At 63.1% G+C, this 111,828-nt stretch carries 110 protein-coding genes, 1 tRNA gene, 1 other RNA gene and 5 pseudogenes (1 of these 117 only partly in view); 74 read left to right on the top strand and 43 right to left on the bottom strand.

What is annotated here, in order from left to right:
- Positions 1-473, top strand: the end of a protein-coding gene (gene recQ, locus X750_RS153225) for a DNA helicase RecQ (RefSeq protein ID WP_023747309.1). The gene continues 1,366 nt to the left of window position 1, outside the view; 473 of the gene's 1,839 nt are visible here — the last part of the coding sequence; its start codon lies beyond the left edge, outside the window; it ends in the stop codon at positions 471-473.
- 396 nt (positions 474-869) lie between these two features.
- Positions 870-1,022 carry a hypothetical protein gene (locus X750_RS153230; RefSeq protein WP_023668683.1) on the top strand — a complete coding sequence of 51 codons (153 nt, stop codon included), beginning with the start codon at positions 870-872 and terminating at the stop codon, positions 1,020-1,022.
- Between the two features lie 740 nt (positions 1,023-1,762).
- Here the strand turns inward: X750_RS153230 and X750_RS153240 are convergent.
- Positions 1,763-2,701: an AraC family transcriptional regulator gene (locus tag X750_RS153240; RefSeq protein ID WP_023747308.1), complete on the bottom strand. Its 939-nt coding sequence runs from the start codon at positions 2,699-2,701 to the stop codon at positions 1,763-1,765.
- Positions 2,702-2,828: 127 nt separating this feature from the next.
- On the opposite strand from X750_RS153240, the gene X750_RS153245 reads away from it, so the two are divergent.
- Positions 2,829-3,722 (top strand): SDR family oxidoreductase, encoded by an 894-nt coding sequence (locus tag X750_RS153245; RefSeq protein ID WP_023704933.1) that lies wholly within the window; start codon positions 2,829-2,831, stop codon positions 3,720-3,722.
- A gap of 345 nt (positions 3,723-4,067) precedes the next feature.
- On the opposite strand, the gene X750_RS153250 is transcribed toward X750_RS153245, so the two are convergent.
- Positions 4,068-5,114, bottom strand: a complete 1,047-nt coding sequence (locus X750_RS153250; protein WP_023684116.1) for a class I SAM-dependent methyltransferase — start codon at positions 5,112-5,114, stop codon at positions 4,068-4,070.
- A gap of 267 nt (positions 5,115-5,381) precedes the next feature.
- Here X750_RS153250 and X750_RS153255 point away from each other — a divergent pair, with 267 nt between their 5' ends.
- Positions 5,382-7,361, top strand: a complete 1,980-nt coding sequence (locus X750_RS153255; protein WP_023704932.1) for an EAL domain-containing protein — start codon at positions 5,382-5,384, stop codon at positions 7,359-7,361.
- Between the two features lie 141 nt (positions 7,362-7,502).
- Here the strand turns inward: X750_RS153255 and X750_RS153260 are convergent.
- A tRNA-Ser gene (locus tag X750_RS153260) sits at positions 7,503-7,592 on the bottom strand.
- Positions 7,593-7,959: 367 nt separating this feature from the next.
- Here X750_RS153260 and X750_RS153265 point away from each other — a divergent pair.
- From X750_RS153265 to X750_RS153275, 3 genes are all read left to right on the top strand, one after another.
- Complete coding sequence (locus X750_RS153265; RefSeq protein WP_023684118.1) at positions 7,960-8,667, top strand: 50S ribosomal protein L21; 708 nt, start codon at positions 7,960-7,962, stop codon at positions 8,665-8,667.
- Positions 8,668-8,766: 99 nt separating this feature from the next.
- Positions 8,767-9,036, top strand: coding sequence for a 50S ribosomal protein L27 (gene rpmA, locus X750_RS153270; RefSeq protein WP_015315190.1), 270 nt, complete (start codon positions 8,767-8,769; stop codon positions 9,034-9,036).
- Positions 9,037-9,168: 132 nt separating this feature from the next.
- Positions 9,169-9,756 (top strand): GNAT family N-acetyltransferase, encoded by a 588-nt coding sequence (locus X750_RS153275; protein ID WP_023747307.1) that lies wholly within the window; start codon positions 9,169-9,171, stop codon positions 9,754-9,756.
- 191 nt (positions 9,757-9,947) lie between these two features.
- Here X750_RS153275 and X750_RS153280 read toward each other — a convergent pair whose 3' ends face one another.
- Complete coding sequence (locus tag X750_RS153280; RefSeq protein ID WP_023668690.1) at positions 9,948-10,811, bottom strand: endonuclease/exonuclease/phosphatase family protein; 864 nt, start codon at positions 10,809-10,811, stop codon at positions 9,948-9,950.
- Positions 10,812-10,978: 167 nt separating this feature from the next.
- On the opposite strand from X750_RS153280, the gene obgE reads away from it, so the two are divergent.
- The 5 genes and pseudogenes from obgE (at position 10,979) to X750_RS153300 (ending at position 16,679) form a co-directional block, all read left to right on the top strand.
- Positions 10,979-12,010 (top strand): GTPase ObgE, encoded by a 1,032-nt coding sequence (gene obgE / locus X750_RS153285; RefSeq protein WP_023668691.1) that lies wholly within the window; start codon positions 10,979-10,981, stop codon positions 12,008-12,010.
- 2 nt (positions 12,011-12,012) lie between these two features.
- Positions 12,013-13,198 (top strand): annotated as a pseudogene (gene proB / locus X750_RS01000000162840) (glutamate 5-kinase).
- A gap of 3 nt (positions 13,199-13,201) precedes the next feature.
- Positions 13,202-14,488: a glutamate-5-semialdehyde dehydrogenase gene (locus tag X750_RS153290; RefSeq protein WP_023747306.1), complete on the top strand. Its 1,287-nt coding sequence runs from the start codon at positions 13,202-13,204 to the stop codon at positions 14,486-14,488.
- Between the two features lie 203 nt (positions 14,489-14,691).
- Positions 14,692-15,324 carry a nicotinate-nucleotide adenylyltransferase gene (locus tag X750_RS153295; protein WP_023688904.1) on the top strand — a complete coding sequence of 211 codons (633 nt, stop codon included), beginning with the start codon at positions 14,692-14,694 and terminating at the stop codon, positions 15,322-15,324.
- A gap of 74 nt (positions 15,325-15,398) precedes the next feature.
- Positions 15,399-16,679: an MFS transporter gene (locus X750_RS153300; protein WP_023747305.1), complete on the top strand. Its 1,281-nt coding sequence runs from the start codon at positions 15,399-15,401 to the stop codon at positions 16,677-16,679.
- A 15-nt stretch (positions 16,680-16,694) separates the two neighbouring features.
- On the opposite strand, the gene X750_RS1000000166840 is transcribed toward X750_RS153300, so the two are convergent.
- Together X750_RS1000000166840 and X750_RS1000000167525 are read right to left on the bottom strand one after the other, a co-directional pair.
- The gene (locus X750_RS1000000166840) at positions 16,695-17,183 is read right to left on the bottom strand and encodes a mechanosensitive ion channel family protein (protein WP_348524467.1); all 489 of its coding nucleotides are present in this window, start codon (positions 17,181-17,183) and stop codon (positions 16,695-16,697) included.
- Between the two features lie 265 nt (positions 17,184-17,448).
- Positions 17,449-17,556: pseudogene (locus tag X750_RS1000000167525) on the bottom strand (mechanosensitive ion channel family protein); the annotation flags it as partial.
- Positions 17,557-17,797: 241 nt separating this feature from the next.
- Here X750_RS1000000167525 and rsfS point away from each other — a divergent pair.
- The 8 genes from rsfS to X750_RS153340 all read left to right on the top strand — a co-directional run bounded on the left by rsfS (position 17,798) and on the right by X750_RS153340 (position 25,982).
- Positions 17,798-18,175: a ribosome silencing factor gene (gene rsfS, locus X750_RS153305; protein WP_023668698.1), complete on the top strand. Its 378-nt coding sequence runs from the start codon at positions 17,798-17,800 to the stop codon at positions 18,173-18,175.
- A 62-nt stretch (positions 18,176-18,237) separates the two neighbouring features.
- Entirely contained in the window at positions 18,238-18,720 is a 483-nt protein-coding gene (gene rlmH, locus X750_RS153310) for a 23S rRNA (pseudouridine(1915)-N(3))-methyltransferase RlmH (protein WP_023684125.1), read from the top strand.
- Positions 18,721-18,842: 122 nt separating this feature from the next.
- Entirely contained in the window at positions 18,843-20,201 is a 1,359-nt protein-coding gene (locus X750_RS153315) for a murein hydrolase activator EnvC (RefSeq protein WP_023668700.1), read from the top strand.
- 1 nt (position 20,202) lies between these two features.
- Positions 20,203-21,528 (top strand): S41 family peptidase, encoded by a 1,326-nt coding sequence (locus X750_RS153320; protein WP_023668701.1) that lies wholly within the window; start codon positions 20,203-20,205, stop codon positions 21,526-21,528.
- Between the two features lie 184 nt (positions 21,529-21,712).
- The gene (locus X750_RS153325; protein ID WP_023737901.1) at positions 21,713-22,894 is read left to right on the top strand and encodes a divergent polysaccharide deacetylase family protein; all 1,182 of its coding nucleotides are present in this window, start codon (positions 21,713-21,715) and stop codon (positions 22,892-22,894) included.
- 2 nt (positions 22,895-22,896) lie between these two features.
- Positions 22,897-23,412, top strand: coding sequence for an RNA pyrophosphohydrolase (locus tag X750_RS153330; protein ID WP_023747304.1), 516 nt, complete (start codon positions 22,897-22,899; stop codon positions 23,410-23,412).
- A gap of 74 nt (positions 23,413-23,486) precedes the next feature.
- Complete coding sequence (gene alr / locus X750_RS153335) at positions 23,487-24,632, top strand: alanine racemase (protein WP_023744957.1); 1,146 nt, start codon at positions 23,487-23,489, stop codon at positions 24,630-24,632.
- A gap of 93 nt (positions 24,633-24,725) precedes the next feature.
- Positions 24,726-25,982 carry a D-amino acid dehydrogenase gene (locus X750_RS153340; RefSeq protein WP_023668705.1) on the top strand — a complete coding sequence of 419 codons (1,257 nt, stop codon included), beginning with the start codon at positions 24,726-24,728 and terminating at the stop codon, positions 25,980-25,982.
- Between the two features lie 104 nt (positions 25,983-26,086).
- On the opposite strand, the gene X750_RS153345 is transcribed toward X750_RS153340, so the two are convergent.
- The 3 genes from X750_RS153345 to X750_RS153355 all read right to left on the bottom strand — a co-directional run bounded on the left by X750_RS153345 (position 26,087) and on the right by X750_RS153355 (position 29,682).
- Entirely contained in the window at positions 26,087-28,240 is a 2,154-nt protein-coding gene (locus X750_RS153345) for a phosphatidylserine/phosphatidylglycerophosphate/cardiolipin synthase family protein (RefSeq protein ID WP_023704923.1), read from the bottom strand.
- Entirely contained in the window at positions 28,237-28,677 is a 441-nt protein-coding gene (locus tag X750_RS153350) for a hypothetical protein (protein WP_023684130.1), read from the bottom strand. Before X750_RS153350 ends, X750_RS153345 begins: the two co-directional genes overlap by 4 nt.
- Positions 28,678-28,800: 123 nt before the next feature.
- Positions 28,801-29,682, bottom strand: a complete 882-nt coding sequence (locus X750_RS153355) for a LysR family transcriptional regulator (protein ID WP_023668708.1) — start codon at positions 29,680-29,682, stop codon at positions 28,801-28,803.
- Between the two features lie 365 nt (positions 29,683-30,047).
- Between X750_RS153355 and X750_RS153360 the strand changes: the two genes are divergently transcribed.
- Together X750_RS153360 and X750_RS153365 are read left to right on the top strand one after the other, a co-directional pair.
- Positions 30,048-31,544: a CoA-acylating methylmalonate-semialdehyde dehydrogenase gene (locus X750_RS153360; RefSeq protein ID WP_023698411.1), complete on the top strand. Its 1,497-nt coding sequence runs from the start codon at positions 30,048-30,050 to the stop codon at positions 31,542-31,544.
- 203 nt (positions 31,545-31,747) lie between these two features.
- The gene (locus X750_RS153365; RefSeq protein WP_023688917.1) at positions 31,748-32,047 is read left to right on the top strand and encodes a hypothetical protein; all 300 of its coding nucleotides are present in this window, start codon (positions 31,748-31,750) and stop codon (positions 32,045-32,047) included.
- A gap of 36 nt (positions 32,048-32,083) precedes the next feature.
- On the opposite strand, the gene X750_RS153370 is transcribed toward X750_RS153365, so the two are convergent.
- On the bottom strand, positions 32,084-32,740 hold the full coding sequence (locus tag X750_RS153370) for a GntR family transcriptional regulator (RefSeq protein ID WP_023668711.1): 657 nt from the start codon (positions 32,738-32,740) through the stop codon (positions 32,084-32,086).
- Between the two features lie 102 nt (positions 32,741-32,842).
- On the opposite strand from X750_RS153370, the gene X750_RS153375 reads away from it, so the two are divergent.
- From X750_RS153375 to X750_RS153435, 13 genes and pseudogenes are all read left to right on the top strand, one after another.
- On the top strand, positions 32,843-33,736 hold the full coding sequence (locus X750_RS153375; protein ID WP_023704922.1) for a dihydrodipicolinate synthase family protein: 894 nt from the start codon (positions 32,843-32,845) through the stop codon (positions 33,734-33,736).
- 51 nt (positions 33,737-33,787) lie between these two features.
- The gene (locus X750_RS153380; RefSeq protein ID WP_280805367.1) at positions 33,788-35,206 is read left to right on the top strand and encodes an FAD-binding oxidoreductase; all 1,419 of its coding nucleotides are present in this window, start codon (positions 33,788-33,790) and stop codon (positions 35,204-35,206) included.
- 13 nt (positions 35,207-35,219) lie between these two features.
- Positions 35,220-36,221: a 4-hydroxyproline epimerase gene (locus tag X750_RS153385; RefSeq protein WP_023747303.1), complete on the top strand. Its 1,002-nt coding sequence runs from the start codon at positions 35,220-35,222 to the stop codon at positions 36,219-36,221.
- 460 nt (positions 36,222-36,681) lie between these two features.
- Positions 36,682-37,584, top strand: coding sequence for a branched-chain amino acid ABC transporter permease (locus tag X750_RS153390; RefSeq protein WP_023668715.1), 903 nt, complete (start codon positions 36,682-36,684; stop codon positions 37,582-37,584).
- A gap of 4 nt (positions 37,585-37,588) precedes the next feature.
- A complete protein-coding gene (livM, locus tag X750_RS153395; RefSeq protein ID WP_023684138.1) occupies positions 37,589-39,184 on the top strand; it encodes a high-affinity branched-chain amino acid ABC transporter permease LivM in 1,596 nt (531 codons plus the stop codon).
- A pseudogene (locus X750_RS153400) lies at positions 39,184-40,188 on the top strand (ABC transporter ATP-binding protein); the annotation flags it as partial. The gene livM and the pseudogene X750_RS153400, both read left to right, overlap by 1 nt.
- A gap of 119 nt (positions 40,189-40,307) precedes the next feature.
- Positions 40,308-41,036 carry an ABC transporter ATP-binding protein gene (locus tag X750_RS153405; RefSeq protein WP_023668718.1) on the top strand — a complete coding sequence of 243 codons (729 nt, stop codon included), beginning with the start codon at positions 40,308-40,310 and terminating at the stop codon, positions 41,034-41,036.
- A gap of 111 nt (positions 41,037-41,147) precedes the next feature.
- On the top strand, positions 41,148-41,495 hold the full coding sequence (locus tag X750_RS153410) for a DUF6867 family protein (RefSeq protein ID WP_023668719.1): 348 nt from the start codon (positions 41,148-41,150) through the stop codon (positions 41,493-41,495).
- Positions 41,496-41,632: 137 nt separating this feature from the next.
- Positions 41,633-42,754 (top strand): branched-chain amino acid ABC transporter substrate-binding protein, encoded by a 1,122-nt coding sequence (locus tag X750_RS153415; RefSeq protein ID WP_023668720.1) that lies wholly within the window; start codon positions 41,633-41,635, stop codon positions 42,752-42,754.
- A 282-nt stretch (positions 42,755-43,036) separates the two neighbouring features.
- The gene (gene pyc / locus X750_RS153420; protein ID WP_023747301.1) at positions 43,037-46,495 is read left to right on the top strand and encodes a pyruvate carboxylase; all 3,459 of its coding nucleotides are present in this window, start codon (positions 43,037-43,039) and stop codon (positions 46,493-46,495) included.
- A 150-nt stretch (positions 46,496-46,645) separates the two neighbouring features.
- Positions 46,646-46,906: a DUF2312 domain-containing protein gene (locus tag X750_RS153425; protein ID WP_023668722.1), complete on the top strand. Its 261-nt coding sequence runs from the start codon at positions 46,646-46,648 to the stop codon at positions 46,904-46,906.
- Positions 46,907-46,998: 92 nt separating this feature from the next.
- On the top strand, positions 46,999-47,439 hold the full coding sequence (locus X750_RS153430; RefSeq protein WP_023732991.1) for a hypothetical protein: 441 nt from the start codon (positions 46,999-47,001) through the stop codon (positions 47,437-47,439).
- 7 nt (positions 47,440-47,446) lie between these two features.
- The gene (locus tag X750_RS153435; protein WP_031196451.1) at positions 47,447-47,758 is read left to right on the top strand and encodes a hypothetical protein; all 312 of its coding nucleotides are present in this window, start codon (positions 47,447-47,449) and stop codon (positions 47,756-47,758) included.
- 62 nt (positions 47,759-47,820) lie between these two features.
- Here X750_RS153435 and msrB read toward each other — a convergent pair whose 3' ends face one another.
- The 6 genes from msrB to X750_RS153460 all read right to left on the bottom strand — a co-directional run bounded on the left by msrB (position 47,821) and on the right by X750_RS153460 (position 52,003).
- On the bottom strand, positions 47,821-48,225 hold the full coding sequence (gene msrB / locus X750_RS153440) for a peptide-methionine (R)-S-oxide reductase MsrB (RefSeq protein WP_023732992.1): 405 nt from the start codon (positions 48,223-48,225) through the stop codon (positions 47,821-47,823).
- Between the two features lie 100 nt (positions 48,226-48,325).
- Entirely contained in the window at positions 48,326-49,123 is a 798-nt protein-coding gene (locus X750_RS153445) for a hypothetical protein (RefSeq protein WP_023704917.1), read from the bottom strand.
- A 16-nt stretch (positions 49,124-49,139) separates the two neighbouring features.
- A complete protein-coding gene (locus X750_RS153450; protein WP_023704916.1) occupies positions 49,140-50,330 on the bottom strand; it encodes a VWA domain-containing protein in 1,191 nt (396 codons plus the stop codon).
- Positions 50,331-50,339: 9 nt separating this feature from the next.
- A complete protein-coding gene (locus X750_RS0132565; RefSeq protein ID WP_050485875.1) occupies positions 50,340-50,600 on the bottom strand; it encodes a type II toxin-antitoxin system HicB family antitoxin in 261 nt (86 codons plus the stop codon).
- Between the two features lie 35 nt (positions 50,601-50,635).
- Positions 50,636-51,082: a GNAT family N-acetyltransferase gene (locus X750_RS153455; protein ID WP_023668728.1), complete on the bottom strand. Its 447-nt coding sequence runs from the start codon at positions 51,080-51,082 to the stop codon at positions 50,636-50,638.
- A gap of 57 nt (positions 51,083-51,139) precedes the next feature.
- Complete coding sequence (locus X750_RS153460) at positions 51,140-52,003, bottom strand: LysR family transcriptional regulator (RefSeq protein ID WP_023704914.1); 864 nt, start codon at positions 52,001-52,003, stop codon at positions 51,140-51,142.
- Positions 52,004-52,145: 142 nt separating this feature from the next.
- On the opposite strand from X750_RS153460, the gene X750_RS153465 reads away from it, so the two are divergent.
- Positions 52,146-53,684: an MFS transporter gene (locus X750_RS153465; RefSeq protein ID WP_023704913.1), complete on the top strand. Its 1,539-nt coding sequence runs from the start codon at positions 52,146-52,148 to the stop codon at positions 53,682-53,684.
- A 42-nt stretch (positions 53,685-53,726) separates the two neighbouring features.
- On the opposite strand, the gene X750_RS153470 is transcribed toward X750_RS153465, so the two are convergent.
- The gene (locus X750_RS153470; RefSeq protein WP_023704912.1) at positions 53,727-54,566 is read right to left on the bottom strand and encodes a MoxR family ATPase; all 840 of its coding nucleotides are present in this window, start codon (positions 54,564-54,566) and stop codon (positions 53,727-53,729) included.
- 149 nt (positions 54,567-54,715) lie between these two features.
- Between X750_RS153470 and ssrS the strand changes: the two genes are divergently transcribed.
- The 5 genes from ssrS (at position 54,716) to X750_RS153490 (ending at position 57,871) form a co-directional block, all read left to right on the top strand.
- Positions 54,716-54,871, top strand: a non-coding RNA gene (gene ssrS, locus X750_RS1000000164320) — 6S RNA.
- Between the two features lie 92 nt (positions 54,872-54,963).
- Positions 54,964-55,548, top strand: a complete 585-nt coding sequence (locus X750_RS153475; RefSeq protein ID WP_023704911.1) for a 5-formyltetrahydrofolate cyclo-ligase — start codon at positions 54,964-54,966, stop codon at positions 55,546-55,548.
- An 82-nt stretch (positions 55,549-55,630) separates the two neighbouring features.
- On the top strand, positions 55,631-56,158 hold the full coding sequence (locus X750_RS153480) for a DUF3592 domain-containing protein (RefSeq protein WP_198020355.1): 528 nt from the start codon (positions 55,631-55,633) through the stop codon (positions 56,156-56,158).
- Between the two features lie 56 nt (positions 56,159-56,214).
- Positions 56,215-57,039: a YmdB family metallophosphoesterase gene (locus X750_RS153485; protein ID WP_023704909.1), complete on the top strand. Its 825-nt coding sequence runs from the start codon at positions 56,215-56,217 to the stop codon at positions 57,037-57,039.
- A 70-nt stretch (positions 57,040-57,109) separates the two neighbouring features.
- Positions 57,110-57,871, top strand: a complete 762-nt coding sequence (locus X750_RS153490) for a TerC family protein (RefSeq protein WP_023704908.1) — start codon at positions 57,110-57,112, stop codon at positions 57,869-57,871.
- A gap of 21 nt (positions 57,872-57,892) precedes the next feature.
- Here the strand turns inward: X750_RS153490 and X750_RS153495 are convergent, their stop codons facing one another.
- The 3 genes from X750_RS153495 to X750_RS153505 are packed head-to-tail and all read right to left on the bottom strand — an operon-like array spanning position 57,893 to position 59,270.
- Complete coding sequence (locus tag X750_RS153495; RefSeq protein WP_023704907.1) at positions 57,893-58,375, bottom strand: SRPBCC family protein; 483 nt, start codon at positions 58,373-58,375, stop codon at positions 57,893-57,895.
- Between the two features lie 29 nt (positions 58,376-58,404).
- Entirely contained in the window at positions 58,405-58,767 is a 363-nt protein-coding gene (locus tag X750_RS153500; RefSeq protein ID WP_023704906.1) for a glyoxalase/bleomycin resistance/dioxygenase family protein, read from the bottom strand.
- A gap of 20 nt (positions 58,768-58,787) precedes the next feature.
- Positions 58,788-59,270 carry an SRPBCC domain-containing protein gene (locus X750_RS153505; RefSeq protein ID WP_023704905.1) on the bottom strand — a complete coding sequence of 161 codons (483 nt, stop codon included), beginning with the start codon at positions 59,268-59,270 and terminating at the stop codon, positions 58,788-58,790.
- 51 nt (positions 59,271-59,321) lie between these two features.
- On the opposite strand from X750_RS153505, the gene X750_RS153510 reads away from it, so the two are divergent.
- The 3 genes from X750_RS153510 (at position 59,322) to X750_RS153520 (ending at position 60,912) form a co-directional block, all read left to right on the top strand.
- Positions 59,322-59,645, top strand: coding sequence for a helix-turn-helix domain-containing protein (locus tag X750_RS153510; RefSeq protein ID WP_023668739.1), 324 nt, complete (start codon positions 59,322-59,324; stop codon positions 59,643-59,645).
- Positions 59,646-59,824: 179 nt separating this feature from the next.
- Entirely contained in the window at positions 59,825-60,574 is a 750-nt protein-coding gene (locus X750_RS153515; protein ID WP_023668740.1) for a YebC/PmpR family DNA-binding transcriptional regulator, read from the top strand.
- Positions 60,575-60,606: 32 nt separating this feature from the next.
- Entirely contained in the window at positions 60,607-60,912 is a 306-nt protein-coding gene (locus X750_RS153520; protein ID WP_031196453.1) for a SelT/SelW/SelH family protein, read from the top strand.
- A 33-nt stretch (positions 60,913-60,945) separates the two neighbouring features.
- Here the strand turns inward: X750_RS153520 and X750_RS153525 are convergent, their stop codons facing one another.
- Positions 60,946-61,422 carry a DUF1772 domain-containing protein gene (locus X750_RS153525; protein ID WP_023747300.1) on the bottom strand — a complete coding sequence of 159 codons (477 nt, stop codon included), beginning with the start codon at positions 61,420-61,422 and terminating at the stop codon, positions 60,946-60,948.
- Position 61,423: 1 nt separating this feature from the next.
- Positions 61,424-62,251: an NAD(P)H-binding protein gene (locus X750_RS153530; protein ID WP_023704902.1), complete on the bottom strand. Its 828-nt coding sequence runs from the start codon at positions 62,249-62,251 to the stop codon at positions 61,424-61,426.
- A 118-nt stretch (positions 62,252-62,369) separates the two neighbouring features.
- Between X750_RS153530 and X750_RS153535 the strand changes: the two genes are divergently transcribed.
- A complete protein-coding gene (locus X750_RS153535) occupies positions 62,370-63,011 on the top strand; it encodes a TetR/AcrR family transcriptional regulator (protein ID WP_023704901.1) in 642 nt (213 codons plus the stop codon).
- On the opposite strand, the gene X750_RS0132560 is transcribed toward X750_RS153535, so the two are convergent.
- Together X750_RS0132560 and rpmE are read right to left on the bottom strand one after the other, a co-directional pair.
- Entirely contained in the window at positions 62,972-63,508 is a 537-nt protein-coding gene (locus tag X750_RS0132560; RefSeq protein ID WP_023747299.1) for an AraC family transcriptional regulator, read from the bottom strand. The genes X750_RS153535 and X750_RS0132560 overlap by 40 nt on opposite strands.
- An 85-nt stretch (positions 63,509-63,593) precedes the next feature.
- Complete coding sequence (gene rpmE, locus X750_RS153540) at positions 63,594-63,815, bottom strand: 50S ribosomal protein L31 (RefSeq protein ID WP_023668748.1); 222 nt, start codon at positions 63,813-63,815, stop codon at positions 63,594-63,596.
- Positions 63,816-64,019: 204 nt separating this feature from the next.
- On the opposite strand from rpmE, the gene X750_RS153545 reads away from it, so the two are divergent.
- Positions 64,020-65,822, top strand: a complete 1,803-nt coding sequence (locus X750_RS153545; protein ID WP_023747298.1) for an ABC transporter transmembrane domain-containing protein — start codon at positions 64,020-64,022, stop codon at positions 65,820-65,822.
- 10 nt (positions 65,823-65,832) lie between these two features.
- Here the strand turns inward: X750_RS153545 and X750_RS153550 are convergent, their stop codons facing one another.
- Positions 65,833-67,320, bottom strand: a complete 1,488-nt coding sequence (locus X750_RS153550) for a carboxypeptidase M32 (protein ID WP_023747297.1) — start codon at positions 67,318-67,320, stop codon at positions 65,833-65,835.
- Between the two features lie 146 nt (positions 67,321-67,466).
- Between X750_RS153550 and X750_RS153555 the strand changes: the two genes are divergently transcribed.
- On the top strand, positions 67,467-67,820 hold the full coding sequence (locus X750_RS153555; RefSeq protein ID WP_023728634.1) for a DUF1304 domain-containing protein: 354 nt from the start codon (positions 67,467-67,469) through the stop codon (positions 67,818-67,820).
- Positions 67,821-67,898: 78 nt separating this feature from the next.
- Here the strand turns inward: X750_RS153555 and X750_RS153560 are convergent, their stop codons facing one another.
- The 7 genes from X750_RS153560 to X750_RS1000000163665 form a co-directional block, all read right to left on the bottom strand.
- Positions 67,899-68,324 carry a hypothetical protein gene (locus X750_RS153560; protein WP_023747296.1) on the bottom strand — a complete coding sequence of 142 codons (426 nt, stop codon included), beginning with the start codon at positions 68,322-68,324 and terminating at the stop codon, positions 67,899-67,901.
- A 232-nt stretch (positions 68,325-68,556) separates the two neighbouring features.
- Positions 68,557-69,588, bottom strand: a complete 1,032-nt coding sequence (locus X750_RS153565; RefSeq protein WP_023747295.1) for a peptidoglycan -binding protein — start codon at positions 69,586-69,588, stop codon at positions 68,557-68,559.
- A gap of 1 nt (position 69,589) precedes the next feature.
- Positions 69,590-70,615 (bottom strand): MotA/TolQ/ExbB proton channel family protein, encoded by a 1,026-nt coding sequence (locus X750_RS153570; RefSeq protein WP_023668754.1) that lies wholly within the window; start codon positions 70,613-70,615, stop codon positions 69,590-69,592.
- A gap of 179 nt (positions 70,616-70,794) precedes the next feature.
- The gene (locus X750_RS153575; protein WP_023694587.1) at positions 70,795-71,415 is read right to left on the bottom strand and encodes a hemolysin III family protein; all 621 of its coding nucleotides are present in this window, start codon (positions 71,413-71,415) and stop codon (positions 70,795-70,797) included.
- 206 nt (positions 71,416-71,621) lie between these two features.
- Positions 71,622-72,422, bottom strand: a complete 801-nt coding sequence (locus X750_RS153580; RefSeq protein WP_023684166.1) for an inositol monophosphatase family protein — start codon at positions 72,420-72,422, stop codon at positions 71,622-71,624.
- Positions 72,423-72,444: 22 nt separating this feature from the next.
- Positions 72,445-73,011, bottom strand: coding sequence for an elongation factor P (efp, locus tag X750_RS153585; RefSeq protein ID WP_023668757.1), 567 nt, complete (start codon positions 73,009-73,011; stop codon positions 72,445-72,447).
- A gap of 141 nt (positions 73,012-73,152) precedes the next feature.
- On the bottom strand, positions 73,153-74,037 hold the full coding sequence (locus tag X750_RS1000000163665) for a LysR family transcriptional regulator (protein WP_023747294.1): 885 nt from the start codon (positions 74,035-74,037) through the stop codon (positions 73,153-73,155).
- An 80-nt stretch (positions 74,038-74,117) separates the two neighbouring features.
- On the opposite strand from X750_RS1000000163665, the gene X750_RS153590 reads away from it, so the two are divergent.
- Positions 74,118-75,134 carry an NAD(P)-dependent alcohol dehydrogenase gene (locus X750_RS153590; RefSeq protein ID WP_023742241.1) on the top strand — a complete coding sequence of 339 codons (1,017 nt, stop codon included), beginning with the start codon at positions 74,118-74,120 and terminating at the stop codon, positions 75,132-75,134.
- 9 nt (positions 75,135-75,143) lie between these two features.
- On the opposite strand, the gene X750_RS153595 is transcribed toward X750_RS153590, so the two are convergent.
- From X750_RS153595 to X750_RS153605, 3 genes are all read right to left on the bottom strand, one after another.
- Complete coding sequence (locus tag X750_RS153595) at positions 75,144-76,208, bottom strand: tetratricopeptide repeat protein (protein WP_196814895.1); 1,065 nt, start codon at positions 76,206-76,208, stop codon at positions 75,144-75,146.
- A 46-nt stretch (positions 76,209-76,254) separates the two neighbouring features.
- On the bottom strand, positions 76,255-76,902 hold the full coding sequence (locus X750_RS153600) for a thiamine phosphate synthase (protein WP_023747292.1): 648 nt from the start codon (positions 76,900-76,902) through the stop codon (positions 76,255-76,257).
- A 142-nt stretch (positions 76,903-77,044) separates the two neighbouring features.
- A complete protein-coding gene (locus X750_RS153605) occupies positions 77,045-77,962 on the bottom strand; it encodes a DMT family transporter (protein ID WP_023684172.1) in 918 nt (305 codons plus the stop codon).
- A 128-nt stretch (positions 77,963-78,090) separates the two neighbouring features.
- Between X750_RS153605 and X750_RS153610 the strand changes: the two genes are divergently transcribed.
- On the top strand, positions 78,091-78,528 hold the full coding sequence (locus X750_RS153610; RefSeq protein ID WP_023747291.1) for an Lrp/AsnC family transcriptional regulator: 438 nt from the start codon (positions 78,091-78,093) through the stop codon (positions 78,526-78,528).
- Here the strand turns inward: X750_RS153610 and X750_RS153615 are convergent.
- Positions 78,525-78,983, bottom strand: a complete 459-nt coding sequence (locus tag X750_RS153615; RefSeq protein WP_023747290.1) for a GNAT family N-acetyltransferase — start codon at positions 78,981-78,983, stop codon at positions 78,525-78,527. The two genes, X750_RS153610 and X750_RS153615, sit on opposite strands and share 4 nt — an antisense overlap.
- Before the next feature lie 243 nt (positions 78,984-79,226).
- Between X750_RS153615 and X750_RS153620 the strand changes: the two genes are divergently transcribed.
- Positions 79,227-79,997: a sulfite exporter TauE/SafE family protein gene (locus X750_RS153620; protein WP_023668765.1), complete on the top strand. Its 771-nt coding sequence runs from the start codon at positions 79,227-79,229 to the stop codon at positions 79,995-79,997.
- A 7-nt stretch (positions 79,998-80,004) separates the two neighbouring features.
- Here X750_RS153620 and X750_RS153625 read toward each other — a convergent pair whose 3' ends face one another.
- Positions 80,005-80,556, bottom strand: a complete 552-nt coding sequence (locus X750_RS153625) for a DUF2269 family protein (RefSeq protein WP_023747289.1) — start codon at positions 80,554-80,556, stop codon at positions 80,005-80,007.
- Between the two features lie 366 nt (positions 80,557-80,922).
- Between X750_RS153625 and X750_RS0132550 the strand changes: the two genes are divergently transcribed.
- The 6 genes from X750_RS0132550 (at position 80,923) to X750_RS153650 (ending at position 85,487) form a co-directional block, all read left to right on the top strand.
- Positions 80,923-81,246, top strand: a complete 324-nt coding sequence (locus tag X750_RS0132550; RefSeq protein WP_023716072.1) for a hypothetical protein — start codon at positions 80,923-80,925, stop codon at positions 81,244-81,246.
- Positions 81,247-81,631: 385 nt separating this feature from the next.
- Positions 81,632-82,162, top strand: a complete 531-nt coding sequence (locus X750_RS153630; protein WP_023668768.1) for a DUF1465 family protein — start codon at positions 81,632-81,634, stop codon at positions 82,160-82,162.
- 67 nt (positions 82,163-82,229) lie between these two features.
- Positions 82,230-82,736 (top strand): crossover junction endodeoxyribonuclease RuvC, encoded by a 507-nt coding sequence (gene ruvC, locus X750_RS153635; protein WP_023668769.1) that lies wholly within the window; start codon positions 82,230-82,232, stop codon positions 82,734-82,736.
- A gap of 10 nt (positions 82,737-82,746) precedes the next feature.
- Positions 82,747-83,367, top strand: coding sequence for a Holliday junction branch migration protein RuvA (gene ruvA, locus X750_RS153640; RefSeq protein WP_023668770.1), 621 nt, complete (start codon positions 82,747-82,749; stop codon positions 83,365-83,367).
- A 43-nt stretch (positions 83,368-83,410) separates the two neighbouring features.
- Positions 83,411-84,448: a Holliday junction branch migration DNA helicase RuvB gene (gene ruvB / locus X750_RS153645; RefSeq protein WP_023688958.1), complete on the top strand. Its 1,038-nt coding sequence runs from the start codon at positions 83,411-83,413 to the stop codon at positions 84,446-84,448.
- A 136-nt stretch (positions 84,449-84,584) separates the two neighbouring features.
- Positions 84,585-85,487, top strand: a complete 903-nt coding sequence (locus X750_RS153650; protein ID WP_023747287.1) for a metallophosphoesterase — start codon at positions 84,585-84,587, stop codon at positions 85,485-85,487.
- 144 nt (positions 85,488-85,631) lie between these two features.
- On the opposite strand, the gene X750_RS153655 is transcribed toward X750_RS153650, so the two are convergent.
- A complete protein-coding gene (locus X750_RS153655; protein WP_023747286.1) occupies positions 85,632-86,882 on the bottom strand; it encodes a cellulase family glycosylhydrolase in 1,251 nt (416 codons plus the stop codon).
- A gap of 65 nt (positions 86,883-86,947) precedes the next feature.
- Between X750_RS153655 and ybgC the strand changes: the two genes are divergently transcribed.
- The 9 genes from ybgC to ftsH all read left to right on the top strand — a co-directional run bounded on the left by ybgC (position 86,948) and on the right by ftsH (position 96,950).
- Positions 86,948-87,418, top strand: coding sequence for a tol-pal system-associated acyl-CoA thioesterase (gene ybgC / locus X750_RS153660; RefSeq protein ID WP_023673845.1), 471 nt, complete (start codon positions 86,948-86,950; stop codon positions 87,416-87,418).
- A 312-nt stretch (positions 87,419-87,730) separates the two neighbouring features.
- Positions 87,731-88,441 (top strand): protein TolQ, encoded by a 711-nt coding sequence (gene tolQ / locus X750_RS153665; RefSeq protein ID WP_023673844.1) that lies wholly within the window; start codon positions 87,731-87,733, stop codon positions 88,439-88,441.
- 9 nt (positions 88,442-88,450) lie between these two features.
- Entirely contained in the window at positions 88,451-88,903 is a 453-nt protein-coding gene (gene tolR, locus X750_RS153670; protein ID WP_023673843.1) for a protein TolR, read from the top strand.
- A gap of 7 nt (positions 88,904-88,910) precedes the next feature.
- On the top strand, positions 88,911-90,068 hold the full coding sequence (locus X750_RS153675) for an energy transducer TonB (RefSeq protein ID WP_023747285.1): 1,158 nt from the start codon (positions 88,911-88,913) through the stop codon (positions 90,066-90,068).
- Between the two features lie 38 nt (positions 90,069-90,106).
- Positions 90,107-91,411 (top strand): Tol-Pal system beta propeller repeat protein TolB, encoded by a 1,305-nt coding sequence (gene tolB, locus X750_RS153680; RefSeq protein WP_023673841.1) that lies wholly within the window; start codon positions 90,107-90,109, stop codon positions 91,409-91,411.
- Positions 91,412-91,660: 249 nt separating this feature from the next.
- Positions 91,661-92,167 carry a peptidoglycan-associated lipoprotein Pal gene (gene pal, locus X750_RS153685; RefSeq protein WP_027050585.1) on the top strand — a complete coding sequence of 169 codons (507 nt, stop codon included), beginning with the start codon at positions 91,661-91,663 and terminating at the stop codon, positions 92,165-92,167.
- 213 nt (positions 92,168-92,380) lie between these two features.
- Complete coding sequence (gene ybgF, locus X750_RS153690; RefSeq protein ID WP_023726183.1) at positions 92,381-93,463, top strand: tol-pal system protein YbgF; 1,083 nt, start codon at positions 92,381-92,383, stop codon at positions 93,461-93,463.
- Between the two features lie 51 nt (positions 93,464-93,514).
- A complete protein-coding gene (gene tilS, locus X750_RS153695; protein WP_023747284.1) occupies positions 93,515-94,921 on the top strand; it encodes a tRNA lysidine(34) synthetase TilS in 1,407 nt (468 codons plus the stop codon).
- A 103-nt stretch (positions 94,922-95,024) separates the two neighbouring features.
- A complete protein-coding gene (gene ftsH / locus X750_RS153700; RefSeq protein WP_023673598.1) occupies positions 95,025-96,950 on the top strand; it encodes an ATP-dependent zinc metalloprotease FtsH in 1,926 nt (641 codons plus the stop codon).
- Between the two features lie 66 nt (positions 96,951-97,016).
- Here the strand turns inward: ftsH and X750_RS153705 are convergent, their stop codons facing one another.
- Positions 97,017-97,355 (bottom strand): helix-turn-helix domain-containing protein, encoded by a 339-nt coding sequence (locus tag X750_RS153705; protein ID WP_023673597.1) that lies wholly within the window; start codon positions 97,353-97,355, stop codon positions 97,017-97,019.
- Positions 97,356-97,570: 215 nt separating this feature from the next.
- Here X750_RS153705 and X750_RS153710 point away from each other — a divergent pair, with 215 nt between their 5' ends.
- Positions 97,571-98,335, top strand: a complete 765-nt coding sequence (locus X750_RS153710; RefSeq protein WP_023747283.1) for an SDR family oxidoreductase — start codon at positions 97,571-97,573, stop codon at positions 98,333-98,335.
- A 19-nt stretch (positions 98,336-98,354) separates the two neighbouring features.
- Positions 98,355-99,233: pseudogene (locus X750_RS153715) on the top strand (NAD(P)-binding domain-containing protein); the annotation flags it as partial.
- Between the two features lie 74 nt (positions 99,234-99,307).
- On the opposite strand, the gene X750_RS153720 reads toward X750_RS153715, so the two are convergent.
- Both X750_RS153720 and X750_RS153725 read right to left on the bottom strand, forming a co-directional pair.
- Complete coding sequence (locus X750_RS153720) at positions 99,308-99,760, bottom strand: hypothetical protein (RefSeq protein WP_023747281.1); 453 nt, start codon at positions 99,758-99,760, stop codon at positions 99,308-99,310.
- 240 nt (positions 99,761-100,000) lie between these two features.
- Complete coding sequence (locus X750_RS153725; RefSeq protein WP_023747280.1) at positions 100,001-101,002, bottom strand: hypothetical protein; 1,002 nt, start codon at positions 101,000-101,002, stop codon at positions 100,001-100,003.
- Positions 101,003-101,349: 347 nt separating this feature from the next.
- On the opposite strand from X750_RS153725, the gene glmM reads away from it, so the two are divergent.
- From glmM to serA, 5 genes are all read left to right on the top strand, one after another.
- Complete coding sequence (glmM, locus tag X750_RS153730; protein ID WP_023673591.1) at positions 101,350-102,702, top strand: phosphoglucosamine mutase; 1,353 nt, start codon at positions 101,350-101,352, stop codon at positions 102,700-102,702.
- A gap of 251 nt (positions 102,703-102,953) precedes the next feature.
- A complete protein-coding gene (locus X750_RS153735; RefSeq protein WP_023684191.1) occupies positions 102,954-103,769 on the top strand; it encodes an outer membrane protein in 816 nt (271 codons plus the stop codon).
- Between the two features lie 229 nt (positions 103,770-103,998).
- Positions 103,999-104,769, top strand: coding sequence for an outer membrane protein (locus X750_RS153740; protein ID WP_023684192.1), 771 nt, complete (start codon positions 103,999-104,001; stop codon positions 104,767-104,769).
- A gap of 201 nt (positions 104,770-104,970) precedes the next feature.
- A complete protein-coding gene (locus X750_RS153745) occupies positions 104,971-106,146 on the top strand; it encodes a phosphoserine transaminase (protein ID WP_023747279.1) in 1,176 nt (391 codons plus the stop codon).
- Between the two features lie 57 nt (positions 106,147-106,203).
- Entirely contained in the window at positions 106,204-107,805 is a 1,602-nt protein-coding gene (gene serA, locus X750_RS153750; protein WP_023747278.1) for a phosphoglycerate dehydrogenase, read from the top strand.
- A 65-nt stretch (positions 107,806-107,870) separates the two neighbouring features.
- On the opposite strand, the gene X750_RS153755 is transcribed toward serA, so the two are convergent.
- Both X750_RS153755 and X750_RS153760 read right to left on the bottom strand, forming a co-directional pair.
- Positions 107,871-108,335, bottom strand: coding sequence for a DUF2231 domain-containing protein (locus X750_RS153755; protein WP_023747277.1), 465 nt, complete (start codon positions 108,333-108,335; stop codon positions 107,871-107,873).
- A 105-nt stretch (positions 108,336-108,440) separates the two neighbouring features.
- Positions 108,441-109,346, bottom strand: coding sequence for a DMT family transporter (locus X750_RS153760; protein ID WP_023747276.1), 906 nt, complete (start codon positions 109,344-109,346; stop codon positions 108,441-108,443).
- A gap of 208 nt (positions 109,347-109,554) precedes the next feature.
- Between X750_RS153760 and X750_RS153765 the strand changes: the two genes are divergently transcribed.
- Positions 109,555-110,853, top strand: a complete 1,299-nt coding sequence (locus tag X750_RS153765) for an adenylosuccinate synthase (protein ID WP_023684197.1) — start codon at positions 109,555-109,557, stop codon at positions 110,851-110,853.
- A gap of 76 nt (positions 110,854-110,929) precedes the next feature.
- A pseudogene (locus X750_RS153770) lies at positions 110,930-111,828 on the top strand (hypothetical protein); the annotation flags it as partial.

The following is a 111,828-nucleotide window of genomic DNA, read 5'->3' as shown; positions in this document are numbered from 1 at the left end:
TGGCAGCCTTCGGCAATGGCGCCGCGCACAAGAAGGATTTTTGGCAATCTATGATTCGCCAGCTGGTCGCGAACGGTTTCCTGATGCCGGACCCGGCCGGCCATGGCGGGTTGGCCATCGCGGACAAGGGCCACGCACTCGGCCGGGACGAGGTGCCGTTCCAGTATCGGGTCGAGATGCGCACGCGCGCCGCGCGCCGCGCGGCTCGCGCCGGGCAGAGCCCCCAGAGCGAAAATGTAGATGCGTCGCTGCTCGCGGCGCTCAAGACGCTGCGGCTGCGTCTGGCCAAGGAACGCCAGGTGCCGGCCTATGTGGTGTTTTCGGATCGTACACTGATCGACATGGCCGAGCGTCGTCCGCAAGACCTCGACGATTTTGCCGGGGTGAATGGCGTCGGCGCCGCCAAACTCAAGGAGTTCGGCAAGGCTTTTGTGAGCGCCATTGCCGCGCACCTTTCCGAGACGCCAGGCTGAAAGGGTTTTGCTGGACCAAAGCCCGATCCGGCATCAGTACGCCTTCAACTTGCCCGCCCGCTTATCCTTTCATTTTGGCGCTACCCTGCCGTAGGGGAATGGCCTTCTAAATTGTATGGAACCGTGACGACAACACACATTCCTGAATCTATGCGGTCGATTCTTCGGATGTAGCCGTGACTATGGAAACCCGCTGTTGCGCGCGGATGGCGGTTTTCTCGGCCTTGGAGACGCTACCTCGGCAGCCGCTATCCGCTGACCCGAATGGTATGATTCAGACCATCTTTGTTGTTGAAAACCCGCTTTCGACGGGAGTATAAAACTCGAGGTTACCATTGCTTTTCGTATAGAGGCTGTGGTGGAAACGTGGGTCCAATCCGCAAAGCATTGCCTTGCGTGGAAGTGGTCGAAGCCGGCGGCGGATGGTCCGTTCCTGTGGCCAAGGAAGACCAGGAAATTACCCGATCATTCGTGATTGAACCGTTTGCGCTGTCCTATGCTGAGGGCCAGCGGATACGCCTGCATCTCGACAAGTTCGTTCGTCTGTAGAGAGGCTAAGCCCGATGAAAGACCGGTGGGAACCTGACCACCAGTTCATTGAAAGCGCCCGCCGTAGCCAGCTCCGAGCGGAGAGCCAACTGGACTCCCTGCAATCGACCATCGCCGAAACGCGACGCGTCCTAGAGGCTTCACGGAAGCTCTTGGAAAAGATAGGGAATGGCCGGTGCAGGTTGGGCATGCTTGTGGGGCTTCACCGCACCGGCCACTGCGGGAAGATATGAGGCCCCCCGCGCCGCCTAAGATATAGGCATATTAGCAATCGCGCAATTAACCCTATTGCGCTACCCAGCCGTAGAGGCAAGGAAATCGGAGAAGTTGGTGCCGGTTAACCGCCAGCACGCGAGCAAGTCATTCTGAAAGCATGAAAAACGCGATTTTGCTCGTGCCAATTGAGCGTCTGAAATCTAGTTCCTCCTGCCGATTATCCCTAAGTTAACTGGAATACTTATATCCCCGAAGGGTTGCGAATCAGTCGATTGTCAAGCGCATGCCATGGAGCAAGCAAGGGATCGATTTGAGCAGAAGGGCCGCAGCGGTCGAAGCGCGCTGGGAAATCCGAGCGGCTTCGGCAATTGTCCGCTCTGGCTCGCCCGCTACAACTCGACTCGCGCAGTGTGGACGGAATCACCGGCCATGTGGACGAGAACAATCTGGCGATGTCGTTCACCGAGTTTCGTTCGCGCTACAGCCTCTAAGGGCAAGGTAATCAAGGCGCTCGGATCGCCGCCTCAGGCGGCTTCGCGTTCGGCCTGCGCAGTCGGGTCCGGCTCCTGGCGGCTGTACTGCCGCGGCGAACAGCCCATGACGCGCTTGAATGCCGTGCTGAAGGCGCTTTCGGATTCGTAGCCGAGCGCCAGGGCGATGACGGAAACCGGATCGCCGGAATGCATCAGCCTGTCGCCGGCCAGCATCATGCGCCAGCGCGTCAGATAATCCAGGGGTGAGGCCCCGACCGTCTGCTTGAATCTGAGCGCAAAAGTCGATCGCGACATGCCGGCGCGCTCCGCCAGTTGCTGCAATGTCCAGCCATGCGCCGGGTCCTCGTGCATGGCGCCGATCGCCGCGCCGATCTGCCTGTCGGTGAGTGCGAACAGCCAGCCGACATTGCCTTGCGCGGTCATATGCAGGCGCAAGGCCTCGATCAGGATCATGTGGGCGAGGTGCTCGACGATGAGAAAGCCGCCGGGACGCCGCTGGCGCAATTCCTGCATCATCCGCTCCACCGGCCAGCGAAGCGCCGAATGGTCGCTCTCGCCGCGGATGTGGACGATGGGCGGCAGCATCCGCAACAGGATGCCGGCATGGTCGCCGGACAGCGTGAAGCGACTGCTGACCAGGAGGAAATCGCCGCCGCCATTATGGACGGTGATGCCGCCGGTCCGCGCCGGTGAAAAGATCGTTCGCGCATCGACCGTCGGCAGGCCGAGATCGCTGGCAAGGCGGAAAGGCCGGCCGCGCGGCAACAGGAAGCAGTCGCCCACGTCCAGCCGCACCGCGTCAGGGACGCCCTCGACCGACAGCCAGCATCGGCCGGACACCACGGCGCCGCATTTGATGGCGGCCTGCTGGTCAGGGAACTGGATCGCCCAGTCGCCACCGGTTTCCAGCCCAGCCGACAGGTAATTGCGCGGCTTCAGTAGCGACAGCACGTCTGACAGCGGATCCATGAGCGTTCTCGGACGATTGCGAAGATATCTCGGATTTTACAGTATAGATCGTATGATCGCAACCTTCTATCTCCTTCGGCAACGGGCTGCCTGTACGGCCTTCGCCGAAAACCAAGGAGAAATGATCATGCGTGTGTTCGTCACCGGGGCTACCGGTTTTGTCGGTTCGGCTGTTGTGCGGGAATTGCTCGGGGCGGGCCATCAGGTGCTTGGCCTCGCGCGGTCGGAAGCAGGTGCGGAGTCGATCGTGGCCGCGGGCGCCGAGGCGCATCGCGGCGATATCGAGGATTTCGAGAGCCTGCGCAGCGGCGCTGCCCAATCGGATGGCGTCATCCACACGGCCTTCAACCACGACTTTTCGAGATTCGCCGCCAGTTGCGCAGTTGACCAGCGCGCCATCGAAACGCTCGGCGCGGCGCTCGAGGGTTCCGAGCGGCCGCTGCTTGTCACCTCCGGACTCGCCGGTTTTGCTCAGGGAAGGCCGGCAACCGAAGACGACAAACCTGCGCCTCCATCGGTCTCCATGCCGCGCGCTTCGGAAGCAACGGCCGTGGCGCTCGCAGCGCGCGGGGTGCGCGCATCGACGGTGCGGCTGGCGCCGACCGTCCATGGCGAGGGCGATCACGGTTTCGTGCCGATGCTGATTGCCATTGCGCGTGAAAAGGGCGTCTCGGCCTATGTCGGCGACGGCGCAAATCGCTGGGCGGCGGTGCACCGGTTCGACGCCGCCACCCTGTACAGGCTGGCGCTGGAGAAGGGGGCGGGCGGCGTCAGCTATCATGCGGTTGCCGAACAGGGCGTGGCGAGCAAAGAGATCGCCGAGATCATCGGCCGCCGGCTCGGCCTGCCGGTCGTTTCCATAGGCCCCGAGGAGGCGGCTGCGCATTTCGGCTTTCTCGGGCATTTCATCGGCAGGGACTTGTCGGCGTCAAGTGAGCAGACCCGCACTGCGCTGGGATGGCAGCCGACCGGGCTTGGGCTCATCGCCGATCTCGACCGTCCCGGCTATTTCGAGGCCTGATCAGGCCGGCCAGTCGCGTTGCATTGCACGACCGACAGCCTGGCGATCAGCGGCAGTGCCAGCAACACGGCCAGACGCAGCCCGCCGAGCGGGCAGCACCGTCGTGCTGCTGGAACCGCCGCCACATCTGTATGGCNGGCCAGACGCAGCCCGCCGAGCGGGCAGCACCGTCGTGCTGCTGGAACCGCCGCCACATCTGTATGGCGGCAAGCAGAACGAACACGGCGTAGGCCGACCGCAGCCCGGACGAGCTGCTCGCCCGTCGCCGGAAAGCCGGCGAAGACATGGCCTCGTCATGGCAGACCTACCTTGCTACGGGGATGCGCGCGCGATTCCCGCGCCTAGTTAGAGATCGCCCTTCCTCACCTTGCCGTAAACGATATTCCGGTTCGAGCCATAGTAGACTTTCGCGTCGAAAGGACTCCCGCCGAGGGCGGCATTGATGATGTCCCACATATCGTCGGCCGAACGTAGGATGAGCGGCCAATCCATGAAAGTCTCCATGTAACCATCCGTCGTTATCTCGTCGCTGAAATTGGCAAACAGGAATTCGCCACCGGGCTTGACGAGTTCCATGGCTCTTTGAAGCAGGCGGACGCCGATGGCACGCGGCAGGTAATCGTAAAGCCCCGATGCGTAGACGAGATCGAATGTGCCAAGGGCGTAGGCGCGGCGTAGGATGCCGCGTACGGAACCCTGGACTGCCTCGACTGCCGTGCCGGCAAAGTCGTGGTTCACCGTGGCTACGCTGACGGGGTCCTGATCCAGGCCGATCCAACGTTGCAGTTTATGCCTGGCCAACGCGTCGGAGCGTTCGGCTTCCCTGAGGTGGCCGCAGGCAATCGCCAGCACCTCAGCCTTTTCCACACTGCTGGCCGTCTCGTCCACGGTCCTGGCCAGAATATCCCGCCGCTCGCGCCCCGCCACCGAACTGGCAGCTTCACTGGTGTACGCATAGATTTGCCGACCAAGTAAGGTCGACGAGGCCACGATCTCGTCGGCGATCGGATGCTTGTAGTAAATATCCAGCAGGCCTGCATCGCCCGAATACCCGCGCGGTTTTTCGACCGACCACCGCGTGAACGGGTCCTGGAGCAAATATTCCGCGACCCGATGCTGCTGAGCCAAAGGAACGAGTTTCTGCCAAACCGCGGTAGCAACCTGCCGGCGGAGCTTGTGGAGTCGCCCCGCCAAACGATGGACGACGGGGGCGGCCGGTTTGTTTCGCGCAAAGGCTTGATGAGCAAGGTCCAGTATCAGGGCGAGCTGGGCCGTGCTGTCCCTCAACTCGTCGGAGTCAGCCGCCTCTTCGGAGGTCGCAACATGTTTCTTCATCAGCCTGGTGGTGACCAGGCTGTATTGGTCGAGCTGCAGTTTTGGCTTGATAGGCATGCCGTTTACTCTCCGGTTTACCGCCCCGGTCCCCGGCCAGCAGCATAGGTGCGCCGCCAACCAATGCTAACAATTTTAATAAAATTTTAGCAAAATTTTAATCGACGGGACGGCCATCAATCCTGCAAACTGGCTAAATCCGAACCGCCCGTTTACCCTCGGTTAGCGACATCTGACTTTTCTTGCGGACAGGGACGTCTTCATTCCCCGACCGCAGGCGACGTCGGCTGTTGCATTCGCTACTGCAGATCGCGGAGGAGCGTTGCGATGCAACTGAGCGAGGACGTTGCCCAGAAGGTGGCGGCAGCGATTGGACGTCCGCGGTGGCATTCCGCCGATCCGGAACTCCTGACACTGTTCCTGCAGAAGGATGCCGATGAGAATCGCAGCCTTGTGCGATGGGGTATTGCGGCTGCTGTATTCAGCTATGTGGCCTATGGCCTTTTCGATTGGTTTCTCTTTCCGGATGTCGCCGGCCGGCTTGTTTTGACGCGCGTTACGCTAGGGATCACTTCCCTGGCGCTTGTCGAATTTGTCGCCCGACGGGGCTTTGCCCTTGCCACCTTGCACCTTGTAGCAGCGCTGGCGATTGTCTCCGGTGCCCTTGGGTGGCTCGTCTCCGCTGTTGGAACAGAGCATCAGGATGCCCTCTCCCATTTCATGGTTTTTGGCACAGTGTTCATCCTGGGTGCGAATCTGTTCTTCAACTTCCGTTTTTGGCTTTCAGCCCTTGCCTCCGCGACGGTCGCCGCAAGCTTTGTGTACGCCGCGATGTTCTCCCTTCAGGCCGACATCGCCGGCCGCATCGTGCTGTCGGCCTATTTCGTGAACTGTCTCGTCTTGTCGCTTTATCTTTCCTGGCGGCTGAGCCTGGAGCGGTACCAGACTTTCCTGCACGCGCTTCGGGCGCAGTTCCAGGAGCAGGCTGCTATCAAGAAGGGGCAGAAGCTAACCGAAATCGCCGACACCGATCCGCTCACGGGAATGAAGAACCGCAGGGCGATCATTCGAGAATTCTCGGAGCTGCGCGAAGACTGGGCCGCAGACGACGACGAGATAGGGCTCATTCTGATCGACGTCGACTACTTCAAAAGGTTCAATGACGGACTTGGTCATCAGGCCGGCGACGATTGCCTGATCAAACTCGCCCATGTCCTTTCCGAGATGGCGGCTGCCAACAACGCCATCGCGGCCCGCTATGGCGGAGAAGAATTCGTCATTCTCTGCAAGGTCACCGGGCGGGCTCACCTTCATGAGATAACGAATAAATTCTGTCGCGCTGTAGAGGATTTGGATATCTATCACCCTGATCGGGGCGACAAGCTCAACATCGTCACGATCAGTGCCGGAGCGTCGTTGACGCGCGCCGATCAGAGCATAGAGCTTAGAATCCTGCTGCAGGAAGCTGACCGCGCACTCTACGCTTCCAAGTTTGCCGGTCGGGCTACGTTCACGATTTACGACCCGCACGCCACCAGCCAGGATCGCTCCGGCGAAAATCTTTCAGAACTGCTGAAGGTGGCAGTTTCCAACCAGCTCGTTTCCGTCGCTTACCAGCCAATTCGCGAGCTGGCGTCGGGGCGCGTGCTGGGGCACGAGAGTCTGATGCGGCTATGTGACTTCGACGGCACCATGATCAGTCCGTCCGTATTCATACCCCTTGCCGAGCAGACCGGAGCGATCGTGGAGCTGGGTACGTGGCTGATCGATCGAGCGTGCGGCGACATGGCGGAATACGGTTTGGGCTCGGTCGTGACGGTGAACGTCTCCGTTCTTCAGCTCAAGGCTCCTAACTTTTCACTCCGGATCACCGAGATTCTTGGCAGGCACGGCCTTGCGCCCCAGAAACTGGCCATCGAAATCACCGAAGGCAGTGACATCTTTCTGGAGGCGCAAGCGGTAAGAAACGTGGAGCGGTTGCGAAAACTCGGCGTTCAGATCTGGCTGGACGACTTCGGAACGGGATTTGCCGGCTTGACATGGCTCCGCCGCTTCAAATTCGACGTGGTCAAGATTGATCGCAGCTTCCTCCACGATTGCCAGACGTCTCGTGGCTTGAGCCTGTTGCGGGACATGGTCGGGCTGCTTCGCAATCTCGGCCATGTCGTGCTCGCCGAGGGCGTCGAAACGGAGGAGCAGTACATATTGCTGCAGCGCCTGGGGGTAAATTTGATGCAGGGCTTCCTCACCGGGCATCCAGTCCCGATCGAAGAGGTTAACCAAATAAGGCAAGGCCTTGTTGCCTAGCGGCAGCCTCTACGCTGAAGCTTCGGAGGGCATCCTGCTTCGTTCCGGTCCCCCCTACGCTACTTCGTAGCTTCGGGCGACACTCCTACGCCCAGATGCGGTTCCGGGTGGCCTGCCACCCGAAGCCCGCAGGGCGTAGGGTGGCGGAGAGGGAGGGATTCGAACCCCCGATGGGCTTGCACCCATGCCGCATTTCGAGTGCGGTGCATTCGACCACTCTGCCACCTCTCCGCGGTCATGGTCGGCCGTTGCCGGCGCGGCGCACTAGATAACGGCTGGGCGGGCAGGTTACAAGGCCAAATCCGCGGGGAAATTCAGCTTCCTGTGCGGGCTTTGCCGGGAGGGCTGCGCCGCGGCCACGTCGGCAGATAGGCCAACCGGTCTCGACCAGAGGGATCGGGCGCGGCAAGGAGGCCGCATGGCCAAGGAATCCGGCCGTTTGCCTTGACTCGTACCGAACCTTCGGTTAGGGGAAGCGCGCAATCGGCGTGGAGGGTTCTTCCACGCCGCTTGTTTTTCGAACCCGCAGACTGACAAAAAGACGGCCGAACCGCGTGACGCGGCTCATCGAGGCCGACCGAACAGCGAAAGGCAAAAAATGTTCGCAGTCATTAAAACGGGCGGTAAGCAGTATCGCGTTGCCGCCAACGATCTCCTGAAGATCGAGAAGCTCGAAGCCAATGTCGGCGATATCGTCGAAATCGGCAGCGTCCTCGCCCATGGCGAAGGCGAAAATGTCACCTTCGGCGCCCCGTTCGTCGATGGCGCTCTGGTCACGGCGGAAGTCGTCGAGCAGGGCAAGAACCGCACCGTCATCGCTTTCAAGAAGCGCCGCCGGCAGAATTCGCGCCGCAAGATCGGCCACCGCCAGCTTCTGACCACCGTGCGGATCGCCGAGATCCTGCTGGGTGGCGCCAAGCCTTCCAAGAAGGCCGCAGCCAAGGTGGAAGCCAAGGAAGTCAAGGCTGACGTAGCGCCCGAGGCGAAGGCCGAGGCCGCGACGAAGGAAGCCAAGGCGAAGAAGGAAGCCAAAGCCGAGGTTGCTCCGAAGGATGAAGCCAAGACGGAGGCCGCCGTCGCCGCGCCGCTGTTCAAGGCGCCGAAGGGCGAGCCGGACGATTTGGCCGTGATCAAGGGCATCGGCCCGGTTGCCGCCGGCCAACTGCACGAGCAGGGCATCACCACCTTCGCCCAGCTTGCCAAGCTGTCGGACAAGGACGTGGCCAAGATCGACGCGCACATGCCCTTCAGCACCGACCAGATCAACGACTGGCGCGAGCAGGCCAAGGAACTGGCGAAGAAGTAAAACGAACCGGCGACAAGGTCGCCGGATCGGACTTGAAACGGAACGCGAACGCGTTCATAAGACCATTCAAGCGCCCCAGGGCGCATCGGAGTTAGTTAGATGGCACACAAGAAAGCTGGCGGCTCGTCGCGCAACGGTCGCGACTCGCATTCCAAGCGTCTGGGCGTGAAGAAGTTCGGCGGCGAAGCCGTCATCCCGGGCAACATCATCATCCGTCAACGCGGCACCACCTGGCATCCCGGCGTCAATGTCGGCATGGGCACGGACCACACCCTTTTTGCGCTCGAGACCGGCGCAGTCACCTTTAACAAAAAAGCCAACGGCCGAACCTACGTATCGGTCAACCCGATTACCAAAGCCGCGGAGTAGCCGGTTCCGCACTATAAAACCGGCGCCCATCTCGGGAACCGGTGTCTGGCCAAACCAGTGAATGGAGCCAGGAAAAGGATCAGGGGAGATGGGTATTCCATCTCCCCTTTTTTCTTGCCTGGAGGACGTCGAATGGTTGCCGAAGCGGAAGACACCGAAGACGAAAGTTACGCGATAGATTGCCCGGTGCTGGCCACGGAGCGGCTGGTGATGCGCGCCCCGTGTGAAGCCGACATCGCGCAACTGGTCGAGCTTGCCGACAACCGTCACGTCGCCGAGATGCTGGCCCGCATGCCGCACCCCTATGGCGAGGCCGAGGCACGCGCCTTCCTGGCTATGACCCGGTCGCGCCGGGCCGGCATCGCCCACGCCCTGACGCTCGCCGGCACCGACATTTTCGTCGGCTGCGCCGGCCTCAACATGACCGATCGAGGGCTGGAACTCGGCTACTGGATCGGCGAGCCCTATTGGAAGCGCGGCTATGCGACGGAGGCCGCGCACGCGTTGGTCGACCTTGCCTTCCAACGGACGTCGATCCACGTGCTGCAGGCTTCGACGCGGGTGATCAATCCGGCCTCGCGCCGGGTCATCCACAAATGCGGCTTCCAGTATGCCGGCCAGGGCATGCTGAACTCGATCGTCGCCGGCCAGGTGCCGGTCGAGCGGTACCGGCTGGACAGAAAGACCTGGATCAGTCTTCGAAACTGGGTGCATTTCTAGGTGTTTTGATATTCAGGTGAGGCCGGCCTGCAAACGCGGGTCTTATGCGCTTCCGGTGCACGTACTTAAGTACACTCCGCTCCGGTTCTCGAAAACCAGTGTTTTCGGCTCGGCCTGACCTGAATCTCAACACCTAGGCGCGTGCCTCCAAACGACAGGTTTGGAAACGTTGGTTGTGGATCGGGCTCAACTCAGCCCATCTCGACCCAAATCGGGAGATGGTCCGAACCGACCGCTTGCGGGTCGACCCACAGGCGCTTCAGCGATCCGGCGAGCGAGGCCGAGGTAAAGATGTAGTCGATGCGCTTGTGGCGGCTTGTGTCTTCGGGTCGCGTGGGATCGACCCAGGTGACGACGTCTGGTGTGTTCAGGCGCTGGGCGACGTCGACGGCGAGATCGGCGGTCAAGGGCATGCCGAATTCATGGTCCGGGCGGCCGACGAGTTCGACATATTCGGGCGAGCCGGGCAGCATGTTGAAGTCGCCCATGACGATGAAGGCTTCGGGATAGGGCAGGTCCGGCAGGCCGATCTCGGGAATGCCGGAGAGACCGCCGCCCTCGAAGGCATAGTTCAACAGGCGCTGGCGCAGGAAACGGATCTGGCTGGCGCGCTCAACCGGACTGCGATGGTCGAGATGCGTGGAATAGAAGCGGATGAAGCCGAGCGGGGTCTCGACCAGCGCCTCGAGTGCGCCGCGCTGGAAGTTCATCGCCTCAAGGCTGCGGCTGCGCGGCAAAAGCAGATTGCGCGACAGATGGATCGGCGTCTTCGACAGCACCATGTTGCCGAGCTGGAAAGTGGTGGTGATGGCGCGGCCGGCCTCCAGGCGCGAGCCGACATTGACCTCGAAATTGCTGCCGTAGGCGGCAAAATATTCGGGCAGCGCCTCACCGATCTCGGCGACCATGTCGCGGTTGCCGTTCCTCGGATTGTTGCGGGTCACTTCCTGCAGCGCGATCACGTCGGCGCCGCGAACCGCCTCGGTGATGCGGCCGAGATCGTAGCGGCCATCCAGACCGATACCGTACTGGATGTTGTAGCTCACAACCTTCATTCCCGCGCCCCTCAAGGTCCGTCCGCGAACACTGCTACCGCGTCCCCGACAAAAGGGCATCCGGCGCTTTAGTCGCAAAACGGCCTCGCCCTTGGCCGCGCTTTGGTTTAGAGCAAGGCGCAAGATCTAAAGCAAAGCCGCAAGGCCAACAGAAACTGCGTAGTCCAATGAAATTTCTCGATCAAGCCAAGGTTTATATCCGCTCCGGCGACGGTGGCGCCGGCTCTGTGTCGTTCCGGCGCGAAAAATTCATCGAGTTCGGCGGCCCGGATGGCGGCGACGGCGGCCGCGGCGGCGATGTCTGGCTGGAAGCGGTCAACGGTCTCAACACGCTGATCGACTATCGCTATCAGCAGCATTTCAAGGCCAAGACTGGTGTCCACGGCATGGGCCGCAACATGACCGGCGCCAAGGGCGCCGATGTGACGCTGAAGGTGCCGGCCGGAACCCAGGTGTTTGCCGAGGACAATGAGACGCTGATCTGCGACCTGACCGTGGTCGGCCAGCGCTTCCTGCTGGCCAAGGGCGGCAATGGCGGTTTCGGCAACCAGCATTTCAAGACCTCGACCAACCAGGCGCCTCGCCGCGCCAATCCCGGCCAGCCCGGCGAAGAGATGAATGTCTGGCTGCGGCTGAAGCTGATTGCCGACGCCGGCCTGGTCGGGCTGCCCAATGCAGGCAAGTCGACTTTTTTGGCAACCGTCACCGCGGCCAAGCCGAAGATCGCAGACTACCCCTTCACCACGCTGCATCCCGGCCTCGGCGTTGCCCGCATCGATGCGCGCGAATTCGTCATCGCCGACATTCCGGGCCTCATCGAGGGCGCGCATGAGGGTGTCGGCATCGGCGACCGCTTCCTCGGCCATGTCGAGCGCACGCGTGTACTTCTGCACCTGGTCTCGGCGCAGGAGGAAAACCCGGGCAAGGCCTACAAGACCGTGCGCGCCGAGCTCGACGCCTATGGCAATGGGCTGATCGAGAAGGTCGAGATCGTCGCGCTCAGCCAGGTGGATATCCTTGACGCCGATGAGCGCAAGAAGAAGGTTGCGTCCCTCAAACGCGCTGCCGGCCGCGCGCCGATGCTGCTGTCGGCGGCCACCGGCGAGGGCGTCGAAGCGGTGCTGCGCGCGCTGATGGCAGTTGTCGGCGAAGCGCGCGACAGGGCTGCCGCTCCCGTCGAGACCCGCTGGGACCGATAGCGATGACGGCGCAGTCGCTGACAAAATACCGGCGCATCACGGTCAAGATCGGTTCGGCCTTGCTGGTCGACCGCACCAGCGGCCTGAAGCGCGACTGGCTGGCTTCGCTTGCCGAGGATATTGCGGTGCTGGCCAATGGCGGCGCCGAGATCCTGGTCGTGTCGTCCGGCGCCATTGCGCTCGGCCGCACCATTCTCGGTCTCGGAAAACGGGCGCTGAAGCTCGAGGAGAGCCAGGCGGCGGCCGCCGTCGGCCAAATTGCGCTCGCCGGCGCATGGTCGGATGCGCTGGGCAAGGGTGCGCTGAAATCGGGCCAGATCCTGCTGACGCTGGGCGACACCGAAGAGCGCNGAGCGCCGTCGCTATCTGAATGCGCGGGCGACGATCTCGACACTGCTCAAGATGAAGGCGGTGCCGGTCATCAATGAGAACGACACGGTGGCGACGTCCGAAATCCGCTATGGCGACAATGACCGGCTGGCGGCACGCGTGGCGACCATGATGGGCGCCGACCTGCTGGTGCTGCTCTCCGACATTGACGGGCTCTATACGGCGCCGCCGGCGCGCGATCCCGATGCAAAATTCATTCCGGTGGTCGACCGCATCACGCCCGATATCGAGGCTATGGCCGGGGCGGCCGCATCCGAACTGTCGCGCGGCGGCATGCGCACCAAGCTCGATGCCGGCAAGATCGCCACCGCCGCCGGCACCGCCATGATCATCACCTCGGGCACCAGGCTGTCGCCACTGATGGCGATCGAGCGTGGCGAGCGCGCCACCTTCTTCAGGCCGAGCGCCAATCCGGTGAAAGGCTACAAGAGCTGGATCGCCGGCCAGCTCGAACCGGCCGGGCGGCTCACCGTCGACGCCGGCGCCGTCGGTGCGCTGCTGTCCGGCAAATCGCTGCTGCCGGCGGGCGTCAGGCTGGTCAGCGGCAATTTCTCGCGCGGCGACACGGTGGCGATCCTGTCGCCGGAAGGGCGCGAGATCGCGCGCGGGCTGGTTGCCTATGATGCCGCCGATGCCGTAAGGATCGCAGGCCTGAAGACCGCCGAGATCGAAACCGTGCTCGGGTACGAGGCGCGCTCTGCGATGATCCACCGCGACGATCTGGTGGTGAGCGATCCGGGTGAGCAGATACGGGCTGCCGGCCAGGTATGGGCCGGGGGCGAGGTAAGCGGAGGATGAGACATGCTGAAGTTGCATGAACAATCCGGGGATGACACCGTCGCGCTGATGGCTGATATCGGCCGCCGCGCCCGCGCGGCCGCCCGACCGTTGGCGATTGCGACCGCCGCCGCCAAAGATGCCGCACTTCTCGCCATGGCCGACGCGATCATCGCGCGCCAGCAGCAGATTCTCGACGCCAACGCCATCGATGTCTCTAACGGACACGAATCCGGGCTGTCCGGCTCCTTCATGGACCGGCTGAAGCTCGATCCGGCGCGCATCCGCGCCATGGCGGACGGCATTCGTGAAATCGCCGGGCTAAGGGATCCGGTCGGCGATGTGATTGCCGCATGGGACCGCCCCAACGGCCTGCAGATCGAGCGCGTGCGCACGCCGCTCGGCGTTGTCGGCGTCATTTATGAAAGCCGGCCGAATGTGACGGCGGATGCCGGTGCGCTCTGCCTCAAGGCCGGCAATCCGGTAATCCTGCGTGGCGGCTCGGACTCGCTCAATTCGTCCGCCGCCATTCATGCCTGCCTGGTCGAGGGGCTGAAGGCCGCCGGCCTGCCGGAAGACGCCATTCAGCTGGTGCCGACCACCGACCGCGCCGCCGTCGGCGAAATGCTGAAAGGGCTTGGCGGCAATCTCGACGTCATCATTCCGCGCGGCGGCAAAAGCCTGGTCGGGCGCGTCCAGAGCGAGGCGCGGGTGCCGGTCTTTGCCCATCTTGAAGGCATCTGCCATCTCTACATCGACCGCTCGGCCGATCTCGACATGGCGGTCAGGATCGCCGTCAACGCCAAGATGCGGCGCACCGGTGTCTGTGGCGCTGCAGAGACTTTGCTGGTCGACCGCGCGGTGGCCTCCACGCATCTGGTGCCGATCCTCGACGCGCTACGCGCCGCCGGCTGCGAGATCCATGCCGATCAGGAAGTGATGAAGCTGTTCTTCGACGCCAAGCCGGCGACCGATGCCGACTGGGTGACCGAATATCTCGAGGCCATCATCGCGGTAAAGCTGGTAGACGGAATTGCCGGTGCCATCGACCATATCGAGACGTTCTCCTCACACCACACAGAGGCGATCATCGCCGAGGATACCAAAGCGGTCGAGCGGTTCTTCAACGAGATCGACTCGGCGATCCTTTTGCACAATGCCTCGACGCAGTTCGCAGATGGCGGCGAATTCGGCATGGGAGCCGAGATCGGCATCGCCACCGGCAAGATGCATGCGCGCGGTCCGGTCGGCGTCGAACAGCTGACCTCGTTCAAATACCGCGTGCGCGGGTCGGGACAGGTGAGGCCTTGAATCATTCGCGTCAGGGCTTGAGGCATTGAGCCCAGACACCCCCCTCTGTCCTGCCGGACATCTCCCCCGCAAGGGGGGAGATCAGCTTTTTCTTCCGCTTTCGCCAATCACTAACGTTGCAAGAAAAGTGCCTTTGCCGAAGCTGCTGATCTCCCCCCTTGCGGGGGAGATGCCCGGTAGGGCAGAGGGGGGTGCCTAGCACCATGCTGTCGTCCCTTCAGCCCGCCATCCCCTCGCACTACCTCCGTATGCCGCATGCCGAGAAAGGCCTCGCCGTCGGCCTGTTCGGCGGATCGTTCAACCCGCCGCATGCCGGCCATGCGCTGGTGGCGGAAATTGCCTTGCGGCGCCTCGCGCTCGACCAATTGTGGTGGATAGTGACGCCTGGCAATCCGCTGAAGAGCACCAGGGAATTGGCGCCGCTGAGCGACCGGCTGCTCCAGTCGGAGCAGGTCGCCAAGAACCCGAAGATCAAGGTCACCGCCTTCGAGGCGGCGCATCATATTCGCTTCACCGCCGACACGCTGGCGCTGGTCAAGGCACGCAATCCCGGCGTCGACTTCGTCTGGATCATGGGCGCCGACTCACTTCGCGATTTCCACCGTTGGCAGCGCTGGCGCCAGATCGTCATGACCTTCCCGATCGCCGTCATCGACCGCCCGGGCGCGACGCTGTCCTTCCTGTCCTCGGTCGTGGCCAAGACCTTCGACTATGCCCGCGTCGACGAGGGTGACGCGCCCCGGCTCGCCCGCATGAAGGCGCCGGCCTGGACCTTCATCCACGGCCCACGCTCGTCGCTGTCATCGAGTGCTATTCGCCAGCAAGCCAAGGGGTAACTCCGTAAGACCAGATCGCCGATGTCGCTTTTACGGCGGCCTTTCGCGATTGGCTGGGCGATGCTGCGCTGGATATGGCCACTTCAGTGAACCAGACCGACATCGACCCCAATCATGGCGCCCCGCCGGCGCCCGTGATCGCCATTGCCAGCGTAATCGTGTCGATGGCGCTGATCGCGGTCGGCAACGGGTTGATGTTCGCCTATATCCCGGTCCGGCTTGGCGTCGAGCGCTTCGATCCGACCTGGGCCGGGCTGATCATCACCGGCCTGTCTGCCGGCGGACTTGCCGGCTGTATCCTGACCGGGCCGCTGGTGCGCCGCGTCGGGCACGCCCGCGCCTTCATGGTGCTGTCGGCGCTGATAGCGCTGTCGAATGCTGCCATTGGCGCCGGCACCTACCCGCTGCTGTGGATCGCGGCGCGCGCGCTTTACGGTTTTGCAATATGCGGCCTGTTCATCGTCGCCCAGAGCTGGCTCAACGATGCCGTCGCAAACGCCATTCGCGGCCGGGTGATGGCGGTGTTTTACGTCGCCTATGTCGCCGGACTTGGCGTCGGCTATGCCCTGCTGGCGGCGGTCGACATCGCGGCGGCGCAGGCGCCGCTGATCGGCATTGCCTTCACCGCAGTGTCGATCCTGCCGGTCGGCATGACGCGGTTGGCTCAACCGCCGCCACCTCGCGCAGCCTCCGTGGCGCTCGGTCGCGCCTGGCGGATTTCGCCGGTCGGAGTGGCCGGCATGCTCGCCGTCGGCGGTCTGTCGATGGCGATCGCCGGCTTTGCGCCGATCCATGCCACGGCCAAAGGCTATAGCCAGGCCGATGTGGCGCTCCTTTTGTCGGCCATGCCGGTCGGCACGCTGATCCTGCAGATACCGCTCGGCTGGATTTCCGACCGTACCGATCGCCGTTACGTGCTGGCCGGCGCTGCGGCACTGGCCATCGTTGCCGGTATTATGGCTATCGGCTTTGACGGTGGCGCTCTGGCGGTGCTGGTGGTGATCTATGTGATCTGGGACGGCGCTTCGGAATCGATCTATTCGCTGGCCAGCGCGCATGCCGCCGACCGCGCCGGCAAGGACGACATGGTGGCGCTGTCGAGTTCGTTGCTGTTTGCCTGGTCGCTGTCGGGGTTCATCGTGCCGGGTATCGTGACGGCCCTGTCGGCTGTCTATGGCACGCAGGCCTTCATTTATGTGGCCATCGTCATCGCCACCGTCTTCTGCCTGTTCGTGCTGTGGCGAGTGGCCACCACGCGCGCCGTCCCCGCTACGGAGACCAGCAGTTTCGCGCCGATGTCGGCGCAGGCGCCGCTGCCGGTGGACCTCGCCTACGCCCCGGAAGATCAGCGCTGAACGGTTTCACAGCTCCTACTGCCTGGTGGCGGCAGTTTCCTGTCGAGCCTCCGGCGGAGGTGCGGGAACCGAAATGGCTTCGGCGTCGAACGCCTGCTTGACGCGTTTGGTGAGATCGATCTGGGTGGCGAAGAAATCCGCCGCCGTGGTCCAGTAGCGCAAGGTGATGGCGACGCTGGCATCGCCCACGGTGGCAACGAAGGCGATCGGCGCCGGCTCTCGCTTGACGCGGCGCTCGCTGCCGGCAACGCCCAGCATGGTTTTCTGCGCCAGGTCGATGTCGTTCCAGGAGCCGATGCTCAGCGTGATTCCGCCGCGGCGCACACCATTACGGGTAAAATTGCGCACCGGCTGGTTCCATAGCGTCGAATTGGGCGCCAGCACATAGACGCCGTCTGTCGTGCGGAGCTTGGTGGCGAACAGGCCGATTTCCTCGACGGTGCCGGAAATGGCGCCGACCTCGACATATTCGCCGATGCGGAATGGCCTGAGCGCCAGAAGCATGATGCCTGCGGCGATGTTCTGCAGCGTGCCTTGCAGCGCCAGGCCGATTGCCAGCCCGATGGCNGATGGCGCCGATGGCGGCGATGATCGAGGCCGTCTGAACGCCGAACTGGCCGAGCACCATGATGACGACCAGGATCAGGATGGCGTAGCGCACGATCTTCGAGAAGAAATGGCGCAGCGTCGCGTCGAAACCATGGATATGGCCGAGGCCGGCTGAGATCGATCGTTCTGCGAGCCCGGCGACGAGATAGCCGACGACCAGCAGGATGATGGCGCCGATGGCGGAGAAGGAATAGGAAACGATCAGTGTGCTGAGTTGCGCAAGGCCAGCCTGCACGGTGAGCAGCGTGTTCTGGGGGTCGATTGGCATCAGGAAAATCCGTTTGGGGGGTGTGTCGATAACCCCTGCCGCGGCCATGGGTTCCGATTTTTCTCAAGGCTCCGGAACCGGAAGTCGTGCACTGCGTTCGCGGTGGCAGGGCCTCCCGTCTTGAAACTGCAAGGGAACTCTGCCTATCTATAGGGTGTCACCTGATTTCGTGGGTGATTTGGTTGTTCTTGCTGCGAAAGGAAATACACTGAGAACAGCATTGCGGAAGAAGGCTGACGTCATGCCTTCGCCGGCCAGGATCAGCGTAGATGACGCCGTGTCCCGTGCCATCAAGACAGTCCTTGCCAGTCTGGAAGACTCCAAGGCCGAAAATATTGTCTCAATCGACATTCAGCGGAAATCGAGCCTCGGCGACTATATGGTCATCGCGTCGGGCCGGTCGCACCGTCATGTCTCGGCTGTCGCCGACCACCTGCTCAAGGCGCTCAAGGATGCCGGTCTCGGCACGGCGCGCGTCGAGGGGCTGTCCGGCGCCGACTGGGTCCTGATCGATTCAGGCGACATCATCGTCCATGTCTTCCGCCCAGAAGTCCGCGAATTCTACAATCTTGAAAAGATGTGGCAGGCGCCGGACCTTGAGGAAGAGACCTTGCACTGAGCTCCGTCTCATGTCGTAACCATCCGGGGTGCGACATGGATTGAAAGCTCGCCGAGGCAGGGATGAAGATAGCAGTTCATGCCGTGGGCCGGATGAAGGCCGGCCCCGAGAGAGAACTCGCCGACCGCTATTTCGAGCGTTTCGCCAAGAGCGGCCCGGCGATCGGGTTCGAATTCTCTGGTGTCGCCGAGATCGCCGAGGGACGAGCCCAGAACGCCAATGAGCGCCGCCGCGAGGAAGGCCAGAAGCTGCAGGCACAGCTGCAGCCGGGCACGGCGCTGTTCCTGCTCGACGAACGCGGCAAAAACCTGTCCTCAGACGATTTCGCCAGCCGTATCGGCCAGCTGCGCGATGGCGGACGCAAGGCGTTGGTCATCGCCATTGGCGGCGCCGACGGGCACGACCAGTCGATTCGCGATCAGGCTGAGCTGATAGTCTCGTTCGGCGCGGCGACCTGGCCGCACCAACTGGTGCGCGTCATGCTGGGCGAGCAGCTCTATCGGGCGGCAACGATTCTTTCGGGACATCCCTACCACCGTTCGTAAATCAGTGGGTCGAGGATCAATCGTCCGGATTTCCGCCCCAATGCGCGGCTGTTTTGTGTTAGGCTTCGGTTCGATCATGGTTGATGGTTCGTTAACGAAGCCACGCATAGAGTCGGGCTTCAATGGCTGACAACGGGAAATCACGAACGGGCTTCCGGCACGCGCGCTGCGGCATCGCTGCAGCAGTGGTTTTGCTGTCGCTCGGGCTTGCGCGGGCCGAAAATACGCTGGACGTGGCGCCCGACCCCGATCTGAGCCGTGCCGAATATGAGAAGGTGTCGGCCGAGATCACGCTGTCGTCCGAACGGCTGGCCAAGCTCGCCGCCGACATTGCTTCGGTCAAGAAGGACCATGCCTCGATCACCGCGGCGCTTATCCAGTCGGCGATGACCGAGCAGAAGCTCGGCCAGGACATCGAGGATATCGGCGCCAGGCTCGAAGGACTGAAGGGCGAGGAACAGAAGATCCGTGTCTCGCTGGCGGCGCGGCGCGACGTGCTGGCCGAGGTGCTGGGGGCGCTGCAGCGCATGGGGCTCAATCCGCCGCCGGCGATCCTGGTCAAGCCGGAAGACGCACTGTCGTCGGTGCGCAGCGCCATCCTGCTCGGCGCAGTGGTGCCGGAACTGCGCCAGCAGACCGACAAATTGCTGGCCGACCTCAGGGAACAGACCCGGGTGACGGCCTCGATCGAGGCCGAGCGGACGCGGCTGACAGCGGCGGTCGGCGAGCAGACGGCGGAAAAGAAACGCCTCTCCATGCTGCTCGAAGCCAAGCAGAAGCTCGAGGCGGACACCTGGACGGCGATGGCCGCTGAAAAGCAGCGGTCCCAGGCGCTTGCGGCCAAGGCCGGCAGCCTGAAAGAGCTGATCGCTTCGCTTGAAGCCGACAAGAGCCGCAAGGCGGCGGATGCCGTCAAGGCAGGCGAACAGAAAGCGGCCGACAGCGATAAGCCGGACGCCGATAACGCCGATGCAGGCACAACCGCGTCGACGGAGCTGGCTTCGCTGCCCGTGCCGGAAGGCAACCGCCTCACCGCCGCCGCGCCGTTTTCGGCACTTCAGGGACAAGTCTCGCTGCCGGTCACCGGCAAGATCAAGCTGCGTTTCGGGGCCGATGACGGTAACGGCGCGGTGATGCTTGGCGACATGGTTGCGACACAATCGGGAGCCATCGTCACGGCACCGGCGGACGGAAATGTGCTTTATGCGGGGCCTTTTCGCTCCTATGGTCAACTCTTGATCCTCAATGCGGGAGACGGCTATCATGTCGTCCTGGCGGGGATGAGCAGAATCAGCGTCGCGTCTGGCCAGTCGGTGCTCGCAGGAGAGCCGGTCGGCGCGATGGGAGAGGCCCGGGTGGCAAGCACCTCGGCCTCGAAGAATGGAAATGCCACGCCGGAACTCTATGTCGAGTTCCGCAAGGATGGAAAACCCGTCGATCCGACCCCATGGTGGGCGGACCGCTTCTCTGGAAGGACGTGAAATGATGCGGAAACTGTCGCTTCTTATTGCCGGTGCGCTGATGGGCGCGTCAGCGATGAGCCTGGTCTATGGCGCCCCCGGCTCGACGGCGAACGCTGCAGGCTCCGAGACCTACAAGCAACTGGCGATCTTCGGCGACATCTTCGAGCGCGTGCGGGCGCAGTATGTGACGCCGCCGGACGACAAGTCGCTGGTCGAAAACGCCATCAACGGCATGCTCACCTCGCTCGACCCGCACTCCTCCTACATGAATGCCGAGCAGGCGCAGGACATGCGCGTGCAGACCAAGGGTGAGTTCGGCGGCCTCGGCATCGAGGTCACCATGGAGAACGACCTGGTCAAGGTGATCACGCCGATCGACGACACCCCGGCTGCCAAGGCAGGCGTGCTGGCCGGCGACTATATCGCCAAGATCGACGGCCAAGAGGTTCGCGGCCTGACGCTCAACGATGCAGTCGAAAAGATGCGCGGCCTGGTCAACACGCCGATCAAGCTGACCATCCTGCGCCAAGGCGCCGACAAGCCGATCGAGCTGACGGTGGTGCGCGATATCATCAAGGTCAAGGCGGTCAAGTTCCGGGTCGAGAACGACATCGGCTACATGAAGATCACCTCCTTCACCGAAAAGACCTATGACGACCTCGAGAATGCCATCGACACCATCAAGAAGCAGGTGCCGAACGACAAGCTCAAGGGCTATGTGCTCGATCTCAGGCTCAACCCGGGCGGCCTGCTCGACCAGGCGGTGAGCGTGTCCGACGCCTTCCTCGACCGTGGCGAGATCGTCTCGACCCGCGGCCGCGACCCGAAGGACGTCACACGCTTCGACGCCAAGGCAGGCGACGACATCGGCGCCAAGCCGCTGATCGTGCTCGTCAATGGCGGTTCGGCCAGCGCCTCCGAGATCGTCGCCGGCGCGCTTCAGGACCTGCGCCGCGCCACAGTGGTCGGCACGCAGTCGTTCGGCAAGGGCTCGGTGCAGACCATCATCCCGCTTGGCGAGAACGGCGCGCTGCGCCTGACGACGGCGCTCTATTACACGCCGTCCGGCAAGTCGATCCAGGGCAAGGGCATCACGCCCGACATCAAGGTCGACCAGCCGCTGCCGCCCGAACTGCAGGGCAGGGACCTGACGCGCGGCGAATCGGACCTCAAGGGCCATATCAAGGGCGCCGACGAGAGCGATACCGGCTCGGGCTCGGCTGCCTATGTGCCGCCGGATCCGAAGGACGATCTGCAGCTGATCTATGCCGAACAGCTGCTGCGCGGCCAGAAGACCGATCCGGCATTCCCGCCGAATCCGGAGAAGGCAGTGCTCAACCAGTAAAATCGACTGGTAGCTCTGGCTGCCCAATCGAAGCGATGCAATGCTGCCGGGACCGTGAGGTTCCGGCAGTTTGATTCGGGGACCGCTGGGCGCTGCGCCTCAAAAGGCGCAGGGGACGCGCCGTCAGTTTTGGATCTGCGCATGGCGAAAAGATTTCGCTGATCACGCGCCCGGGGGATGCGGCTTGGCTGACGTCGGCAAGGACATCGAACGCCCGCTCGGACAGACCGTCCGACCGCGTGCCGCGTCGCGCGGGATCAGCGCTGGCGCCGTCGCGGCGACGCTGGTCGTGCTGGCCGCGGTCGGCATCTCCGGTGCGATCGCGCTGCGCGAGAAGCCGTTCCGCAAACCGGAAGCAATCGCGCTCTCGACGCCGAAGGTGACGGCGGCGGCCGAGCCCGCGGCCGCAGCGCCCACTGCTCAAGCGACGGCGGCAGCGCCGAAGGCGGAAACGCCCAAGGCCAGCGGTCCGCAGATCATCCATGTGCAGTCCCAGGAGGGTGATGGCCCGCCCAATGCAGCCATCGTCATCCACGACCCGTCGACGATCGGCCAGAACCTGAAGATCGCGCATATCCCCGACAGGGCGCTGATCGAGGCCAGCGACACCGGCCCGTTGCCGGTTCGCGCCGCTGACGGCCGGCGGCCGTTCGATGTCTATGCGCGGCCGTGGTCGGGTTCGCGTGGCGCTCGAGTGGCAATCGTCATCGGCGGGCTTGCCGTGTCGCAGACCGGCACGCAGGCCGCGATCGCCAAGCTGCCGGCCGAAGTGACGCTGGCTTTTGCGCCGCAAGGCAACAGCATCGGCCGCTGGATGCAGGCGGCACGGCAGAGCGGGCATGAGGTGGTCATGCAGGTGCCGCTCGAACCGTTCGACTATCCCAACGTCAATCCCGGCCGCAACACGCTGACGGTGGCGGCAAGCCCGGACGACAATCTGAAGAATCTGCGCTGGGCGCTGTCGCGGACCACCAACTATACCGGCGTCATGAACTATATGGGGGCGCGCTTTTCGGCCGACGCGACGGCGATGGGGCCGTTCATGGCCGAGCTTGGCAAGCGCGGCCTTGCCTATGTCGATGACGGCTCGTCCGCGCGGAGCCTGGCGTCCGATCTCGCCTTGAAGGACGGTGTGCCATTCGTCGCCGGCGATACGGCAATCGACGCCGTGCAGGACCGCGGCGCCATCCTGAAAAAGCTCGACGCGCTGGAAGCGACCGCGCGTGCCAAAGGCTCCGCCGTCGGCATCGGCTCGGCCTTCGACCTCACCGTCGATACCGTGGCGTCCTGGGTGGTCGAAGCAAAAAAGCGCGGCATCGAGATCGTGCCGATCTCGGCGGTGGCCATCGACCCGGAAAAAGGCTGATCATGACGAAGAAACCTGTCGACCCCGAGACGCTGCCTTACCGCCCTTGCGTAGGACTGATGATCCTCAATGGCGACGGGCTGGTCTGGGTCGGGCACCGCATCGCCGAACCGGACAGCGAATTTGCCGGGACCACGCAGCTCTGGCAGATGCCGCAAGGCGGCATCGAGGAGGGCGAGGAGCCGCTGCAGGCGGCCGGGCGCGAGCTCTATGAAGAGACCGGCATGCGCTCGGTCACGCTGCTCGACGAGGCGCCGCACTGGATCAACTACGACCTGCCGCGCGATCTGGTCGGCATCGCCCTCAAGGGCCGCTATCGCGGCCAGACGCAGAAATGGTTCGCCTACCGCTTTCACGGCGAGACCAGAGAGATCCAGATCAATCCGCCGCCGGGCGGCCACACCGCCGAATTCGATGAATGGGCATGGCGGCCAATGCAGGACCTGCCCGATCTGATAGTGCCGTTCAAACGCAAGGTCTATGAGGACGTGGTGACGGCGTTCCGGCATTTGGCTTAGGCGGCTCGCTGTTGCGACGTCCATGATCTGTCCTTACTGATAGGGTTTGTTTCGTGCTCTGGTCAGGAGCGGGGATGAGCAGCGCCTCAGGGAAGTCATTGCATTCTGCACCGGAAGCCGGCTTGCAGCCGATCAGCGAAGCGGCGGCCGGCGCCATTCTCACCATCGATCTCGGCGCGGTCAGGGAGAATTACCGGCGGCTGAAGGCAAAGCTCGGCGGCGTGCGCTGCGCCGGCGTCGTCAAGGCCGACGGTTACGGGCTCGGCGCGCGGCAAGTGGCGGCGGCACTGGTTGCCGAAGGCTGCGACAGCTTCTTTGTCGCGCATCTCACCGAGGGTGTCGCGCTGCGCGACGCACTCGGACCGAAGCTGGAAATCCATGTGCTGAACGGCCTGCCGCCGGGCTCGGAACCTGAAGCGGTGGCCGCCGACCTTGTTCCCGTCATCAACAGCACCGGGCAACTGAAGGCGTGGAGCGAGGCAGGCCAAAAGGCCGGCCGCAAGCTCAAGGCCGCCATCCAGGTCGACAGCGGCATGTCGCGGCTGGGCATGGCGCCGGCAGAGGTCGAGGCGCTTACGGCCGATGCTTTCGCCGGCGTCGATGTCGTCCTCGTCATGAGCCATCTGGCCCGCGCCGACGAGCCGGGCAATCCGGCCAATGACGCGCAGCTCAAAGAGTTCGAACGGCTGCGCAAAATGCTGCCCAAGGCGCCGGCGTCGCTCGACAATTCCTCCGGCATCTTTCTTGGGCCGCGCTATCAGTACGACCTCGCGCGTCCGGGCGCTGCGCTCTACGGCATCAATCCGACGCCTGATGAGGCGAACCCGATGCTGCCGGTGGTGCGGCTCGAGGCAAAGATCATCCAGACACGCGGCATCGATAAGGGCGCGGGCGTCGGCTACGGACATGCGTTTCTGGCCAGCGGTCCCTTGCGCGCGGCCACGATCTCGCTCGGCTATGCCGATGGCTGGCACCGGCGCGCGGCTTCGGCTGCCTGGCTCGACGGCGTGCGACTGCCCTTTGTCGGGCGGGTGTCGATGGATTCGATCATACTCGACATCTCGGCCCTGCCGGCCGGCCGGCTGCGCGAGGGCGACCTTGTCGAACTCCTGGGCCCCTCGCAGAGCGTCGATGACGCCGCCGGTCATGCCGGCACGATCGGTTATGAAATCCTGACCAGTCTCGGCCCCCGCTTCCACCGCCGCTATATCAACGAATAGAGCCGCGACACGCCGCCCCTTGGCGGACGCCGCAGAATCCGGCAGACAGGAGGCGGCGGCCCTCTGACGGAAGTCGTCGTGGAGAGTGATGCGATGAAGATCTTCGTGTTGGGCGGCGGCGTTATCGGGGTCACCACTGCCTATTATCTCGCTGAGGCCGGCCACGAGGTGACGGTGTTCGACCGCCAGAAAGGGCCGGCGCTGGAAACCAGCTTCGCCAATGCCGGCGAGATCTCGCCGGGCTATGCTTCGCCCTGGGCCGGCCCCGGCATTCCGCTGAAGGCAATCAAGTGGCTGTTGATGAAGCATGGCCCGCTGGTGGTGCGGCCGGCCTTCGATCCGTATATGTGGACATGGCTCATCAAGATGCTGCGCAATTGCACCGCGGATCGCTACGCCATCAACAAGGCGCGCATGGTGCCGCTCGCCGAATACAGCCGCGACACGCTGAAGGCGCTGCGCGAGGCGACCGGCATCGCTTATGATGAGCGGACCAAGGGCACGCTGCAGCTGTTTCGCACGCAAAAGCAGCTCGACGGCACCGGCGGCGATGTCGAAGTGCTGAAGAAATATGGCGTTCCCTACGAGTTGCTCGATCCCGAAGGCTGCATTGGGGCCGAGCCGGCGCTGGCCGGCGTGCGGGAAAAGTTTGTCGGCGGGCTGAGATTGCCCGGCGACGAAACTGGCGACTGCAAGATGTTCACCGATCGGCTGGCCGAGCTCTGCGTGGCGCGCGGCGTCACGTTCGAGTACGGCACGCAGATCCGGCGCTTCTCCAAGAACCGCAATCGGATCGTCAGCGTCGGCACCGACCAGCGCTCGCGCGCGGCCGACGCTTATGTGCTGGCGCTGGGCAGCTATTCGGCGCGCTTCATGCGCCTGCTCAGGCGCCCGATCCCGGTCTATCCGGTCAAGGGCTATTCGATCACCGTTCCTATCAAGGACGCGGTCGCCGCCCCGGTGTCGACGGTAATGGACGAAACCTACAAGGTGGCGATCACCAGGCTCGGCGACCGCATCCGCGTCGGCGGCACGGCGGAGATTTCCGGCTTCGATCTCAGGCTGCACGAATCGCGCCGGCGCACCCTCGAACATTCGGTCGGCGATCTGTTCCCGGATGGTGGCGACCTCAAGGCAGCGTCCTTCTGGTGCGGACTGCGGCCGATGACGCCGGACGGGCCGCCGTTGGTCGGCCGCACCGAGTTCTCCAACCTCTATCTCAACACCGGGCACGGCACGCTTGGCTGGACCATGGCCTGCGGCTCGGCCAAGGTGCTGTCCGACATCATCTCCAGCAAGGTGCCTGATATCGATGTGCGGGAGCTGGGGCCGGAGCGGTATTTGAGGTAGAGGTGCTTTTTAAAGCTCGCGGGCCAGCACCCCCTCTGTCCTACCGGACAGAGGGGGTGTAAAGGATCGCTACAGAACGGCATTCCTTCAGCCTCGCCAGCCCCTCAAAACGCCTCCTTCACCCAACCCTTCGAGAACAGCCATCGGTAGGCCCACGGTATCGTCACCTTGGTCGATACCGGGTTCGAATGGGCGACATAGTCGTCATAGACCGGCTGCATCCTGGCGTAGAAGGCAGGGTCGAGCACCGTCATGCCGTTCTCCAGATCGTGGAAGAAACTGCGGTTGTTGAGATTGACCGACGAGATCGTCACCAGCCTTTCGTCGATCATCATGATCTTGGAGTGCAGCACGACATCGGGCGCCTTGAATTCGCGGATGTTGATGCGGTCGCCATATCTCTCGACGAACAGCTTGTTGAGCGCGGTCAGCAGCTTGCCGCCAATATCGCCCTTGAGGTCGATGCGGCCGACAATGTCGATCCTGACGCCGCGCGCCAGCGCCCGCTCGATGGCCAGGCTGAGCTTCGGCGTCAGATTAAGGTAGGGATTGACGATCTCGATATGGTGCCGGGCAGTGTCGATCAGCTCGACGAAATAGGTCTCTAGCGCATGGTTGTCCTCGTAGGGCACGGAAATGAAATGGCGCACCGTGCCCGGCGGGCGCCGGCTGTCGGAGCGCACCGGAATGGAGAAGGGTCTTGCGATGTTGGTGTCGGCGTCGCGCAGCCACAATGTCGAGAGATGCGCGGCCAGCGTCTCGACCGTGGCCGGGTCGGCAAACTCGATGTCGAAATCGCTCCAGTTCGAATAGTAGTTGAGCGAGAGGCCGTCGGTCTTGCCGTATTGCTCGAGGTTCGGATAGCGCGACAGGTCGATCGGCCTGTGGAACAGGAAGCCGTCATGAATGTTGCGGCCGCCGATGATGACGCGCGAGCGGGCGGGATCCTCGGCAAGTGTCGCCAGCATCTTGACGTGATGGGTCTTGTGCAGCTGTGACAGCTGCTCGTCGACCGGCGCGCCGTGGTCGGCCCGCCAACGATATTCCTGCAACTCGACATTGGGATAATCGGCCGCCAGCCGGTGCAGCAGCGCGTCGTCCTTGTCGCGCTCCAGCACGTCTGTGACCATGATGCGCACTTTGGTGCCGAGGCCTGCGTGATGGCGGATCAGCCGCTCGATGACGCGGCCGGAAAAATCGGCCTTGAACTCCAGCGACGACAGATAGACCAGCTTGAGTTTCGGCGCGCGCGAGAAATCGAGCGGCAGTTCGGGGTCGGCCTTGTCGAAGGCGCTGTCGGGTAAAGGCGCGCCGAGCAGCGCTTCGACCTTGGCGTTGAAGCCGTCGCGCGACTTGCGTAACAGGCGCGGTGACCCGAGTGGCAGCGAACAGGTCTGCGACAGCCAGCGGCCGGCATAGAAGACGCGGGCGAGTTCATCCAGGCCGGATGGACCGGGCACTGGACAACGCTCGTAGCGGCTGTCGAGCGCGGCTATCGCCGGATAGGCAACCTCTTCGCGCAGGATGGTGAGCGGGGCGCCTGTCGGCGCCAGGCTGGAGCTGAGCTTGAGACTGCAGCGGTTCAAACCATCGCTGGGGAACAGGCTGGCGGTTTGCCCGGCCGACAGGCGGAGGCGGAAGGCGGCACCGCTCGCCACGCTGCGCGAGCCACCGCCGGCGCGAATCGCCAGCGCCCCGTCGCAGGCGCCCGATATCTCAACCGGCTGCTTTCCCGCCTGGCGCATCACGATCTCGATCGAGCGCGCCTGCAGGCCGGAAAAGCTGAACGTCTTTGGCGCGGAGGGCCGCGCGGCGGCGTTGACATAGAGCGTCTGCCGCGACACGCGCCAACGGCCGTTGAAATGGCCTTCGCCGGCTGTGCCGCTCACTGCCGGCATCTGTTCGGCGGTAACCGGCTTCGCCAGCCGTTCCAGCGTCCGGTAGGTGGCCTGGAAATCGCGGTTGGCGATGGCGTGGCGGTCATGTCCGAACGGACCGGTGCCGTTCGCCCTGTCGATGGCGCCGATCTGGTTGTGGGCGAGCAGCGCCAGAAACTGCCTTTCATAGTCGCGGGCGCCGGCATCGCCGAAAAACGCTGCTGCTGCAGTCTGCGGTCCCGGCGTGTCGGCCGATAGCGACGGCCGGCCGCAATCCTTCGCATCGGGAAAGAAATCGCAGCTGTGCCGGATCGGGGCGGCGCAACCGGCAAGGGCCGCCAGCCCCAGCCCGGCCAAGGCCAGGCAGATGGCGCGGTTCATCCGGTCGCACCGTTCATCGTCTTCAGTTCAGCCGGATCGCGCGGCGGCAGGAAGCCTTGCGGAAACACCTTGCAGACGGGAAGCGCGAAAGTGGCGATCAAAAGCTCGGCCTCGCCGCGCATCTTTTTCGGCGCTGTCTTGTCATCACGGATCGCCTTTGCCGAGGCGACGAGCGCGCCGTCGCAGTCGCAATGATTATGGCGCGCGATGTAGCAGGCGTCATGGATTTGGCAGGCGCTGTCGAGGCGATTGACAGGGCGAGCCGAGAGGTCGCCGGTGCGGGTGCCGGGACCGCAATAATTGCCGAAGACGAAAGGCGACGGGCGGGCCATTGCGATACGGACCGGCTTGGGCAGTTCGGCTTCCGGAACTTCGGTCCATGGATTGGCGCAGGCGGAAAGCGCGACAAGCGGCAAGATGGCGAGCACCGCTCGCATTTTGATCCGCACCAGCTTTGCAAAAAAGTGTCCCACCCGGCGCAGCCAATCCTTAATGATAGGCGACATCGCGCTTGTTGCCACACTGGCCGATTTTGTGGCGAAGGCAAGGCGGCGCGGCCATCAGACAAACAGCCCGCGCTCTCTCTCGACCGCCTTGGTGATGAAGTTGGCGACGATCTGCACGCGGCGCAGCGGCCGGACCGATTCATGATAGACCAGCCAGTAGGCGCGGCGGATCGGCGTCACGATGTTGACGGGGATCAGCTCCGGCATCGAGCGGGCGACAAAGGTGTGCAAGATGCCGATGCCGGCGCCCGACCGCACCGCTTCGGCCTGGCCCAGCGCTGAGGAGATGGCGAAGCTGGTGCGCCAGTCCGGGCTGAACTCCGCCGCATAGTCGAGCGACGGGCTGACGATCAGGTCTGGGACATAGCCGATCAGCGTATGCTGGCCGAGTTCGGCAGCGGTCTCGGGTAAGCCGTGCGCCTGCGCATAGTCCCGCGAGGCAAACAGGCCGAGGGTGTAGTCGACCAGCTTTCCCGCCACCAGCCTGCCTTCGCTCGGCCGCTCGACGGTGATGGCGATGTCGGCCTCGCGCCGCGACAGCGAGAAGGAACGCGGCACCGGCACCAGCTGGATGGTGAGTTCGCGGTGCAGCGCGGTCAGCGCGCCAAGACGCGTGGCGAGGAATGCAACGCCAAACCCGTCGGGCGCGCCGATGCGCACCGTGCCTGAGATATCGTCGCCTTCGCCCGACACGGCGGAGCGCGCGGCGATCATGTCGGCTTCCATGCGCTCGGCAATGTCGAGAAAGCGCTGGCCGGCCGGCGTCAGCTCGCTGCCGGTGGTAAGCCGGCGAAACAGTTTTGTCCGTAACGCATCCTCAAGCGCTGCGATGCGGCGCGAGACGGTGGCGTGATTGAGTTCCAGCCGCTTGGCGGCGCCAAGGATCTGCCCGGCGCGGGCCACGGCGAGGAAGATGCGGACGTCATCCCAGTTCATTGGGGTGGTCCGGGCTAGCGGCGAACGCGGCGTTCCCGCCCACCCCCCTCTGGCCTGCCGGCCATCTCCCCCGCAAGGAGGGAGATTGGCAGCTCCGCCACCTGCGTCTCTTTTGCTGCGTTGAAGATTTGCGAAGGCGGCGGCCACATCTGATCTCCCCCCTTGCGGGGGAGATGTCCGGCAGGACAGAGGGGGGTGTGACGGAGCGCAACCTTCGGGCCTTTCAGCAATCTGTAATTTGCGGCAATTAATGCACACTCGTCCTTCGTTGTCTATTTCTTGCACAACGGTTGCGTTTCCCCTCGCGTTGCCTTCGCGCCTGCAAAGGCGTTGAATGCTTCATCACAAACTCAGGGAGAGAAACCATGATCGAATACGGTCATTTCATCGGCGGCAAGCATGTCGCCGGGACCAGCGGGCGCAAGCAGGACGTCATGCAGCCCATGGATGGCTCGGTGCGCGGCACGGTGGCGCTGGCTTCGCCGGCGGAACTGCGTGCGGCTGTCCTGAATGCCAAGGAAGCACAGATCAAATGGGCTGCGACCAACCCGCAGCGGCGTGTGCGCGTGCTGATGAAGTTTCTGGAACTGGTTGCCCGCGACTATGACGAACTGGCCGATCTCCTGGCGCGCGAGCACGGCAAGACCATTGCCGACGCCAAGGGCGACATCCAGCGCGGCCTCGAAGTGGTCGAAGTCTGCATCGGTGCGCCGCACATGATGAAGGGCGAGTTCACCGACGGCGCCGGCCCCGGCATCGATGTCTATTCGATGCGCCAGCCGCTTGGCGTCGTTGCCGGCATCACCCCGTTCAATTTCCCGGCCATGATCCCGCTGTGGAAGATTGCCCCGGCGCTGGCCTGCGGCAACGCCTTTATCCTGAAGCCTTCCGAGCGTGACCCTGGCGTGCCGATGCGCATCGCCGAACTGTTCCTCGAGGCTGGCCTGCCGGCTGGCGTCCTCAACGTCGTCAATGGCGACAAGGACGTCGTCGACGCCATCCTCGACGATCCTGATATCAAGGCTATCGGCTTTGTCGGCTCGACGCCGATCGCGCATTACATCTATTCGCGCGGCACGGCGGCGGGAAAACGCGTGCAGTGCTTTGGCGGCGCCAAGAACCACATGATCATCATGCCCGACGCCGACATGGACCAGACGGTCGATGCGCTGATCGGCGCCGGCTACGGCTCGGCCGGCGAGCGCTGCATGGCGATCTCGGTTGCCGTTCCCGTCGGCAACGACACCGCCAACCGGCTGATGGAAAAGCTGATCCCGCGTGTCGAAAGCCTCAAGGTCGGCCCGTCGACGGATTCGTCCGCCGATTTCGGCCCGCTGGTGACGGCGCAGGCATTGGAACGCGTCAAGGGTTATGTCGACACCGGCGTCAAGGAAGGCGCCAAGCTGGTCGTCGATGGCCGCGGCTTCTCCATGCAGGGCTACGAGGATGGCTACTATATGGGCGGCTGCCTGTTCGACAATGTGACCGCTGACATGCGCATCTACAAGGAAGAGATCTTTGGTCCGGTGCTGTCGGTGGTGCGTGCGCCGACCTATGAGAGCGCCATCAAGCTCGCCAACGATCATGAGATGGGCAATGGCGTGGCCATCTTCACCCGTGACGGGGATGCTGCTCGTGATTTTGCTTCGCGCGTCCAGGTCGGCATGGTCGGCATCAACGTGCCGATCCCGGTTCCGATCGCTTACTACACGTTCGGCGGCTGGAAGGCGTCGTCCTTCGGCGACCTCAACCAGCATGGTCCGGACGCGTTCCGCTTCTACACCAAGACCAAGACGGTGACCTCGCGCTGGCCCTCAGGCATCAAGGACGGTGCCGAGTTCGTCATCCCGACGATGAACTGACCGGACGATTTCGAAGATCGGCAAGAAGGCCTGGGTTCAACGTTCCGGGCCTTTCTTTGTACGAAACCGACATTGGCCATCACGTTCAAGCGATGGAACCAAGAGCCGGTCATCTGCCTTAAATTGCATTCCTGCCGTGGTGCAGGCCATCAAAATAGCGCCGGTAGCAGCCGGGGTTCTCGTCTGGCGCAAGGAGGTGTCAGATGACACGACGTCTTGTGGCGGCGATGTTCTTTGCGGTGTTCGCGATGTCCGGCATCGCCCAGGCTAAAGCGGATCAATGCGCGGCGCGGACCGACCTGGTCAAGGCGCTCGGCGAGAAGTTCCACGAAAACCAAGCCGCTCGTGGCCTGGTGAACCCAAATGTGGTGCTTGAGATATTCGTCTCCGACCAGGGCACCTGGACCATCCTGGCCACCGACACACACGGCCAAAGCTGCATCATCACGGCTGGCGAAGGCTGGGACGGGGCGACCATGGCCGCAGTCTTGCCGGGCACCTGATAAAGACCGGTCGGAAGTCTGGAGCAGAGACGGAGTTCAGCGTGTGGCGGCCACTTCGGCATGGCCGCGCAGCAGTGCCATAAGGCGTTTGGCGTCCTTGGCGGCAGCCTCTTCGTCACCGGCCAGGATCGAGCGGATTAGCGCGACGTGGTGTTCGGCCGATTCGGCCAGCCCTGTGTCGGCCTTGTAGCGAAACCAGAAGCGGCGGCTGTGGGTCTGCAGGGGCGCGGCCAGACGGGCCGCAAAAGGGTTGTCGGCGGCCATCGCCAAGGCCTCGTCGAGCGCCTTGTCGGCCTGGATGAAGGCCAGCACATTGCCCGAGATGACGGCCTTCTGCATGGCAAGGGCTGCCTCATGAAACAGGTCGGCGGCCTCACGGGTGACGAAGCGGGCGGCCGAGCGCGCCAGCACCACCTCGACGCCGCGCCTGGCATCCAGCACGCGCAGCCAGTCGCCGGGATGAAGCGGGGCAATTGCGATTCCGGCGCGTGGCCTGACGTCGAGCAGTCCTTCCCAAGCGAGGCGCTGGATTGCTTCGCGGACCGGCGTACGACCGAGCGCCAGCTTTTCGATCAGCGCGCCTTCCGTCACGAAGCTCGCCGGCGCCAGTTCCAGCGTCACGATCATATGCTCGAGTACATGGTAGGCCTTGGCGGCGGCCGGCTCGGGGTATGCTGTCTCACTGGATATCAAAGGTGGGCTCCTGATATATCTTCCATATATCACAACGGATTCCTCATTGACAGCCGGTTTTCCAACAGATATACGGCTGATATATCAGATGGAGAGACGATCATGTGGACCGGAGTTTTCCCCGCCGTCACGACCAAATTCACCGAAGACGACCGCCTCGACCATGCCGAAATGGAGCGCTGCTTTGCGTTGCAGATGGAGGCAGGCTGCGACGGTATCATCGTCTGCGGTTCGCTCGGCGAAGGGCCGATGCTGTCGCATGACGAGAAGATCGAGGTGCTGAAGACGGCGCAGAAAGTTGCAGGCAACAAGCCGGTGCTGCTGACGGTCAACGAGGCGGGCACCCGTGAAGCCGCAAGCATCGCCAGGCGCGCCGCAAAGGAAGGCGCCAACGGGCTGATGGTGGTGCCGAGCCCGATCTATCACACCAACCCGGAAGAGACGGTCGCCGCCTTGCGCGCCGTCGCTCAGGCCGGCGACCTGCCGGTGATGATCTACTCCAACCGCCTCGCCTACCGCGTCGACGTCACCGTCGACCAGATGGAGGAACTGGCCGCCGACAAGCGCTTCGTCGCCATCAAGGAGTCCTCCGACGACATCCGCCGCTCGACAGAGATCATCAACCGCTTCGGCGACCGCTACGATCTGTTCACCGGCGTCGACAATCTCGCCTTCGAGGCGCTGTCGGTGGGCGCCATCGGCTGGGTGGCGGGTCTGGTCGTCGCCTTCCCGCGCGAGACCGTCGCCATCTACCAGCTGATGAAGCAGGGCCGCCGCGAGGAGGCGCTTTCGATCTACCGCTGGTTCCGGCCGCTGCTCGATCTCGATGTCTCGACCTATCTGGTCCAAAACATCAAGCTTGCCGAAGTGCTCGCGATCGACACAAATGACCGCGTGCGCATGCCGCGCCAGCCGCTGTCGGGCGAGCGCCGCAAAGCGGTCGAGAAGATCGTCAAGGACGCGCTGGCGGTACGGCCGAAGCTGCCGCAGTTCTGAAGGCTTTCTTCTCCCCGTGCACGTGCACGGGGAGAAGATGGCGGCAGCCAGATGAGGGGCAGCGCCGACGTGCAAGGAAATTCCAGGGACACAGAGGAGGGCCGCCGCCCCTCATCCGCCCTTCGGGCCCCGCAGCCCTTTGCTGGCGCTCCGGGCGTTCGTCGTTCGGAAAGGCAAGCAGTCGGCTTTTCCACCGCTTCGCGGACCACTCCTCACCCCCGTGAACGGGGAGAAGGGGTAGATATCGCCATTGTCGGTGGCGGCATTGTCGGCATCTGCGCGGCGGCCATGCTGGCCGAGGCCGGGCGCAGCGTCACGGTCTTCGACCGCACCGGCATCTGCGAGGAGACGAGCTCCGGCAATGCCGCCGCCTTCGCCTTCTCCGACGTGCTGCCGCTGGCGCATAAGGGCATGATGCGGCACTTGCCGAAATGGCTTGCCGATCCGCTCGGGCCACTCAGCATCCCGCCGGCCTACTTGCCGAAGCTGTTGCCTTGGCTGTTGCGCTTCTGGCGCGCTGGCGCACCAGAAAAATATGAGGCGAGCCTTGCTGCTCAGGCAGGCATGATGAAGCTCGCCGAGGCTGAATGGATGGGCCTGCTCGACCGTTCCGGCACGCGGCTGATGCTGCGCGAGGACGGCTCGCTGGAGCTTTATGAAAGCGAGGCCGAATTTCAGGCCGGGCTGCCGGGCTGGGCGGCGCGCGAGCGCTTCGGCATCGGCTTTCGCCATGTCGAAGGCGACGAACTGGCGCGGCTGCAGCCGGGACTGTCGCCGCGCTTCATCAAGGGCACCTTCGTGCCGGGCTGGAAGACCGTCGCCGATCCGAAACTGCTCGGCAAGGGGGTGTGGGCCTATGCCGAAAGGCTGGGCGCGCGTTTCGAAAAGGCGCGCATAGAGCGCGTCGCCGCCAATCCTGATGGCGCGACGCTGACGCTGACGGACGGCACGACCAGGCAGGCAAGACATCTTGTCGTGGCCGCCGGGGCATGGTCGCATCTGCTGACGAAGGCGCTTGGCGACACCATCCCGCTCGAAACCGAGCGCGGCTACAACACGACACTGCCGAAGACCGCTTTCGACGTGCAGCGGATGCTGATCTTTTCCGGCCATGGCTTCGTCATCACGCCACTCGAGACGGGCTTGCGCGTCGGCGGCGCCGTCGAGTTGGGCGGTCTCGACCGGCCGCCGAATTTTGCGCGTTCGAAGGCCATGCTGGAAAAAGCCAGACAATTCCTTCCGGGGCTGGACGCGTCAGGTGGCCGCGAGTGGATGGGGTGTCGCCCGTCGCTGCCGGATTCGTTGCCCGTCATCGGCACGGCGCGCACCGCGTCCAACGTCGTCTACGCCTTTGGCCATGGCCATCTCGGCCTGACCCAGGCGGCGGCCAGCGGCCGCTTGATCCGCGATCTTGTTCTCGGGCAAACTTCGCCGATCGATCTTGCTCCCTTCAGCCCGCAACGGTTTTGAGTTCGAGGAAATCATGGCCAAAAAATCCTTCTTTTGCATCGACGGCCATACCTGCGGTAATCCGGTGCGGCTGGTCGCCGGCGGCGGCCCTTTGCTTCAGGGGTCGACGATGATGGAGCGGCGGGCGCATTTCCTGGCGGAGTATGACTGGATCCGCACCGGGCTGATGTTCGAGCCGCGCGGCCACGATGTCATGTCGGGCTCGATCCTCTATCCGCCGACGCGCGAGGATTGCGACATAGCCATCCTGTTCATCGAGACGTCGGGCTGCCTGCCGATGTGCGGCCACGGCACGATCGGCACGGTGACGATGGCCATCGAACATGGGCTGATCAAGCCGAAGACACCCGGCGTGCTCCGGCTCGACACACCGGCCGGGCTGGTCATCGCCGAATACAAGCAAGTCGGCGACTATGTCGAGGAGGTGCGCATCACCAATGTACCGTCCTTCCTTTATGCCGAGGGACTGACGGTCGACTGCCCGCAGCTTGGCGAGATCACTGTCGATGTCGCCTATGGCGGCAATTTCTACGCAATCGTCGAGCCGCAGGCGAATTTTCGCGACATGGCTGATTATTCCGCCGGCGATTTCATCGCCTGGAGCCCTGTGGTGCGGCAGCGGCTTAACGAGAAGTACTCGTTCGTGCATCCGGAAAACCCCGGCATCAACCGGCTGTCCCACATGCTGTGGACGGGCGAGCCGACAGTGGCGGGCGCGGATGCGCGCAACGCGGTCTTCTATGGCGACAAGGCGATCGACCGCTCACCTTGCGGCACCGGCACCTCGGCGCGCATGGCGCAGCTCCATGCCAAGGGCAAGCTCAAGGCCGGCGACAGTTTTGTCCACGAATCGATCATCGGCTCGCTGTTCAAGGGCAAGGTCGAGAGGGACGTGACTGTTGCCGGCAAGCCGGCCATCATTCCTTCGATCGGCGGCTGGGCCCGGATGACCGGCCTGAACACCATCTTCATCGACGACCGCGATCCGTTCGCGCACGGTTTTGTGGTTAAGTGATACGGTAGGCTGCCGATCATCCACCGAGACCAAGACTTGGACCCAGAGCGGGACCTCTTGGCGAAACCAGTCAGCGAAAGGTTAGCGCGTTGGGCGAGGCATCCACCGCCATAGTCGGGAAGTAACCCATGTTGCAGCTGGTCAGTACGGAATGTGGCTTAAAAACGAAGCCCGCCAACAGCGCAAGGATTCGTCTCATCACCGAATTTTGACCGGGATTTCTTCGAAATGAGGTCGCTGGCCCGGCTGAATCGTCAAAGACATTGCGTTATGCCAATGATAGGGTCCGCGATAGTCCAGGGGTCGGGAGCAAAAAAACGGGCAATCGGAAGGCGTGCCGGCAAAACACGCTCGACGTTTGAAAAATCACGTTGCAATCCGGGCTCGAAACTTTACGACTAGGGGAAATACGAAAAGGAATGCGTCTGCATGGGCGACATTCCAGGGGAGCCATGTACACATGCAGTACTTTGTCCAGCAGCTTATCAATGGGCTGACGCTGGGATCGATCTATGGGCTGATCGCAATCGGCTACACGATGGTCTACGGCATCATCGGCATGATCAACTTCGCCCACGGCGACATTTTCATGGTCGGGGCATTCGCCGCCCTCGTCGTCTTCCTCATCCTCGGCTCCTTGTTCTATTCAGTGCCGGTCGTCCTGGCGCTGCTGATCATGATGATCGTGGCGATGCTGCTCACCAGCCTCTACAACTGGACGATCGAGAAGGTGGCCTACCGGCCGCTGCGCGGTTCGTTCCGGCTGGCGCCGCTGATCACCGCCATCGGCATGTCGATCGCGCTGTCGAACTTCATCCAGGTGACGCAGGGCCCGCGCAACAAGCCGATCCCGCCGATGGTCAGCCAGGTCTACAACATCAACGGCATCAGCGTGTCGCTGAAGCAGATCATCATCGTCGTCGTCACCGCCCTGCTGCTGGCGCTGTTCTGGTACCTGGTCAACAGGACTTCCCTCGGTCGGGCGCAAAGGGCGTGCGAGCAGGACCGCAAGATGGCGGCGCTGCTCGGCGTCGATGTCGACCGTACGATCTCGATCACCTTCATCATGGGTGCAGCGCTTGCGGCCGTCGCGGGCACGTTATTCCTGATGTATTACGGCGTCATCGCCTTTTCCGACGGCTTTGTGCCGGGGGTCAAGGCCTTCACCGCAGCCGTTCTCGGCGGCATCGGGTCTCTGCCGGGCGCGGTGCTTGGCGGGCTTTTGATCGGCTTCATCGAGAGCATGTGGTCGGCGTATTTCTCGATCGACTACAAGGACGTCGCGGCGTTCTCGATCCTGGCGATCGTGCTGATCTTCCTGCCTTCCGGCATTTTGGGCCGGCCAGAAGTCGAAAAGGTCTGAGACAATGGCGGTTTCCGTATCCTCGGAGCGCGACACCGTCGCGTCCCCCGTGCAGCGTGCATTGCGCGAAGCGTTCTATGCCGGCGCCATCTCGCTGGGGTTGTTCATTCTCTTCATCGGCCTGAAGACCGACCAGAACATCAGCAACCAGTTGATCCTGGTGCAGCGCTGGTTGCTGCTCATCACCGTGGTCGTGCTGACCATGCTTGGCCGCTTCTTCTACATTGCCTATGGCCAGCCGTTCATGGCCAATCAGAAGATCACCAATGTCGCCACCGGCCTATTGCCGGCGAGCGTCGCGTCGCGCTTCTTCCTGCTTCCGGCCTTCATCGTCGCCGTCGTGCTGGCGGTTGTCCTGGTTGCGTTCGGCAGCGCCCTGCCGGCGTTGGTAGGACCCGATCTGGCCGGCTACCTTCAGTTCCTGCGCGCATTGGCCGTCATTTACGCGCTCGCTTGCGTGATCTTCTATTTCCGCTCCTTCATCCACGCCAATTTCACCAAGCTCGGCATTGCGGCGCTGGTGCTATACCCGATCCTCGTCGTCGTTGTGCTGTCGATCTACGCGTGGTCGATAACCGGCGGCCTGCAGGGCTCGTTGAAGTGGGTCGACAATTTCGGCATCCAGATCCTGATCTATGTGATGCTGGCCTGGGGGCTGAACATCGTCGTCGGCCTCGCCGGCCTGCTCGATCTCGGCTACGTCGCCTTTTACGCGGTCGGCGCCTATGCCTATGCGTTGCTCGGTTCGCAATACGGCCTGTCGTTCTGGATCCTGCTGCCGGCCGCCGGCGCCATGGCCGCCTTCTGGGGCGTTATGCTCGGATTTCCGGTGCTCAGGCTTCGTGGCGATTACCTGGCGATCGTGACCCTGGCCTTCGGCGAGATCATCCGCCTGGTGCTGATCAACTGGCGTGAAGTCACCAACGGCTCGGCCGGCATCTCCGGCATCCCGAAGGTCACCTTCTTCGGCCTGATGACGTTCAATTCGACGGACCCGAACTACATCGGCAAGGTGCTGCACATCGCCCAGTCGAGCGCCTACTACAAGATCTTCCTCTACTATCTCATTCTCGGGCTGGCGCTGCTGACCGCGTTCGTCACCATCAGGCTCAGGCGCATGCCTGTCGGCCGCGCCTGGGAAGCGCTGCGCGAGGACGAGATTGCCTGCCGCTCGCTTGGCATCAACACCACCACCACCAAGCTCACCGCCTTTGCCACCGGCGCCATGTTCGGCGGTTTTGCCGGCGCCTTCTTCGCCGCACGGCAAGGCTTCGTCAGCCCTGAATCTTTCGTCTTCCTGGAATCGGCGATAATCCTGGCCATCGTGGTGCTCGGCGGCATGGGCTCGCTGGTCGGCATCGCGGTCGCCGCGCTGGTGATGATCGGCGGCACCGAGGCGCTGCGCGAACTCGATTTCCTGAAAAGTGTCTTCGGAAAAGATTTCACGCCGGAGCTTTACCGCATGCTTTTGTTCGGCATGGCGATGGTCATCGTCATGCTGTGGAAGCCGCGCGGCTTTGTCGGCAGCCGTGAACCGACGGCCTTCCTCAGTGAACGAAAAGCGGTCTCCTCCTCCTTCACCAAGGAAGGGCACGGCTGATGAGCGCGACCTCCATTCAGACCAATCCGGGTATGAAAGAAGCCATCCTCCAGGTCGAGCATCTTTCGATGAAGTTCGGCGGCCTGATCGCCATCGGCGACCTGTCGTTCCAGGCCAAGCGCGGCGAGATCACCGCGCTGATCGGACCCAATGGCGCCGGCAAGACCACCGTCTTCAATTGCATCACCGGCTTCTACAAGCCGTCGGAAGGCATGATTACGCTCAACCGGGCCGACGGCTCGAGCTTCCTGCTCGAACGGCTGCCCAATCACGAGATCCCGGCGCGCGCCAAGGTGGCGCGCACCTTCCAGAACATCCGCCTGTTCTCGGGCATGACGCTGCTGGAGAATCTGCTGGTTGCCCAGCACAACAAGCTGATGAAGGCATCCGGCTATACGATCCTGGGCCTGTTCGGGATCGGCGGCTACCGCAGGGCCTCGGCTGAATCGGTGGAGCTTGCCAAGCACTGGCTGGAGAAGGCTGATCTTGTCGATCGCGCCGACGATCCGGCCGGCGACCTGCCCTATGGCGCGCAGCGGCGCCTCGAGATTGCGCGCGCCATGTGCACAGGGCCTGAACTTCTGTGCCTCGACGAGCCTGCGGCCGGTCTCAATCCGAAGGAGTCGGCTGCGCTGAATTCGCTGCTGATGGACATCAAGAGCAGTACCTCGATCCTGCTGATCGAACATGACATGTCGGTGGTCATGCAGATTTCCGACCATGTCGTGGTGCTTGAATATGGCCGCAAGATTTCCGACGGCAGCCCGCAATCGGTGCGTACCGACCCGCGCGTCATCGCCGCCTATCTCGGCGTCGACGACGAGGAGGTCGAGACGGTGCTGACCGAGGTCGGCGATGAAGACGTTATCGAGCAGCTGGACATCGGGCCGGATTCGGCTCACGGACCAGGCACATCGTCTTCCTATCTCGCCGGCCCGGTAAGCGACACGATCGGCCACAGCCAGGGCGAGCGGGTCACAGTGTCGAAGGGAGCTTCAAAAGCCACCCAATACGATACAAGAGCCAACTCCGCGCCAAGAGCACCGTCCGAGCGTCTAACAGCCAAGTCCAAGCCGGCGGCCACCAAATCCCCGACAGGCAAGCCGCGCGGAGGGCGTAAGTGATGGCCGAGACAACGCTGCTCGACATCAAGGGCGTCGAGACCTACTACGGCAACATCAAGGCGCTGAACGGCGTCGATGTCCACGTCAACCAGGGCGAGATCGTCGCGCTGATCGGCGCCAACGGCGCCGGCAAGTCGACGCTGATGATGACCATCTTCGGTGCGCCGCGCGCTCGTGCCGGCTCAATCACTTTCGCCGGCACCGACATCACCCAGATGCCGACGCACGAGATCGCCCGCATGCGCATTGCGCAGTCGCCGGAAGGCAGGCGCATTTTCCCGCGCATGACGGTGATGGAAAACCTGCAGATGGGCGCCGGTCTCGACAATCTCAAGCACTATGACGAAGATGCCGAGAAGGTGTTCGCGCTGTTCCCGCGCCTCAAGGAGCGCATTGCCCAGCGCGGCGGCACGCTGTCGGGCGGCGAGCAGCAGATGCTGTCGATCGGACGTGCGCTGATGGCGCGGCCGAAGCTGCTGTTGCTCGACGAGCCGTCGCTGGGTCTGGCGCCGCTGATCGTCAAGCAGATCTTCGATGCCATCCGCGAGCTGAACCGCACGCAAGGGCTGACCGTGTTCCTGGTCGAGCAGAACGCCTTCGGCGCGCTCAAACTCGCCACGCGCGGCTATGTCATGGTCAACGGCAACGTGACCATGAGCGGCACAGGCAAGGAATTGCTCGCCAATCCGGAAGTGCGGGCGGCCTATCTCGAAGGCGGCCATCACTGATTTTGGAGCGGAATGTATGCATACGGTATTCCGCTCCAACTTGTTTGTTTGTCGCATGACCTTTGTCCGAAAAGTCTGCAACTTTTCGGGATCATGCTAGGAGTCTTAATCATGCAAGGCATTCTTCACGAGGAACCTTCCATCTGGCAGTTCTTCTTCGTCACCTGTCTGCTCGGCGGCTGGGCGGCATGGATGACCGGCAAGGCCAGCGCCCAGACATGGCGCAGCCTGCCGGCGCTGTTCGCCTATCTGCTGGGTCTCGGCATCGGCATCAGGTTCATCCATCATGCCTTGTTCGGCGGCACGATGTTTTCGCTGCAATACTATGTCGTGGACACAATCGTGCTCATGATATTGGGGTTTGTCGGCTATCAATACACGCGTACGAACCAGATGGTGACGCAGTATAATTGGCTTTACGAACGGGCTTCGATCTTAAGCTGGAAACCGAAAGGTTGACGTTCATCATTAACGCCGTTCCGGGGATGAATCGGCGTGACAAGGGCCTGAAAATCGGCAAAGTACGCTTTCTGCGATAAGGGTGGGCATCGCATGAAAGTTTCATCCACGCCCACCTCGTAAATGGGAGCGTTTAAATGAAGAAATCACTTTTGTCCGCCGTTGCCCTGACCGCGCTTGTCGCGTTCGGTGGCAATGCATGGGCTGACGTTATCGTCGGCGTCGCAGGTCCGATCACCGGTCCGAATGCGGCCTTCGGTGCGCAGCTGCAGAAGGGTGCGGAAGCGGCCGTTGCCGACATCAACGCAGCAGGCGGCATGAACGGCGAGCAGATCAAGCTCGAAGTCGGCGACGACGTCTCCGATCCGAAGCAGGGCATTTCGGTCGGCAACAAGTTCGTCGGCGACGGCGTGAAGTTCGTGATCGGCCACTTCAACTCGGGCGTCTCGATCCCGGTTTCGCAGGAAGTCTACGTCGACAACAACATCGTCGAAGTGACGCCTGCGGCGACCAACCCGAAATTCACCGAGCGCGGCCTGTGGAACGTGTTCCGCACCTGCGGACGCGATGACCAGCAGGGCGGCATCGCCGGCGGCTATATCGCGACCAACTTCAAGGACGCCAAGGTTGCCGTCATCCACGACAAGACCCCCTATGGTCAGGGCCTTGCCGACGAGACCAAGAAGGCGATGAACGCAGCCGGCCTGACCGAAGTCATGTACGAAGGCGTCAATGTCGGCGACAAGGACTTCTCGGCGCTGATTGCCAAGATGAAGGACGCCGGCGTCACCTTGATCTATTGGGGCGGCCTGCACACCGAAGCCGGCCTGATCATCCGCCAGTCGGCGGACCAGGGCCTCAAGGCTACCCTGATGTCAGGCGACGGCATCGTTACCGACGAGTTGGCTGCGATCGCCGGCGATGCGGTTATCGGTACGCTCAACACCTTCGGTCCGGATCCGCGGCTGATCCCCGAGAACAAGGCACTGGTCGAGAAGTTCCGCGCTCAGGGCTTCGAGCCGGAAGCGTACACTCTCTACTCCTACGCCGCCATGCAGGTGATCGCTGAGGCTGCTGCCGTGGCCAAGTCGAACGACCCCGTGGAAGTGGCCAAGGCGCTGCACGAGAAGGGCCCGTTCAAGACCGTTCTGGGCGATCTCGCCTATGACGCGAAGGGCGATCCGAAGCTCCCGGGCTACATCATGTACGAATGGAAGAAGGGTCCGGACGGCAAGATCTCCTGGTTCCCGAAGTCGTAATTCGGAACACAGCTCTATGGAATGCCCGGCGCTCGCGCCGGGCATTTTTCTTTGGTGCAGGGCGGCAGCGAGGGTGGCTGGACAAGCCGGTAGCCGGGGTCGAATTTGTGCGGGCACGACAATTAGCGTCACCTCGCGGCGCCAATCGCACGCAGCTTTTCGAGCCGTGGTGCTAGAATCGCATTTAAATCGGTTTAATCTCTCCCCGATTTTGGTTGCACTGCAGCATTTTCGCGTTAATCATGCCTCCGCCCCATCCCTCCCTGTCCGGAGCCTCCTTCCTTGGCCATCACGAAGATCCTCGTCGCCAACAGGTCCGAAATTGCCATCCGCGTCTTTCGCGCGGCCAACGAGCTCGGCCTCAAAACCGTGGCGATCTGGGCCGAGGAGGACAAATATTCGCTTCATCGGTTCAAGGCCGATGAAAGCTACCAGGTCGGGCGCGGGCCGCATCTGGCCAGGGACATGGGGCCGATCGAAAGCTATCTGTCGATCGAGGAAGTGATCCGGATCGCCAGACTGTCCGGCGCCGACGCCATCCATCCGGGCTATGGCCTTCTGTCGGAAAGCCCTGAATTCGCAGATGCCTGCGCCGAGGCCGGCATCACCTTCATAGGACCGAAGCCCGACACGATGCGCCGGCTCGGCAACAAGGTCGCCGCACGCAATCTGGCCATCGAGGTTGGCGTGCCGGTGGTGCCGGCAACCGAACCGCTGCCGGACGACATGGAAGCAGTCAAGCAGCTCGCCAAGACAGTCGGCTATCCGGTGATGCTCAAGGCATCATGGGGCGGCGGCGGGCGCGGCATGCGCGCCATCCGCGCGGAAGCCGACCTCGCCCGCGAGGTGATGGAGGGCAAGCGCGAGGCCAAGGCCGCCTTCGGCAAGGACGAGGTCTATCTCGAAAAGCTGATCGAGCGCGCCCGCCATGTCGAGGTCCAGGTGCTCGGCGACACGCATGGCAACGCGGTGCATCTGTTCGAGCGCGACTGCTCGATCCAGCGCCGCAACCAGAAGGTCGTCGAACGGGCGCCGGCGCCCTATCTTGGCGAGGCATTGCGCCAGGAGCTTTGCGGCTATGCGCTCAAGATCGCGCGCGAGACCAGCTATATCGGCGCCGGCACGGTGGAATTCCTGCAGGACGCCGACACCGGGAAATTCTACTTCATCGAGGTCAATCCGCGCATCCAGGTCGAGCATACCGTCACCGAGCAGGTGACCGGCATCGACATCGTCAAGGCGCAGATCCACATACTGGACGGCTTTGCCATCGGCACGAAAGAGTCGGGCGTGCCGGCGCAGGCCGACATCAGGCTGAACGGTCACGCGCTGCAGTGCCGCATCACGACCGAGGATCCGGAGCATAGTTTCATTCCGGACTACGGCCGCATCACCGCTTATCGCGAAGCCGCCGGTTTCGGCATCCGCCTCGACGGCGGCACCGCCTATTCGGGCGCGGTCATCACCCGCTTCTACGATCCGCTGCTGGAGAAGGTGACTGCCTGGGCGCCGACACCGGCCGAGGCGATCGCCCGCATGAATCGGGCCCTGCGCGAGTTCCGCATCCGCGGCGTGGCCACCAACCTCACCTTCCTCGAGGCAATCATCAACCACCCGCGCTTCGCCGACAATTCCTACACGACCAGGTTCATCGACACGACGCCGGAGCTGTTCGCGCAGGTGAAGCGGCAGGACCGCGCCACCAAGCTGCTCAACTATCTGGCCGACGTCAGCGTCAACGGCCATCCCGAAACCCGCGGCCGACCGATGCCCAAGACCGATGCGGCAGCGCCTGTCGTGCCCTATCTCAACGGCAATGTGCCTGATGGCAGCAAGCAGAAGCTAGACGCGTTGGGGCCGGAGAAATTCGCTGCCTGGATGCGTGAGCAAAAAGAGGTGCTTGTCACCGACACGACGATGCGCGACGGTCACCAGTCGCTGCTCGCCACCCGCATGCGCACGCATGACATTGCCGGCATCGCCGGCACCTATGCGCGGGCGCTGCCGCGGCTGCTGTCGCTGGAATGCTGGGGCGGCGCCACTTTCGACGTCGCCATGCGCTTCCTCACCGAGGATCCGTGGGAGCGGTTGAGCAAAGTGCGCGAAGCGGCCCCCAACCTTTTGCTGCAGATGCTTCTGCGCGGCGCCAATGGCGTCGGCTACACCAACTATCCCGACAATGTCGTGCAACATTTCGTCAGCCAGGCAGCGGCCGGCGGGGTCGACCTGTTCCGCGTCTTCGACTGCCTGAACTGGGTCGAGAATATGCGCGTCGCCATGGACGCGGTGGGCGCGGAGGGCAAGCTGGTCGAAGCGGCGATCTGCTACACCGGCGACATCCTCGATCCGGCGCGCGCCAAATACGACCTTAAATACTATGTCGGGTTGGCGAAAGAATTGCAGGCAGCCGGCGCCCATATCATCGCCGTCAAGGACATGGCCGGGCTTTTGAAGCCTGCCGCCGCCCGCGTGCTGTTCAAGGCGCTGCGCGAAGCCACCGACCTGCCGATCCATTTCCACACCCACGACACGTCAGGCCTGTCGGCGGCGACGGTGCTGGCGGGCGTGGAAAGTGGCGTCGACGCCATCGACGCGGCGATGGATTCCTTCTCCGGCAACACCTCGCAGCCTTGTCTGGGCTCGATCGTCGAGGCGCTGAAGGGAACCGAGCGCGATCCCGGCCTCGATCCGCAATGGATCCGCAACATCTCCTTCTACTGGGAAGCGGTGCGCAACCAGTATGCGGCCTTCGAAAGCGATCTCAAGGGGCCAGCCTCGGAAGTCTATCTGCACGAAATGCCGGGCGGCCAGTTCACTAACCTCAAGGAGCAGGCGCGTTCGCTCGGGCTGGAAACGCGTTGGCACGAGGTGGCACAAGCCTATCACGACGTCAATTTGATGTTCGGTGACATCGTCAAGGTGACGCCGTCGTCCAAGGTGGTCGGCGACATGGCGCTGATGATGGTGAGCCAGGATCTAACCGTTGCCGACGTCGAAAACCCGGCCAAGGACATCGCCTTCCCGGACTCGGTCGTCTCGATGCTGCGCGGCGATCTCGGCCAGTCGCCCGGCGGCTGGCCTGCGAAGCTGCAGAAGAAGGCACTGAAGGAAAGCAAGCCGATCACCGAGCGGCCGGGCTCGCTGCTCAAGCCAGCCGACCTCAAGGCCAGCCGCAAGGAGATCGAGCAGAAGCTGGAGCGCAAGCTCTCGGAGTACGAATTCGCCTCCTGGCTGATGTATCCGAAAGTGTTTACCGACTTCGCCGCCGCGCAGGAAACCTACGGGCCGGTCAGTGTGCTGCCGACGCCGACCTATTTCTACGGCATGAAGTCCGAAGACGAGATCTTCCTGGACATCGAAAAAGGCAAGACGCTTGTAGTGCGCTGCCTTGCGATCGGCGACGTCGATGAGAAGGGCATGGTCACCGTGTTCTTCGAGCTCAACGGCCAGCCGCGCCGCGTCAGGGTGCCGGACAGGGCGCATGGCGCCTCGGCGGCCAAGGCTCGGCGCAAGGCCGAGCCCGGCAACGAGGCGCATGTCGGCGCGCCGATGCCGGGCGTGGTCTCCGCCCTTTCGGTTGCCGCCGGCCAAGCGGTCAAGGCCGGCGACGTGCTGTTGTCGATCGAAGCCATGAAGATGGAGACGGCCCTGCATGCCGAGCGCGACGGCACAGTGGCCGAAGTGCTGGTCAAGGCCGGCGATCAGATCGATGCGAAGGATCTGTTGATCGCGTTTGGCTGACGCGCGGATCCATCACACTGGGGACGGCTGGCAGCAGCCGTTGATGGAGCATCGATAATGGCTTGACCCGCCGCGCCTGCTCGGGCATCGAACCCGCTCCCAATTTACCGCGCCAGAATCGCGGTGCTTAAAAAGTAGCGGAGAAAAAACATGGCCGACGACATCACAGATACCAGCCAGACTGTTGCCGCCGGCCAGTTGCGCGCCTTCATCGAGCGCATCGAGCGGCTCGAGGAAGAAAAGAAGACCATCGCCGACGACATCAAGGAAGTGTTCGCCGAGGCCAAGGGCACCGGCTTCGACACCAAGGCGATGCGGTCGATCATCCGGCTGCGCAAGAAGGACCAGGCCGAGCGCCAGGAAGAGGAAACCATCCTCGATCTCTACAAGGCCGCGCTCGGCATGGTGTAAGCCTGTCTGGAAATTCTACTCCGGCTGATATCGCCGGAGCGAATTTCGAAACAGTCTCGGGCCAAGGAATGATGCTGGAACGGGCATCGACCATGAGCGAATTCGACTTCGGCGCCCGCCGCGCCTCTGAATTCCGCCAACGCAGCTTCTGGGCGCTGTTCGCCGAACGGCATCCGGAGGAACGCGCTTCCATGGCGCGGCGCGGACCCTGGTTCTGGCAGCGCGGGCTGCCCGACTTCGCTCTGGTCCTGTCCATGTATGTCGCGCCGGCGCAAAGCCAAGTTGGCGTCTTTTTCGGCCGTAACGAGAAGTTCGGCGCGACCGGGGTCTGGTCGCGGCTGAAGCCGTTCCGACCGGCAATCGAAGACAGGCTGAAGCTCAGGCCGGAGCAGAGCTGCGAGGGCCTCGGCATCAATTCGATGTGGCGGGTGAACTGCTATGCCGAGGACAACTGGCCGGCCATGGCCGACTGGCTGGTGACGGAATGCTCGCGCTTCGAGCGCGCCGTCACCGACGTGCTGGGAGAGGGATAGCTATCAGGTGTTGGTGCAAAGCATCGGATCCTTCTTCGGCTCGCGCTGGCAAGGCGCGGTGCCGGTCGAGCGGTTGTTCTGGCGCGATCTGGTCCTTGTCGGCACGGCGATCAACATCACCTCGTCGGTGGCCGCGCTCATTCTGCTCGGCTTGAAGCTGCCGCTCGCCGTCGTCCTGGCGGTGCATTTCGCGCCCGTGCCCTACAACATCTTTCTGACCTTTGCCGTCTGGCGAACCACGGAAAAATCCAGTGGCGCCAAGGCTTCGTTGATGACGCTCGGGGCTACGCTTTGGCTGATCCTGGTGGTGGTTGTCTGAGAAGATTGACACGAAAAAGGGCGGCCGAAGCCGCCCTTTGAAGATGGTGGTCAAGCCGCGGCTTAAGCCGCCGGCTCGAATTTCAGCGCCACGCCGTTGATGCAATAGCGCAGGCCGGTCGGCGGCGGGCCGTCCTCGAAGACATGGCCGAGATGGCTGCCGCAGCGGGCGCAGTGGCATTCGGTGCGGACCATGCCGTAGCTGCGGTCGACGGTGTTTTCGACCGAACCGGGCACCGGATCATTGAAGCTCGGCCAGCCGGTGCCGCTCTCGAACTTGAGCTTGGATTCGAACAGCGGCTGGTCGCAGCCGACACAGGAAAAGGTGCCGGCGCGCTTTTCGTAGAGCAGCGCGCAGCTTCCGGGCCGTTCGGTGCCATGGCCGCGCATGACCGCATATTGCTCGTGCGTCAGGCGGGCGCGCCATTCGGCGTCGGTGCGCGTGACAGGGTAGGTGTGGGTGTCCATTTGATCTCCTCAGCCTTGGCGGCTTGTTGTTGGTTGCAAGCTATATTCGCTTAGAGATAGGCGTTTGTTACGTGTTTTGCTCGCATTTTCAGCCGAGCTCCTACCCAATCGCCTGAAGATAGCGGGCGATCGACGCATGAAATGCCGTTCTTGCGTCGCCGATGATGTTCTGCTGCCACCACGCGCCGTAGATGTCGTCGAATTCGAAAGGCTCAAGTGCCGCCGCGATGCGTCGCACGGCCGGCGCATTGAGCGGAATGTAGTTCGGATAGCTGTACATGAAGCTGACATGGCGACGCGTCGGCGTCACCTGCAATATGTCGCCGGACAGCAGGGCGTTACCGTCATCGCGTTTCCAATGCAGCACCTGGCCGCCGGCAAAATGGCCACCGCAACGCACGAGTGTCAGCGACGGGTTTATGGCCAGCGTCTCGCCCGCCCAGCTGACGATGGCGTTGTGCGGCCGCATAATCCACTGGCGGTCGTCGGCATGGAGATAGATCGGCACGCCGCCAAACGCCTCGCTCCACTCGACCATCACCGAATAATAGTGGCAGTGCGAAATGGCGATCGCGGCCAGGCCGCCGCGACGGTTGATTTCGGCTACCGCCTCGTCGCTCACCATCGAGATGCAATCCCACAGCACATTGCCGTGCGGCGTCTGCGCCAGCAGCGCCCGCTGGCCGATAGCAAAGCGCGGCTCGATGCCGAAAGCGAGAACGCCGGCATCGTCCTTCATCACAAGCCTATGCCCGGCAGAGAGTTCTTCCCCAGTGATCCAGGCCTGGCCTTCCCAGCGCACATATTGCCGCTCGTCCTCGCAGATCGGGCAATTTTCTGGAGGGGTCTGCGTTGCCGCGAACTGGACGCCGCATTGCGGGCAAAGAAAGCAGGTCATCGGTTTTCCTCTCATATCAATGCTTGCGTGAAAGCTGCTTGGTCGCGGCTTCCAGCCCGCCCATCGTCAGCGGGAACATGCGGCCGCCGAAGAGATCGCGGATCATCGCGATCGAATGGGTGAAGCCCCAGTTTTTCTGGTTTTCGGGGTTCAGCCAGACCGCATTCGGCCATTGCTGGATGAGGCGGCCAAGCCAGACGCTGCCGGCTTCCGGGTTCCAATGCTCGACCGAACCGCCGGGATGCGCGATCTCGTAAGGGCTCATCGAGGCATCGCCGACGACGATCACCTTGTAGTCGGGGCCGTATTTGTGAAGCAGATCGAAGGTCGGGATGGCCTCGGCATGCCTGCGCCGGTTGTCCTTCCAGACGCCCTCGTAAAGGCAGTTGTGGAAGTAAAAATATTCGAGCCGGCGGAATTCGGCGCGGGCGGCCGAAAACAGCTCCTCGACGCTTTTGATGTGGTCGTCCATCGAGCCGCCAACATCGAAGAACATCAAGAGCTTCACGGCGTTGCGCCGTTCGGGTCGCGTCTGCACATCGAGATAGCCGTGCTCGGCGGTGGCATGGATGGTGCCGGGCAGGTCGAACTCTTCCTCCGCACCCTCGCGCACCCAGCGGCGCAGGCGCTTCAGCGCCACCTTGATGTTGCGGGTGCCGAGCTCGACGGCGTCGTCGAAATTTTTGAACTCGCGCTTGTCCCAGACTTTCACCGCACGGCGATTGCGGCTTTCATGCTGGCCGATGCGCACGCCTTCGGGATTGTAGCCATAGGCGCCGAAAGGCGAGGTGCCGCCGGTACCAATCCATTTCGAGCCGCCCTGGTGGCGGCCTTTCTGCTCCTCCAGCCGCTGCTTCAGTGTCTCCATCAGCTTGTCGAAACCGCCGAGCGCCTCGATCAGTTTCTTCTCTTCCTCGGTCAGGTGCTTTTCGGCGAGCCGGCGCAGCCATTCCTCAGGGATGTTGGCGACATCGACGGCATCCGGTCCGGCGAGCGCCTCGATCCCATTGAAGACATGCGCAAACACCTGGTCGAAGCGGTCGATATGGCGTTCGTCCTTCACAAGCGCGGCGCGGGCGAGGTAATAAAAACCCTGGACGTCATAGTCGACCAGCCCGGCCTCCAGCCCTTCCAGCAGCGACAGATATTCCCTGAGCGAAACGGGAACCCGCGCGGCCTTTAGTTCGAGAAAGAAGGGGAGGAACATGGTTGGCCGTTATCTATGCCGAACGGTCACGGCGGAGTCGCCACGGGCACTGTCGATTTCGCCGGATTGCAGAAGATTTGCCACAGTACGTGGGTTGGGCATGGGCAAGTGCTTTGCGATGCGGGCTTCCGCCCATTCGCGCATAGCCGACGCGGCATCGGCTATCGCTTCAGCCGGGTTTGCGCCGGCCCCGTGGCAGCCGGCGAGATCGGGCATCCGCACTCCCCAAACGCCGTCACTGCCATCCAGGATTCCGACATAGCGGATCATTCGGCTCCTTCCGCGTTATTTCGATCGCGCTCGCATCATAGCAGATCATACTCGATAAACCCTGTCCGCCGCGCGACATGGTCGTAGAGCTTGCGCGCTGTGGCGTTGGTTTCGTGGGTCATCCAATAGACGTTCTTGACGCCGATCTTGCCGGCTTCCTGCTTGACCGCTTCAATGAGGGCCGCACCGATGCCCTTGCCGCGCACATCAGGGTCGGCGAACAGGTCCTGCAGGTAGCAGTTGTTTTTCTCCGACCAGCCGGAGCGGTGATAGAGATAATGGGTCAGGCCGACCGCCTTGCCGTCAAGCGTGGCGATAAACCCCTTCGGTTCGAATTCACCTTCCGTGAACAGTCGTTTCCAGGTGATGTCGTAGACCTCGTCCGGCAGCTTGGTCTCGTAGAAGGTGAGGTAGGCAGTCCACAGCCGCCGCCAGTCGGCATGGTCGGCCAGCGCCAGCGGGCGGACGGTGATCTCGGTCATTTCGGTTCCTCCAAAGCATGACCCGTTCCGGCGGAATCAGATCAGGTGCAGCTTCGCCTATACCACCGGCGAACTGTACTCGCGAAATGCGGTCGCCAGCATCTGCAGCGCGTCGCGCGCGCGCGGCGCCAGATTGTGCGAATGCAGCACCACTTCGGAAGGGTCAAGCGATGGAAGACCAAGTTTGCGGCCAACCTCGATCAGGCCGGGCGGAGCGACGCAGTGAGCCAGCGCCGAAACGGCAAAGCCCGCCGATATCGCAATGTTGACGGCCGCGCCGCCGCCGCCGACGAAGGCCTCCTCCCAGGCGATGCCTGCTTTGTCCAGCGCCTCGACCGCCCGCACGCGGTCCGGACAGTTGCACACGGTGCTTAAGAGCGCGAGGCGCAACGGCGTTCCGCGCTGCCACTCGAAGGAAGGTGCTGCGAACCAGCCATAGTGGTTGCGCGACAAGGTCCGGCCAGGACGGCTGTCGCCTTCGCGGTGCACGATGACTGCATCGAGCTCGCCGTGATCGAAAGCTTCCTTGAGCACCGTGCTGGTGTCGATCCTCAAACTGAGCGTCAGCGATGGATCGTGCGCATGGAGCTGGGCAATCAGAATGGACAGCGCCGGACCGGCGGCATGATCGACAAAGCCGAGCGCAAGCCGGCATGGTGCTGACGCAAACTCCGCCATGGCGCGCTCGTGCGCGGCAAGGAAGTCGCGCGCGGCGGGGAGGAAGACGGCGCCTCGTGCCGACAGGCTGACGCGGCGCGGCGTTCTTTCGATCAATCGCGCGCCGAGCTTCTCCTCGAGACGGCGCAGCTTGACGCTGATCGTCGCCTGCGTGCTGCCCAGCGCCAATGCCGCCTGGGTGAAGCTCTGCAGATCGGCCACCATCACGAAGGTTCGTACGGCGTCCACATCAAGACTGGTCATCGCAGCACTCCATTGGGCCAATCATTCCGTTTTGTCATTTCTGATATAGCCGAGCATAGTCTTTTTTCATGGTCAAGTCTCCTCTATGTCAAACTGGTCGCGGTTTGAAGAGCGCCTCCTGCTCGGATGGAAAGAGATCGATATGCCAATTCAACGAAACACCATCGCGCTCACCGGCGTGTGCTTGGCGTCGCTCTTGTTCGGGCTCGAAATCTCCAGCGTGCCGGTGATCCTGCCGAAACTGGAAAGCGTGCTCGCCGCCAATTTTAGGGATTTGCAGTGGATCATGAATGCCTACACCATCGCCTGCACGACGGTGCTTATGGCGACGGGGACATTGGCCGACCGTTTCGGCCGCAAGAGCGTGATGGTGATCACCACCGTCGCCTTCGGCCTCGCCTCGCTGCTGTGCGGCCTAGCGCCGAGTGCGGCGCTGCTGATCGCCGCCCGCTTCCTGCAAGGTCTCGCCGGCGGCGCGATGCTGACCTGCAGCGTCGCCGTGCTGTCGCATCAGTTCCAGGACGGCCGCGAACGCGGCAAGGCTTTCGTCGCCTGGAGCGTCGTCTCAGGCATCGGGCTCGGTTTCGGGCCCGCCATCGGTGGCTTGATCGTGGCGCTGTCGAACTGGCAATGGGTGTTCCTCATCCACGTGCCGCTGGCGATCCTGGCGCTCGCCTTTATCGGCGCCGGCGTCACGCAATCGCGCGATCACAATGCCCAGAAACTCGACTGGGCCGGCATGCTGACGCTGTCGGCTTCTGTCTTCGGCTTCTCCTATCTGATCACGCAGGGTGCGGATCTCGGGACCAGCGCCCGCATCGGCGTGATATCAGCCTCCGTGGCTGCGTTCATCGCTTTCCTTGTCGCCGAGAGGGTCAATCCCTATCCGATGTTCGATTTCTCCGTGTTCCGCATCCGCCAGTTTTCCGGCGCGATCATGGGCGCCATCGGCATGAATTTCAGCTACTGGCCATTCATCATCTATCTGCCGATCTATTATTCGGGCGTGCTTGGCTATGACAGCACGACGACCGGCCTGCTGCTGCTCGTCTACACGCTGCCCTTCATGGTGATGCCGCCGATCGCCGAGCGGCTGCGCGCGCGCTATCAAGCGCGGACTGCCATCCCGCTCGGCCTTTTGACATTGGGGATCGGGTTCATCGCCATGTGGATCGGCTCCGGGCTCGAGGGCGCCACCTGGCTGACCATGCTGCCCGGCACGCTGATTGCCGGCATCGGCATCGGTCTCACCAATTCGCCGACCACCAACACCACGACCGGCGCGGTGTCGCCGGATCGCGCCGGCATGGCGTCCGGCATCGATATCAGCGCACGCCTGATCACGCTCGCCATCAACATTGCGGTGCTCGGCCTGTTGCTGACGCAGGGGATCGTTTCCCACCTGCGGACCACACTCGGCGCGGCTTTGGAGCCGAACGAGTTGCGGGCGCTGGCGGAAAGGATCGCCACCGGCAATCTGGAGGGCCTTGCGCAGAGGACACCGAAGCTCGCAACCCTCGACCCATCCGGCGCCATCGTGCATGCCGCCCTGGTCAATGGCTTCGGCTGGGTCATGCTCTATTGCGGGATCGGCGTTCTTGCCCTGTCGGTCATCGGTTTCGTCATCTTCGGACCGAAACGCGTCGCGCCGCAGGAGAGAGGGTTTGCTCCCGCCGAGTAAGCTGCGGAAGCGTGCTCATAGCTGTTAGCTAACCGCCGATCCTCACCCCTGCCTTCGCGCCATGAACGCCAGGCGCTCGAACAGATGCACATCCTGCTCGTTCTTCAACAGCGCGCCATGCAGCTTGGGCAGCGCGTTCTTCGGATCGGCGCGCAAATCCTCGGGTGCGATGTCGTCGGCGACCAGCAGGCGGATCCAGTCGAGCGCCTCGGAGGTCGACGGCTTCTTCTTCAGCCCCGGCACATCGCGGATCTCGTAGAACTGGGTGAGGGCTGCCCGTACCAAATTCTGCTTTATGCCGGGATAGTGCACGTCGACGATTTTGTGCAGCGTCTCGACATCGGGAAAGCGGATGTAGTGGAAGAAGCAGCGGCGCAGGAAGGCGTCGGGCAGTTCCTTCTCATTGTTGGAGGTTATGATGACGATGGGGCGCACAGCGGCGCGGATCGTCTCGCCGGTTTCGTAGACGAAGAACTCCATTCGATCGAGTTCCTGCAGCAGGTCGTTGGGGAATTCAATATCGGCCTTGTCGATCTCGTCGATCAACAGCACGACCTTCTTGCCAGCCGCGAAGGCGTCCCAGAGCTTGCCGCGCTTGATGTAGTTTTTGATGTCGTTGAACCTGGCATCGCCGAGCTGGCTGTCGCGCAGCCGCGAGACAGCATCATATTCATACAGTCCCTGCTGCGCACGGGTGGTCGACTTGACGTGCCATTCGATCAGGTCGAGGCCGAGCGCCGATGCCACCTGGCGGGCAAGCTCGGTCTTGCCGGTGCCCGGCTCGCCCTTGACCAGCAATGGCCGCTCCAGCGCGATCGCGGCGTTCACCGCCACCATCAGATCCTTGTCGGCGACATAGGCCGCCGTGCCTTCGAAACGCATACTTGCTCCTCGGTTGGTGAGCGCGACCGTAAGGACGCTGCTTGACCTGTGCAAGGGCGAGCCGGCTGCGACGCAAGCGTGTGAGATCGAAATGGAAACATCGGCTCATGTCACTAGCGCTTGACCGACCAGCCGCCTATATTGGGCTTGGCGGTCTGCGCTTCCCGGCAGGAGAACATTTTCCCCGGGGCCTTAACGATCCTTAGGGAGCTGTCCCTGGGAAGACCCGTGGGTTTTCTCATACGGCGCCCACCTACTTTGTAGGTTCCCGGGATCGCTCTCTCCACCGGTTGTGTGGATCGTCACTTACCTGTATCCGCCCAGTTTGGCGGATGATGTGGTAGAAAACGTCGCTCATGAAACGTCACCCAGATCCGACCTTTTCTATCGTCCGCGCATGACATCTCCCAAAGCCCTGAAAAAGCAGCTGCGCCTCGAGGCACTCGGCCGCCGCGATGCGCTCGATCCGCTGTGGCGGGTGGAGATCGCGCTTGAGATGGCCGAGACGGCGCGCGACCACCTCGCCATCGAGCCGGGTCAGATCGTTTCAGCTTTCTGGCCGATGCGATCGGAAGTCGACATCAGGCCGCTGATGTTCGCCTTGCGCGAGAAGGGGGCCAGGCTTTGCCTGCCGGCCATCCTCGACAAGACCACCATCGTCTTTCGCGAACTGGTGCGCGGCGCGCCGATGGTCGAGATGGGTTTTGGCACGGTCGGTCCGCATGCGGAGGCCGAGGTTCTCGATCCCGCGGTGATGCTGGTGCCGCTCGCGGCCTTCGACAGCCGCGGTCATCGCATCGGGTATGGCGCCGGCTATTACGACCGCGCCATCGCCAAGCTGATCGACAAGGGCCAGCCGCCACGACTGATCGGCATCGCCTTCGATTGCCAGGAGGTGGGTCTGGTGCCGGATGAGGCGCACGACGTCATCATCCCGGAAATACTGACCGAGAGCGGTTTGCGCCGCTTCGATATCGCTTAAAAGACCGCGATCCCGCTTAACGCGTTTCCAAGACGTGCCGGATAGTATTCCGGCAACACAGTCCGAGCCGATGGCGGCCATCATGTTTGTCTTCGCACGCTTCCTGCTGATGCCGTTCGTCCTCATAGCGGTGACGCTGTTCGCGATGGCATTGCACATTTCCGGAACGGCCCTGCACCACCAGTTCGCCTGGCATCAGACGGTTGCCACAGTGACGGATGTCAGTTCCTACAGCGAAGCCCAGGGTAATGGCCTCACCACGAAAGGCATCAACGTCGCTGTCACCTATGTCGCGAACGATGCACCGATGACGTGGTCCGGCAAGGGAAAGGACATCGGCCTCTACACGGCGTCGAAAGGCGACGCGGTGGAGTTGTATTACAACCCTGCCAATCCATCGATCCTCGATACCGCGGCGATGAAGGGCTGGCGCGGCGGGCTGTTGCTCCTGGCCGCTACTGGTGGGTTCACTGTTTTCTACGTGTGGTTCTTCTGGCTGCGCGGACGCACCGCACCGCCGGCGTCACCGATGATACCTTCGGCAGTTCGCGTCGCGGGCGCGAGCGCAAAGCCGTCTCAACAGCAGCGTGGTACTTTCGGCCGGCGTTAGCGCCAATCGCCCGGGTAGCGCTTGCCTAGCGTCCGTGCCTCTGGATAGAAGTGGGCATGAGACTTCTCTTCCTCGGCGACATGGTGGGCAAATCGGGACGTACGGCGGTGCGGGAACAACTGCCCAGCCTGATCTCGGATTTCAAACTCGACTTCGTCATCGTCAATGGCGAGAACGCCGCCGGCGGCTTCGGCATCACCGAAGACATTTTTCGCGACACCATCGCCGCCGGTGCCGATGTCGTCACCACCGGCAACCATGTCTGGGACCAGCGCGACGCACTGATCTTCGCGCCGCGCGAGGAGCGCTTTTTGCGCCCGTCCAACTTCCCCAAGGGAACGCCGGGGCGCGGCTCCGGCGTCTATATCGCCAAAAACGGTGCGCGCGTGCTGGTCGCCAACATCATGGGCCGGGTGTTCATGCATCCCGAGCTCGACGATCCGTTCCAGGCTGGCGAGCGCGAGCTGGCCGCCTGTCCGCTGGGCGAGCAGGCCGATGCCGTGGTCATCGACTTCCATGCCGAAGCGACCTCGGAGAAAATGTGCTTCGCGCATTTCGTCGACGGCCGCGCCAGCCTCGTCATCGGCACCCATACGCACCAGCCGACGGCCGACCACCAGATCCTCAATGGCGGCACCGGCTACATGTCCGATGCCGGCATGTGCGGAGACTATGATTCCTCGCTCGGCATGGACAAGGAAGAGCCGCTCAACCGCTTCCTGTCGAAAGTTCCGAAAGGCCGCTTCGAGGCGGCCACCGGACCGGCGACATTGTGCGGCGTCGGCGTCGACATTTCCGACCGGACGGGCCTGGCCGAAAAGATCGCGCCGTTTCGCCGCGGGCCTCGGCTTGAAGAAACCGCGCCATCCTTCTGGTCGTGACATTGATATGGTGGAATATAGTACCTAACTGGCGACGAAACTGCTCTAGATCGTAGAGGGGACGACCTCCATGCAGCTCGTTGAATTCCTGGCGCCGCATTTTCAATTTGTTTCCGATCCAACCGCGTGGGTCGCGTTGCTGACGCTGATCGTGCTCGAGGTCGTGCTCGGCATCGATAATCTGATCTTCATCTCGATCCTGACCAACAAATTGCCGGAAGCGCAGCGCGCCCGCGCCCGGCGTCTCGGCATCTCGGCGGCGCTGATCATGCGGCTGGTGCTGCTCGCAACCATCTCCATCATCGTGCAGCTGACGACGCCGGTGTTCACAGCGTTCGGCCATGGCTTTTCCTGGCGCGACCTGATCCTGATCGCCGGCGGCCTGTTCCTGGTCTGGAAGGCGACCAAGGAAATCCACCACACCGTCGATCCCGACGACCACAAGGATACGATGATGGGCGAGACGCTGCAGATCTCGCTTGCCGGCGCCATCTTCCAGATCCTGCTGCTCGATCTCGTCTTTTCGATCGATTCGATCATCACCGCCGTCGGCATGACCGACGAGATTGCCATCATGTACATCGCCGTGATCGTGGCGGTGAGCGTGATGATGCTGGCGGCCGGGCCGCTGGCCAATTTCATCGCCAAGAACCCGAGCATCGTCATGCTGGCGCTGGGCTTCCTGCTGATGATCGGCATGACGCTGATCGCCGACGGCATGGGCTATCATGTGCCGAAGGGCTACATCTACGCCGCGATGGGCTTTTCCGCCCTGGTCGAGGGCCTCAACATGCTGGCGCGGCGAAGGAAGAAATCCAGCGGTGGGCATTGAGGCTGGGCGATCGGGGCGATCCTAGCGCCCCGGCACGCCCTTCGGATAACGGTCGCCGATCAGGCCAAGCGACAGGCCCTGTTCCAGCCATGCCTTTGCGCCGGCAAGAACCAGTGCGAAGCCGTCGGTCGAGCCGACCGCCTGCTTGACCTGCTCGTCGGCGGTGCCGGCGAAGCCGAAATTGCTGACCTCAAGAAAGGTCGCACCGTCAGGCGTTTCGGCGCCGGGCATCTCCGTGAATGTCCAGACCACAGTGGTCGGCGGATCGCTCCATTGCATGACGATCTTCTTGTTCTCGACGATCTCGCTGACATTGACCATCGCCGAGGCCCCGTACATGCGCCACTCCCAGTGAACCTCTTTGCGGCTATCCAGCCGGCCGCTACTGTGGGTAAACCAGAATTTCGTGGTGATGGCCGGGTCGACGATCGCCTCGAAGACCTCGGCGACCGGCCGCCTGATCAGCATGCCGGCTTCGGCAGTCGGCGTTTTGTGAATTTCCATCGATGCTCCTTTCCTTGTCCGGTTTGCGCTCACCAGGCGTCAGGCTCGCGCACCATGTCAACGATGCTGGCCGGGTTGGCGATCCAGAAGCCGCGAAAGCCTTCGCCCAGGGGCTCGACCGCGTCGCAACGGACGACGCCGGCCTTGGCGAGATGATCCGCAATGGCTGCAGAATTGTCGGTGAAAAGCTCAAGCCAGACTTCGGCCTGGCTCAGCATCGGCGCCTCGTCGATCCACAGACGGTTTGGGCCAAGCTCGAAGCCGATGGCCGGCGTCTTGGCGGTGAATGGATTCAAGCCGACGACGTCGCGATAGAAGGCGATCGTCGCCTCGTACTGATGTGACGGGACTTTCATGGCGATGTTGATTCCACCTGTCATTTTCGCGGTCATTGCGGGCTCCGTTGCGCGGTTCATCTGTTTGTCTCGTTGGCCGGCTCGCCCCTCATCTCGCCGCGGTAGTAGCCGTCGCGCAGGTTGATGCCGTATTCGACATAGGCCTTCATGCAAGCCAGCATCTGCGACCAGCCCTCGCAATTGAGGTAGGATTTCTGCAGGCCGACCACGCCTTCCGGCCAGCCGGATTCAGCAATGGTCACAAGGGTGCCGCCATCGTCCAGCGGCTCGAAGTTCATCTCGATGCGTGTCTTGTAGGCCGGCCTGTCCTCGGCATCTGTGGCATCCCAGCGCAACACGATGCGGCTGTCCTTGACCACTTCATCGACCTCGACCGGCACTTTTCCCCACCAGACGACACCGATGCCGGCTTCCAGCGGGCCGCTGGCGCCGCCGATGGTGGTGAAATAGCCGCTGAGCTTCTCCGGATTGACGACTGCGTCGAAGACTTCTGCGACCGGTTTGCCGATGCGTCCGGAAACTCTGAATCCAAGAGACATATCCACAGCTCCTTCCTTGATTGGCTCGACGATATGTTATAGAAACATAACATGTCAAGCCAAACCGCGGACGATCACGTTTTCAAGGCGTTGGCGCATCCGCGCCGTCGCGAATTGCTGGATCGGCTGAAGGATGCGCCGCAGACGACCGGCATGTTGTGCGAGGCGTTTCCCGACATCGATCGCTGCACCGTCATGCTGCATCTCAAGGTGCTGGAAGAAGCCGAACTGGTGGTGGCAAAGCGCCAAGGGCGAGAGCGCTGGAACCATCTCAACGCCCTGCCGATCAAGCACATCCACGACCGCTGGATCAGCCAGTATGCCGGCCATGCGCTCAGCATTATCGACCGGCTGAAATCCGATCTGGAGGGCTGAACCGGCGCGGCTGGACGAATTGAGCCGATTTATCTATAAGCCGGCCATTCCGACAGAGAACGCCGTGCATCCATCGCGTTGCACCTTAGACGGCTCTGAAATTTGAATTCGAGTACCCGGGAAGACGAGGTGAGACCACCTCGCTTCGGGATGCTCTAGCCGAAGACGACAGGGGTGCCATGGCTGGCCATTCACAGTTCAAGAACATCATGCACCGCAAGGGCCGCCAGGATGCGGTGCGGTCGAAAATGTTTTCCAAGCTGGCGCGCGAAATCACCGTCGCCGCCAAGAGCGGGACGCCCGACCCATCGATGAACCCGCGTTTGCGCCTGGCCATCCAGAACGCCAAGGCGGTGTCGATGCCGAAGGACAACATCCAGCGCGCCATCAACAAGGCGTCGATGGGCGATGCCGAGAATTACGAAGCGGTGCGCTATGAAGGCTATGGGCCAGGCGGCGTGGCGCTGATCGTCGAGGCGCTGACTGACAACCGCAACCGCTCGGCCTCCAACGTGCGCGCCGCCTTCACCAAAGCCGGCGGTGCGCTTGGTGAAACCGGCTCGGTGTCGTTCATGTGGAACCGCGCCGGCGAGATTTACTATCCGGCCTCCGCCGGCAGCGCCGACAAGGTGATGGACGCGGCGATCGAGGCCGGCGCCGATGACGTCGAGTCCGACGAGGAAGGCCACACCATCTACTGCGCGTTCGAGAGTATGGGCGAAGTGTCTAAGGCGCTGGAAGCCTCGCTTGGCGAGGCCGAATCGGTGAAGCCGATCTGGCAGCCGCAGAACAATGTCCCGGTCGACGAAGAGCGGGCGCAATCGCTGATGAAACTGGTGGCAACGCTCGAGGACGATGACGACGTGCAGAGCGTCTACGCCAATTTCGAGGTTGACGACGAGACCATGGCCAAGCTCAGCGCGGCATGATCGACCAGGACATTGGCGGAACTCAATCCGACATGAGCGAGCTGCACATCATCCGCATCACCTATTGCACGCAGTGCCAGTGGCTGCTGCGGGCCGGCTGGATGGCGCAGGAGCTGCTCTCCACCTTCGGCACGGATCTCGGTGAAGTGACGCTGGTGCCGGGCACAGGCGGCATCTTCACCGTTTCCTGCAACGATGTGCTGATCTGGGACCGCAAGCGCGACGGCGGCTTTCCCGATGCCGCCAGGCTCAAGCAGCTGGTGCGCGACGTCATCGATCCGGACCGGGATCTAGGCCATTCCGACCACAAGGGTCACACGCAAAACGACCCCGCTTGAGGCGAGGTCTTCTGCATTTCGGAGTGCCATTCTTCAGAGTAATGCGAAGATGAAGCTGGCCATCGACACGATGGCGGTGATGGTGCGGACGTGGTTCCACATCACCCATTGATTCAGATGGTTCGCCCACACGGCTGCGCCATCGGCGCTGGCCGGGTCGACGGCGGCGAGCGCATCGTTGAGCGGCACATTGAAGACCATGGTCACGATCGGGTTGCCGATCAAATAGATCACGGCGCCGGCAAGCAGCCAGTATGAGCCGGACTGGCTCCACCCCATGAGAACGGCGGCGATAAGCACCAGACAGAGCAGGCCGGTGCCGAACAGCGCCGTCATGAAGGTGGGCGTGATCACCGTGATGTTGATCGAATTCATCGCTGCGATGCCTTGGGGGACCGGCAGCCGGGCAAGCGCCGCCATGATAAAGTTGGAAAAGGCGAAGAACACGCCGCCGACGACGCCCGAGCCGATTGCAGCGATGATGGTGAGGGTGGGAAAAAGCTTGATCATCTCAGTTGCTCCAGATGCCGGTTGCAGCGGTTTCATTTGCGTAGGCGGAAAAGTCTTTCGGCGCGCGGCCGAGCACACGCTGGACGCCGTCGGTCAGCGTCTCGTTGCGGCCGTCAAGCACTTCGGTGAACAGCTCGTTGAGAAGCCAGGCGATTTCGGGCGGCAGTTCGTATGCCGCCGTCGCGGCGGTGAATTCGTCATGCGAGCTCTTGATATAGCGGATGTCGCGGCCGGTCGCCTTGGCGATCTCGGCAACCGCGTCGGCGAAGCTTAGCAGCCGCGGCCCGGTCAGCTCATAGAGCTGGCCGACATGACCCGGTTCGGTCAGCGCAACGAAGGCAGCATCGGCGATGTCGTCGACATCGACGAAGGGCTCGCCAACAGGGCCGACAGGCAAAGCCACTTCGCCTTGCCGCAAGGACTCGACGAGAAAACCTTCGCTGAAATTCTGCGAAAACCAAGCGCAACGCAGGATCGTCCAGTCAGCGCCCGAGGCTTTGACCATCTCTTCGGCGCGCTGGGCTTCGGTCTCGCCGCGGCCGGAGAGCAGCACTATGCGGGTGACGCCATTTGCCACCGCAAGCCTGGCGAAGGCGCCGACGGTCTCGGCGGCGCCCGGCACGGCGATGTCGGGATAGTAACTGATGTACACGGCGCCCAAGCCCTGCATGGCAGGCTCCCAGGTCGCCGGAACCTCCCAGTCGAAGCGGGGGCTGCCGGAACGCGAGCCGATGCGCACGGGAATGCCCTGTGAGGTCAGCCGCTCGGCGAGGCGACGGCCGGTCTTGCCAGTGCCACCGAGGATCAGGACTGGTTTGGTGTCGGTCATTGTGGGTTTCCTTTGTTTACAAACATGAGTAATCCTCACATTTGCAAAACGTGATAAACCCTCGTATTTTGGGAGTCAAGCCGTTTGTTGGCAGATTTTGTCGAGGCCGGAGGCCGTCATGGAAGACACAGCAACGCCCGCATCTGCCCAGGAGCAGGTCGCATCGCCGCGACGGGCGCCCACCCAGCAGCGCAGCCGCGAGCGGGTCGAGCGCATGCTGGCCGCAGCCTCGGCGCTGATTGCCGAGCAAGGCAGCGACGCCATGCGCATGGGCGAGGTGGCGGAACGGGCCGCGGTGTCGATCGGCTCGCTCTACCAGTTCTTTCCCGACAAGCGGGCGATCGTCTGGGCGCTGGCCGAGCGCTACACCGCCGAAAGCCAGGCCTGCATCTCCTCGGCGCTCAAGGATGTCGTCGACGCCGAGGGCCTGCGGCAGGCGTTTTCGGAGCTGGTCGATATCTACTACCAGCTGTTCCTGGCCGAGCCGGTGATGCGCGACATCTGGTCGGGCACCCAGGCTGACAAGGCGCTGCGCCAGCTCGAACTTGCCGACAGCCGGGCGAATGCCGAATTCCTGACCACGGTGCTGAAGCGGCTGCATCCCGGTGCCGATCCGGTGGCGCTGGAGACGACGGCCTTCCTTGTCTGGCAGATGGGCGAGGCTGCCGTGCGGCTGGCGATCTCGGTCGACCGGCAGGAGGGCGACAGGCTGGTCGCCGCCTACAAGCGCATGGCGCTGCGGGAATTAGTCGGCGCCTGACCGGTGTCGCCCGCCTTCATTTTGTCTCGCCTGGCAACGGCATGGCCGCGAGATTTCGCTTCGACGGTCCGATGCTCCAGCCGCCAAGCCTTCGGGCTCAAGCCTGTCACGCGCAGGAACTCGCGGTTGACGTTCGATTTGCTGAGAAACCCGGCGTCGAACATGATGCGGGTGATGGGTTCGTCGCTGGCCGCCAGCAGGCGGCAGGCTTCGCCGATGCGCTGGTCGTTGACATATTGCGACACGCTCGATCCGTGGATGCGGTTGACCGTCGACGACACTTGCCGCGCCGGCAGGCCGAGGCGCCTGGCGATACGGCCGAGGTTGAGGTCAACGTCCCTGTAGAGTTCTTTTGACCGCATCAGCGCGTCGACCGCCGCCGCGACCGCGGAATCCTCGCTCGTCGCCCGTGGCGTAGCTTGCTCGGTGACCGCGTCGGCGTCCTTCGTCGACAGTTCGCTTGCCAACACTGCCGGTGCCAAACCCTCGATCGTCATCAAAGGCGATTTCGTCCGCGCCACGATCCGCTGAACAAAAAACCCGCCACAAGGGCGGGTTCCTGATCTGCGAAAGCCGATAGGCTTAAAGGCCGAACCCTTCGAAGCGCTTCTTGAACTTCGACAGGCGACCGCCGCGGTCGAGCAGGGTCTGCTGGCCGCCGGTCCAGGCCGGGTGCGTGGTCGGGTCGATATCGAGGTTCATCGTATCGCCTTCCTTGCCCCAGGTCGAACGGGTCGAGTATTCGGTGCCATCGGTCATGACGACCTTGATGGTGTGGTAGTCGGGATGGATATCGGCCTTCATTGTCGTGCTTCCTGGCTTGCGGCGCTACAGACGGGCCCGCGGCCTGCGTCGATGCGCCCCTTTTTAAAACTCGAAGCCGCAGCTATTGAAAAGCCACGGCTTCTAAAACGGTCGGCGAGCCTATACATCAGCCGGAATTGAATCACAAGGCCACGGCAGGCGCATATTGAACGCGCCCACCTGGAGCGGCCAGAGGAAACGGTCATGGCGGACATCAGCGGCGAGCAAGACGGGCGCAGGCGCTCGCTCGGGCCGCTCAGGCGCCTATATCCCTACATATTCCGCTACCGCAAACTGGTCATAGGCGCCCTCATTTCGCTCGCCATCGCCGCAGCGACGACGCTGGCGCTGCCGCTGGCCGTGCGGCGCATGATCGACCACGGTTTCAGTGCTTCCGGCACCGTCTTCATCGCCGAGTATTTCGCCGCTTTGGTTGCGATGGCAGCCATTCTGGCGGCGGCGTCGGCCGGACGCTACTACTTCGTCATCACGCTCGGCGAGCGGGTCGTTGCCGACATCCGCAGCGACGTGTTTTCGCATGTCACGACGCTTTCGCCGTCCTTCTTCGACACCGCCCAGTCGGGCGAGATCGTCTCGCGGCTTGCCGCCGACACCACGCAGGTGAAATCCGCCGTCGGCGCCACCGCCTCCGTGGCGTTGCGCAACGTCATCCTCGGCCTTGGCGCGGTGGCGATGATGGTCGTCACCAGCCCGAAACTGTCGGGCCTGGTGATCGCGGCCATTCCGCTCATCGTGCTGCCGCTGGTCGCGTTCGGCCGTTCGGTGAGGCGCCGGTCACGGCAGGCGCAGGATACGCTGGCGCAAGCGACCGCCTATGCCAGCGAGCAGATCGGCGCGGTGCGCACGCTGCAGGCGTTCACCAACGAGACGCTGGTCACCGGGCGGTTCTCGGCCGCGGTGGAAGCCGCCTTCCAGGCGGCGCGCTCGTCGATCTTCTCCCGCTCGCTGCTCACCTTCTTTGCCATCTTCATGATCTTTTCCTCGGTCGTGGCGGTGTTGTGGTTCGGCTCGCGTGACGTGCTTGCCGGCACGATGTCGCCCGGCACGCTCGGCCAGTTCCTGCTTTACTCCGTGTTTGCCGCAGGCGCGCTGGGCGCACTGTCGGAAGTCTGGGGCGAGCTTGCCCAGGCGGCGGGTGCGGCCGAAAGGCTGACCGAGATACTCGACGAGACGCCGGCGATTCAACCGCCGGCCAATCCGCTGCCGCTGCCCGCCAAGGCGACAGGCGCGATCAGTTTCGACGACGTCTCCTTCTCCTACCCGGCAAGGCCGGACCGTGCCGCCGTCCACGGCTTGAGTTTTCAGGTCAAGCCCGGCGAGACGGTGGCGATCGTCGGCCCGTCGGGCGCCGGAAAGAGCACCGTCTTTTCGCTGATCCTGCGCTTCTACGATCCCGAAACCGGCCGCATCGCCATTGACGGTGTCGACGTGCGCAAAGCCGATCCGGCTGAAGTGCGGGAGCGCATTGCCATCGTGCCGCAGGATGTCACCATCTTTGCGGCAAGCGCGCGCGACAATATCGGCTTTGGCCGGCCGGGCGCGACGAATGCCGAGATCGAGGCCGCCGCCAGGGCAGCGCTGGCCGACGAATTCATCCTCAGGCTCGACAAGGGCTACGATAGCCAGGTCGGCGAGCGCGGCGTCACCTTGTCCGGCGGCCAACGCCAGCGCGTGGCGATCGCCCGCGCCATCCTGCGCGACGCGCCGATCCTGCTGCTCGACGAAGCCACGTCGGCGCTCGACGCCGAAAGCGAAACGCTGGTGCAGACCGCGCTGGAACGGCTGATGCAGGGCCGCACCACCATCGTCATCGCCCACCGGCTGGCGACCGTGCTGAAGGCCGACCGCATCCTGGTCATGGATGGCGGCCGCATCGTCGAGGAAGGCACGCACCAGAGCCTGGTCGCCAAGGGCGGAATCTATGCAAGGCTGGCCAAGCTGCAGTTCGAAACCGGAGCAAGCGCCTTCAGGGGTGCCGCGGAGTAGCAACCCGCAATCAGGCGGGACCATACCGCTTGCGGACATGCTCGGTGAAATACGCGGCGTTGAGCTTTTCGCCGGTGGCGCGCTCAAGCAGTTCGGGCGTCGACCAGCGCGAACCCTGCGACCAGATCTTGTCGCGGCGCCAGTCATTGATGGCGGCGAAATTGCCCTTGGCGAGATCGCTGTCGGCTGAAGGATGGTCGCGCGTCAGCGCAGCCCATTGCTGCGCCGCCATCATGGCGCCCAGCGTATAGGACGGGAAATAGCCGAAGGCGGCGCCCGGCCAATGCACGTCCTGCATCGGTCCGTCGGCTGGATTGTCGATGGTCGAAAGGCCAAGATACTCCCGCATCTTGGCGTCCCAGGCTTCGGGCAGGTCGGCCGCCTGCAGCCGCCCCGAGACCAGCTCCTGCTCCAACTCGTAGCGCAGGATGACATGCAGCGGGTAGGTTACCTCGTCGGCGTCGACGCGGATCAGGCCGCGCTCGACCCGGTGCACATGCAGCAGGATGTCGTCCAGCGACCAGGCCTCGCCGAGATGCTTTTCCACCACCGGCAGCGCCCAGCGCCAGAATTCGGGGTTGCGGCCGATCTGCTTTTCGACGAACAGGCTCTGGCTTTCATGCACCGCCATGCCGCGCGCCTTGCCCAGCGGCCAGTGCGCCCAGGCCTTCGGCAGGTTCTGCTCGTAGAGCGCGTGGCCGGTCTCGTGCAGCACGCCCATCAAAGCCGACAGGAAATCGGACGTTTTGTAGCGGGTGGTGATGCGCACGTCGCTCGGCACGCCGCCGCAGAAGGGATGGTGCGATACGGACAGAGAACCGTGGGTGAGGTCGAAGCCGACCGAAGCCATCATGGCGAGACCAAGCTCGCGCTGCCGGTCGATCGCATAGCTGCCGGAGAGCGGCTTCACGGGATGCCTGGCCAGGCGCGCTTCCTGCGCGGCCAGGGCTTCCGGCACGAAGCCCTTCAGGAATGTCTTCAGCTCGGTGAAGACCGGCGTGATGTCGGCGGCGCGGTTGCCAGGATCGTATTGCTCCATCAGCGCGTCGTAGGGATCGAGGCCGAGCGCGTCGGCGCGCAGGGCGGCTTCCTCGCGCACCAGCGCGATGACACTTTCGAGCGCCGGCAGGAATCCGGCCCAGTCGTTCTTGGCGCGCAGGTCGCGCCAGAGTTGCTCCGAGCGCATGCGCGCTACCGTCTGGCGCTCGACGAATTCGACCGGCAGGCAGGTCAGGTTGGTGTATTGCCGGCGCAACTCCCGAACCGCCGCTTGCTGCTCCTCGTTGAGCGCTTCAGCTTCTGCAGCGGCGAGCCAGTCGGCGATCTCCGGCGCGGTAGCCCTGATATGCAGCATGCCGGCAAGCGAAGACATCGCTTCGGCGCGCTTCTCGCCGCCGCCGACGGCCATGTGGGTCGCCTCGTCGGCGCCGAGGATAGCGAGCGCATGTTCCAGCGCTTCGAGCTTGTGGCCGAGATCATCGAGCTTCTGAAAAGACATGACAGGTTCCGCGTTTTGGACCGCGGGAAAAGATACCAACGCGCCAGGATTGGCAACCCTCAAAGGTGGCTATGCAGCTTGCGCCGGTGAGCTGGTGCGTGGAATGCTGGCTGACGGTGGAACACCGCCATGGAGGGGAGACTAAGATGATCGGCAATATCCTGGTCGGGCTGGTGGCCCTGATCCACCTCTTTATCGTCTATCTGGAGATGGTGGCGTGGGACACACCGCGCGGGCACAGGGCGTTCAACCTCAAGCCGGACTTCGCCAGCGCATCGAAGGTGCTCGCCGCCAATCAGGGGCTCTACAACGGCTTCCTTGCTGCGGGGCTGATCTGGGGCCTCTATCTCGGCGCGGCGGGATTCCAGATCAAGGTGTTCTTCCTGCTTTGCATCGCCGTCGCCGGCCTCTATGGCGCGGCGACTGCCAGCCGGAAGATCCTCTATATTCAGACCGTGCCGGCGGTGCTGGGCCTCGCTGCGCTGTGGCTGGGCTGGTGACAAAAAAGACGCCCTCGGAGCCAGATCCGGGGGCGTCAGACAGTCCCTTCCTCATTCCTGGAGATATCAGAGCGGATCTCAGCCGTTCGGATAATTCCCGCCGTCGGAGCCATCACCGATCATGAAGCCGCTGCCGGTGTCGGACATCAGCCTCTGATCGACATTGTCGAGGCGGCGCAGCAGATCGTGATATTGCGCGGCCGGGATCCGGCCATGGTCCGAAGCGGCGACCCGTTCGGCGGCCTGGCCGATATGCGCCGCACGCAGATGCAGCCACCGCGCTTCCGAGGTCGAGATGCCCTTCGTTTCGCGCGCATCCGTGATGCCCTGTTCGACGCCCCGCACCTGCTCGATCAGGCCGGTCACGCGCGGACTGGTCATGTCGGTCGGGTCGCTGGCGTCGAGGGCGCCCTTGTGATGTCCGGCGGCATGGGCGCCGGCGAGTGGAACAGTGATCAGAAGTGTCGTGAGGGTTGCGGTCCTGAGAGTCTTCAAAGAGCGCATGATGTGCGTCTCCTCCTGCTGTGGAAGGGGCAAGCGCTTTCGCTCCACCTTCCGGAAGCGGGCCGTCCGGTTCCGTCGCGTCGCGATGGGAGGCATCGCCGGCGGTTCTCGGCCCTGCGCGTCAAAGTAGGAGCCCGGAAACGCGAAGTGTAGTTAAAGAAAGATAATGTTTTCAGGCCTTGCCGGCTTGGCGTTGCGCCCTAGCCGGCAAACAATTTCGCGTGACTGAAAATCACCGTTCGGTGAGCTTCAGTTCAATGCGTCGGTTCTTGTTGCGGGCGTCTTCGGTGTCGGCGGGGTCGAGTGGCTGGAATTCGCCGAAGCCGGCCGCAACCAGCCGGTTGGCGGGCACGCCGTTCTCGATCAGGTATTTGACCACCGAGGTCGAACGCGCCGTCGACAATTCCCAATTGTCGCGATAGCGGCCGGCGCCGGACAGCGGCTTGTTGTCGGTGTGGCCGTCGACGCGCAGCACCCAGTTGATCTCGGGCGGGATTTCCTTTTGCAACTCGATGATGGCATCGGCGAGCTTCTTCATCTCGACCTTGCCGGCATCGTTGATCACTTCCGACCCGGTCGGGAACAGAACTTCCGACTGGAAGACGAAGCGGTCGCCGACGATGCGGATGTTCTCGCGATCGGCGAGGATTTCGCGCAGGCGGCCGAAGAAGTCGGAGCGGTACCGGTTCAGTTCCTGCACGCGCTGCGCCAGCGCGACGTTGAGCCGACGGCCGAGATCGGCGATCTTGGTGTTGGAATCGCGGTCGCGCGTTTCGGACACGTTGAGGGCGTCCTCGAGCGCGCCGATCTGCTTGCGCAGTGCCGCGATCTGCTGGTTCAGGATCTCGACCTGGCTCAGCGCCTGCTGGCTGATCTGGCGCTGGCTGTCGAGTTCGCCGCCGAGCTCCGCGGCGCGCTGGTTGGCGGCGTCGCCGGCGCCGGCGCCTTGCGCCAGCAACTGCTCGAGCCGGCTCCTTTCTGCTTCCGCCGCCGACAGCGACGCCTGCAGATTGGCCAGCGAATCGTCCTTGTCCTGCGCGGTCGAACGCTCCAGCGCCAGCAGCTGCGTCAGTTCGTTGATCTGCGAGTTGAGGCGCGTGAGCGCCGTATCCTTGCCGGAGAGTTCGCGGCCGAGCAGGAACTGCGCCAGCACGAAAACGGTAAGCAGGAACATGATGGCGAGCAGCAGCGTCGACAGCGCGTCGACGAAGCCCGGCCAATAGTCGATCCGGCGATCGGTGCGCCGGCCCCTGGCGAGAGCCATGCTAGTGGACCCCGGGTTTCTTCAGCGCGTCGGCGATCTTTTCCAGCGTGTTGCGCATCGCCTTCTGCTCGTCCGACTGGGCCTCGACCCAGTCGCGCATGATCTGCTGCTCGGAGCGCATGTTCTTGACCAGGCCGGAAATGCCGTCGGCGAGATTGGCCATGGCGGTGGCGACGCGCGGATTGGAGCCGCCGCCGCTTTCCTGCATGCTGCGCAGCCGTTCCGACAGGACCCGGATCTCGTCGGAGGATTCAGTCTTGGCCGGGTCGGCGACGGCGATGTCGGAGGAGAGATCGGTGACCGAGGACAGCCAGTTTTCAAGCTCGGTATAGAATCGGGTCTGGGCGCGGCCGGCCTGCAGGTCGAGGAAGCCTAGCACCAGCGACCCGGAAAGACCGAACAGCGAGGACGAAAAGGCCGTGCCCATGCCGGCCAGCGGCGCCGACAGCCCCTGCTTCAGCGAATCGAGCACGGCGGCGGCGTCGCCGGTGCCGGGATCGAGCGATTCGATGGTTTCGCGGATCGAGCCGATGGTGTTGAGCAGGCCCCAGAAGGTGCCGAGCAGACCGAGGAACACCAGCAACCCGACGAGATAGCGCGAGGTGTCGCGGCTTTCGTCGAGGCGGGTGGCGATCGAATCCAGCATGGTGCGCATCGAAGACGTCGAGAAGGCGACCGTCGAGGAGCGGCCGATCATTGCCTTCATCGGCGCCAGCAGCACCGGCTCGGTGGTTTCGGAACCGGCGCGGAAGGAATTGACCCAGCGCACTTCGCGAAACAGTCGTCCGACCTGGGCGAAGGCGAGCAGGATGCCGACCACAAGGACGCCGACGATGAGGCCATTGAGGCCGGGATTGCTCCCGAAAGCGGTCGAGATCTGGCGGGTGAGGATGGCGGCGATGAAGGCGACGATGACCAGGAAGATGACCATGGTCAGGAGGAAGACCTGCGGGCTCGACAGTTTGTGCGGATCGTACATCAGGACATCAGAACGCCTGCCCACGCCGAAGGATCTGAGAAAAGCCATCCGTGCCCCGTTTCCGATGCTCTATTTGCCTTGACGCAATTCCGAACGGGAAGCCGCTCATACTTCCCTGGAACTGCTCCAGTGCCGCCGATCACGTAATTCGCGACTCTAAACGGAATTGTGACCAAATTGAATGGCGCTTGGCAATATTGCCCGACTGTCGGGCCGCACCACGCCGTTCAGAGGCGGTTGACGACCAGGCAGTCGACCATGGCGGCAAGATGCAGCCCGGCGCCGGTGACGACAAAGCCGTGCCAGAGGGCATTGTGAAAGCGCAGGCGTTTCCAGGCGAAGAAGATGACGCCGCAGGAGTACACGATGCCGCCGGCGACAATCAGCGCGATCGAAGTCGTCGGCAACGTCGCCACCAGCGGCTTGACCAGGACGACGCCGCTCCAGCCGATGGCGAGATAGAAGACAATGGCCAGACGGTCGAAGCGGCCGGGCAGGAACACTTTCATGGCAATGCCGGTCAAAGCAGCGGTCCAGACAAGGACAATCATCGGCAGCGCCAGCGGCGAGCCGTCGAGCTGGGCCAGAAAGGGCGTGTAGGTCGCGGCGATCAGGAGGTAGATCGCCGCATGATCGAAGCGCCGCAAGATCCACTTCGCCGGCGACGTCACCGGCCACAGATTGTAGGTCAGCGAAATCGACAGCACAGTCAGCAGCGACACCACAAAGAAGGCGGCGGCGATGTATTCGCCGGGACCGGCATGGAAGGCGGCCAGTGCCAGCAAGGCCGAGCCGGCTGCTATCGCCAGCACGATGCCGACCGCATGGACGATGCCATCGGCGATCATCTCCGCACGCGAGTAGTGCCAACGCCCGACATAAGGGATTTCAACTGGCTGGTCTGGCTGCGCTTCTCGCGAGGATAGTGAAGGTATGCTCGTCATAAAAAATCCTGCGTCACCCTTATCTGGGCGGCCGCCGGGCAGTATTTCAAGCTTTGATTGCGGTTTTGCGACCGCGGCGCTTCAGCACGCCGCGCCGGCATGCCAAGTGATCAGCGCGCCGAAAGCGGCTTCTTCACCGCCTTGAGCAGCGCGCGCTGGATGACCTCGTTGCCGGCGACGAGCGAACCCGCCTCGAGCATATCCTGGCCTCCATCCATGTCGGAGACGAAGCCACCGGCCTCGCGGATCAGCAGCAGGCCGGCGGCAATGTCCCAGGCCGACAGGCCGGTTTCCCAAAAGCCGTCCATGCGGCCGGCCGCGACATAAGCGAGATCGAGCGCCGCGGAACCCAGGCGGCGCACGCCCGAGACCTCGGCCATCACATTGCGCAACTCGACGAGGAAATTGCCGTGCTGGCCGCGGCCGAGATGCGGCACGCCGCAGCCGATGACGCAGTCGGTGAGCTTGCTGCGGCCGGCAACGCGCAGCCGGCGATCGTTCATGAAGGCGCCGCCGCCGCGCTCGGCGGTGTAGAGCTCATCCATTGCCGGATTGTAGATGACGGCGGCGACCAACTGGCCCTGTCGCTCCAGCGCGATCGAGATGGAAAAGATCGGAATGCCGTGCAGGAAATTGGTGGTGCCGTCGAGCGGGTCGACGATCCAACGGTGCTGGTCGTCGTCCCCTGCGATCATGCCGCGCTCTTCCATCAGGAAGGCATAGCCCGGCCGCGCCTTCGACAGTTCGGCAAACAGGATGTCCTCGGCCTTGCGGTCGGCTTGGCTGACATAGTCGCCCGGTCCCTTCATCGACACCTGCAGGTTCTGCACCTCGCCGAAGTCGCGCGACAGCGAGCGGCCGGCCTTCATGGCGGCCTGGACCATGACATTGAGAAGTGCGGAGCGTGCCATCGTATCTGTTCCTGCCTACGCGTCAGTCTGCGCGGCGCATGTAGGTGAGTTCGTTGGTGTCGACGACGATGCGTTCGCCGGCGCCGATGAATGGCGGCACCAGCACGCGGATGCCGTTTTCCAGCACCGCCGGCTTGTACGAGGACGCGGCCGTCTGGCCCTTCACCACCGGGTCGGCCTCGGTGATGGTCAGCGTCACCTGGTCGGGCAGCGAAATGCCGATCGGCCTGTCCTCATAGAGCTGGACCGTCACCATCATGCCGTCCTGCAGGAAGGCGGCGCGGTCGCCGACGAAATCCTTCGCCAGCTCGAGCTGCTCGTAGCTCTGCGTGTCCATGAACACCAGCGCGTCGTCCTGGGCGTAGAGGAAGGAAAAATCCTTCAGATCGAGCCGGATCTGCTCGACGGTCTCCGCTGAGCGGAAGCGCTCGTTGAGCTTGGTGCCGTTGATCAGGTTCTTAAGTTCGACCTGGTTGTAGGCGCCGCCTTTGCCGGGCTTGACGGTGTTGGTCCTGACCGCCACCCAAAGGCCGCCATCGTGCTCGATGACATAGCCGGGACGGATTTCGTTGCCATTGATCTTGGCCATGATGAGATTGATCCGGGATGCTAGCAACGGCTTGGCCGTTGATATGAGGATGGTCGCTGGATAAGCGATTTCGGGCTCCCAAGACCACAAATCGGCAGGAGAGGCAAGGGATGCCAGATCGCCCGACAAGGGCTGGTAGCCTCAAACCTGGGCCGCAATGACTTTGCCGACGGCCTCGACGATGGCGTCCGCAGCCTCAGTCTGCCGGTTGAGATGAGGCGAACGAAGTGCGGCGACCTGCAAGGAAAGGTCGACATCTTCCGTGTTGACCAGCATGAGGCCGTCGGGAAGTCCGCGCCTTGCAAGACGCAACGGCACTAGCCCAAGGCCGTGCCCCCGACGGACCCATTCCATCTGCAAGGCCGGATCCTGTATCTCCGCCGCGATCTCGAAATAACGCCTTCCGCCGACCAGAACGGACGTGAGCTTCTGGCGCGCGTCGCAAGGTGCCGGACTAAGCACCCACGGCATGGGTGTCCGGCCACCGTCTTCCGGATCGGCGACGGTGGACGCAGCTATGACGCCAAGACGTTCAGTGCCAAGCGCTTCCGGACCTGGCTTGTCCGACGATCGCAGAACAATCGTCACATCGAGCTCGCCGCGTTCGAATTGATCGATCAGTTCGGCGCTCCAGCCGGTCTTGAGCCGTAGCGACACTTTCGGGAACGCCGCCGCGGCGTTGGCGATGGCCCCGGCGATGTCGCGGTCCGAGAGGCCATGAGCGAGGCCAAGGCGGAACAGACCTTCCGGCTCGGTCTTTCCGGCGAAGGATTTCAGCGCTTCTACGGAAGCGATGATATCGCGTCCGCGCGCCAGCACTCCCAGCCCCGTCGGCGTCAGTCGCGGCGGCTTTTGCCGGCGGTCGAGCAGCGTCGTGCCAAGCATGTCCTCCAGCCGCTGGATTTGCCGGGTCACAGCCGGCTGCGTCAGCGGCAGGCGCCGGGCGACCTTCTGGATCGAGCCCTCCTCGGCAAACAGGGCGAGCGTGCGCAATTCCTCAAGCATAGTCAGAACGATGTTTTGCAAGCATAATCATTCTGAACATTATGAATTTGAAATCCACCGCCTGGCAAGCGATTTTCCTTTCAAACGGAAGGACAATGACAATGAAGGCAATCGAACTGCAGAGCCCAGGCGGCATCGACAATCTCATGATGGTCGAACGGCCAACGCCGGAACCCGGCCGTCAGGAGATGATCGTCCGCGTCAAGGCGACGGCGCTCAACTACCGCGATGTCGAGATCGCGCGCGGCAGCTATCACACGACATTCCCCTTGCCGCTGGTGCCGCTTTCCGACGGCGTCGGCGAGGTCGTTGCGGTTGGCTCCGAGGTCAGCCGCTTCAAGGTCGGCGACCGGGTCTGCGGCACGTTCTGGCAGCGATGGGTCGGCGGCAGCTTCGCCATGGCCGAACCCTCATACCAGCGCGGTGGCCCCATCGATGGGCTGCTAAGCGAATTCGCCCGGCTGGACGAACAGGCGGCGGTCATCGCCCCGGCGCAGCTCAGCGATGTCGAGGCGGCGACGTTGCCTTGCGCCGCGGTCACTGCCTGGCATGCGTTGTTCACCGAGGGCAAGCTCAAGCCAGGCGAAACCGTGCTCAGCCTCGGCACCGGCGGCGTGTCGCTGTTTGCCGTGCAGTTGGCAAGGGCGGCCGGCGCGCGCGTCATTGTTACGTCGAGCAGCGATGAGAAGCTTGCCCGGGCGAAGGGGCTTGGCGCGCATCACGGCATCAACTACCGCGACAATCCGGACTGGTCGTCGGCCGTGCTGGCGCTGACCGATGGCCGCGGCGCGGACCACATCATCGAAGTCGGTGGTCCCCAGAGTTTCGCGCAGTCGCTCAAGGCGTCGGCGCGCGGCGCCCAGATCAACGTCATCGGCTATCTCGGCGGCAGCGAAGGGGTGATCAATCCGCTCGACATCTTCCGACGCCAGGTGAAAGCACGCGGCATACCGGTCGGCTCGCGCGAGTCCTTCGAAGCGATGAACCGGGCGCTCGCCGTCAATCGGCTGCGGCCGGTGATCGACCGGGTCTTCCCATGGGCAGAGGCAGCGCAGGCCTTTCGCCATCTCGAACACGGCTCTCCCTTCGGCAAGGTCGTGCTGGATCATACACAGTGACGTTGCGTGTCAGGGCAGGCGGTTGGCCTTCTGCAAGGCTTGCTTTGTCTGATCGTCGGTCAGCCCTTGCAGGAAATCGTCCATCTCCGGATCGATAAGGCCGGCGCGGCGGGCGACCACATACCAGGCCCCGGCCAGGATCAGGTCGGGGTCGGTTCCGATGCCGCCCATATAGAGCTTTGCCAACCGGTTCTGGGCAGCGACATTGCCGCCTTCAGCTGCCTGCTTCATCCAGTTGAAGCCGGATTTCAGGTCGCGAACACCGCCCCGGCCCTCGATCATCCAGGCGGCAAGATCGATCTGCGCGGTGTCGTAGTTCTGCCTGGCAGCCTGTGCCAGCAAGCTGCGGGCCTTTGCATCGTCGCGGGTTTTGCCGCCGACGCCATTGGCATAAACCTGCGCCATCGCATACTGGGCGTCGGCAAGCCCTGTCGCCGCGGCACGCTCATAATAAGGCACAGCCCTGGCGATGCCGGCATCGCCCGGATCCTGCTGCACGAGCAATTGCGCGAAGTTGAACTGCGCCAGCCGGTTGCCGGCCTCGGCGGCGGCCTGCATCAACGCATAAGCTCCCTTCTCGTCCTTCTTGACGTAGCGGCCGTCGAGCAGCATCAGCGCATACTGGAACTGCGATTCAGGAATCCCCTGCTCGGCGGCCTGCGCATACCATTTGGCGGCTTCCGCTGGGTTGAGCGGCACGCCCAACCCGCGCGACAGGATCTCGGCCACCAGCGTTTGCGCCGCCGGGTCGCCATTCTTGGCCCGCACCAGCGCCAGATTGTAGGCGGTCTTGTAAAGACCGCGCTGGAAAGCGCCATAGGCGGGGTCCGCCGGCTTGGCGCCGAAACGCTCTGGGTTGATCGCGTCGGCCGACGGCAGCGGCGCGGTTGTCGCGGGCTGCGGCAGCGGGGTGTCGATCGGCTTTTCGATATGGACGCCGGAATCCGTGGCACCGGCTTTCGGGGCACCCGTATCGGGGGCGACCGCATCCGGCACGCTGAGGGCGGGCGCGCTGGTGTCCGGCCTCGGCTGCGGCAGCGGAACGGTTTCCGCCGCGATCGCTGCCCCGCTCATCAAGGCCGCAACGAGAACCGCGAGAGGAAGTCCAGGTCGGCGCACGTCAGCCCTCGAAGCGCGGCGCGGTTTGGTCGAGCAGCGCATTGGCGGCGGCAATCGCCGCCTTCGGATCGGCGCCTTCGGCCAAGACGGCGCTGGACAGCGCCACGAACTCGGCGCCAGTGGCGGCCACCGCTTCTACCGAAGCGATGGCGGAACCGGCCATGACGACGCAAGGGATCTCAATCACGTCCGCCCACCATTGCCCGAGCGACAGGTTGCGCGGATGCGGTTCCGGCTTGTTGTCGTAGCCGAAGCGGCCGAAGAAGATGTAGTCGGGCCTGGTTTCGCCGAGTTCCAGCGCGTCGTCGCGCGTCTTGGCGCCGCCGGCGCCGACCATCATCTTGCCCTGGAAGTGTTCGATGGTCTCGGCGAGCGCGTCCTTGGAAACCTCGACATGAATGCCGTCGGCCTGGACACGGCCGGCAATGCGGGTATCGCCGGCGATGACGACGGCGATGCCGGCCGCTTGCGCGGCCGGTACGATCTGTTCTGCGAAGGCCTGGAAGGCAGCCTCGTCCATGCCGTTCTCAGGCAGGATCAGGGAAGCGATATCACCGCCGTCGAAGGCAGCCGCAATGCGCTGCGCCGGAGCGTCCTTGGGTGCGATCAGCACGATGCGGCAGCGGTTGGGGGGTGTTGCGTCGTTCATGGCTTTCGATCCCGGGTTTCGCCTATGCCGGGCGAAGATGGTTGCATTGCGGCATAGAACAAAGCGCCCGCCTTGAACAGGCGGGCGGGGATCGATGAGATGGCTTTGGTTTACGATAGCCCGCAAGAAGACGCTCTGCCGCTCATTTGACGGCTTGCGGGCTTTCGACCGTTGGTTTGGCTTTCCACAAAGTCCAGCCGAGGTTCATGCCGGCGGCGGCGACCAGGATCGCGGCGGCGCCGACGAGCTGGGCCGGATGCAGCCGGTGGCCGAAAGCCATGACATCGACCAGGATCGCCACGACAGGATAGATGAAGGACAGCGACCCCTGCAGATGCGTCGGCAGTTTCTGGATGGCGGCGTACATCAATATGTACACCAGGCCCGTGTGAACGACGCCAAGCGTGGCCAGCATGGCCCAGCTCCAGGCATCTGCGGGCAAATGCGAGAGGTTGGCGAAGGGCGCCAGCATGACGACGCCGACGCAGACCTGGATCAGCGCGATCAGATGCGGCGGGGTGCCCTTGAGCTTCTTGGCGACGATTGCCGCGACAGCCCAGAAGAAGGCCGCTCCGAGCGCCATGACGATGCCGATGACATAATCTGTGCCGGTTATGCCGGAACCGACACCCGCATCGGGCCCTGTCTGCACGATCAGCAGCATGCCGGCGAAGGCGATGCCGAGCCAGGTCAGCTTGGCCAGGGTCAGCCGCTCGCCGAAGAACAGCGCGCCGAAGCCGACCAGCATGAAGGGCTGCGTGTTGTAGACCGCCGTGGCAATCGAGATCGAGGCGCGGGAGAAGGCGCTGAACAGCAACAGCCAGTTGATGACAATGGCCGCGCCGCCAAGAGCGGCGATGGCAACAATGCGCAGCGTCAGCCTGCCGCGCAGCAGCCCGAGTGCCGCGCAGGTGATCAGCAGCGCCACCGCTCCGAAAGCGCAGCGCCAGAACACCACGTCCATGACGGGCTGGCCCGACATGACGACAAACCAGCCGATCGTGCCGACGATCGTCATCGCCGCCGTCATCTCGATCGTGCCGCGTACCGTGTTGTCCATGACAATACCTCTATCTGTTGAGGCCATAATCTCATGCCGCCTTGAGGGTTTATATGCCTTATGAAAGGTGATAAGCGCACAACACCTTATTTAATAAGGCGCGCGCTGCCCTTTTGCTAGGAGATGAAATGCTGGACGAGTTGGACAGAAAGCTTCTCGACATCCTGATCCTGGATTCGCGGACTTCGTTGAAGGATCTGGCGCAGCAGGTCGGGCTGTCGTCGCCGAGCGTCTCGGAACGGCTGCGGCGGCTCGAGGAACGCGGCGTCATCCGCGCCTTCACCATCGAGATCGAGCCGGAGGCGCTGGGGTTTCCGCTGCAGGCGATCGTGCGGGTGCGGCCACTGCCGGGCAAGCTGCACATCGTGCAGAAGCTGATCGAGGAGATCCCGGAATTCGGCGAATGCGACAAGGTCACCGGCGACGACTGTTTCGTGGCCCGGCTCTACGTGCGCTCCATCGGCGAGCTCGACAAGCTTCTCGACCGCATCGCCGACAAGGCGGAGACCAGCACCGCCATCATCAAGGCGCAGCCGATCCGGCGCCGTCCGCCGCCACTGAACTAAAGCTCCAATTTGTAACCGATGTGGCTGGCCTTGAAGCCGAGCCGGTCATAGAAGCGATGCGCGTCCTGGCGGCTCTTGTTGGTGGTCAGCTGGATAATCTTGCAGCCGCGTTCACGGCACTGTTCGATCGCCCATTCCAGCAGACGCTGTCCCAGCCGTTCGCCGCGGCGGTCTGCGACGACGCGCAGAGCCTCGATCTGGCCGCGCAAGGCGCCCTGCAGCGACAGCCCGGCGAGATAGCTGATCTGCAACGTGCCGATGACGCGGCCGCTATCCGTCATCACGGCAAGAAACTGGTTGGGGTCGGCGTCGATGGCGGCAAAGGCGTCGCGATAGGCCTTGGCGAGTGGCTCGGTCGCATCCTCGCGGCTGAGGCCAAGCGGATCGTCGGCGAGCATGGCTACGATGGCAGGCAGGTCGGCCGCTTCGGCGCGGCGGATGTGGGGTTCGCTCATTGTCAAAAACCTGGGGTCAAAAACCTGGGGTCAAAAACCTGGGGTCAAAACCTGGGGCCAAAACCTGGGGTCAAAACCTGATGCATCGGACGGCGCCTTTATGCATCGGCGGCGATCTTGCCGTAAATCCGGAACCGTCGCTTTACGCACAGTTGATCGACACGGCCGGCATTTTCCCGGTCGCGGCGCAAGGGTTTCTGGGCTATTGCAGGGCAATCGTCTTCCCTCCAGCATTTCCAGTTCATGTCAGGTCTGCTCGCCGATCCGTGGTTTTATGCCGCCGCCATTCCGGCGGTGATACTTGTCGGGCTGTCGAAAGGCGGCTTCGGCGGCGCTGTCGGCTTCGTTGGCGTGCCTTTGATGGCGCTGGCCATGCCGCCGGTGCAGGCGGCGGCCATCCTGCTGCCGATCCTGTGCCTGATGGACATCGTTTCGGTGTGGACGTGGTGGGGCGTCTACGACAGAAAGATGCTGGTCGACATGATGCCGGGCGCGGTGATCGGCATTGGGCTCGGCTGGCTGACGGCAGCGCTCGTAACCGAAGAGATGGTGCGGCTGATCGTCGGCGCTGTCGCGCTGATCTTCGTGCTGCGCTGGCTCTATCTCCAGTTCCGCCACGGTTCCGACCATGCGGCGGCGCCCAACCGCATCGCCGCCGCCTTCTGGGGCACCGTCGCCGGCTTCACCAGCTTCGTCGCCCATGTCGGCGGGCCCCCCTTCCAGGTCTATGCGCTGCCGATACGGCTTGATCCGAAGGTGCTGTCGGGGACATCGGCGATCTTCTTTGCCGCCACCAACGCGCTGAAGCTGATCCCCTACTTCGCGCTTGGCCAGTTCGACACCGCCAACCTGACGGCGTCGGCCGTGCTGATGCCGCTGGCGCCGCTGGCCACCATCGCCGGCGCCTGGCTGGTGCGGCGCATGCGGCCGGAGATTTTTTATCCCTTCACCTACGCGACCGTGGCCGTGGTCGCGGTCAAGCTGCTTTGGGACGGGATCGCCGGCCTGCTCTAAATCCCGCTCAGGCGGCTGCCGGTTTGGTTCGCGGGGCGCTCGCAAAGGTCAGCGATGCACCACCAACGACCACGACCGCCATGGCGCCGAGAGTGGCGATGTCGTGCGCGGTCGGCTTCAGCACCATGTCGGCGACGACGGCGATCATGATGACGAAATCGAACTTGACGATCCGTATCATGCGGCGCCCAAACGCTATGGCAGCCGGGGTCATGCCGTCCGCGGCAAGCATTGTGGCAAGCTTTTCGAACGAAGGCTTCAGCACGAGGATACCGGTCAGAAACGCGGCGGCGTAGCCGCAAAGGCCGATGACGACCCAAAGGTCGGAGAAGCCGGTCCATAGCGAAGTCAGCACCAGACCAGAAGCCAGGGTCGCGATAGACGCCGGCACGAACAGACGCAAGCCGAGTTTGTCCGTCGTTCTCAGCATGACCATCAGCGTCTCGTCGTCGCCGGCGCGATCGGCGAGTATCGAAACCAGCAGCATGGCGAAACCGCCGCCGAGCCAGAGGATCGCTGCCATGACATGCAGGAATTTGAAGAGAGAATACCAGTCCATTGCCGCTCCTTGTGCATCGTTCCGGGGTAAACGCTGCTTTCGCGCGTCTGCTTCCGAAGGAGGGCGGATTATCTCCGTACATGTATCCAGAAGATGCCGCGTGGGTGCCGGCTTGTTGCGGTGGCGCCGTCGCCGGATTTTACCGCCAGCCCGCACAATACCCGGCATTTGCCGGATAGACGCCGTGTCGGCATTGGCTGGTTTCGCGGCATGATCCTGAAACCTGCGGGGACTAAGCCGCTCGCGACCGACGCTCCATTTTGGCCGCGCGCGGTCGGACCAAGTCTGCAACAACCAACGAGGGTATCCCATGTAAGGCGTAGCACGAATTTCTTCACCCTGGCCGTCATCTATTCCCTCTGCGGCATGGCGCTCGGCCTGGATATGGCGATCTCCAATGACCATGGGCAGATGCCGACCCACGCGCACACCATGGTGGCGGGCTGGCTGATGTCGGCGGTGTTTGCTTTCTTCTACCACCTGTTTCCAGCGGTCGGGCAAAAGACGATTGCGGTCGTGCATTTCTGGCTGACGGCAATCTGCGGCATCGCACTGATGATCGGGCTTTACTTTGAACTTGCCGGCCATCCGGAGATCGAGCCGGTGCTGGGTTCCTCCTCGATGGGCTTTTATGCGGCAATGCTGCTGTTCGCCTTCATTTCCTTGCCGGCTGTATGGAAGAAGGCATGAACAAGCTGACGATCAGGCTTCGGGGGTCGTTGTGCTGATACGGCACAGAAGGGCAGCGGTCGATCAAGAAATATCCGCGCCGTTAAGGGTTCATTAAGCTTTACAGGTGTTTACTATGTCCATCCAGTGATCTGGATTCTTACCGAGTGGTTGGAGCCACTTCGTTTGACGCCTCCCTGTTAAACTCCTGAGAGCCGCCTTATCCGCGGCTCTTTTTTTGTCTGCTTTTGGTCCGCTTGGCGCCCCTGCGCAGGCGTTAACCGTTTGTTAAACATGTGCTTGCCTTCGCCGGCGGCGAAGCGCATTTTCAAGCTTCAGTCATCTAGGGTGCCGGCGTGACGGCGAGAAGCCGAATCAGCCGACGGGGCAGTGCAGGGGCGTATCGATGAACGAGCCTTCGAAGGGCATCGCGAAAACCATCAAGCTGGCGGAACGCCGGGTTTTCTCCCAATCCTTCAAACCGCTCTACCAGGAAGGCATGGGCCTGGTCGAACAGGCAGCCGAGTATCTTGACGGCAAGGGCCGGGCCGAGGCCAAGAAGCTGTCCAGGCTGGCGGCGACGCTCTATGCGGCCGAATCGATGCGGCTGACCACAAGGTTGATGCAAGTCGCCTCCTGGCTGCTTTTGCAGCGGGCGGCAAATTCCGGCGAGATGACCCGCGACCAGGTCGCTTCGGAAAAATCCAAGGTGCGTCTCGACACCGCCTCGGCGCATGACGAAGCGGTCGGCTGGGGCGAACTGCCGAAGGATTTCCTCGACCTCGTCACCCGCTCGCTGCGCCTGCAGGCGCTGGTGCGCCGCATGGACGAAGAGATCTATGGCGGCGCGTTTGCCGAGACGCCTGCCGCCGCCCGCCGCGCCAATCCGGTTTCCGACCAGATCACGCTGCTGAACACGGCTTTCGCTCGAGGTTAAACGCTTCCCGTTTCCGGTTTGTTCACATTTCGCTGACATCGCTGTGCGCCGGAGGTAGACTTCGCGCATGAGGGAAGCGATTCGCATTATCGGTATCGATCCGGGGCTGAGGCGCACCGGCTGGGGCATCGTCGAGAGCCTCGGCAACTCGCTGCGCTTTATCAGCTCCGGCACTGTACGCTCCGACGACAAGGCGGCGCTGGCGACACGGCTCTGCCAATTGCATGACGGGCTGGCCGAGATCCTGCATGCGGCCATGCCCCAGGAAGCGGCCGTCGAGCAAACCTTCGTCAACAAGGATGCGGTGGCGACACTGAAGCTCGGCCAGGCGCGCGGCATAGCCATGCTGGTGCCGGCGCGCGCCGGCCTTGTTGTGGCCGAATATGCCCCCAATGCCGTCAAGAAGGCGGTGATCGGCGTTGGCCATGGCGACAAGAAGCAGATCCACATGATGGTAAAGGTGCTGTTGCCGAAAGCCGTTTTCGACACCGAACATGCCGCAGACGCGTTGGCTATCGCCATCTGCCACGCGCATCACCGGCAAAGCGTCGCCTACAGGATGGCGCTGGCATGAGGGATCACGCATGATCGGCAAATTGAAAGGCACGCTGGACGAGATCGAGGAGGATTTCTGCCTCGTCGATGTGCACGGCGTCGGCTATGTCGCCTATTGCTCGGCGCGCACGCTGGCCGCGCTGCCTTCGCCCGGCGAGGCGGTGGTGCTGTTCATCGAGACCTATGTGCGCGAGGACATGATCCGGCTCTACGGTTTCCAGTCGGTGCTTGAGCGCGAATGGTTCCGGCTGTTGATGAGCAATGTGCAAGGCGTCGGCGCCAAGGTGGCGCTGGCCATCCTGTCGACGCTGGCGCCGGCAGACCTCGCCAATGCGATCGCGCTGCGCGACATCGCCATGGTCAGCCGCGCGCCCGGCGTCGGCAAGAAGGTGGCCGAGCGCATCGTCACCGAGTTGAAGAACAAGGCGCCGGCCTATGCCGGAACCGCCTCCGGCACCATCGGCCTTAAGCAGGAGCTCGGCGAAGGCGTGGCGCCGGCGCCCATTACCGACGCCGTCTCGGCGCTGGTCAATCTCGGCTATTCGCGCGACACAGCAGCCAATGCTGTCGCGGCGGCGCTGAAGACGGCCGGCGAGGACGCCGATGCCTCGAAGCTCATTCGTTTCGGGCTGAAGGAACTGGCGCGGTGAGTGATTGCTTGTCCGGTCCTTTGCCCTGTGCGAGGAAGGCCGCATGAGCCTTTCACCCCGCCTCATTGCCCCGGAAAAGCGCGGCGAGGATGCTGAGCAGACCTTGCGGCCGCAGACGCTCGCCGATTTCGTCGGCCAAGCCGCGGTGCGGGCCAACCTCAAAGTCTTCATCGAGGCCGCCAAGGGCCGCAGCGAGGCGCTTGACCATGTGCTGTTCGTCGGGCCGCCGGGGCTTGGCAAGACAACGCTGGCGCAGATCATGGCGCGCGAGCTCGGCGTCAATTTCCGCTCGACCTCCGGTCCGGTGATCGCCAAGGCCGGCGATCTCGCCGCACTTCTCACCAATCTGGAAGACCGCGATGTACTGTTCATCGACGAGATCCACCGGCTCAATCCGGCAGTCGAGGAAATCCTCTATCCGGCGATGGAGGATTTCCAGCTCGACCTGATCATCGGCGAAGGTCCGGCGGCACGCTCGGTCAAGATCGATCTTGCCCGCTTCACGCTCGTCGCCGCCACCACCAGGCTCGGCCTTTTGACCAACCCGCTGCGCGACCGTTTCGGCATTCCGGTGCGGCTCAATTTCTATTCTGTCGAGGAACTGGAGCAGATCGTGCGGCGCGGCGCCCGCATCCTGCAAATGCCGCTTGGCGACGATGGCGCGCTGGAGATCGCACGTCGCGCCCGCGGCACGCCGCGCATCGCCGGCCGGCTGCTGCGCCGGGTGCGCGACTTCGCCTCCGTTGCCGGCGACGGTCACGTCGACAAGCAGGTTGCCGACGAAGCCCTGACGCGGCTGGAGGTCGACGCGCTCGGCCTCGACGCGCTCGACCGCCGCTATCTCTCGATGATCGCGCGCAATTTCGGTGGTGGGCCGGTCGGCATCGAAACCATCGCCGCCGGCCTGTCCGAGCCGCGCGACGCCATCGAGGACATTATCGAGCCCTATCTGATCCAGCAGGGTTTCATCCAACGCACGCCACGCGGCCGCGTGCTGACCGCCAATGCCTGGCGCCATCTCGGCCTCGACGCACCGAAGGATCTGGCGCAGCAGCAGATCAACCTGTTCCAGGAAGAGTAACGGAGATTTGTCCTCCGGAACGGGCTGTCTGCGCAGAATTTCCTCAAGCCTGCCAGCGTGAAGGCGCATTCCTGGATGCTATCGGGCGTCGTAGTGTCGGCGCGAACTGCTCCGATCAAGCGTCGGAGCCAGAAAAGTGATCACCAGACGCGGGTTCCTGAAATTCGTCGGGGGTTCGTTCCTCTCGCTGGCGTCGCTCAGTGCCTATGCGGTCGGCATCGAGCCGATGCTGTTGACCCATGTCAAGCGCTACCGGCTGACGCCGCCGCATTGGCCGGCGGGCTTGAAGCTGCGCGTTGTAGCACTTGCCGATATTCACGCCTGCCGCCCCTGGATGACGCCTGAGCGGATCGCTTCACTCGTCGAGGGTGCGAACGTGCTGCAGCCCGATCTGATCGTACTGCTCGGCGACTATATCTCAGGCATGTCCCTGGTGACGAACCGGGTGGAGGCCCATGAACGGGCGCCGGCCTTGTCAGGACTGAAGGCGCCGCTTGGTGTCGTGTCGATCCTCGGCAATCACGACTGGTGGCACGATCCTTTCGCGCAGCAGGCCGGAGCGGGGCCGACTGTGGCGCGCAAGGCATTGGAGGAAGCCGGCATCTCGGTTCTGGAGAACGACGCTGTGCGTCTGGAAAAGAATGGATACGGCTTCTGGATCGCCGGACTCGCCGACCAGCTGGCCCTGTTACCGAACAAGGCCGCAGGCCGCGACAAATTTGAAGGCCTCGACGATCTCGACGGCACGCTGGCCAAGATCACCGACCAGGCACCGATCATCCTGCTTGCGCATGAGCCTGACATTTTCCCGAAAGTGCCGTGGCGGGTTTCGCTGACGCTGTCGGGCCACACACATGGCGGGCAGGTCAGGCTGTTCGGCTATTCACCGGTGGTTCCGTCCCGCTTCGGCAACCGCTTTGCCTATGGCCATGTCGTCGAGAATGACCGCAATTTGATCGTGTCAGGCGGGCTCGGCTTCAGCATCGCGCCGGTGCGCTTTGGCATGCGGCCGGAGATCCTACAGATCGACCTCGGTTAGAGCATGCCGGTATTCAGGTGATGCCGGCCTGCAAATGAGGTGTCCCTGCGCTTCCGGTAGTCACGGACCAAAGTCCGCTCCGTTCCGGTTCTCGGACCCCTCATTTCCGACTCGGCCTGATCTGGATCTCGACATGCCCTAGGGCTAATGGAGCGAGCGGATTGCATCCATCACGGCGGGTTCGGCCTTTTCGCCGTTGAAGGCATTGACGATGCCGAAGGCGCCGCCAAAACTCCACACCGACCATGAGAAGCCATGCGCCTCGGCGCGCGCGATCATGTCCTTGACATAGGCGGCGCGGTATTTGGGCGGCATCACATAGGGGTTGCCATACTCCTGGCGGATCATGCCGAACTCGCCCAGCGTGATGTTTTCCGGCTTGATGGCGTTGGCCTTCGCCCAGGCCTCGACCTTTTCGAACGGCGCATCGATGACGCCGAGCAGCTTTTCGTCCGTGTCCATGCTGGCGGCTTGTTCATCGAGATAGGCGAGCAGGCCGTTCCGTCTGGTCCATGGCGCCTCGGCTTTTATCTTGGCGCGGATCGCATCCAGCGTCGCATCGAGCTCGGCGCGCGGCACCGCGGTCAGCGGATAGGGCAGCCCGGTAACATAAAGAATGAAATCGCCGGCCCAGGTCGCGCCCTGATGCGTCAGCAGGAACGGGTCGTAGGAGTGGAAGGTCCAGATCAGGTTGTCGTCGGGGATCGACTTTGGGTCGATCTTGACCAGCGAAGCCGCATTGGAATAACAGGCGCCGGTCAGGATCAGCGTCAGCCTGGTGGCCGAGGCGCGCGCGGCCGCGAACAGCTTTTGCTGACGCTCCGGCCACAGGCTGGTGCCATCGCTGTCGCAGTCGACGATAGGCTCGTTCATCGGCTCGAAAGCGACCTGCGCCGGGTCCTCAGTGGCAAGCGTGCGCGCCATTTTGCGGACGACCTCGACATAGGCGTCGAAGGTTGCGGGATCGTCCATCACCTGGCCCATGCCGATCTCGCGGCCGCCGCCGGCGGGGATCAGGTGCATGTCGACGATCACTTTCAGACCGGCCCGGTTGATCATGCGCGCCGAGTCCCGCACGCTGGCATAAAGGTCTTCACGCAGCGCCAGTGTCTGATCCGACATAAACGGCGAGGGATCGACCGGCATGCGCAGAAAGTCGAAGCCGGCGGCCTTCAGTGCCTTGAGGTCATCCTCGTCGAGGAACTTGCGCCATTCCGGATAGGGTAGGATGGCTTGTCGGTCGTTCCATTTGTCTTCCCCGACCCAGGTCGTCCACTGGTCGAGGTTGAGGCCGCGCTTCATCGAAAAGCTCGCGGCCTGACCGGGAAGCGCAGACGCCGCCAGCACCAGCAGCGCTGCCATCTCGGTCTTGATCATCGCCGTCAACAGTGCCATCCGGTTTGCTGCGCTGGTGATTTTGGCAAGACAGGTGCCCCGCCGGGGGCAAAAAGGAAAGCGCGATGGACGATCATGGTGAATCGGCGGCGCTTGCCGGCGGGCTTTCCGGAGCCTTGACGGAATTCGGCCATCGGCTGATGGCGCGAGTCTACTATGCCGACACCGATTTTTCCGGCGTCGTCTACCATGCGCGCTATCTCGAATTCTTCGAGCGCGGCCGCTCGGACTATCTCAGGCTGGCGGGCGTCCACCACACAGAACTTCACGAAGGCAAGCACGGCGAACGGATCGTCTGGGTGGTGCGGCGGATGGAGATAGATTTCCGCTCGCCTGCCCGCATGGACGACATCCTGACCATCGACACATCAACGCAGGATATTTCCGGCGCCCGCATCGTCATGGCGCAGCAATTGAAACGCGGGACAGAGGTTCTGGTCGAAGCAAAGGTCGAGGCGGCGATCATCGGCGAGAACGGCCGGCCGAAGCGCTTTCCGAAAGAATGGATCGCGGCCTTTCTACCAGGAGCAAGCTGATATCCAGGCCTGCCGGCCGGCAACGAGCGGCCAATCGGCAGCGCATTCGATTGTGGATGGATGGCCCGCGTCGTGCCTTGGCGCGGCAATGCGCCGCGCCATATTTCCTAACCCATCCTTAACCATAACGGTTCATGAAGAGATCGGTGAAGATTGGAAGAATCCGCGCGCCTTCCTTTCACCAATATTTGCCCTGAAAAGGCCGCCAACGGTGCATTTTGGGGTTAATCCGGAAGCCAAGCGCGAACGGACCACAAGGGATGCCCATGGGCCAGCCGCCAGCGATGCCCTGAAAATCTTAAGGACTGAAGCATGGAAACTACCGCACTCGCCGATCCGGCAGCGCAATTGTCGATTTGGGCGCTGTTCACACAGGCCAGCTGGGTGGTCAAGCTGGTCATGATCGGTCTGCTCTGCGCCTCGGTCTGGACCTGGGCGATCATCGTCGACAAGCTGGTCAGCTATGCCCGCATGCGTCTGTCGCTCAATCGCTTCGAACAGGTGTTCTGGTCGGGGCAGTCGCTGGAAGAGCTCTATCGCACGCTTGCCGACCGCAAGACCACGGGCATGGGTGCGATCTTCGTCGCCGCCATGCGCGAATGGAAGAAGAGCTTCGAGAAGGGGGCCAAATCGCCGCTCGGCCTGCAGACCCGCATCGACAAGGCGATGGACCTGGCGTTGACGCGCGAGATGGAGAAGCTGGAGGGCCGTCTCGGCTTTCTCGCCACCACTGGTTCGGCCGCACCCTTCATCGGCCTGTTCGGCACCGTCATCGGCATCATGACCTCGTTCCAGGCGATTGCCGGTTCGAAGAATACCAGTCTCGCGGTGGTTGCACCCGGCATTGCCGAAGCGCTGCTGGCGACGGCCATCGGTCTGCTCGCCGCCATTCCGGCGGTTATCGCCTACAACAAGCTGTCATCCGACGCGAACAAGATCGCGGTGCGGATGGAAGGGTTCTCGGACGAGTTCTCCGCCATACTCTCGCGCCAAATCGATGAAAAAGTAGCGCCTAAGGGCTGAGGTAAGAAGATGGGTATGTCGGTTGGCATGGCAGGACGCGGCGGACGCGGACACAGGCGGCGCGGCCGTCACCATGCATTGATGTCGGAAATCAACGTCACGCCCATGGTCGACGTGATGCTGGTGCTTCTGATCATCTTCATGGTCGCCGCACCGATGTTGACGGTCGGCGTGCCGGTCGACCTGCCGGAGACGAAGGCCAAGGCGATGAACGCCGACACCCAGCCGATCACCGTTTCGATCGACGCGGCCGGCAAGATTTTCCTGCAGGAGACCGAAATCCCAAGGGAAGAGCTGGTCGCCAAACTGCAGGCGATTTCCAAGACCGGCTACGAAGAGCGCATCTTCATCCGCGGCGACAAGGCGACCAACTATGGCGCCGCGATGGAGGTCATGGCCCTCATCCAGGCCGCCGGCTACAAGAATATCGGCCTGATTTCACTGCAGCAACAGGATCAGTAGACGCACGATGAAGACCGGCCTCACCACATCGGTGATACTGCATACGGTGGCACTGGCTTTCGGCCTGTTCACCCTGTCGGCGCCGGCCGCGCTGCCGTCCGCGGATGTGGAGTCGATAGCGGTCGACATCGTTCCCATGGAAGCCATTGCGCAGACGCTGCAGGGCGACAAGAAGGCGGTGATGCACGAAAAGCCGGCGCCGATGCCGACCAAGCGTCCCGACATCGTGCCAGATGCACAGAAAATCGGCGAGAACAGCGTTGATACCGACAAGCCGGTGACGGACGAGCCCAAGCCGAAGCCGGTGGAGAAAACAGCGACGGCTGCTCCGGCGCCGACGCCGACCGAAAAGCCGAAGACCGAGGACACGCCGAAGCCAAAGGAAGCGCCGAAGCCGACACCTGCGACGGAGGTGGCGCCGGAGCCGCAGCCGAAGGAAGAGGTCAAGCCCGAGCCGGTGAAGCAGGTTGAACCGAAGCCGACCCCGGTGAAGGAGCCTGCACCAACACCGCAGCCGGACACGACCGCCGCCATAGAGCCGAAGCCACGCGTGAAGCCCGATGCGGTCGCCGAAGCCATATCGGATCAGCAGCCTCTGGAAGAAGCGCAGCTTCCGACTTCCGCTCCTGCTCCCGAAGCACGGCCGAAGCCGCAGCCGGCGCAGGCCGAAAGCGCGAAGGCTCCGGACCGCAAGGACACCGACAAGCCGGTCAAGGAAGCCTCGTCGAAGCCGAAGTCGGATGACAAGCAGTTCAATGAGGCTGACATCAAGGCTTTGCTCGACAAGCAGAAGCCATCCGGCGGCGGCGCCAAGCGCTCGACCCAGCAGGCATCGCTAGGCGGCGACAAGGATCAAGGCCAGAAGCTGTCGAAGTCCGAGCAAGGGGCATTGGAAGAACAGCTCGGTGGCTGCTGGACCCTCCCGGTTGGGCTTGAGGGTTCTGAGGATTTCACCGTGGTGATCCGTTTCAGCCTGGATGCCTCCGGCAAGCTGGAGGGCCGTCCGACCGTCGAGAAGTCCAGCGGCAACCCCCAATTCGACAGCAGCGCGGTTCGCGCTGTGCAGAAATGCGATGTCGCCGGCCTGCAGGTGCCCGCCGGAAAGCATGACATTTGGTCCGACGTTCGCGTCAACTTCGATCCCAGAGCGATGCTTGGCCTGTAGCCTGAGCACCCAGAAATCAGCAAGAGAAGCGAGAAGACATGAAATCCATCCTCAAGCCGCTCCTGATGGTCGCCGCGATGGCGATGGGCATGAACGCCGTCGTCACCTTGCCTGCTCGAGCAACCCTCGAGCTCAACGTCAACAAAGGCAATGTCGAACCGATGCCGATCGCCATCCCAGATTTCCAGGGAGGGCTCGGCGCGCAGATTTCCGAGATCGTCACCGCCGACCTGAAGCGCTCCGGTCTCTTCGCACCGATAGACAAGAACGCCTTCATCGAGAAGATCGCCAATCCGGATGCGCAGCCCCGTTTCGACGACTGGAAGGTGATCAATGCGCAGGCGCTGGTCACCGGCAGCGTGAGCAAGGAGGCGGACGGCCGAATCCGCGCCCAGTACCGACTATGGGATATTTTTGGCAACCAGCAGATAGCCGGGGAGCAGTTTTTCGCCAACGACGCAAATCAACGCCGTGTCGCCCACATCATCGCCGATGCGATCTATGAGAAGCTCACCGGCGAGAAGGGCTATTTCGACACACGCGTCGTCTTCATCGACGAATCCGGCGCCAAGAATGCGCGTAAGAAGCGGCTCGCCATCATGGACCAGGACGGCGCCAATGTGCGCTATCTCTCCGATGGCCGCTCGATCGTGCTGACGCCGCGTTTCTCGCCGAATCGGCAGGAAATCACTTACATGTCGTATGAAAGCGGCCAGCCGCGGGTCTATCTGCTGCAGATCGAGACCGGACAGCGCGAACTGGTCGGCAACTTTCCCGGCATGACCTTTGCGCCGCGCTTCTCGCCCGACGGCCAGAAGGTGATCATGAGCCTGCTGCGCGATGACGGCAATTCCAACATCTTCGCCATGGACCTGCGAAGCCGCTCGACCACCCGGCTGACCAACTCGACCGCCATCGACACCTCGCCCTCTTATTCGCCCGACGGCAGCAAGGTGGTATTCACTTCCGATCGTGGCGGCCGTGCGCAGATTTATGTGATGGGCGCCGACGGCTCGGGCCAGACCCGCATTTCGTTCGGCGACGGCGTCTATTCGACGCCGGTGTGGTCGCCGCGCGGCGACCTCGTCGCCTTCACCAAGCAGACCGGCGGCGAATTCCAGATCGGCGTCATGAAGACCGACGGTTCGGGCGAGCGCATCCTCTCCTCGGGCTTCCAGCAGGAGGGACCGACCTGGGCGCCCAACGGCCGCGTGCTGATGTTCTTCCGCGACTCCGCCGGCGGCCCAAAACTGGTTTCCGTCGATCTCACCGGCCGCAACGAACAGTCGATCCCGACCGCGAATTTCGCGTCGGATCCCGCCTGGTCGCCGCTGCTGGAGTAGGTTCGGCCGAATTGCCACACCTGCTAAAAAGGGGCCCGTTTGGCCCCTTTTCCATTCATTAGTCGCGTTTCGGCCGCATTTCCGCCTAGGGTCCGCGCCAACTGTGACCGTGGATTTGAAGGTCGTGGACGGACGATCGAAACCAAACATTAACCGTATTTCTTGAATGCCGGTTAACCCAAACGTGGTTACTGGGTGATCAACGAAATCACTCGAAATACGATCACTCGAATACGAAGGAGAGGCGGCATGGGCCGTATCGCAGCACTTACCAGAAACCCGGCGATGATCGCCCTGATCGCAATGCTCGCCATCACCGGTTGCGCCTCGAAGAAAACCCCGAACAGCGCTGAAGAGCTCGGCCTCAACGGCGCGGGTGCGGCAACGCCCGGCTCGGCGAAGGACTTCACAGTCAACATTGGCGACCGCATCTTCTTCGACACGGACTCGACCGCGATCCGCGCCGATGCGCAGACGACGCTGTCGCGGCAGGCACAGTGGCTCAACCAGTACAAGCAGTACGCCATCGTCGTCGAAGGCCATGCTGACGAACGCGGCACACGTGAATACAATCTGGCTCTCGGCGCCCGCCGCGCCGCCGCCACTCGCGACTTCCTGGTCGCCAGGGGCGTCTCGGCGAGCCGATTGAAGACGATTTCCTACGGCAAGGAACGTCCGGTCGCGGTCTGCGACGACATCTCCTGCTGGTCGCAGAATCGCCGCGCGGTCACCACGCTCTCCGGCGCCGGCTCCTGATAGGCAAGACGGCGGCGCCTTAGTCGCATAATTGCAACACTTCCATGCGAAAGGCGGCCTTGTGGCCGCCTTTTTCAGTTTCGGTCCCGGAAACAAACCCGGAAACAAAATTTGGCCGAAGTCTCGCCTCCTGCTAAGAGCCGAGGGCGTCGTGCCGGTCCCACTGTGATCGGAAGGCGCGAACAGGCTCACGATATTCACGGCGAGAGGCACATGCATTTCAGATCGGTCTTGAGCGGCACGCTTGCGCTGCTGCTCGTATCAGGCTTCGCGGCTTCTGCGAGCGGCACCGGACAACCCGCGGATAGCGGCTTTTCCTTCCATCTGCCGACGCTCGGCATTTTCGGCAAGAAGGAGAAGCCGGAGCAGCAACAGATCGCGCAGCAGCAGGACGGCACCGCCGCCGCGGGGCTGGAAGATCAGCTCCGGCAGATGAACGGCAAGCTCGAGGAACTCAACTTCCAGATCCTGCAGATGCAGGAGCAGATGCGCAAGCAGCAGGAAGACAACGAGTTCCGCTTCCAGCAGTTGGAAGGCGGCTCCAGCGGGCAGCCGCCGGCCCAGAAGAAATCGGAGGCCGCGCCGCAGGACGGTGGCGCGGGCACCGGCGTCGCCGAGGCCCCGGCAGACCAGGCGCCGGCCGGTGCCGGCGCGCAGTCGGATGGCGGCCAGAGCGTCGGCGAGGTCATCGTCGAATCGCAGACCGGCGATCCCGGCAAGGTGATCAACGGCACGCCGCCCAAGACCTTCGGCACCATTACCGTCGACAAGAACGGCAATGTAATCGACGCCGGCGGCAACACGCAGGCAGCGGCGCCGGCGGAAGGTGCGGCTCCCGCCGCCGAGGCGCCGGCTGCCGGGGCTAAGACCGGCAAGTCGGACGGCACGGTGGTGGCGGCGCTGCCTGCCACCAACAACCCGGAAGAGATCTACCGCAACTCCTACCAGTTCATCCTGTCGGGCGACTACAGCACCGCCGAGCAGGGTTTTCGCGACCACATCGCCCGGTTCCCGAAGGACGCCAAGGCGGCGGACGCGCATTACTGGCTTGGCGAATCGCTGCTTGGCCAGCAGAAGTATCATGACGCTGCCGAGGTTTTCCTCTCCGCCAGCAAGGACTATCCGAAGGCCAAGAAGGCGCCTGACATGCTCCTGAAGCTTGGCGTGTCGCTGGTCGGCCTCAAGCAGAAGGATGTCGCCTGCGCCACCTTCGGCGAGATCGGCAAGCGCTATCCCGATATTTCGGCCGCGCTCAAGGAACGCGTCAAGCAGGAGAGGGCGCTGGCGGCGTGCTAGTCTTTGCCGTGTTGTCCCAGAACCGGGACCACTTTTGCGCGACATGCATTGATGCTCGATACCGAGCCTGACCTTTCGAATTTTTCGCAGATCGACTTTACCAACGGCGCGCTTGCGGCCGTGTCCGGCGGCAGCGACTCGACCGCCCTCCTTCTTCTCCTCAAGGCTCACCTCGACCGCAGCGCCCCGACAGCCCGGCTGCTGGCGGTGACGATCGACCACGGCCTGCGTCCGGAAGCAGCAGCCGAAGCGCGCAGCGTGGCAAAGCTTTGTGCCGAGCGCGGCATCGCGCACCGGACGCTCAACTGGTCCGGCGCCAAGCCGTCGGCCGGCCTGCCCGCGGCGGCGCGCGAGGCGCGCTACCGGTTGCTGGCCGAGGCAGCGCAGGCGCAAGGCATTGGTGTGATCGTGACCGGCCACACCGCCGACGACCAGGCCGAGACCGTCCTGATGCGAGCCGCGCGGAATGACGGGCGAGAGCTTGCAGGCCGAGGTCTCGCCGGCATGGCGCCTGCCACCCTCTATGACTGGCGGACCTGGATCGCGCGGCCGCTGCTCGGCGCTCGGCGCGCGGCGTTGCGCGCCTTCCTGCAGCGCGAACATGTCGGCTGGGCGGAGGATCCGACCAACATCGACACGAATTTCGAACGCCCGCGCATCCGGGCCGTGCTCGGCGAAGACCGGAGCGGGCAGCGTTTTGCCGAAGCGATCGGCCTGGCCAGGCGGGCCGCCGGCGAGCGCGAACAACTCGGTCGCCGCGCCGCCGCCCTGATCGGTGAATTTGCCAGCCGGCCGGCGAGGGGTCTCATCCGTCTCGATCCCGGTCTTGCCGAAGCTGACGACACGCGAGCCGCGGTCTATGCGCTGCGTGTCCTGCTGGCGGCGACGGGCGGCACCGCCTTGTTGCCGGACCAGGCGCGCAGCGAAGCGCTGTTCGAGCAAATGCGGGCCGGTCGGCTTTGCGCCACATTGTCGCGGGCGGTCGTCGATATCAGGCGAAACGGCATCTTCCTGCGCCGTGAATCGCGCGACCTGCCGCGTTCCGCGCCGGTAGCTGGCGCTCTGCTTTGGGACGGTCGCCGGCGGATCACGCCACACATCGAAGCCGGGGCGATCACATTGGACGACAGTCCGGGTGCATGGTTGATCGCGCCGCTTGGCGCCGCTGCCGCCGCCAAAACGCCGATTGCCGGGGATGGCGCGCCGCCAAGCCTTGTGCGCGCCGCCCTGGCTGCGGAACCGGCGCTGTGGCGCGGCGGCGAATGCCGTGGTTTTGCAGGGGATGTAGCGGCGGCGCCGGCAATCGCCGTCAGCCCGGTCGTTGCGCCCTTTGCCCGTTTCCTGCCGTGCTTCGATCTGGTGTTGGCGCAGGCCGTGGCCGAGTTGATCGGCGCACCGCCTGTCCCGGCTTGCCCTTTGGCCGCCACAGTGCCGGTTGATCATGGCGCGAAAGCTTAACCCAGACGTGCTGTTATGCTTGGCAAGGGGGGGCGCTCTCCCTATGTTAGGCGCAAGTTTCCTCTCATGACGCGTGTCCCAGCGGGCACCAACGGGACAATTGATGAATCCGAATTATCGCAATCTCGCGCTCTGGGCGATCATAGCGGTCCTGCTCATTGCTCTCTTCAATCTGTTCCAGACGCCGCAGACTCGCGGGGCCTCGACCGACGTTCCCTATTCGCAGTTCCTGCAAGAGGTCGCGGCCGGCCGGGTCAAGACGGTGGTCATCGCCGGCGCCCGCATCACGGGCACCTACGCCGACAACGCCAATGGCTTCCAGACCTATTCGCCTGGCGATCCGCAGTTGGTCTCGCGGCTGCAGGACAAGAACGTCACCATCAATGCGCGGCCTGAGTCGGACGGTTCCAACTCGCTGTTCAGCTATCTGATCTCCTATCTGCCGATGATCCTGATCCTTGGCGTGTGGATATTCTTCATGCGCCAGATGCAGTCCGGCTCCGGCCGCGCCATGGGTTTCGGCAAGTCGAAGGCCAAGCTTCTCACTGAGGCGCATGGCCGCGTCACCTTCCAGGATGTCGCCGGCGTCGACGAGGCCAAGGAAGATCTGGAAGAGATCGTCGAGTTCCTGCGCGATCCGCAGAAGTTCCAGCGCCTCGGCGGCAAGATCCCGCGCGGCGTGCTTCTGGTCGGACCTCCCGGCACCGGCAAGACGCTGCTCGCCCGCTCCGTCGCCGGCGAAGCGAATGTGCCGTTCTTCACCATTTCGGGCTCCGACTTCGTCGAGATGTTCGTCGGCGTCGGCGCAAGCCGTGTGCGCGACATGTTCGACCAGGCCAAGAAGAATGCTCCCTGCATCATCTTCATCGACGAAATCGACGCTGTCGGCCGCCATCGCGGCGCCGGCCTCGGCGGTGGCAATGATGAGCGCGAACAGACGCTGAACCAGTTGCTGGTCGAGATGGACGGATTCGAGTCCAACGAGAGCATCATCCTGATCGCCGCCACCAACCGGCCCGACGTGCTCGACCCGGCGCTGCTGCGTCCGGGCCGTTTCGACCGCCAGGTGGTGGTGCCGAACCCCGACATCGTCGGTCGTGAGAAGATCCTCAAGGTGCATGTGCGCAACGTGCCGCTGGCGCCGAATGTCGACCTCAAGGTGATCGCACGCGGCACGCCGGGCTTCTCGGGCGCCGACCTGATGAACCTGGTCAATGAATCCGCTCTGATGGCGGCGCGCCGCAACAAGCGCCTTGTCACCATGGCGGAGTTCGAGGACGCCAAGGACAAGATCATGATGGGCGCCGAGCGCCGCTCGTCGGCCATGACCCAGGCCGAAAAGGAACTCACGGCCTATCACGAGGCCGGCCACGCCATCCTGGCGCTCAACGTGCCGTCGGCCGATCCGCTGCACAAGGCGACCATCATCCCGCGCGGTCGCGCGCTCGGCATGGTCATGCAACTGCCGGAAGGCGACCGCTATTCGATGAGCTACAAATACATGATCTCGCGGCTTGCCATCATGATGGGCGGCCGCGTCGCAGAGGAGTTCAAGTTCGGCAAGGAGAACATCACCTCCGGCGCGTCCTCGGACATCGAGCAGGCGACAAAGCTGGCGCGCGCCATGGTCACGCGCTGGGGCTTCTCCGACAAGCTCGGCCATGTCGCCTATGGCGACAACCAGGAAGAGGTTTTCCTCGGCCATTCGGTGGCGCGCACGCAGAACGTCTCGGAAGAGACCGCGCAGATCATCGACGCCGAAGTGCGCCGGCTGATCGACGAGGCCTATGTCACGGCCAAGTCCATTCTGACCAAGAAGAAGAAGGAATGGATCGCTCTGGCGCAGGGCCTGCTCGAATACGAGACGCTTTCGGGCGAAGAGATCAAGCAGCTGATCGCCGGGCAGAAGCCCGCGCGAGATTTGGGGGATGACACCCCCACAAGCCGCGGCTCGGCTGTGCCGAAGTCCGGCCGCCGCAAGAAGGGTCCCGAGCCCGAAGGCGGCATGGAGCCTCAGCCGTCGAGCTGAGCTGACATCACTTGATGCAAGAAAACGCCGCGGCTCAATCCGCGGCGTTTTGCTATTCAGGGTCTCTCAAAGAGCATGCGGGACGGATGCATTTGCTTTGCCGGGGCGCACACCGTCAGTCCGGCCAGCATGTTGCTTGCCCCATCTGGCCAGCGGGATCAGGGCATTGTCCAGCTCGATGCCGAATTCGGTAATCGAGTATTCGACCCTCGGCGGCACCTCGGGAAAGATTTCGCGATGGACGATGCCGTCGGCCTCCATTTCGCGCAGCTGTTGGATCAGCATCTTTTCGCTGATGTCAGGCACCAGCCGCTTCAGCTCACCGAATCGTGCCGGCGCCTTGTGAATCTGCCAGAGCAGTAGCGCCTTCCATTTGCCGCTGATGACCTCCAGCGCCGGCCCCAATCCGCAACTATCTGGCTGTTTCTTTCCCATGTTTCATCCAATTCTGAGCAATCGGTGGGTAGCTTACATTTTTGTCGGTACTTGAGAAAAACCAAGCCGGTCCATAGCTTCAAACCAGCTCGCCGGCATCGGCGAACACCACAACATCATATCGGTACCTCGCTTCGACCTGCAAAGGCCGTCGGCGGCCGGATTTTGTCAAAAACGGATGGATCATGACACGATACGCAAACAAGAAGGCCGTTGTCATCGGCGGGACGCACGGCATGGGGCTCGCCGTTGCCGAAGCCCTGATCGAAAGCGGCGCCGAGGTCCTGGTCACCGGCCGCGACCAGCGCAACATCGAGGCCGCGCGAGCCAAGCTGCTTTCGCGAGCTCATGTCGTGCGGTCCGATATCTCAGACATGGCCGATATCGTCACGCTCGGTGCCGAAGTGGGGCAGAAGCTTGGCCAGATCGACTTTCTTCACGTCAATGCCGGGGTGGCCAATCTCGAACCCGTGGAGCGGGTCACCGAGGACAGTTACGATCGCACCTTCGACATCAACACCAAAGGCGCTTTCTTTACCGCGCAGCGCCTGCTGCCCCACATCAGGGATGGTGGCGCCATAGTCTTCACCTCGTCGATCGCCGACGAATCCGGCACCGGCGGCATGAGCGTCTATTCCGGATCGAAGGCGGCACTGCGCGCCTTCGCCAAGGTCCTGGCCGCCGAGCTTCTGCCGCGCCGCATCCGCGTGAATGTGGTCAGCCCTGGTTTCATCGATACGCCGACGATGGGTGTGGCCGACGCCTCGGCCGAGGAGCGGGCCGCCTTCATGGCGATCGGCGACGCGGTCACGCCGATGAAGCGCCACGGCACGATGGAGGAGGTGGCGCGCGCAGTGCTGTTCCTGGCGTTCGACGCGACCTTCACCACGGGCGCGCGGCTGACCGTGGACGGTGGCCTTGGCCAGGACCTGAGCCCGACACCGGCGTAACCGCGCAACCAAACCAAGGAGAAGCAGAATGAGCGACATAACAGTAATCGGTCTCGGCGCCATGGGCACGGCGCTTGCCGAAGCCTTTCTGAACCAGGGACATGCGGTGACGGTGTGGAACCGTTCTCCGGCAAAGGCTGAGGCTTTGGCAGCCAAGGGCGCCATTGTGGCCAAGAGTGTCGAGGAAGCCGTCAGATGGAGTCCACTGATCGTGGCGTGCCTGCTTGTCTATGACACCGTTCGTGAGGTGCTCGGCCCAAGCCGAGACGCGCTGTCGGGCCGCACATTGGTCAATCTCACCAACGGCACGCCCGAGCAGGCGCGGGCGATGTCGGGCTGGGCGGTGAGCCAGGGCGCCAGCTATATCGACGGCGGCATCATGGCGGTGCCGCCGATGATCGGCGGGCCGCACGCCTTGATTCTCTACAGCGGTTCGCGCCAGGCGTTCGATGCCTGTTCGGGGCAGCTCGGAGCGCTCGGCACCAGCAAATTCCTCGGTGAGGATGCTGGCCTCGCGCCGCTCTATGATATCTCGCTTCTGACCGGCATGTACGGCATGTTCGCGGGCGTTCTGCAGGCGTTGGCATTAACGGGCGCAGCAGGAATCCCGGCCGGCGAGTTCATGCCGCTGCTGGCCTCCTGGCTTCAGTCGATGCAAGGCCTGCTGCCGAAGTGGGCGGAACAGATCGACAGTGGCGATCACACCAGCAATGTCGTTTCCAACCTGGGCATGCAGGCTGATGCCTACGTCAATCTCATCGATGCCAGCAGGTCGGCTGATGTCAGCACCGAACTCGTCCTGCCGATGCAAAGCCTCATGAAGCGCGGGGTGGCTGCCGGCCAGGCCAATGCCGATCTTACAAGCCTGGTCGCACTGCTCTCGAAACAAGGCGCTTGACGGGGCAAGACCCAAGAGAAGGCCCGCCAACCTTGCGGTTGGGGGGCCTTCGATCTTCAAACGCTGCTGGTCGATCAGCTCTTCAGCTTGGCGTTGCAGAGGCTGTAATAGCCGCCGCCCTTCTGGATCCAGCGAAGGCCGTTCAACGTACCCGCGTCCTTGTTGCCGTGGTAGCCCTGCAGGCAGGTCTTCATCCGCGCCTTCGAGGGCTTCTCGGTCTTGAATTCGGCGGCGAGGCTGGTCGGGAATGTCACGCCCGTCGGCGCTACAGCGGGGGCGACCGCCGCGCTGGTTTCCTTCTGCGGCTGCGGCTCGGTTTTGACCGCATCCGCATTGGCACTCTCCGCAGCTGACGTCGCACACTTCTCTGTGCGGAAAGCGGTCCAATCCATGCCGTTCAGAGTGCCGCCTTCCTTGGCTGTGCGATAGGCCTCGCCGCATTCCTTCATCGTCAGTGCGCTTGCAGGGGCGACGCTCCAAGCAATCCATGCCGTCACAGCCAATGCCGCCAATTTCAATCTGGACATAAGACCCTCCTGGTTGACAAAAGTTCGATGTCTTTTTGTATACCATTTGTTCTGCATATGTTCAATTAGAATCTTTGCGAACCGACCATAAGTCTGCGGTGGGCAGTGTGGGCGAATAGATGATGCCGACAGCTTCCGCGATATGTAAACGCGAGCAACGCCAGGTGTCTTCGAGCGCAACAAAAAGGCCCGCGCATGCTGCGATGCGCGGGCCTTTGTCTGGAGAATATGGCTACGCGATCAGCTCTTCAGCTTGGCGTTGCAGAGACTGTAGAAGCCGCCGCCCTTCTGGATCCAGCGCAGGCCATTGAGCGTGTTGGCGTCCTTGTTGGCATAATACACCTCGAGGCAGGTATGCATGCGGCCCTTGGCCGGCGTCTCGCCGGCGTATTTCTTTGAGATCGCGGCCGGGAACTTGACACCTTTGGGAGCGCTGACCGAGGGCTTCTCGGGCTCGCTGGTATAGGTCGCCTCGCTAGGAGCGGGCACGGTGTCGTCGTCATCTGCGCCTGCGCCGCATTCGGCCTTGCGGAAGTCGTTCCACTTCTTGCCGCCCAGCGTATTGGCAGACTTGGCAGCCTGGTACTTGGCGCTGCAATCGGCCATGCTCAGGCCCTTGCCGCTGCTGTCGGCAGTTGCCTTGGTGGTTGCCTTGGCGGGCGCTGCCGCGGCCGAGGCCCCGGCGGCGCATTCGGTCTTGCGGAAGTCGTTCCACTTCACGCCGTTCAGTGTGCCGGCGGCCTTTGCCGCCTGGTATTTGGCGCTGCATTCCTTGGCCGTCAGGCCCTTGGCGCCATCGTCGGTTGTGGCTGCGGCCTTGGTCGTGTCCTTGGCCGGTTCTGCCGCGGCGGATGCGCCGGCGGCGCATTCGGTCTTGCGGAAGTCGTTCCACTTTGCGCCATTGAGCGTACCGGCGGCCTTGGCAGCCTGGTACTTAGCGCTGCATTCCTTGGCCGTCAGACCCTTGGCGCCATCATCAGCAGCGGCGGCCTTGGTCGTGTCCGTCTTGGCCGCAGCGGCCTTCTTGGCCGCCGGCTTTGCGGTCTCGGTGGTGGCCGCCGCGTCGGTGCCGCACTCGGCCTTCCGATACTGATTCCAGGTCTGCCCGTTCAGCGTGCCGGCGTCCTTGGCGGCATTATACTTGGTACTACACTGGGCCATGGTCAGCGCGCTGGCGGGCGCCGCCATGAACAAGGTTGCGACGGCAAGACCCGTCAAAGTTGCAAGTCGGTGGATGAGCATGCGTTTCTCCCGTTGCTGCGCCCATAGGTTGTACCTGTGTAAATCAATAGCTCTCAACGCTAGGCTGCGCCAGATGCTAAACGGCGTTCTCCCGATAAGGTGATGGATCCATTGCGATCTGCCCCCTCCAACAGTCCGGCTTACCGGCCCAATCTGCGCGGTGTGGCCCAGTGTGAATGCTATATTGCGGCAACACCGTGTCATGGTACGTTGCCCAACGCTCCGAACAGCCTGCTACAATGATTTTCTAAGAATTGGTAATATACAATCACACAATGTGATAGTCGGGCTCGGACCAATTGTGGCATTACGAGCCGGCTGAAAAACCGACGGGGATTCTGGCAAGCATGGCAGGACGTTATTTTGGCACCGACGGCATTCGCGGGCGCGCCAACAAGTTTCCGATGACGGCTGAGATCGCGATGCGGGTCGGCATGGCCGCCGGCCTCTCGTTCCAGCGCGGCAGCCATCGCCACCGCGTCGTGCTCGGCAAGGATACCAGGCTGTCCGGCTACATGATCGAAAACGCCATGGTGTCCGGCCTGTGCGCGGCCGGCATGGATGTGTTCCTGCTCGGCCCGATCCCGACACCGGCGGTCGCCATGCTGGTACGCTCGCTGCGTGCCGATATCGGCGTCATGATCTCGGCCTCGCACAATCCCTATTACGACAACGGCATCAAGCTGTTCGGTCCCGACGGGTACAAGCTCTCCGACGAGATCGAGGAGCGCATCGAGAGCATGCTCGACAAGGATATCGAACTGGCGCTCGCCGATTCCGACGGACTTGGCCGCGCCAAGCGCGTCGACGGCGTGCATGACCGCTACATCGAATTCGCCAAGCGCACGCTGCCGCGCTCAATGTCGCTGTCGGGTCTCAGGATCGTCGTCGATTGCGCCAACGGCGCGGCCTACAAGGTGGCGCCAGCAGCACTTTGGGAACTGGGCGCCGAGGTCATTGCCATCAATGTCGATCCGAACGGTTTTAACATCAACAAGGAATGCGGCTCGACCCATCCGGCCGGCCTGCAGAAGAAGGTGCATGAAGTGCGCGCCGATATCGGCATCGCACTCGACGGCGATGCCGACCGTGTCGTCATCGTCGACGAGAACGGCACCATCGTCGACGGTGACCAGATCATGGCGCTGATCGCCGAGTCCTGGCACCAGAGCGGGCGACTGGCCGGCGGCGGCGTCGTCTCGACGGTGATGTCCAATCTCGGCCTCGAACGCTTCCTTGGCGACATGAAGCTGCAGCTGCATCGCACCAAGGTCGGCGACCGCTATGTCGTGGAACATATGCGCGCGCACGGGTTGAATGTCGGCGGCGAGCAGTCGGGCCACATTGTGCTGTCCGATTTCTCGACCACTGGCGACGGGCTGGTCTCGGCTCTGCAGGTGCTGGCCTGCATCAAGCGGCAGAACCGGCCGGTCAGCGAATTGTCGAAGAAATTCGAGCCGGTGCCGCAGCTGTTGAAGAATGTCCGCATCGCCGGCGGCAAGCCGCTTGAGGAAGCCACGGTCAAGGCGGTGATCGAAGACGCGCGCAACCGTCTTGGCAAGGCCGGCCGCCTGGTCATACGGCCCTCCGGCACCGAGCCGCTGATCCGCGTCATGGCCGAGGGCGACGACCCGCAGCTGGTCGAGGCCGTGGTCAACGACATCGTCGACATCATTTCGGAAACGCGCAGCGCCGCCTGATTGCGCTGCCTCCAACGGCAGGGGCGAACTGCCGGCTCAAGACTTCAAGCCCGCCTGCAGGCGGGCTTTTTGTTTCGGCCAGGGTTGGTCCCAGCGTTATGCCGGCGGAGACTGTTTGCTAAAATGTCGAGAATTCGTGGTTAATCGACAGGGTTAAACGCCTTTTAACTTTTCCAATTCATTATCCACAACTGAGGTCAATCACATTCGGGCAAGTTGGACTTTCCCGACGGTTCTCAGGGGTGACAAACATGTTCAATACAGCAAAAAAGGCCCTCCTTGCCGCGCTGTTCGCAGGTGTGGCCGGGCCAGTATTCGCCGCCGATCTGGCGGAGCCGCCGGTGGTCGAAGAGGCGCCGGCGCCGATCGCCTACGAGCAGCCGGCCGATTTCGGCGGCTGGTACATCCGCGGCGACATCGACTATCATAAATCGGATTTGCGCGGCATCGACTATATCACCTACGGGCCGCCTCCCGGCAGCAATGTTTTCGATTCCGGCGAGCTTAAGGGCGGCTTCTCACTCGGCGCCGGCATTGGCTACAAGATCAACGATCATTTCCGTACCGACCTGACAGCCGACTATTGGTTCGCTTCGGACTTCAACGGATCAACCAACGATGGCGTTACGACATCGGTCGAAGTGTCGAAAATGAGCGCATTGCTGCTCTTGGCCAACGCCTATTACGATATCGGCACCTGGCACGGCATCACGCCTTATGTTGGCGCTGGCATCGGCGGCGCGCACGTCAAATGGGATACCGTCCACGACCCGAACACAACCGAGACCAACCCCGGGTCGAAGAATTGGCGCTTTGCCTACGCGCTCATGGCCGGCGCGTCCTATTGCCTTACCGACAGGGTGATCCTGGATGCCGGCTATCGCTACTCTCACATTGAGGGGGGCCGCATGTTCGACTTCGACGTGAGCAGTTCCGGGCCCGGCTTCGACCATGGCATCAACACACATGAGGTACGAGGCGGTCTGCGCTATCAGTTCGGCGGCAATAATGGTTGCACATCGCCGGAGCCCTACGTTCCAGAGCCGGAGCCGATCTACACCAAGTAGTCGCTTCGAAATCCAGGAATTCGCGAACCGCCCGGTCTTGCCGGGCGGTTTTCGTTTGCCGATGCTTGCGCGTTTTCAACCGGCCGCGTGTGCCGAAGAAACCCAATTGAAATCAATTCGGTACGCCGCGTTATCCTTAACCCGCACTTAACCACTATGGTTAACAATGCCTACTGAAACGGCGCTTGCGATCAAAATGACGGGCGCCAATTTCAGGAGCCGGGGACCCATGAATTTCAAATCGCTGACAGCGCCGGCGCTCGCCGCACTCGTCCTTGTGCCGCTGACGCCGGCGCAGGCCGCGGACTACGATCCGCCGATCTATGTCGATCAGGCGCCGGACTATCAACCGGTCGAGGTCGGCTCGGGCTGGTATCTGCGCGGCGACGTCTCTTATCTGGCGCAGAAGAGCTACGAGGATCAGGATTTCACCTTCGCCCCCGCGAGCTTCAGCGAGAAGCAGGATCCGGCCTTTGCCAGCATCGGCTTCGGCTACCACTTCAACGACTATCTGCGCGGCGACGTCAATCTTGGCTATCTGCCCGGCAACAAGATCGGCGTCGGCTTTGACGATTCGGCGACGCCGCCGCCGGGTGGTGCGACCATCGCGTCGGCATCGCTGCAAAATTATTCCCTGTCGGGCATGGTCAATGGCTATGTCGATCTCGGCACTTATGTCGGGATCACGCCCTACCTCGGCGCCGGCATTGGGCTGGTCCGGAGCAAATACAAGCTGTCGGCGAGTTACTTCACCGACAATGTCGACCCTACGGATGATTTCGTCCGGAACGACAACAAGACCCAGTATTCCCTCGCCTACACGCTGGATGCGGGCCTGGCCTATCAGGTGACCAAGAATGTTTCTGTAGATCTCGGCTACCAGTACTTCTCCGCGCCGGATGCCGAATATGTCACGGCCGAGAGCCTGACCTCCTATCCGATCCGCAAGGGCATCAGCAATCATCAGGTCAAGCTCGGCCTGCGCTACGACCTCTGGTAGGAAGCTTGCTGTTCGGAAGCCCAACGGCGGATCTCTTCGATCCGCTGTTTGCGTTTTAGCCCACGACATGCTGATCCCGTATCGCCGGTATGCCGCCAGCGACAAAAACTTTCCTCTTGACGCCTGAGGGCTGAACGCATATCGCCGTCCGTGGGCCACCCCTCCCCAACGAGGGGCCACTATCTGGAAGGATAGACCACGATGACGACGCATACGAAGCCCGGACTCCGTCCGGCAAACCCCAATTTCTCCTCAGGTCCCTGCGCAAAACGCCCCGGCTGGTCGGTCGAGGCACTGAAGAATGCTGCGCTCGGCCGTTCCCACCGCGCCAAGATCGGCAAGACCAAGCTCGAACAGGCGATCGAGCTGACGCGCGAGATTCTCCAGGTTCCGGCGGATTACCGTATCGGCATCGTGCCGGCGTCGGACACGGGTGCTGTCGAGATGGCGCTGTGGTCGCTGCTCGGCGAACGCGGTGTCGACATGGTGGCATGGGAAAGCTTTGGCTCCGGCTGGGTGACCGATGTGGTCAAGCAGCTGAAGCTCGCCGATGTCAGAAAGATCGAGGCAGGCTATGGCGAGCTGCCGGATCTCACCAAAATCGATTTCGACCGCGATGTGGTCTTCACATGGAACGGCACGACCTCGGGCGTGCGTGTGCCGAATGGTGATTTCATTCCAGCCGACCGCAAAGGCCTGGCCATCTGCGACGCGACCTCGGCCGCATTCGCTCAGAGGCTCGATTTCCAGAAACTCGATGTCGTCACCTTCTCCTGGCAGAAAGTGCTGGGCGGCGAGGGCTCACACGGCATGCTGATCCTGTCGCCTCGCGCCGTCGAGCGACTGGAAACCTACAAGCCGGCGTGGCCGCTGCCGAAAATCTTCCGCCTGACCTCGGGCGGCAAGCTGATCGAAGGCGTCTTCAAGGGCGAGACCATCAACACGCCGTCGATGCTGTGCGTCGAGGACTATCTCGATGCGCTTCATTGGGCGAAGTCGATCGGCGGTCTCGATGCGTTGATTGCCAGAGCCGATGCCAATGCCGCCGTGCTTGATGGCTTTGTCGACAAGTCGTCCTGGCTCGGCCATCTTGCTGTCGATGCGGCGACACGGTCCAACACGTCCGTGTGTCTGTCCTTCACCGACGCCGATGTCGCGGCGCTCGACGCCGACGGACAGGCGGCCTTCGCCAAGGCGATCGTCTCTGTGCTCGACAAGGAAGGCGTCGCGTACGACATCGGCTCCTATCGTGACGCACCTCCCGGTCTGCGCATCTGGTGCGGCGCCACCGTCGAGACCTCCGATCTCGAAGCGCTGCTGCCTTGGCTCGACTGGGCCTTCGCCACGCAGAAGGCTTCGCTGAAGGCCGCAGCCTGAGATTTCGTGTTGCCTGCGGGCCGCCCTTTCCCGACAATCCAATTCAAGGAGGCCGCCATGGCGCCCCGCGTTCTCGTCTCTGACAAACTCTCCACCACCGCCGTCCAGATATTCAAGGACCGCGGTATCGAGGTCGACTATTTGCCCGATCTCGGCAAGGACAAGGAAAAGCTGCTCGAAGTCATCGGCCAGTATGATGGCCTTGCCATCCGCTCGGCGACCAAGGTCACGGAAAAACTGATCAACGCAGCGACAAGACTCAAGGTCGTCGGCCGCGCCGGCATCGGTGTCGACAATGTCGACATCCCCGCGGCGAGCCGCAAGGGCATCATCGTGATGAACACGCCCTTCGGCAATTCGATCACCACGGCCGAACATGCGGTGGCGATGATCTTTGCACTCGCCCGGCAGATCCCGGAGGCCAATGCCTCGACCCATGCCGGCAAATGGGAAAAGAACCGCTTCATGGGCGTCGAGATCACCGGCAAGACGCTGGGCGTCATCGGCTGCGGCAATATCGGCTCGATCGTTGCCACGCGCGGCGTCGGCCTGAAGATGCATGTCGTCGCCTTCGATCCGTTCCTGTCGGACAAGCGCGCCGAGGAACTCGGCGTCGACAAGGTCGAGCTGGACGAGCTTTTCGCCCGCGCCGATTTCATCACGCTGCACACGCCGCTGACCGACAAGACGCGCAACATCATCGACGCGGCGGCGATCGCCAAAATGAAGAACGGCGTGCGCATCATCAATTGCGCGCGTGGCGGGCTCATCGTCGAAGCCGATCTGGTCGCGGCGCTGAAGAGCGGCAAGGTGGCGGGCGCCGGCGTCGATGTGTTCGAGGTCGAACCGGCGGAGAACAACGCGCTGTTCGGCATGGACAATGTGGTGGCAACGCCGCATCTCGGCGCCTCGACAGCGGAAGCACAGGAAAATGTTGCGCTGCAAGTAGCCGAGCAGATGGCCGACTATCTGATCAAGGGTGCGGTTTCGAATGCCATCAACATGCCCTCGATCACGGCCGAGGAAGCACCGCGGCTAAAGCCGTTCGTCAAGCTCGCCGAAGTGCTCGGCGCCTTTGTCGGCCAGGTCACCGAGGACCCGATCAACGAGGTCGAGATCCTGTTCGACGGCTCGACCGCGACGATGAACACGCGTGCCTTGATCAGTGCCACGCTTGCCGGACTGATCCGGCCGCAGGTCGCCGACGTCAATATGGTGTCGGCGCCGATCATGGTGAAGGAGCGCGGCATCATCGTCGCCGAGGTCAAGCGCGACAAGTCGGGCGTGTTCGACGGCTACATCAAGCTGACGGTGAAGACCGAGCACATGACGCGCTCGATCGCCGGCACCTGCTTCTCCGACGGCAAGCCGCGCTTCATCCAGATCAAGGGCATCAATCTCGACGCCGAGGTCGGCCAGCACATGCTCTACACAACCAATGCCGATGCGCCCGGCATTATCGGCCTGCTCGGCACGGTGTGCGGCGAGAACGGCGTCAACATCGCGAACTTCCAGCTCGGCCGCAACCGGCCGGGCGGCGACGCGATTGCGCTGCTCTATCTCGACGCGCCGTTCCCGGAGAAAGTGCTGGAACAGGTCAAGGCGCACAAGTCGATCGACTCGGCCAAGCGGCTGCAGTTCGATGTCAACGCGATGTAGTTGACGGGCATGGCGGATGCGGCGGTCCTCCCCCCATCATTGGGGCGGCCGTCGCAGAGGCCGGTTCAGGTCAATTCGTCTGAGCCGTCGGAGACGCCCACGCGATGCCGATAGACCAGTTCCCAGCCCTTCCAGCCTGTAAACAGCAGGACCAGAACCACGATCAGCGACAAGATAAAGCCGGTCGGAATCACGGCCGCCGCTCCACCGACATAACGCGAGTACCAGTTATAAAGCTCGATCAGCACGACGAGCACGTTGCCGCCGGCATGGAGCCATGCCGTCGTGAGATTGCGGATCTGAACATCGCCGAGGACATCCGTCAGGCCGGTAAGAGCGGCCAAGGCGCCCATGATCAGGCCGGCGCCGAGAAGCCAAAGCGATCCGCTGACCCACCCGGGATCGGCTGTTTGCCAGAAAATCAGATCGCAAACGAAGGTGCCGACAAAGAAGGCGATCGGAAACGGAATCAGCATTGGATGAATGGGGTGACCGGCAATGCTTGCTGTGCTGCGAGGGTTATGGCTCATCTTGTTGCCTCCCACGCAAGCAAACTCCGCCAGAGGTAAAATGTTCCAGGTCGGCGCGCGGCAGCAGTTATCGCGACGGCGGCGCAGCGCGGCAGCGGCCAAATGTCATCCGCAGCGGTTCGGTGCCGACATCTTGCGCCCGCTGTATTCGGCGAGCGAAATGCCGCCCAGCACCAGGGCAAGCGCCAGCGCCTGGTAGAGCTGGAATGTCTCGCCGACGATCAGCACTGACAGCAGCGTGCCGAAGATCGGCACCAGATTGATGAACAGCCCGGCACGGTTGGCGCCGATCAGTTCGTTGCCCCTGATGTAAGTGATCTGCGAAATGACCGAAGCGCCGATCGCGGTATAGACGATGACCACCCAGCCGCTGATATCGGGGACGATAACCTTGCCGGCGGCGACCTCCCACAGGAAGAACGGCAGCGAGGTGATGAGGGCAGCGATCGCCAGGGACAACATCAGGCTCTGCCAGCGCATCACCGGCTTCAGCCGCAGCCCGACCGAATAACCGCTGTAGAGGACGACCGCGACCAGCATGATGGCGTCGCCGAAATTGAGTTCCAATGTGAGCAGCCGGCGCGGATCGCCGTGGCAGGCAGTCAAGATGACGCCGAAGATGGTCAGCACCACGCCCGCAATCTGCGCCCAGCTCACGCGCAGGCGGAAGAAGAAGAAATTGGCAATGATGATCAAGACCGGCATTGCCGCCTGTTCGATCGAGACATTGATCGCGGTCGTGTAGTTGAGCGCGGTGTAAAAAATGGTGTTGAACAGAGTGAAGCCGCTGGCGCCAAGTGCAGCCAGCACGAACCAGTGTTTGCGCACCACCTGCCAGTCCTCCCTGATCGTGCGCCAGCCGATCGGCAGCAGGATCGCGACGGCCAGCACCCAGCGCAGGAAGACCAGCGTCATCGGCGAGACGTGATCGACCGCCAGCTTGCCGGCGACGGAATTGCCGCCCCACAGCAGGGTGGTCAGCAGCAGGAACAGGTAGGCGCGTCGATGCATGCGGGATTCCGGCCGCTTGGGGAGTTGTGTTTGCCGGCCTATTGCCCCCGCCGACGCAAGTAAATGATGTCAAAGCCGAAAATTGTTGTGCCTCAGGGCATTTTCGGCGGCAAAGAAAGGTCGCGCTTGCGAGGTCTTGACGCTATAGAGGCCTGTCGTTTCGAACCATATCCAGGCCGCCAGGGCGGCATCTCAAGGGAAAAGAAACATGGCCAATGTGGTGGTCGTCGGCTCGCAATGGGGCGACGAAGGCAAGGGCAAGATCGTCGACTGGTTGTCGGAGCGCGCCGACGTGGTCGTGCGCTTCCAGGGCGGCCACAATGCCGGCCATACGCTGGTCGTCGACGGCAAGGTCTACAAACTGTCGCTGCTGCCGTCGGGCGTGGTGCGGCAAGGCAAGCTGTCGATCATCGGCAATGGCGTCGTCTTCGACCCGCACGCCTTTGTCGCGGAAGTGGCGAAACTCAAGGCGCAAGGCGTCGAGGTCACGCCGGACCGCCTGAAAATAGCCGAAAACACGGCGCTTATCCTGTCGCTGCACCGGGAGCTGGACGGATTCCGCGAGGACGCCGCCTCCAATTCCGGGACGAAAATTGGCACGACGCGTCGTGGCATCGGCCCAGCCTATGAAGACAAGGTGGGCCGGCGCGCGGTTCGGGTGATGGATCTGGCGGATTTGGAAACGCTGCCTCTCAAGGTCGACAGGCTGCTGACGCATCACAATGCGCTGCGTCGCGGGCTTGGCCATGGCGAAGTCACGCATGAGGCGATCATGACCGAGCTGACCTCGGTCGCCGATGAGATCCTGCCCTATATGGACCGCGTCTGGAAAATCCTCGACGACAAGCGCCGCGCCGGCGAACGCATCCTGTTCGAGGGCGCGCAAGGCACGCTGCTCGACATCGACCACGGCACCTATCCGTTCGTCACCTCGTCCAACACCGTTGCCGGCCAGGCAGCCGCCGGCTCGGGGGTGGGCCCCGGCGCCATCGGCTATGTCCTGGGCATCACCAAGGCCTATACGACGCGTGTCGGCGAAGGCCCGTTCCCGACCGAGCAGAAGAACGAGATCGGCGAATTTCTCGGTACGCGTGGCCACGAATTCGGCGTCGTCACCGGGCGCAAACGCCGTTGCGGCTGGTTCGACGCCGTGCTGGTGCGCCAGGCCGTCGCCGTCAACGGTATCAAGGGCATCGCCCTGACCAAACTCGACGTGCTCGACGGGCTGGATGAGATCAAGGTCTGCACCGGCTACCGTCTCGACGGCGAAACGATCGACTATCTGCCGGCCAGCCAGGGCGCGCAGGCGCGTGTCGAGCCGGTCTACGAGACGCTCGAAGGCTGGAAAGGCACCACAGCCGGCGCGCGCAGCTGGAACGACCTTCCGGCGCAGGCCGTCAAATATGTCCGTTACATCGAGGAGCTGATCGGGGCACCCGTCGCGCTCCTTTCCACCAGCCCGGAACGGGACGACACGATACTTGTGACCGATCCGTTTCAAGACTAGTTTTCTGAAGCCTTTCCGGGCATCGCGGCCGATTTGCGGGGGCCGGCGCGGAAACAAAATACAGGTCGACTGAAGCATGGCAGATTTCGTTGCTATTCTGAAAAAGGCGCTCGACAAGCACGGCGACGAAACGCCCGAAAAGCGTACGCGGATCTATGACAGCGTTCGTACCATGCTGGCGAAGAAGCTTGCGGAGTATTCGCCGCCGCTGGCCGCCGAAGCCATAAGCACGCAGAAGCGATCCCTGGAAGATGCCATCTCGAGCGTCGAGCGCGACTATGCCAGGGCACTGCCGGCATCCGACCCACTGGCGGAGCTGGAGCACATCTTCTCCTCCATCGACCGCAACAAGAACCAGTCCAGTCATGTAAAGCCTTCCGCCACGCCTGCGCCGGCCTGGCAGCCGGCGAAACCCGTGCAGCCGGCGCCGACCGCCAGGACAGAGCCGAGCTGGCAGAGGCCCGCGCCGACACCGCCTGCAGGGCGTGCAGAAACCATCGACAAGCAAGCCGCGGAGCTGGACGCCGACGACGACAGCGCCGATGTCTTTGCCAATGACGAGCAGCCGGCGGCGGACACGTTCCAACGCCTGCGCCCCGCCGAGCGCAGGCGCAGCTATGGCGGGTTGATCGCGGCTGTCGTCGCGCTTCTGGTGGTCGCCGGCGGCGGCTATGGCATCTGGCTGAACAAGGATGCCTTTGGCTCGATGCTGGGCCTCGGCGGCGACACCAAGACGGTCTCGACCGAACCGCTGGTAAAGCCGGCGCCGGCCAAGCCCGCGGCCGATGCACCGGCACCGGCCGCTGCCGGCGAGGGAACGAAGTTCACCCAGCGCCTGTCGCCCGAAGGCGGTGAAACCGACCCCGGTCCCGCGGCCGGTCAAAGCGGCATCGGCGAGGGCGAGTCCGTCGCCGCGCTGACCACACCGCCCCCCCCGGCTCCAGCGCCACCTGCGGCTCCAGCGCCTGCGACCCC

Origin of the sequence: Mesorhizobium sp. LNJC391B00 (genome assembly GCF_000502535.1) — a bacterium.
Lineage (GTDB): Bacteria > Pseudomonadota > Alphaproteobacteria > Rhizobiales > Rhizobiaceae > Mesorhizobium.
This window is presented reverse-complemented; position numbering and strand designations above follow the sequence as displayed.

Bases quoted from the DNA above. Each gene is read 5' to 3' on its own strand.
- X750_RS153240 (WP_023747308.1), bottom strand. From the start codon at position 2,701: ATGGATCCGCTGTCAGACGTGCTGTCGCTACTGAAGCCGCGCAATTAC.
- X750_RS153245 (WP_023704933.1), top strand. From the start codon at position 2,829: ATGCGTGTGTTCGTCACCGGGGCTACCGGTTTTGTCGGTTCGGCTGTT.
- X750_RS153250 (WP_023684116.1), bottom strand. From the start codon at position 5,114: ATGCCTATCAAGCCAAAACTGCAGCTCGACCAATACAGCCTGGTCACC.
- X750_RS153255 (WP_023704932.1), top strand. From the start codon at position 5,382: ATGCAACTGAGCGAGGACGTTGCCCAGAAGGTGGCGGCAGCGATTGGA.
- X750_RS153265 (WP_023684118.1), top strand. From the start codon at position 7,960: ATGTTCGCAGTCATTAAAACGGGCGGTAAGCAGTATCGCGTTGCCGCC.
- rpmA (WP_015315190.1), top strand. From the start codon at position 8,767: ATGGCACACAAGAAAGCTGGCGGCTCGTCGCGCAACGGTCGCGACTCG.
- X750_RS153275 (WP_023747307.1), top strand. From the start codon at position 9,169: ATGGTTGCCGAAGCGGAAGACACCGAAGACGAAAGTTACGCGATAGAT.
- X750_RS153280 (WP_023668690.1), bottom strand. From the start codon at position 10,811: ATGAAGGTTGTGAGCTACAACATCCAGTACGGTATCGGTCTGGATGGC.
- obgE (WP_023668691.1), top strand. From the start codon at position 10,979: ATGAAATTTCTCGATCAAGCCAAGGTTTATATCCGCTCCGGCGACGGT.
- X750_RS153290 (WP_023747306.1), top strand. From the start codon at position 13,202: ATGCTGAAGTTGCATGAACAATCCGGGGATGACACCGTCGCGCTGATG.
- X750_RS153295 (WP_023688904.1), top strand. From the start codon at position 14,692: ATGCTGTCGTCCCTTCAGCCCGCCATCCCCTCGCACTACCTCCGTATG.
- X750_RS153300 (WP_023747305.1), top strand. From the start codon at position 15,399: ATGGCCACTTCAGTGAACCAGACCGACATCGACCCCAATCATGGCGCC.
- X750_RS1000000166840 (WP_348524467.1), bottom strand. From the start codon at position 17,183: ATGCTTCTGGCGCTCAGGCCATTCCGCATCGGCGAATATGTCGAGGTC.
- rsfS (WP_023668698.1), top strand. From the start codon at position 17,798: ATGCCTTCGCCGGCCAGGATCAGCGTAGATGACGCCGTGTCCCGTGCC.
- rlmH (WP_023684125.1), top strand. From the start codon at position 18,238: ATGAAGATAGCAGTTCATGCCGTGGGCCGGATGAAGGCCGGCCCCGAG.
- X750_RS153315 (WP_023668700.1), top strand. From the start codon at position 18,843: ATGGCTGACAACGGGAAATCACGAACGGGCTTCCGGCACGCGCGCTGC.
- X750_RS153320 (WP_023668701.1), top strand. From the start codon at position 20,203: ATGATGCGGAAACTGTCGCTTCTTATTGCCGGTGCGCTGATGGGCGCG.
- X750_RS153330 (WP_023747304.1), top strand. From the start codon at position 22,897: ATGACGAAGAAACCTGTCGACCCCGAGACGCTGCCTTACCGCCCTTGC.
- alr (WP_023744957.1), top strand. From the start codon at position 23,487: ATGAGCAGCGCCTCAGGGAAGTCATTGCATTCTGCACCGGAAGCCGGC.
- X750_RS153340 (WP_023668705.1), top strand. From the start codon at position 24,726: ATGAAGATCTTCGTGTTGGGCGGCGGCGTTATCGGGGTCACCACTGCC.
- X750_RS153345 (WP_023704923.1), bottom strand. From the start codon at position 28,240: ATGAACCGCGCCATCTGCCTGGCCTTGGCCGGGCTGGGGCTGGCGGCC.
- X750_RS153350 (WP_023684130.1), bottom strand. From the start codon at position 28,677: ATGCGAGCGGTGCTCGCCATCTTGCCGCTTGTCGCGCTTTCCGCCTGC.
- X750_RS153355 (WP_023668708.1), bottom strand. From the start codon at position 29,682: ATGAACTGGGATGACGTCCGCATCTTCCTCGCCGTGGCCCGCGCCGGG.
- X750_RS153360 (WP_023698411.1), top strand. From the start codon at position 30,048: ATGATCGAATACGGTCATTTCATCGGCGGCAAGCATGTCGCCGGGACC.
- X750_RS153365 (WP_023688917.1), top strand. From the start codon at position 31,748: ATGACACGACGTCTTGTGGCGGCGATGTTCTTTGCGGTGTTCGCGATG.
- X750_RS153375 (WP_023704922.1), top strand. From the start codon at position 32,843: ATGTGGACCGGAGTTTTCCCCGCCGTCACGACCAAATTCACCGAAGAC.
- X750_RS153380 (WP_280805367.1), top strand. From the start codon at position 33,788: ATGAGGGGCAGCGCCGACGTGCAAGGAAATTCCAGGGACACAGAGGAG.
- X750_RS153385 (WP_023747303.1), top strand. From the start codon at position 35,220: ATGGCCAAAAAATCCTTCTTTTGCATCGACGGCCATACCTGCGGTAAT.
- X750_RS153390 (WP_023668715.1), top strand. From the start codon at position 36,682: ATGCAGTACTTTGTCCAGCAGCTTATCAATGGGCTGACGCTGGGATCG.
- livM (WP_023684138.1), top strand. From the start codon at position 37,589: ATGGCGGTTTCCGTATCCTCGGAGCGCGACACCGTCGCGTCCCCCGTG.
- X750_RS153405 (WP_023668718.1), top strand. From the start codon at position 40,308: ATGGCCGAGACAACGCTGCTCGACATCAAGGGCGTCGAGACCTACTAC.
- X750_RS153410 (WP_023668719.1), top strand. From the start codon at position 41,148: ATGCAAGGCATTCTTCACGAGGAACCTTCCATCTGGCAGTTCTTCTTC.
- X750_RS153415 (WP_023668720.1), top strand. From the start codon at position 41,633: ATGAAGAAATCACTTTTGTCCGCCGTTGCCCTGACCGCGCTTGTCGCG.
- X750_RS153425 (WP_023668722.1), top strand. From the start codon at position 46,646: ATGGCCGACGACATCACAGATACCAGCCAGACTGTTGCCGCCGGCCAG.
- X750_RS153430 (WP_023732991.1), top strand. From the start codon at position 46,999: ATGAGCGAATTCGACTTCGGCGCCCGCCGCGCCTCTGAATTCCGCCAA.
- msrB (WP_023732992.1), bottom strand. From the start codon at position 48,225: ATGGACACCCACACCTACCCTGTCACGCGCACCGACGCCGAATGGCGC.
- X750_RS153445 (WP_023704917.1), bottom strand. From the start codon at position 49,123: ATGACCTGCTTTCTTTGCCCGCAATGCGGCGTCCAGTTCGCGGCAACG.
- X750_RS153450 (WP_023704916.1), bottom strand. From the start codon at position 50,330: ATGTTCCTCCCCTTCTTTCTCGAACTAAAGGCCGCGCGGGTTCCCGTT.
- X750_RS0132565 (WP_050485875.1), bottom strand. From the start codon at position 50,600: ATGATCCGCTATGTCGGAATCCTGGATGGCAGTGACGGCGTTTGGGGA.
- X750_RS153455 (WP_023668728.1), bottom strand. From the start codon at position 51,082: ATGACCGAGATCACCGTCCGCCCGCTGGCGCTGGCCGACCATGCCGAC.
- X750_RS153460 (WP_023704914.1), bottom strand. From the start codon at position 52,003: ATGACCAGTCTTGATGTGGACGCCGTACGAACCTTCGTGATGGTGGCC.
- X750_RS153465 (WP_023704913.1), top strand. From the start codon at position 52,146: ATGCCAATTCAACGAAACACCATCGCGCTCACCGGCGTGTGCTTGGCG.
- X750_RS153470 (WP_023704912.1), bottom strand. From the start codon at position 54,566: ATGCGTTTCGAAGGCACGGCGGCCTATGTCGCCGACAAGGATCTGATG.
- X750_RS153475 (WP_023704911.1), top strand. From the start codon at position 54,964: ATGACATCTCCCAAAGCCCTGAAAAAGCAGCTGCGCCTCGAGGCACTC.
- X750_RS153480 (WP_198020355.1), top strand. From the start codon at position 55,631: ATGTTTGTCTTCGCACGCTTCCTGCTGATGCCGTTCGTCCTCATAGCG.
- X750_RS153485 (WP_023704909.1), top strand. From the start codon at position 56,215: ATGAGACTTCTCTTCCTCGGCGACATGGTGGGCAAATCGGGACGTACG.
- X750_RS153490 (WP_023704908.1), top strand. From the start codon at position 57,110: ATGCAGCTCGTTGAATTCCTGGCGCCGCATTTTCAATTTGTTTCCGAT.
- X750_RS153495 (WP_023704907.1), bottom strand. From the start codon at position 58,375: ATGGAAATTCACAAAACGCCGACTGCCGAAGCCGGCATGCTGATCAGG.
- X750_RS153500 (WP_023704906.1), bottom strand. From the start codon at position 58,767: ATGACCGCGAAAATGACAGGTGGAATCAACATCGCCATGAAAGTCCCG.
- X750_RS153505 (WP_023704905.1), bottom strand. From the start codon at position 59,270: ATGTCTCTTGGATTCAGAGTTTCCGGACGCATCGGCAAACCGGTCGCA.
- X750_RS153510 (WP_023668739.1), top strand. From the start codon at position 59,322: ATGTCAAGCCAAACCGCGGACGATCACGTTTTCAAGGCGTTGGCGCAT.
- X750_RS153515 (WP_023668740.1), top strand. From the start codon at position 59,825: ATGGCTGGCCATTCACAGTTCAAGAACATCATGCACCGCAAGGGCCGC.
- X750_RS153520 (WP_031196453.1), top strand. From the start codon at position 60,607: ATGAGCGAGCTGCACATCATCCGCATCACCTATTGCACGCAGTGCCAG.
- X750_RS153525 (WP_023747300.1), bottom strand. From the start codon at position 61,422: ATGATCAAGCTTTTTCCCACCCTCACCATCATCGCTGCAATCGGCTCG.
- X750_RS153530 (WP_023704902.1), bottom strand. From the start codon at position 62,251: ATGACCGACACCAAACCAGTCCTGATCCTCGGTGGCACTGGCAAGACC.
- X750_RS153535 (WP_023704901.1), top strand. From the start codon at position 62,370: ATGGAAGACACAGCAACGCCCGCATCTGCCCAGGAGCAGGTCGCATCG.
- X750_RS0132560 (WP_023747299.1), bottom strand. From the start codon at position 63,508: ATGACGATCGAGGGTTTGGCACCGGCAGTGTTGGCAAGCGAACTGTCG.
- rpmE (WP_023668748.1), bottom strand. From the start codon at position 63,815: ATGAAGGCCGATATCCATCCCGACTACCACACCATCAAGGTCGTCATG.
- X750_RS153545 (WP_023747298.1), top strand. From the start codon at position 64,020: ATGGCGGACATCAGCGGCGAGCAAGACGGGCGCAGGCGCTCGCTCGGG.
- X750_RS153550 (WP_023747297.1), bottom strand. From the start codon at position 67,320: ATGTCTTTTCAGAAGCTCGATGATCTCGGCCACAAGCTCGAAGCGCTG.
- X750_RS153555 (WP_023728634.1), top strand. From the start codon at position 67,467: ATGATCGGCAATATCCTGGTCGGGCTGGTGGCCCTGATCCACCTCTTT.
- X750_RS153560 (WP_023747296.1), bottom strand. From the start codon at position 68,324: ATGCGCTCTTTGAAGACTCTCAGGACCGCAACCCTCACGACACTTCTG.
- X750_RS153565 (WP_023747295.1), bottom strand. From the start codon at position 69,588: ATGGCTCTCGCCAGGGGCCGGCGCACCGATCGCCGGATCGACTATTGG.
- X750_RS153570 (WP_023668754.1), bottom strand. From the start codon at position 70,615: ATGGCTTTTCTCAGATCCTTCGGCGTGGGCAGGCGTTCTGATGTCCTG.
- X750_RS153575 (WP_023694587.1), bottom strand. From the start codon at position 71,415: ATGATCGCCGATGGCATCGTCCATGCGGTCGGCATCGTGCTGGCGATA.
- X750_RS153580 (WP_023684166.1), bottom strand. From the start codon at position 72,422: ATGGCACGCTCCGCACTTCTCAATGTCATGGTCCAGGCCGCCATGAAG.
- efp (WP_023668757.1), bottom strand. From the start codon at position 73,011: ATGGCCAAGATCAATGGCAACGAAATCCGTCCCGGCTATGTCATCGAG.
- X750_RS153590 (WP_023742241.1), top strand. From the start codon at position 74,118: ATGAAGGCAATCGAACTGCAGAGCCCAGGCGGCATCGACAATCTCATG.
- X750_RS153595 (WP_196814895.1), bottom strand. From the start codon at position 76,208: ATGAGCGGGGCAGCGATCGCGGCGGAAACCGTTCCGCTGCCGCAGCCG.
- X750_RS153600 (WP_023747292.1), bottom strand. From the start codon at position 76,902: ATGAACGACGCAACACCCCCCAACCGCTGCCGCATCGTGCTGATCGCA.
- X750_RS153605 (WP_023684172.1), bottom strand. From the start codon at position 77,962: ATGGACAACACGGTACGCGGCACGATCGAGATGACGGCGGCGATGACG.
- X750_RS153610 (WP_023747291.1), top strand. From the start codon at position 78,091: ATGCTGGACGAGTTGGACAGAAAGCTTCTCGACATCCTGATCCTGGAT.
- X750_RS153615 (WP_023747290.1), bottom strand. From the start codon at position 78,983: ATGAGCGAACCCCACATCCGCCGCGCCGAAGCGGCCGACCTGCCTGCC.
- X750_RS153620 (WP_023668765.1), top strand. From the start codon at position 79,227: ATGTCAGGTCTGCTCGCCGATCCGTGGTTTTATGCCGCCGCCATTCCG.
- X750_RS153625 (WP_023747289.1), bottom strand. From the start codon at position 80,556: ATGGACTGGTATTCTCTCTTCAAATTCCTGCATGTCATGGCAGCGATC.
- X750_RS0132550 (WP_023716072.1), top strand. From the start codon at position 80,923: ATGGCGCTCGGCCTGGATATGGCGATCTCCAATGACCATGGGCAGATG.
- X750_RS153630 (WP_023668768.1), top strand. From the start codon at position 81,632: ATGAACGAGCCTTCGAAGGGCATCGCGAAAACCATCAAGCTGGCGGAA.
- ruvC (WP_023668769.1), top strand. From the start codon at position 82,230: ATGAGGGAAGCGATTCGCATTATCGGTATCGATCCGGGGCTGAGGCGC.
- ruvA (WP_023668770.1), top strand. From the start codon at position 82,747: ATGATCGGCAAATTGAAAGGCACGCTGGACGAGATCGAGGAGGATTTC.
- ruvB (WP_023688958.1), top strand. From the start codon at position 83,411: ATGAGCCTTTCACCCCGCCTCATTGCCCCGGAAAAGCGCGGCGAGGAT.
- X750_RS153655 (WP_023747286.1), bottom strand. From the start codon at position 86,882: ATGGCACTGTTGACGGCGATGATCAAGACCGAGATGGCAGCGCTGCTG.
- ybgC (WP_023673845.1), top strand. From the start codon at position 86,948: ATGGACGATCATGGTGAATCGGCGGCGCTTGCCGGCGGGCTTTCCGGA.
- tolQ (WP_023673844.1), top strand. From the start codon at position 87,731: ATGGAAACTACCGCACTCGCCGATCCGGCAGCGCAATTGTCGATTTGG.
- tolR (WP_023673843.1), top strand. From the start codon at position 88,451: ATGGGTATGTCGGTTGGCATGGCAGGACGCGGCGGACGCGGACACAGG.
- X750_RS153675 (WP_023747285.1), top strand. From the start codon at position 88,911: ATGAAGACCGGCCTCACCACATCGGTGATACTGCATACGGTGGCACTG.
- tolB (WP_023673841.1), top strand. From the start codon at position 90,107: ATGAAATCCATCCTCAAGCCGCTCCTGATGGTCGCCGCGATGGCGATG.
- pal (WP_027050585.1), top strand. From the start codon at position 91,661: ATGGGCCGTATCGCAGCACTTACCAGAAACCCGGCGATGATCGCCCTG.
- ybgF (WP_023726183.1), top strand. From the start codon at position 92,381: ATGCATTTCAGATCGGTCTTGAGCGGCACGCTTGCGCTGCTGCTCGTA.
- tilS (WP_023747284.1), top strand. From the start codon at position 93,515: ATGCTCGATACCGAGCCTGACCTTTCGAATTTTTCGCAGATCGACTTT.
- ftsH (WP_023673598.1), top strand. From the start codon at position 95,025: ATGAATCCGAATTATCGCAATCTCGCGCTCTGGGCGATCATAGCGGTC.
- X750_RS153710 (WP_023747283.1), top strand. From the start codon at position 97,571: ATGACACGATACGCAAACAAGAAGGCCGTTGTCATCGGCGGGACGCAC.
- X750_RS153720 (WP_023747281.1), bottom strand. From the start codon at position 99,760: ATGTCCAGATTGAAATTGGCGGCATTGGCTGTGACGGCATGGATTGCT.
- X750_RS153725 (WP_023747280.1), bottom strand. From the start codon at position 101,002: ATGCTCATCCACCGACTTGCAACTTTGACGGGTCTTGCCGTCGCAACC.
- glmM (WP_023673591.1), top strand. From the start codon at position 101,350: ATGGCAGGACGTTATTTTGGCACCGACGGCATTCGCGGGCGCGCCAAC.
- X750_RS153735 (WP_023684191.1), top strand. From the start codon at position 102,954: ATGTTCAATACAGCAAAAAAGGCCCTCCTTGCCGCGCTGTTCGCAGGT.
- X750_RS153740 (WP_023684192.1), top strand. From the start codon at position 103,999: ATGAATTTCAAATCGCTGACAGCGCCGGCGCTCGCCGCACTCGTCCTT.
- X750_RS153745 (WP_023747279.1), top strand. From the start codon at position 104,971: ATGACGACGCATACGAAGCCCGGACTCCGTCCGGCAAACCCCAATTTC.
- serA (WP_023747278.1), top strand. From the start codon at position 106,204: ATGGCGCCCCGCGTTCTCGTCTCTGACAAACTCTCCACCACCGCCGTC.
- X750_RS153755 (WP_023747277.1), bottom strand. From the start codon at position 108,335: ATGAGCCATAACCCTCGCAGCACAGCAAGCATTGCCGGTCACCCCATT.
- X750_RS153760 (WP_023747276.1), bottom strand. From the start codon at position 109,346: ATGCATCGACGCGCCTACCTGTTCCTGCTGCTGACCACCCTGCTGTGG.
- X750_RS153765 (WP_023684197.1), top strand. From the start codon at position 109,555: ATGGCCAATGTGGTGGTCGTCGGCTCGCAATGGGGCGACGAAGGCAAG.